General features: G+C 56.3%; 106 protein-coding genes, 1 other RNA gene and 1 pseudogene (2 of these 108 cut by a window edge). 52 read left to right on the top strand and 56 right to left on the bottom strand.

The window, feature by feature from the left end:
- The 8 genes and pseudogenes from lnt to H8K04_02710 form a co-directional block, all read left to right on the top strand.
- Positions 1-1,083, top strand: partial view of an apolipoprotein N-acyltransferase gene (gene lnt / locus H8K04_02745; GenBank protein UVT16501.1) — the 3' portion only. Its footprint begins 534 nt before the window's first position; 1,083 of the gene's 1,617 nt are visible here — the last part of the coding sequence; the start codon falls outside the window, past its left edge; the stop codon is at positions 1,081-1,083.
- A gap of 21 nt (positions 1,084-1,104) precedes the next feature.
- Positions 1,105-2,251 (top strand): annotated as a pseudogene (prfB, locus tag H8K04_02740) (peptide chain release factor 2).
- An 18-nt stretch (positions 2,252-2,269) separates the two neighbouring features.
- Positions 2,270-3,751 carry a lysine--tRNA ligase gene (gene lysS, locus H8K04_02735; GenBank protein ID UVT16500.1) on the top strand — a complete coding sequence of 494 codons (1,482 nt, stop codon included), beginning with the start codon at positions 2,270-2,272 and terminating at the stop codon, positions 3,749-3,751.
- Positions 3,751-5,028 carry a lipoprotein-releasing ABC transporter permease subunit gene (locus tag H8K04_02730; protein ID UVT16499.1) on the top strand — a complete coding sequence of 426 codons (1,278 nt, stop codon included), beginning with the start codon at positions 3,751-3,753 and terminating at the stop codon, positions 5,026-5,028. Before lysS ends, H8K04_02730 begins: the two co-directional genes overlap by 1 nt.
- Positions 5,029-5,089: 61 nt before the next feature.
- On the top strand, positions 5,090-5,752 hold the full coding sequence (locus H8K04_02725) for an ABC transporter ATP-binding protein (GenBank protein ID UVT16498.1): 663 nt from the start codon (positions 5,090-5,092) through the stop codon (positions 5,750-5,752).
- 178 nt (positions 5,753-5,930) lie between these two features.
- Entirely contained in the window at positions 5,931-7,073 is a 1,143-nt protein-coding gene (traF, locus tag H8K04_02720) for a conjugal transfer protein TraF (GenBank protein ID UVT16497.1), read from the top strand.
- 51 nt (positions 7,074-7,124) lie between these two features.
- A complete protein-coding gene (locus tag H8K04_02715) occupies positions 7,125-7,694 on the top strand; it encodes a hypothetical protein (GenBank protein UVT16496.1) in 570 nt (189 codons plus the stop codon).
- Between the two features lie 381 nt (positions 7,695-8,075).
- Positions 8,076-8,624 carry a hypothetical protein gene (locus tag H8K04_02710; GenBank protein ID UVT16495.1) on the top strand — a complete coding sequence of 183 codons (549 nt, stop codon included), beginning with the start codon at positions 8,076-8,078 and terminating at the stop codon, positions 8,622-8,624.
- Between the two features lie 302 nt (positions 8,625-8,926).
- Here the strand turns inward: H8K04_02710 and H8K04_02705 are convergent, their stop codons facing one another.
- From H8K04_02705 to H8K04_02640, 14 genes are all read right to left on the bottom strand, one after another.
- Complete coding sequence (locus H8K04_02705) at positions 8,927-9,364, bottom strand: hypothetical protein (protein ID UVT16494.1); 438 nt, start codon at positions 9,362-9,364, stop codon at positions 8,927-8,929.
- 109 nt (positions 9,365-9,473) lie between these two features.
- Entirely contained in the window at positions 9,474-9,887 is a 414-nt protein-coding gene (locus tag H8K04_02700) for a hypothetical protein (protein UVT16493.1), read from the bottom strand.
- A gap of 60 nt (positions 9,888-9,947) precedes the next feature.
- Positions 9,948-10,301 (bottom strand): hypothetical protein, encoded by a 354-nt coding sequence (locus H8K04_02695; GenBank protein ID UVT16492.1) that lies wholly within the window; start codon positions 10,299-10,301, stop codon positions 9,948-9,950.
- Between the two features lie 90 nt (positions 10,302-10,391).
- Positions 10,392-12,356 carry an RHS repeat-associated core domain-containing protein gene (locus H8K04_02690; protein ID UVT16491.1) on the bottom strand — a complete coding sequence of 655 codons (1,965 nt, stop codon included), beginning with the start codon at positions 12,354-12,356 and terminating at the stop codon, positions 10,392-10,394.
- 89 nt (positions 12,357-12,445) lie between these two features.
- Positions 12,446-13,102 carry a tail fiber protein gene (locus H8K04_02685; GenBank protein UVT16490.1) on the bottom strand — a complete coding sequence of 219 codons (657 nt, stop codon included), beginning with the start codon at positions 13,100-13,102 and terminating at the stop codon, positions 12,446-12,448.
- A gap of 69 nt (positions 13,103-13,171) precedes the next feature.
- On the bottom strand, positions 13,172-18,046 hold the full coding sequence (locus H8K04_02680) for a VCBS repeat-containing protein (GenBank protein UVT16489.1): 4,875 nt from the start codon (positions 18,044-18,046) through the stop codon (positions 13,172-13,174).
- Between the two features lie 459 nt (positions 18,047-18,505).
- A complete protein-coding gene (locus tag H8K04_02675) occupies positions 18,506-19,309 on the bottom strand; it encodes a tryptophan synthase subunit alpha (protein ID UVT16488.1) in 804 nt (267 codons plus the stop codon).
- Positions 19,306-20,499 (bottom strand): tryptophan synthase subunit beta, encoded by a 1,194-nt coding sequence (trpB, locus tag H8K04_02670; protein UVT16487.1) that lies wholly within the window; start codon positions 20,497-20,499, stop codon positions 19,306-19,308. Before trpB ends, H8K04_02675 begins: the two co-directional genes overlap by 4 nt.
- Before the next feature lie 218 nt (positions 20,500-20,717).
- A complete protein-coding gene (locus tag H8K04_02665; protein UVT16486.1) occupies positions 20,718-21,344 on the bottom strand; it encodes a phosphoribosylanthranilate isomerase in 627 nt (208 codons plus the stop codon).
- Between the two features lie 10 nt (positions 21,345-21,354).
- On the bottom strand, positions 21,355-22,182 hold the full coding sequence (gene trpC, locus H8K04_02660) for an indole-3-glycerol phosphate synthase TrpC (GenBank protein ID UVT16485.1): 828 nt from the start codon (positions 22,180-22,182) through the stop codon (positions 21,355-21,357).
- 7 nt (positions 22,183-22,189) lie between these two features.
- Complete coding sequence (gene trpD, locus H8K04_02655) at positions 22,190-23,203, bottom strand: anthranilate phosphoribosyltransferase (GenBank protein UVT16484.1); 1,014 nt, start codon at positions 23,201-23,203, stop codon at positions 22,190-22,192.
- Positions 23,204-23,435: 232 nt separating this feature from the next.
- A complete protein-coding gene (locus H8K04_02650; protein ID UVT16483.1) occupies positions 23,436-23,999 on the bottom strand; it encodes an aminodeoxychorismate/anthranilate synthase component II in 564 nt (187 codons plus the stop codon).
- Positions 24,000-24,087: 88 nt separating this feature from the next.
- Positions 24,088-25,584, bottom strand: coding sequence for an anthranilate synthase component I (trpE, locus tag H8K04_02645; protein ID UVT16482.1), 1,497 nt, complete (start codon positions 25,582-25,584; stop codon positions 24,088-24,090).
- 10 nt (positions 25,585-25,594) lie between these two features.
- A complete protein-coding gene (locus H8K04_02640; protein ID UVT16481.1) occupies positions 25,595-26,236 on the bottom strand; it encodes a LysM peptidoglycan-binding domain-containing protein in 642 nt (213 codons plus the stop codon).
- A gap of 229 nt (positions 26,237-26,465) precedes the next feature.
- Here H8K04_02640 and ligA point away from each other — a divergent pair, with 229 nt between their 5' ends.
- Positions 26,466-28,526: an NAD-dependent DNA ligase LigA gene (gene ligA, locus H8K04_02635; protein ID UVT16480.1), complete on the top strand. Its 2,061-nt coding sequence runs from the start codon at positions 26,466-26,468 to the stop codon at positions 28,524-28,526.
- A 2-nt stretch (positions 28,527-28,528) separates the two neighbouring features.
- Here the strand turns inward: ligA and H8K04_02630 are convergent, their stop codons facing one another.
- From H8K04_02630 to H8K04_02600, 7 genes are all read right to left on the bottom strand, one after another.
- Complete coding sequence (locus H8K04_02630; GenBank protein ID UVT16479.1) at positions 28,529-29,797, bottom strand: HlyC/CorC family transporter; 1,269 nt, start codon at positions 29,795-29,797, stop codon at positions 28,529-28,531.
- Between the two features lie 263 nt (positions 29,798-30,060).
- Positions 30,061-30,741 carry a septal ring lytic transglycosylase RlpA family protein gene (locus tag H8K04_02625; GenBank protein UVT16478.1) on the bottom strand — a complete coding sequence of 227 codons (681 nt, stop codon included), beginning with the start codon at positions 30,739-30,741 and terminating at the stop codon, positions 30,061-30,063.
- Between the two features lie 3 nt (positions 30,742-30,744).
- Positions 30,745-31,155, bottom strand: a complete 411-nt coding sequence (locus tag H8K04_02620) for a hypothetical protein (GenBank protein UVT16477.1) — start codon at positions 31,153-31,155, stop codon at positions 30,745-30,747.
- 247 nt (positions 31,156-31,402) lie between these two features.
- Positions 31,403-34,945 (bottom strand): vitamin B12-dependent ribonucleotide reductase, encoded by a 3,543-nt coding sequence (locus tag H8K04_02615; GenBank protein ID UVT16476.1) that lies wholly within the window; start codon positions 34,943-34,945, stop codon positions 31,403-31,405.
- A 267-nt stretch (positions 34,946-35,212) separates the two neighbouring features.
- The gene (locus H8K04_02610) at positions 35,213-35,584 is read right to left on the bottom strand and encodes a DUF4359 domain-containing protein (protein ID UVT16475.1); all 372 of its coding nucleotides are present in this window, start codon (positions 35,582-35,584) and stop codon (positions 35,213-35,215) included.
- A 69-nt stretch (positions 35,585-35,653) separates the two neighbouring features.
- Positions 35,654-36,964 (bottom strand): MFS transporter, encoded by a 1,311-nt coding sequence (locus tag H8K04_02605; protein UVT16474.1) that lies wholly within the window; start codon positions 36,962-36,964, stop codon positions 35,654-35,656.
- Positions 36,965-37,120: 156 nt separating this feature from the next.
- A complete protein-coding gene (locus tag H8K04_02600) occupies positions 37,121-37,504 on the bottom strand; it encodes a hypothetical protein (protein UVT17838.1) in 384 nt (127 codons plus the stop codon).
- Between the two features lie 159 nt (positions 37,505-37,663).
- On the opposite strand from H8K04_02600, the gene mtaB reads away from it, so the two are divergent.
- From mtaB to H8K04_02585, 3 genes are all read left to right on the top strand, one after another.
- Complete coding sequence (mtaB, locus tag H8K04_02595) at positions 37,664-38,998, top strand: tRNA (N(6)-L-threonylcarbamoyladenosine(37)-C(2))-methylthiotransferase MtaB (protein ID UVT16473.1); 1,335 nt, start codon at positions 37,664-37,666, stop codon at positions 38,996-38,998.
- The gene (miaB, locus tag H8K04_02590) at positions 38,995-40,326 is read left to right on the top strand and encodes a tRNA (N6-isopentenyl adenosine(37)-C2)-methylthiotransferase MiaB (GenBank protein ID UVT16472.1); all 1,332 of its coding nucleotides are present in this window, start codon (positions 38,995-38,997) and stop codon (positions 40,324-40,326) included. Before mtaB ends, miaB begins: the two co-directional genes overlap by 4 nt.
- Before the next feature lie 652 nt (positions 40,327-40,978).
- Positions 40,979-41,968, top strand: coding sequence for a hypothetical protein (locus H8K04_02585; protein ID UVT16471.1), 990 nt, complete (start codon positions 40,979-40,981; stop codon positions 41,966-41,968).
- Between the two features lie 11 nt (positions 41,969-41,979).
- Here H8K04_02585 and H8K04_02580 read toward each other — a convergent pair whose 3' ends face one another.
- The 3 genes from H8K04_02580 to H8K04_02570 are packed head-to-tail and all read right to left on the bottom strand — an operon-like array spanning position 41,980 to position 43,818.
- Positions 41,980-42,696 (bottom strand): ribonuclease H-like domain-containing protein, encoded by a 717-nt coding sequence (locus H8K04_02580; protein ID UVT16470.1) that lies wholly within the window; start codon positions 42,694-42,696, stop codon positions 41,980-41,982.
- Positions 42,693-43,097 carry a (deoxy)nucleoside triphosphate pyrophosphohydrolase gene (locus H8K04_02575; protein UVT16469.1) on the bottom strand — a complete coding sequence of 135 codons (405 nt, stop codon included), beginning with the start codon at positions 43,095-43,097 and terminating at the stop codon, positions 42,693-42,695. The genes H8K04_02580 and H8K04_02575 overlap by 4 nt, the downstream gene beginning before the upstream one ends.
- Before the next feature lie 10 nt (positions 43,098-43,107).
- Positions 43,108-43,818, bottom strand: a complete 711-nt coding sequence (locus tag H8K04_02570) for an A/G-specific adenine glycosylase (protein UVT16468.1) — start codon at positions 43,816-43,818, stop codon at positions 43,108-43,110.
- A gap of 186 nt (positions 43,819-44,004) precedes the next feature.
- On the opposite strand from H8K04_02570, the gene H8K04_02565 reads away from it, so the two are divergent.
- From H8K04_02565 to H8K04_02550, 4 genes are all read left to right on the top strand, one after another.
- The gene (locus H8K04_02565) at positions 44,005-44,493 is read left to right on the top strand and encodes a hypothetical protein (GenBank protein UVT16467.1); all 489 of its coding nucleotides are present in this window, start codon (positions 44,005-44,007) and stop codon (positions 44,491-44,493) included.
- Positions 44,494-44,696: 203 nt separating this feature from the next.
- Positions 44,697-45,047, top strand: coding sequence for a PilZ domain-containing protein (locus tag H8K04_02560; GenBank protein ID UVT16466.1), 351 nt, complete (start codon positions 44,697-44,699; stop codon positions 45,045-45,047).
- Between the two features lie 69 nt (positions 45,048-45,116).
- Positions 45,117-45,320: a hypothetical protein gene (locus tag H8K04_02555; protein ID UVT16465.1), complete on the top strand. Its 204-nt coding sequence runs from the start codon at positions 45,117-45,119 to the stop codon at positions 45,318-45,320.
- 6 nt (positions 45,321-45,326) lie between these two features.
- Positions 45,327-45,590 carry a type II toxin-antitoxin system RelE/ParE family toxin gene (locus tag H8K04_02550; GenBank protein ID UVT16464.1) on the top strand — a complete coding sequence of 88 codons (264 nt, stop codon included), beginning with the start codon at positions 45,327-45,329 and terminating at the stop codon, positions 45,588-45,590.
- Positions 45,591-45,610: 20 nt separating this feature from the next.
- On the opposite strand, the gene H8K04_02545 is transcribed toward H8K04_02550, so the two are convergent.
- Positions 45,611-46,150, bottom strand: coding sequence for an NUDIX hydrolase (locus H8K04_02545; protein UVT16463.1), 540 nt, complete (start codon positions 46,148-46,150; stop codon positions 45,611-45,613).
- A gap of 37 nt (positions 46,151-46,187) precedes the next feature.
- On the opposite strand from H8K04_02545, the gene H8K04_02540 reads away from it, so the two are divergent.
- Together H8K04_02540 and lon are read left to right on the top strand one after the other, a co-directional pair.
- The gene (locus H8K04_02540) at positions 46,188-47,363 is read left to right on the top strand and encodes a class I SAM-dependent RNA methyltransferase (GenBank protein ID UVT16462.1); all 1,176 of its coding nucleotides are present in this window, start codon (positions 46,188-46,190) and stop codon (positions 47,361-47,363) included.
- Positions 47,364-47,621: 258 nt separating this feature from the next.
- On the top strand, positions 47,622-50,018 hold the full coding sequence (gene lon / locus H8K04_02535; GenBank protein UVT16461.1) for an endopeptidase La: 2,397 nt from the start codon (positions 47,622-47,624) through the stop codon (positions 50,016-50,018).
- Here lon and H8K04_02530 read toward each other — a convergent pair.
- The 3 genes from H8K04_02530 to H8K04_02520 are packed head-to-tail and all read right to left on the bottom strand — an operon-like array spanning position 50,015 to position 52,914.
- On the bottom strand, positions 50,015-51,283 hold the full coding sequence (locus H8K04_02530) for a hypothetical protein (protein UVT16460.1): 1,269 nt from the start codon (positions 51,281-51,283) through the stop codon (positions 50,015-50,017). The two genes, lon and H8K04_02530, sit on opposite strands and share 4 nt — an antisense overlap.
- Before the next feature lie 54 nt (positions 51,284-51,337).
- Positions 51,338-51,898 (bottom strand): hypothetical protein, encoded by a 561-nt coding sequence (locus H8K04_02525; GenBank protein UVT16459.1) that lies wholly within the window; start codon positions 51,896-51,898, stop codon positions 51,338-51,340.
- Complete coding sequence (locus tag H8K04_02520) at positions 51,895-52,914, bottom strand: hypothetical protein (protein UVT16458.1); 1,020 nt, start codon at positions 52,912-52,914, stop codon at positions 51,895-51,897. Before H8K04_02520 ends, H8K04_02525 begins: the two co-directional genes overlap by 4 nt.
- A gap of 175 nt (positions 52,915-53,089) precedes the next feature.
- Here H8K04_02520 and H8K04_02515 point away from each other — a divergent pair, with 175 nt between their 5' ends.
- The 7 genes from H8K04_02515 to H8K04_02485 all read left to right on the top strand — a co-directional run bounded on the left by H8K04_02515 (position 53,090) and on the right by H8K04_02485 (position 59,725).
- Positions 53,090-54,109 carry an alkaline phosphatase family protein gene (locus H8K04_02515; protein UVT16457.1) on the top strand — a complete coding sequence of 340 codons (1,020 nt, stop codon included), beginning with the start codon at positions 53,090-53,092 and terminating at the stop codon, positions 54,107-54,109.
- A 60-nt stretch (positions 54,110-54,169) separates the two neighbouring features.
- On the top strand, positions 54,170-54,583 hold the full coding sequence (locus H8K04_02510) for a hypothetical protein (GenBank protein UVT16456.1): 414 nt from the start codon (positions 54,170-54,172) through the stop codon (positions 54,581-54,583).
- Positions 54,576-55,931 carry a HEAT repeat domain-containing protein gene (locus H8K04_02505; protein ID UVT16455.1) on the top strand — a complete coding sequence of 452 codons (1,356 nt, stop codon included), beginning with the start codon at positions 54,576-54,578 and terminating at the stop codon, positions 55,929-55,931. Before H8K04_02510 ends, H8K04_02505 begins: the two co-directional genes overlap by 8 nt.
- A 99-nt stretch (positions 55,932-56,030) precedes the next feature.
- The gene (locus H8K04_02500; protein ID UVT16454.1) at positions 56,031-57,113 is read left to right on the top strand and encodes a HEAT repeat domain-containing protein; all 1,083 of its coding nucleotides are present in this window, start codon (positions 56,031-56,033) and stop codon (positions 57,111-57,113) included.
- Positions 57,092-58,234 carry a HEAT repeat domain-containing protein gene (locus tag H8K04_02495; protein ID UVT16453.1) on the top strand — a complete coding sequence of 381 codons (1,143 nt, stop codon included), beginning with the start codon at positions 57,092-57,094 and terminating at the stop codon, positions 58,232-58,234. The genes H8K04_02500 and H8K04_02495 overlap by 22 nt, the downstream gene beginning before the upstream one ends.
- Positions 58,227-58,994 (top strand): HEAT repeat domain-containing protein, encoded by a 768-nt coding sequence (locus tag H8K04_02490; protein UVT16452.1) that lies wholly within the window; start codon positions 58,227-58,229, stop codon positions 58,992-58,994. Before H8K04_02495 ends, H8K04_02490 begins: the two co-directional genes overlap by 8 nt.
- A gap of 26 nt (positions 58,995-59,020) precedes the next feature.
- Entirely contained in the window at positions 59,021-59,725 is a 705-nt protein-coding gene (locus H8K04_02485; protein UVT16451.1) for a HEAT repeat domain-containing protein, read from the top strand.
- 156 nt (positions 59,726-59,881) lie between these two features.
- Here the strand turns inward: H8K04_02485 and H8K04_02480 are convergent, their stop codons facing one another.
- Complete coding sequence (locus tag H8K04_02480; GenBank protein UVT16450.1) at positions 59,882-61,195, bottom strand: UDP-glucose/GDP-mannose dehydrogenase family protein; 1,314 nt, start codon at positions 61,193-61,195, stop codon at positions 59,882-59,884.
- A 203-nt stretch (positions 61,196-61,398) separates the two neighbouring features.
- Here H8K04_02480 and H8K04_02475 point away from each other — a divergent pair, with 203 nt between their 5' ends.
- Complete coding sequence (locus H8K04_02475; protein ID UVT16449.1) at positions 61,399-62,946, top strand: fused MFS/spermidine synthase; 1,548 nt, start codon at positions 61,399-61,401, stop codon at positions 62,944-62,946.
- A 78-nt stretch (positions 62,947-63,024) separates the two neighbouring features.
- Here H8K04_02475 and otsB read toward each other — a convergent pair whose 3' ends face one another.
- Both otsB and H8K04_02465 read right to left on the bottom strand, forming a co-directional pair.
- Positions 63,025-63,801: a trehalose-phosphatase gene (otsB, locus tag H8K04_02470; protein UVT16448.1), complete on the bottom strand. Its 777-nt coding sequence runs from the start codon at positions 63,799-63,801 to the stop codon at positions 63,025-63,027.
- A 7-nt stretch (positions 63,802-63,808) separates the two neighbouring features.
- Positions 63,809-66,049 carry a trehalose-6-phosphate synthase gene (locus H8K04_02465; protein UVT16447.1) on the bottom strand — a complete coding sequence of 747 codons (2,241 nt, stop codon included), beginning with the start codon at positions 66,047-66,049 and terminating at the stop codon, positions 63,809-63,811.
- A 48-nt stretch (positions 66,050-66,097) separates the two neighbouring features.
- On the opposite strand from H8K04_02465, the gene H8K04_02460 reads away from it, so the two are divergent.
- On the top strand, positions 66,098-67,882 hold the full coding sequence (locus H8K04_02460; protein UVT16446.1) for a glycoside hydrolase family 15 protein: 1,785 nt from the start codon (positions 66,098-66,100) through the stop codon (positions 67,880-67,882).
- Positions 67,883-68,034: 152 nt separating this feature from the next.
- The gene (locus H8K04_02455; protein ID UVT16445.1) at positions 68,035-69,039 is read left to right on the top strand and encodes a cysteine synthase A; all 1,005 of its coding nucleotides are present in this window, start codon (positions 68,035-68,037) and stop codon (positions 69,037-69,039) included.
- A 148-nt stretch (positions 69,040-69,187) separates the two neighbouring features.
- Here H8K04_02455 and H8K04_02450 read toward each other — a convergent pair whose 3' ends face one another.
- Entirely contained in the window at positions 69,188-70,162 is a 975-nt protein-coding gene (locus tag H8K04_02450; GenBank protein ID UVT17837.1) for a serine acetyltransferase, read from the bottom strand.
- 122 nt (positions 70,163-70,284) lie between these two features.
- On the opposite strand from H8K04_02450, the gene H8K04_02445 reads away from it, so the two are divergent.
- Positions 70,285-71,505 carry a PepSY domain-containing protein gene (locus tag H8K04_02445; protein UVT16444.1) on the top strand — a complete coding sequence of 407 codons (1,221 nt, stop codon included), beginning with the start codon at positions 70,285-70,287 and terminating at the stop codon, positions 71,503-71,505.
- A gap of 84 nt (positions 71,506-71,589) precedes the next feature.
- On the opposite strand, the gene H8K04_02440 is transcribed toward H8K04_02445, so the two are convergent.
- Positions 71,590-72,177, bottom strand: coding sequence for a GAF domain-containing protein (locus H8K04_02440; GenBank protein UVT16443.1), 588 nt, complete (start codon positions 72,175-72,177; stop codon positions 71,590-71,592).
- Positions 72,178-72,400: 223 nt separating this feature from the next.
- The gene (locus H8K04_02435) at positions 72,401-72,703 is read right to left on the bottom strand and encodes an antibiotic biosynthesis monooxygenase (protein UVT16442.1); all 303 of its coding nucleotides are present in this window, start codon (positions 72,701-72,703) and stop codon (positions 72,401-72,403) included.
- Positions 72,704-72,807: 104 nt separating this feature from the next.
- Here H8K04_02435 and H8K04_02430 point away from each other — a divergent pair, with 104 nt between their 5' ends.
- Positions 72,808-73,770: a helix-turn-helix domain-containing protein gene (locus H8K04_02430; protein ID UVT16441.1), complete on the top strand. Its 963-nt coding sequence runs from the start codon at positions 72,808-72,810 to the stop codon at positions 73,768-73,770.
- Between the two features lie 280 nt (positions 73,771-74,050).
- Positions 74,051-74,209 (top strand): hypothetical protein, encoded by a 159-nt coding sequence (locus H8K04_02425; GenBank protein UVT16440.1) that lies wholly within the window; start codon positions 74,051-74,053, stop codon positions 74,207-74,209.
- A 53-nt stretch (positions 74,210-74,262) separates the two neighbouring features.
- Here H8K04_02425 and H8K04_02420 read toward each other — a convergent pair whose 3' ends face one another.
- From H8K04_02420 to H8K04_02410, 3 genes are all read right to left on the bottom strand, one after another.
- A complete protein-coding gene (locus H8K04_02420; GenBank protein ID UVT16439.1) occupies positions 74,263-74,514 on the bottom strand; it encodes a hypothetical protein in 252 nt (83 codons plus the stop codon).
- A 39-nt stretch (positions 74,515-74,553) separates the two neighbouring features.
- Entirely contained in the window at positions 74,554-74,778 is a 225-nt protein-coding gene (locus H8K04_02415; GenBank protein UVT16438.1) for a hypothetical protein, read from the bottom strand.
- A 238-nt stretch (positions 74,779-75,016) separates the two neighbouring features.
- Positions 75,017-77,155, bottom strand: a complete 2,139-nt coding sequence (locus tag H8K04_02410) for an ATP-dependent metallopeptidase FtsH/Yme1/Tma family protein (protein UVT16437.1) — start codon at positions 77,153-77,155, stop codon at positions 75,017-75,019.
- A gap of 1,237 nt (positions 77,156-78,392) precedes the next feature.
- On the opposite strand from H8K04_02410, the gene H8K04_02405 reads away from it, so the two are divergent.
- The 4 genes from H8K04_02405 to H8K04_02390 all read left to right on the top strand — a co-directional run bounded on the left by H8K04_02405 (position 78,393) and on the right by H8K04_02390 (position 81,638).
- Positions 78,393-78,608 (top strand): hypothetical protein, encoded by a 216-nt coding sequence (locus tag H8K04_02405; protein UVT16436.1) that lies wholly within the window; start codon positions 78,393-78,395, stop codon positions 78,606-78,608.
- Between the two features lie 482 nt (positions 78,609-79,090).
- The gene (locus H8K04_02400; protein UVT16435.1) at positions 79,091-79,687 is read left to right on the top strand and encodes a response regulator; all 597 of its coding nucleotides are present in this window, start codon (positions 79,091-79,093) and stop codon (positions 79,685-79,687) included.
- A 210-nt stretch (positions 79,688-79,897) separates the two neighbouring features.
- A complete protein-coding gene (locus tag H8K04_02395; protein ID UVT16434.1) occupies positions 79,898-80,209 on the top strand; it encodes a hypothetical protein in 312 nt (103 codons plus the stop codon).
- Between the two features lie 334 nt (positions 80,210-80,543).
- Positions 80,544-81,638, top strand: a complete 1,095-nt coding sequence (locus H8K04_02390; protein ID UVT16433.1) for an FAD-dependent oxidoreductase — start codon at positions 80,544-80,546, stop codon at positions 81,636-81,638.
- Positions 81,639-81,775: 137 nt separating this feature from the next.
- Here the strand turns inward: H8K04_02390 and H8K04_02385 are convergent, their stop codons facing one another.
- Positions 81,776-82,261, bottom strand: a complete 486-nt coding sequence (locus H8K04_02385) for a hemerythrin domain-containing protein (GenBank protein UVT16432.1) — start codon at positions 82,259-82,261, stop codon at positions 81,776-81,778.
- Between the two features lie 415 nt (positions 82,262-82,676).
- Here H8K04_02385 and erpA point away from each other — a divergent pair, with 415 nt between their 5' ends.
- The 5 genes from erpA (at position 82,677) to H8K04_02360 (ending at position 87,936) form a co-directional block, all read left to right on the top strand.
- Positions 82,677-82,997 (top strand): iron-sulfur cluster insertion protein ErpA, encoded by a 321-nt coding sequence (erpA, locus tag H8K04_02380; protein ID UVT16431.1) that lies wholly within the window; start codon positions 82,677-82,679, stop codon positions 82,995-82,997.
- A 50-nt stretch (positions 82,998-83,047) separates the two neighbouring features.
- The gene (locus H8K04_02375; GenBank protein ID UVT16430.1) at positions 83,048-84,256 is read left to right on the top strand and encodes a ferredoxin oxidoreductase; all 1,209 of its coding nucleotides are present in this window, start codon (positions 83,048-83,050) and stop codon (positions 84,254-84,256) included.
- Positions 84,257-84,441: 185 nt separating this feature from the next.
- Positions 84,442-85,332 (top strand): ferredoxin oxidoreductase, encoded by an 891-nt coding sequence (locus tag H8K04_02370; GenBank protein UVT16429.1) that lies wholly within the window; start codon positions 84,442-84,444, stop codon positions 85,330-85,332.
- A 1,563-nt stretch (positions 85,333-86,895) separates the two neighbouring features.
- On the top strand, positions 86,896-87,045 hold the full coding sequence (locus tag H8K04_02365; protein ID UVT16428.1) for a hypothetical protein: 150 nt from the start codon (positions 86,896-86,898) through the stop codon (positions 87,043-87,045).
- Between the two features lie 492 nt (positions 87,046-87,537).
- Positions 87,538-87,936 (top strand): hypothetical protein, encoded by a 399-nt coding sequence (locus H8K04_02360; GenBank protein ID UVT16427.1) that lies wholly within the window; start codon positions 87,538-87,540, stop codon positions 87,934-87,936.
- A gap of 298 nt (positions 87,937-88,234) precedes the next feature.
- Here H8K04_02360 and H8K04_02355 read toward each other — a convergent pair whose 3' ends face one another.
- The 4 genes from H8K04_02355 to H8K04_02340 form a co-directional block, all read right to left on the bottom strand.
- Positions 88,235-88,696, bottom strand: coding sequence for a hypothetical protein (locus tag H8K04_02355; protein UVT16426.1), 462 nt, complete (start codon positions 88,694-88,696; stop codon positions 88,235-88,237).
- A gap of 109 nt (positions 88,697-88,805) precedes the next feature.
- Positions 88,806-89,600: a YqcI/YcgG family protein gene (locus tag H8K04_02350; protein UVT16425.1), complete on the bottom strand. Its 795-nt coding sequence runs from the start codon at positions 89,598-89,600 to the stop codon at positions 88,806-88,808.
- Positions 89,601-89,675: 75 nt separating this feature from the next.
- Positions 89,676-90,101: a response regulator transcription factor gene (locus H8K04_02345; GenBank protein UVT16424.1), complete on the bottom strand. Its 426-nt coding sequence runs from the start codon at positions 90,099-90,101 to the stop codon at positions 89,676-89,678.
- 260 nt (positions 90,102-90,361) lie between these two features.
- A complete protein-coding gene (locus H8K04_02340; GenBank protein UVT16423.1) occupies positions 90,362-90,847 on the bottom strand; it encodes a hemerythrin domain-containing protein in 486 nt (161 codons plus the stop codon).
- Positions 90,848-91,833: 986 nt separating this feature from the next.
- Between H8K04_02340 and H8K04_02335 the strand changes: the two genes are divergently transcribed.
- The 5 genes from H8K04_02335 (at position 91,834) to H8K04_02315 (ending at position 95,012) form a co-directional block, all read left to right on the top strand.
- Complete coding sequence (locus tag H8K04_02335) at positions 91,834-92,649, top strand: divalent metal cation transporter (protein ID UVT16422.1); 816 nt, start codon at positions 91,834-91,836, stop codon at positions 92,647-92,649.
- A gap of 380 nt (positions 92,650-93,029) precedes the next feature.
- Positions 93,030-93,335 carry a hypothetical protein gene (locus tag H8K04_02330; GenBank protein ID UVT16421.1) on the top strand — a complete coding sequence of 102 codons (306 nt, stop codon included), beginning with the start codon at positions 93,030-93,032 and terminating at the stop codon, positions 93,333-93,335.
- A 69-nt stretch (positions 93,336-93,404) separates the two neighbouring features.
- Positions 93,405-93,866 carry an SRPBCC family protein gene (locus H8K04_02325; protein UVT16420.1) on the top strand — a complete coding sequence of 154 codons (462 nt, stop codon included), beginning with the start codon at positions 93,405-93,407 and terminating at the stop codon, positions 93,864-93,866.
- Between the two features lie 63 nt (positions 93,867-93,929).
- Positions 93,930-94,244, top strand: coding sequence for a hypothetical protein (locus tag H8K04_02320; GenBank protein UVT16419.1), 315 nt, complete (start codon positions 93,930-93,932; stop codon positions 94,242-94,244).
- 399 nt (positions 94,245-94,643) lie between these two features.
- A complete protein-coding gene (locus H8K04_02315; GenBank protein UVT16418.1) occupies positions 94,644-95,012 on the top strand; it encodes a hypothetical protein in 369 nt (122 codons plus the stop codon).
- On the opposite strand, the gene ssrA is transcribed toward H8K04_02315, so the two are convergent.
- The 4 genes from ssrA to H8K04_02295 all read right to left on the bottom strand — a co-directional run bounded on the left by ssrA (position 94,991) and on the right by H8K04_02295 (position 98,310).
- Positions 94,991-95,340, bottom strand: a transfer-messenger RNA (tmRNA) gene (gene ssrA, locus H8K04_02310). The two genes, H8K04_02315 and ssrA, sit on opposite strands and share 22 nt — an antisense overlap.
- Positions 95,341-95,559: 219 nt before the next feature.
- Entirely contained in the window at positions 95,560-96,804 is a 1,245-nt protein-coding gene (locus H8K04_02305) for an NnrS family protein (protein ID UVT16417.1), read from the bottom strand.
- A gap of 162 nt (positions 96,805-96,966) precedes the next feature.
- Positions 96,967-97,923, bottom strand: a complete 957-nt coding sequence (locus tag H8K04_02300) for a tyrosinase family protein (GenBank protein ID UVT16416.1) — start codon at positions 97,921-97,923, stop codon at positions 96,967-96,969.
- A gap of 9 nt (positions 97,924-97,932) precedes the next feature.
- On the bottom strand, positions 97,933-98,310 hold the full coding sequence (locus tag H8K04_02295; GenBank protein ID UVT16415.1) for a hypothetical protein: 378 nt from the start codon (positions 98,308-98,310) through the stop codon (positions 97,933-97,935).
- A gap of 444 nt (positions 98,311-98,754) precedes the next feature.
- On the opposite strand from H8K04_02295, the gene H8K04_02290 reads away from it, so the two are divergent.
- Positions 98,755-98,976, top strand: coding sequence for a hypothetical protein (locus tag H8K04_02290; GenBank protein ID UVT16414.1), 222 nt, complete (start codon positions 98,755-98,757; stop codon positions 98,974-98,976).
- 106 nt (positions 98,977-99,082) lie between these two features.
- On the opposite strand, the gene H8K04_02285 is transcribed toward H8K04_02290, so the two are convergent.
- From H8K04_02285 to H8K04_02265, 5 genes are all read right to left on the bottom strand, one after another.
- Complete coding sequence (locus H8K04_02285; GenBank protein ID UVT16413.1) at positions 99,083-100,927, bottom strand: ATP-dependent DNA helicase RecQ; 1,845 nt, start codon at positions 100,925-100,927, stop codon at positions 99,083-99,085.
- Between the two features lie 179 nt (positions 100,928-101,106).
- On the bottom strand, positions 101,107-101,628 hold the full coding sequence (locus H8K04_02280) for a hypothetical protein (GenBank protein UVT16412.1): 522 nt from the start codon (positions 101,626-101,628) through the stop codon (positions 101,107-101,109).
- A 249-nt stretch (positions 101,629-101,877) separates the two neighbouring features.
- On the bottom strand, positions 101,878-102,294 hold the full coding sequence (locus tag H8K04_02275) for a hypothetical protein (GenBank protein UVT16411.1): 417 nt from the start codon (positions 102,292-102,294) through the stop codon (positions 101,878-101,880).
- Positions 102,294-102,764 (bottom strand): GNAT family N-acetyltransferase, encoded by a 471-nt coding sequence (locus H8K04_02270; protein UVT16410.1) that lies wholly within the window; start codon positions 102,762-102,764, stop codon positions 102,294-102,296. Before H8K04_02270 ends, H8K04_02275 begins: the two co-directional genes overlap by 1 nt.
- Positions 102,765-103,182: 418 nt before the next feature.
- Entirely contained in the window at positions 103,183-104,124 is a 942-nt protein-coding gene (locus H8K04_02265; GenBank protein ID UVT16409.1) for an FRG domain-containing protein, read from the bottom strand.
- 393 nt (positions 104,125-104,517) lie between these two features.
- Here H8K04_02265 and H8K04_02260 point away from each other — a divergent pair, with 393 nt between their 5' ends.
- From H8K04_02260 to H8K04_02245, 4 genes are all read left to right on the top strand, one after another.
- Positions 104,518-104,811, top strand: coding sequence for a hypothetical protein (locus H8K04_02260; protein UVT16408.1), 294 nt, complete (start codon positions 104,518-104,520; stop codon positions 104,809-104,811).
- Positions 104,812-105,256: 445 nt separating this feature from the next.
- The gene (locus tag H8K04_02255) at positions 105,257-105,427 is read left to right on the top strand and encodes a hypothetical protein (protein UVT16407.1); all 171 of its coding nucleotides are present in this window, start codon (positions 105,257-105,259) and stop codon (positions 105,425-105,427) included.
- Positions 105,428-105,702: 275 nt separating this feature from the next.
- On the top strand, positions 105,703-106,830 hold the full coding sequence (gene hflK / locus H8K04_02250; GenBank protein ID UVT16406.1) for an FtsH protease activity modulator HflK: 1,128 nt from the start codon (positions 105,703-105,705) through the stop codon (positions 106,828-106,830).
- Entirely contained in the window at positions 106,827-107,687 is an 861-nt protein-coding gene (locus H8K04_02245) for a protease modulator HflC (protein ID UVT16405.1), read from the top strand. The genes hflK and H8K04_02245 overlap by 4 nt, the downstream gene beginning before the upstream one ends.
- Before the next feature lie 4 nt (positions 107,688-107,691).
- Here H8K04_02245 and H8K04_02240 read toward each other — a convergent pair whose 3' ends face one another.
- The 4 genes from H8K04_02240 to H8K04_02225 all read right to left on the bottom strand — a co-directional run bounded on the left by H8K04_02240 (position 107,692) and on the right by H8K04_02225 (position 112,663).
- Positions 107,692-109,374 carry a formate--tetrahydrofolate ligase gene (locus H8K04_02240; GenBank protein UVT16404.1) on the bottom strand — a complete coding sequence of 561 codons (1,683 nt, stop codon included), beginning with the start codon at positions 109,372-109,374 and terminating at the stop codon, positions 107,692-107,694.
- Positions 109,375-109,519: 145 nt separating this feature from the next.
- Complete coding sequence (locus H8K04_02235) at positions 109,520-110,539, bottom strand: M23 family metallopeptidase (GenBank protein ID UVT16403.1); 1,020 nt, start codon at positions 110,537-110,539, stop codon at positions 109,520-109,522.
- Between the two features lie 131 nt (positions 110,540-110,670).
- A complete protein-coding gene (locus tag H8K04_02230; protein ID UVT16402.1) occupies positions 110,671-111,000 on the bottom strand; it encodes a divalent-cation tolerance protein CutA in 330 nt (109 codons plus the stop codon).
- Positions 111,001-111,295: 295 nt separating this feature from the next.
- Positions 111,296-112,663 (bottom strand): M20/M25/M40 family metallo-hydrolase, encoded by a 1,368-nt coding sequence (locus H8K04_02225; GenBank protein ID UVT16401.1) that lies wholly within the window; start codon positions 112,661-112,663, stop codon positions 111,296-111,298.
- 106 nt (positions 112,664-112,769) lie between these two features.
- Between H8K04_02225 and H8K04_02220 the strand changes: the two genes are divergently transcribed.
- Together H8K04_02220 and H8K04_02215 are read left to right on the top strand one after the other, a co-directional pair.
- The gene (locus H8K04_02220; protein UVT16400.1) at positions 112,770-113,237 is read left to right on the top strand and encodes a hypothetical protein; all 468 of its coding nucleotides are present in this window, start codon (positions 112,770-112,772) and stop codon (positions 113,235-113,237) included.
- Between the two features lie 133 nt (positions 113,238-113,370).
- Entirely contained in the window at positions 113,371-114,117 is a 747-nt protein-coding gene (locus H8K04_02215) for a hypothetical protein (protein ID UVT16399.1), read from the top strand.
- Here H8K04_02215 and H8K04_02210 read toward each other — a convergent pair.
- Positions 114,109-115,343, bottom strand: the 3' portion of a protein-coding gene (locus H8K04_02210; GenBank protein ID UVT16398.1) for a porin. It continues 31 nt past the right edge of the window; 1,235 of the gene's 1,266 nt are visible here — the last part of the coding sequence; its start codon lies off the right edge, out of view; the stop codon is at positions 114,109-114,111. The genes H8K04_02215 and H8K04_02210 overlap by 9 nt on opposite strands.

Raw genomic sequence — 115,343 nt, 5'->3', positions numbered from 1 at the left:
GCGGAGCTTCTCTTGTGGATCATGCCGTTTTTCCGTGGATTCCACCCGGCCAAGCTTCCATGGGAGTTACTCACCACTGCGGCCGTCTGCATGGTGCTCTCATGGGTCTATAGTTCGGCGGTCCTGAGCGATAGAGACCGGAAACAACCGAAACCGTCGATTATCGTGGGGGTGGTCCAACCGAATATCGATCAAGCGGTGAAATGGGATGCGTCATACCGCGACGAGACGATGCGGCGATTGGACCGCCTGACGGCCCAACTGGGCGCCAATACGGACTTGGTTGTGTGGCCCGAAGCCGCGACCCCGTTCATCTTGGAGCGGGAAAGAGAGTATCAGTTGCAATTGATCGATTGGGCTCAACGTGCGCAGGCGCCGATTCTCCTCGGCAGTCCGGCCTTGAGATTCTACCCCGATCGCCGCCCCTATCTCTTGAACAGCGCCTATCTGCTGGGAAGGGACGGCACGCTGCTCGGCCGTTATGATAAACACCATCTCGTGCCGTTCGGAGAATACATTCCTCTCAAATCGTCGCTGCTGTTCTTTCTCGACAAACTTGTGGAGGGGATCGGAGATTTTGAAGCAGGCCCGGGACCGACGACTCTTTCGTTCACCCCTAAGTCATGGAGCAAAGAAAGTCCCCTTGGCGCCAGATCCGTCAAGTTCGGGGTGGCCATCTGTTACGAAGTGATTTTCCCGGATTTGGTCCGTCAGTTCGCCGCAAATGGCGCGGAGTTTCTGGTCACGATCACGAATGACGGATGGTTTGGACCCTCCTCAGCGCCCGCGCAGCACTTCGCCATGGTCGTGTTTCGCTCAGTGGAAAACCACTTGGCCTTTGCGCGCTCCGCCAACACGGGAATTTCCGGGTTCGTCGATCCATTCGGGCAAATCATCCAAGCCACCCCCCTGTTCACGGAAGAGGCATCGTACGCGGCCATCCCGACCCGGCAAGCCCCCACGTTTTACAGCTATTACGGCGATGTGTTTGCCCATGCCTGTGTTATAATCTGCGCGCTCTTGTGTCTGTTCGGGTATTTCCGCACGAAGGAACCAGCCCTGACGGCGATCACACCGGCGTGACCGAAGAAGGAGGATCACGGTATGTTGGAAGACGTGGAAGTTCGTCTGCGCGCCCTTTCTGAACAGGTCTCTGAATTACGGGGGCATCTTTGACTTCGCTCATATGACCGCCGACCTGCAAGAACTTGAAGCACAAATGGGCCAGCCCGATTTCTGGAGCAACGCCCGCGCCGCCGCGGTGGTCAGCCGAAAAAAGGCGACCATCGAGCGTGAACTTCAACAGTGGCAAGACATCGAGGCCAAAATGGGCGATTTAGGGGCTCTGATGGAACTCGCCCATGAGAGCGGCGACGTGAGCTTGGAGACCGAACTTGTCGTTGAATTGAGACAATTGGAACCGCGCCTGGCCACGCTGCGTGTCGAGCTTCTTCTATCAGGCGAACTGGACCCCAATAATGCCATCGTGGCGATTCACCCCGGCGCCGGCGGCACGGAATCCCAGGATTGGGCGCAGATGCTCCTCCGCATGTATGTGCGGTGGGCGGAACACAAGAAGTTCAAGGTGGAAACGTTGGACCTATTGCCCGGCGACGAGGCCGGCATCAAGAGTGTGACCGTCTCGATCACGGGACCCTATGCTTATGGGTACCTGAAGGCTGAAGCCGGGGTCCATCGCTTGGTGCGCATTTCCCCGTTCGACTCCAACAAGCGGCGGCACACCTCATTCGCGTCCGTCTTCGTGTATCCGGAGCTGAGTGAAGACATCGATGTCGTGGTCGAAGAGAAGGATCTCCGGATCGATACCTTTCGCTCGGGAGGAGCCGGGGGACAGAACGTCAACAAGGTGGAAACGGCGATTCGGATTACCCACTTGCCGTCCGGCATCGTCGTTCAATGCCAGAATGAGCGCTCTCAGCTCCAAAATCGAAACGGCGCGATGAAGATCTTGAAATCGCGCCTCTTCGAATTGGAACAAAAGAAAAAAGAGGCGGAGTTCAACGCGATCGTCGGCGAAAAGAAAGACATCGCGTGGGGAAGCCAAATCCGTTCGTATGTGTTCCAGCCCTACCAGATGGTCAAGGATCACCGGACAGGGCATCAGAGCGGCAATGTGTCGTCCGTCATGGACGGCGACCTCGACGGATTCATCGAGGCCTATTTGAAGAAGAAGCTCGGGAAAGGAAGCGATCAACTTGCCCCGGTGGGTGGTCCCGAGGATGATCTCTAGCAACCCTGTGACGACGCCATGGACGAACTGAACGAACAGCGGCAACAGCGGATCAAGAAACTCGAACTCCTGCGAGAGGCCGGTGTCGCACCCTACGGCAGCCGTTTCGAGGTCAAGGACCGTGCAGGCGCCTTGCTCAGGGTGCACGGTGAAAAGACCAAGGAGACGTTGGAGCAGGAAAAGATCTCTTGTACTTTTGCGGGACGGATCGTCGCATTGCGGCGTTTCGGGAAGGCCGGGTTTGCGGTCTTACAGGATGGTTCCGACCGCCTCCAAGTCTACCTCAAGAAAGATCTCCTTTCGGAGCAAGCGTATACGGTCGTCGAACAGCTCGATCTCGGCGACTGGATCGGCGTCACGGGAAGACTGTTTCGCACGAAGACGAATGAATTCACGGTCGAGGTTCACAGCCTGACGTTTCTCAGCAAAGCCCTCCGGCCGCTCCCGGAAAAGTGGCACGGCTTGACGGATGTCGAAACACGGTATCGGCAGCGCTACGTCGATCTGATCGCCAATCCCCAGGTTCACCAGATCTTTTCGACCAGGAGCCGTATCATCGCCGGTATCCGAGCGTTTCTCATTGAACGAGGATTTCTCGAGGTCGAGACTCCGATGATGCATCCGATTCCCGGTGGCGCGGCCGCCAAGCCGTTCGTCACGCACCATAATGCGCTCGGCGTGAATCTCTACTTGCGTATCGCGCCGGAGCTGTATTTGAAACGCCTGATCGTCGGCGGGTTTCCACGCGTGTTCGAGATCAACCGAAACTTCCGGAACGAAGGCATCTCGACCATACATAATCCCGAATTCACGATGCTGGAGTTCTACGTGTCGTACGCGGACTATCAAGACTTGATCGCGCTCACGGAAGAACTGATCTCGAGCTTGGCTCAAGAGATCTTGGGCGACACCGTCATGCAATACCAAGGGAAAGAGATTGTACTCACCCCCCCTTGGCGGCGATGGTCCTATCATCAAGCCATTCTCGAGGTGAACGGCCTCGATCCCTCGGCGCTGCGGGATCGTGAACAGGCACTGGCAGCGGCTAAGCGGCTGCATGTGCCGGTGGACCCCAAGGCGTCCCTGTTCACCATTGTGAATGAAATCTTCGAAGAGACCGTCGAGCCCAACCTCCAACAGCCGACCTTTATCACGGACTATCCGATCGAAATCTCTCCGCTCGCGCGACGGAAAGATTCTGACCCGACCTTGACGGACCGCTTCGAGCTCTACATCGCCGGGCGGGAAATCGCGAATGCCTTTTCCGAGCTGAATGATCCGCTGGATCAACGCGAACGGTTCGAAGGCCAGGCTGCACAGCATGAGGCGGGCGATGAAGAAGCCCATCTCGTCGACGAAGACTTCCTTCGCGCCCTCGAGTTCGGGATGCCGCCTACCGCCGGAGAAGGAATCGGGATCGACCGATTGATCATGTTGTTCACGGATCAAGCTTCCATCCGGGATGTGGTCCTCTTCCCCCAGCTCCGGCCGGAGAAATAGTGGCGCTCCCCTATGAAATCTTCGTCGGACTCCGTTACTTGCGCGCGAAGCGCCGCAACCGGACGATCTCGCTGAACACCTTCGTGTCGATCGCCGGCATCACGCTGGGTGTGGCGGCGCTGATCGGTACGGTCGGCATCATGACCGGCTTCCGGGAGGATATTCAGAGCAAGATTCTCGGCACGACCGCTCACATCATCGTCCAAGAGCGCATGAAAGAGAATATGACCGACTACGATCACCTGATCGACAAGATTCGGCCGGTGCCCGACGTGGTGGCGGCCACGCCCTTTGTGCTTCGCCAAGTGCTCCTGACCACTCAATCCGGTGTGCAGGGAATCGTCCTTCGGGGCATCGATCCGAAACGGGAAGCCAACGTCACCGAGCTCTCGAAGAACATCACGACCGGACACCTGTTCGATCTGCTCACACCGGTGAAAGTCACCCAGGCTCCGATCGATGATCCCCAAGGCACTCCACGGGTCGTCGAAAAGCCGGGTATTATTCTCGGCAAAGAACTGGCGCTCAGGCTGGGCGTATTCGTCGGCGATACGGTCAATGTGGTTTCTCCCGTCGGCCCGGTCAGCGCGATGGGCATGGTGCCAAAAATCCGAACGTTCGCCGTGGTGGCCCTGTTCCACTCCGGGATGTACGAATACGACTCCTCGCTGGCGTATATCGAACTCGGCGAGGCGCAGAAGTTTTTCAGCATGGAAGCGGGCGTGTCGGGGATCGAAGTCAAGGTGACGGATGTGTTCCGCGCCGGGGAGATCGCCCGCAGTATCGAGCAGGAGCTGGGATTCAGTCACGGGGCCAGAGATTGGATGCAGATGAACCGCAACCTCTTCTCGGCGCTGAAGCTGGAGAAGACGATGATGTTTCTGCTTCTCGTCCTGATCACGATCGTGGCCTCGTTCAACATTGTCAGCACTCTCACGATGATCGTCACGGAGAAGCAGAAGGAGATCGCGATTCTCAAGGCGATGGGCGCGACGAAGCGCAGCATCCGACGCATTTTCATGCTGAACGGGTTGATCATCGGATTTGCCGGGACCGGCATCGGGATTCCCTTGGGCTATGCGTTTCTCTGGCTGATTCAAACGTTTTGGACGTTCGATCCGACCGTGTACTACATCTCGACGATTCCGGTTCACGTGCTGGCCGAAGATGTGTTACTCGTGGCCGGTTCCGCCATCCTGATCAGTTTTGTGGCGACCGTCTACCCGGCCAATCAGGCCGCCAAGCTCGAGCCGGTCGCCGCGCTGCGTTACGAATGAACGTCGTCCGTCACGCATGGCGCCGACGGTGACAGAGCGCGAAACTCTCGACGATTGTCCTATGATTAAAGTCGTCAATCTTAATAAGTCCTTCTCGATGGGATCCTACGAACTGCCCGTCCTCAAGGGGATCAATCTTGAGATTCAGCGCGGCGAATTGGTGGCCATTGTCGGAGCCTCTGGAGCCGGCAAGAGCACACTCCTGCACATTATCGGGACCCTCGACAAACCGAGCAGCGGAACCGTCACATTCGATGGACAGGACCTGTTCCGAATGACGGACGCGCAACAGGCTGAATTCCGCAATCGGCGGATAGGGTTTGTGTTTCAGTTTCATCACCTGCTCGCCGAGTTCACCGCGTTGGAAAATGCCTGCATGCCGGCGCTCGTCCAACGCCGGGAACCTACCTCCGTCAAAGCCGACGCCACGACCCTCCTCACGGAAGTCGGATTGGGACATCGCCTTCATCATAAACCGGGAGAACTCTCCGGAGGGGAACAGCAACGGGTCGCCATGGCACGCGCGCTGATGCAGAATCCGGACTTGGTCCTGGCCGATGAACCGACCGGCAACCTTGACACACACAGCGGGGAAGGCCTGTTCGAGTTGATGCGCAACTTGAAAACAACACGCGGAACCACGTTCGTGATCGTGACACATAACGATAAACTCTCCGCCCAGTCCGACCGGATCATCCACATGCAGGACGGACAAATCGTCTGACTTCTTCATAGACCGAGAGTGCGGCTCCGTCTCCCACCGTCTCGATTCCGGAAGTTTTTGAACATGCGTTCCGTGTTTTCATCGCGCACAACCTCGTCGGATAGACCATGCGAATCCTTGACGAACAATGATTCCTTCTCTAGACTCGCATGGTTGCGCATTCGCGCGAGGACACGATATGGGGCACTTACCCTCCCTTCGCATCGCCGTTTTGCTGATCGTCGCTGCCTTGCCGTCCCATGTATCGGCAGCGGAGTTTGTCATCTCGGGGCCTCGCGCCATGGGCATGGGAGGAGCCGGCGTCGCCGTCACGACGAATGCGCTCGCGACGTATTGGAACCCCGCCGGGCTGGCGATGACCCAAACCGTAGATATCCGTGTCCAGGGGGGAGGGATGGCATTCGATCGGCTCGGCCTGGGCGATGCGCTTCATGATCTGGAGAACTTCAATACCGGCGATACCACGCCGGGTAATTTGTCGAGGGCTCAGAGCATTGCCGATCGCATCAACCGGTCAGGTGCGGCGATCTCCGTCAATGGGTCCGCCGGACTTTATGTGAAGGGACACCTAGGCGAACATGCGTTCGGATTCAACGTGTCCGACGTCGCAACCGGTGGCGGATTTGTCTCGACACCGGTCCAGGCGACCCAACCGGGGCCCGGCGCGCCCATCACCGTGGCGGGCCAGATGGCGCTTCGCGGGCTCGAAGCCAGACAGCTGGCCTTTTCCTATGCCTATGCCTTTTCCGACAAGACCTTTTCAATCGGGATGACCGTAAAGGTGATCCAAGGCGCCGCGTACCGTGGTTCGACCGACCTTCAAGGCGGAAGCGGTGTCAGCACAACCGATCACTTCGGCAAACCGAACATCTCAACGACCTACGGAATTGACATCGGAGCCATCTATCGCCCATCCTCGTGGATCAGGTTTGGGATCGTCGCGAAGGACATCAACAAACCGACCTTCGATGCCGCAGAGGGCGGGGAATTAAAATTGGAACCACAGGTTCGCGCCGGTGTCGCGATCAATCCGTATTCCACGCTGACATTGACGGCCGATGTGGATGCGACTTCGAATAAGACGTTCGTCCCGGGAGTAAAAAGCCAGCTTTTGAGCTTGGGGCTCGAACAAACGATCTTGTCCGAGTTTCTGTCATTTAGAATCGGCACGTTCAAGAACATGCAGGATGCATCCACGCCCTTCGTTCCTACAGCGGGACTAGGGGTGCGATGGTTCTCATTCCGGGCGGACGCCGGAGGTGGGTACGACTTCCGTGAAAAGGGCGCCCTAGTTTCCGCCTCTGTTTCATTCACATTCTAATGGTATACTAAACCAATGTTGTCTCGAACATGTGTCCGTCTGGCATCTGTAATGGCTCTGGCCTTGGTGCTTGCAGGTTGTGGCGGCTTGCAGGAAGTGTGGGAAGGCCCCGGCGCCAGAGTCTTTCGACCGCAGAGCATCGCCGTGTTGCCGCCGATGGCGAGCCAATACGACAGCGCCCGCGAGGATATTCAGGATGTCTTGGCCGGAGCGCTCAATCGGCAGGGAACCATCGAGAAGGTCATCTCGCCCGAAAATGTGACGGATATTTTTCAGGCCTCAAAAGAGGCGTTCGATTCACTCGTGTTTTATTTCTCCCGCCTCGAGATGACCGGTCAATCCGATAAGGATTCGGCCATCAAGCTCGGCAAAGCGCTCAACGTCGATTCCTTCCTGGTGGTCCGGGTCAATTCGTGGGAATACGTGCGGAAGGAAGGAGATAACGTCGGGCGAGTCGGGCTAAGCCTGCGGCTGATCGATGCGGCGACCGGGACGACGGTCTGGAAAGCCCGCCATGAACGGTCCAACAGCTACATGTTCATCAAGCCGAGCCTCAAAGACATCGCCAAAGAGCTCGCCGACGAGATGATCAAATACATGCCTCCGCAGACCAAGCGCTGATTACAGCCCCTCTCCTCTCCCCTCTCGGATGTGTCCGTAGATCTCGAACACCTTGGTCCGCAGTGGATGAACCATGGTGATGAGCAAGCCGGTCCTATCCCTATGTTTTCTCAACTCGATATACCTGCTTGCCCCTTGGGGTGTTTGGCCGTCCTGAATTGTAGGAGGTTCCTTTTCATTCTTTTAGGTTTCTGCTGACCCATGTATACTTAGAGATATGAAGCTTCAGTACTCGACCAGCTCGAAGCAGTATGGACGGCGACCGAGTAAATTGGGTCGACAGCTGTCCGATGAGAAGATCGAACGCGCTCGGCTTCAGACTCCTGAAGAACGGCTGACCATCGCATTGCACCTCTCCGATGTCTGCTACGAATTGAACCGGTGTTCTCCAAAGCCCTAAGCCGGATTGTTGAACGTTTAGATCAAGCCCACAGCGCTCGACTGCTTTCTTCTTATGCGTTGATCGGTGGCTTCGCCGTGTCGGCATGGGGTGTTGCGCGGGCCACGCAAGACATCGATCTGGCCGTCGCGCTCGGAACTTCGGAACCGCATGCCTTGGCCGTTTACCTAGGAGCCACATACGAACCTGGCGGCATAGATGACCCGCTACAAGGCGTCTTCCGCCTGAGCATGACATCCGAAGGACAAGACGTGCCGATTCAACTGATCGTACTGCCATCGAAGCTGGCTGCTCTTGCTTTTAAGAACATTGAAAGACTAGACACGCTTGGCTGTTCAGTGCCGGTGGTGAACTGGAAATCGCTTGTCCTTTTGAAGCTTTTTGCTGGAGGACCCATCGATCTGTTGGATGCGCACAACATTGTGGCAGTGCGAAAGCCGGGCGTGAATGATCGGAACGAGCTTATTGTACTGGGAGATGCATTGGAACTTGGCCAAGAAGTACGAACCCTCCTGGATTCTGTCGCCTAGGTTAACATCATGTTCATTGTGCCAAGCCTCAAAAACATCGCCAAAGAGCTTGCCGACGAGATGATCAAATACATGCCTCCGCAAACCAAGCGTTAGCCGAGCGCTTGAACCTTCTCACCTTCCTCTCGTTCGATAGACCGAGACACACTTTGCAAAATTGGTCGTGGTGACGGTCGCAAGGTTACCGTTCAGGTCATACGTCTCCTTACCTGTCCCGAACGTGGTCTGTTGATCATTGACGTTGTGGTTTGTCGTCGTGAGGACTGGAGGGATGTTGTACTTCGGTGAATATGACGGGCGCGTTACCGACATAATCCTTTCAGCATTTGATTATAGACGCCGCGCCAATCCGCATTCCGTATTTTATCTTCGTTGGCCTTTATCTTATTCATTGCAACAGTATCGCCACAAATATTGTAATAGCCGCCCCACTGCATGTGCTGAAAAACAACCAATGAATCTCTAAAATCGAGATCGTTCCGAGAATGGTCCAATTTCTCTAATATAAACTCCAAAGCTGGCTGTCCTCGTTTTGCTCTTGGAAGCGCCAGGCCAGTCAGTGGAGGATGAACGATTTGATTGCCGTACAAGAATATCTTGTATTGTTGATCGAGTGGATATTTTTCAAGCCGCTCTATCCTTGACTCAAAGCCTTCGGCGAAAAATTGAGCCCCAATATCTTGCGCAGAACAATCCGCTGTAAGAAACCATATGAAGCACCAGAGCAATCGCTTCGGCATTATGAGCATCCAGACTTCCCAGGATTTACAATGCCAAAATGAATTCTAATCTCTGCGCTTTTTATGGGCTTAAACTGCTGCGGTAAAGAGTTTGCCGAGATGGGAGGCGTCACTGCTCGGGAGTTCTCACGCGAGTTCCGCTCTGAATCAATTTCCCCTCTTCATCGAAGAAGAAATCTATTCCAGCTTCACCTAAACCAGGTTTGGGCCATGTCGTCCCTGAAATAAGCAGCCGATACTTCCCATGCTGTTTGAGGGGTTTGGCAGGGATGATTTCGTTAAGCCCCTGGTACTTTGAACCATATACGACTTCACTCAGGCATGCTTTTCCATTGAGATCCCAAATCGTGACCCATTGGGCATCAATTGACCGCTCTTGTAATGTGACGTCCAAGATATCAAACTTTGATGGTTTTTCGTCATCAGGGGATTGGAAAAACCTAAAGGTGATCATCTGATTAAGACTACCTGTGGCTTTTGTGAAGGCAGGATAGATGCACGAGGTAACGGTCAATGTGATCATAGGACTTATCACGCCAAGCAAGCAGCGATATCTCACAATATTCGCTCAGCAATCGAGCAGCTAATGTGGACTGGTAACAATGAGGAAGCCTTCCTCGTTGAATCTAAAAAACACGGCAGAATACCCGGGAGGATCAAACCGAGGCCGGTCTTTGGCAATTACACGATAGTTCCCTTGTAAAGAAAGCGGTTTCGGAGATGTAGTTTCAGCCAGCCCTTTGTATCGTCCACCATACGTAATTGCCTCAACCGATTGCTCTCCATTTAGTTGCCAAATAGTATCCCACTTGTCGTCGCTCTTCTGTTCCTGCACAACAAAATCTACGATGTTCAGCCGCATAGAAGTTGAAGAATTGGCCGCCTCATAAAAATAAAATACCAGGGGCTCTCCGATTTTTCCTACTGGCTTGATCATGAAAGATCGAGAGCAGGCTGGCAACCACAGAAAGATTATGGCGATGACTGCCACAATTAAAAGATCTGTTCTAGGCGCGTGCATAGAGTTTCAGTAATCTATGTTGTTAGGATATGTTTTGTAGTAGATCTCAACCGCGATGTCTCCTTGTTGCTCAATATTGTAAGCACTGAAGGGTTTGGCGGGGTCATACGTAAAGCTGTATGGATCATACATCGTAAGACTTAAATACTTTGCTGCCTGCAAGATGAACCCTTGCAATAACACATTGATGCCATGTTGGTGCTGCATAGCATGGGTCATCTCATGGATGAATGTCCCAACGTGACTGCCAAAATCGCAACTGGCCAGGTCGCTACAGCTTCCCGGCCAATAGATATTTCCATCAGGCGCCATCGCGAAATCGTTTCCTTGCAAGAAGAAGTATTTGGCATTGGATATATTCACCTTTGAATAGTTTATTCTGCTGCCAAAAACTGACCTCGCCGTGCCAATCTCGTTCGAGGTCAGTGCCCTGCGCTGTGTGTTTAATAAAACGCTCGCCCTCCACTGAACGTATTGCACTCCCAACGCAAACGCCGCGGTCGCAGCAGCAATGGCGGCCCCCATGCCGGGATCGGCTCCGCTAATGGCTGCGCCTGCTGCTCCGGCAGCGGGTGCAGCAGCCAAGGCCCCCAACTGTCCCCACCGACCATACGCGCCACCGGTAATCCCACCGGCTGCCGCCCCTGAGGCAATCGCCAAACCGATGTTGACATTATAGCCGGCCATATTCGCTAGTATCCCACTGGTGCCTCCGGCCACCGCCCCTGCGACAGCCCCTCCAGCGATACCCGCTCCAATGTCTCCAAGACTGGCAAATGCAGCCGACGCGGGCCCGAACGTGCCATACCCCGCGGCTGCGCTCGCCCCACCGATCACACCCCCGACTAACGTGGCTTCGAGATCCCAATCACTTTGGATCCCGCTCGAAACCGCTCCCGCGATGACGCCAATGGCGATGACAATACACCACGGACAATGGCCGGTCGGATCGGTATACCGGAATGGGTTATTGCTGGCGTACGTGTAGCGGTTCAGGCTCTGAGGATCGTGCAGATCCGGTACAATGGTATCCGGCGCGATGAAGCGGCCGAAGACGGCGTGATAGTACCGCGATTCGTAGAAGTAGAGATTACTGCTCGTATCGAGCGCCTGGCCCGTATACTTATAGGGCACATCCACAGCCGGCGTGGTGAAACTCTGATTCGTGCGGAGATCACCATAGGGATAATAAGTGAGCGCCTGGACCTTGGCCCCGCTACTGTTCGTGATCACACTCGAACTGCCCAGATGTTCCTCCTGCCAGTAGTGCACGGTCCCATTTGTGGCGACGGTGGCGATCCGGGTGCTCCCGGCCCAGATAAACCGGCTGCAACTCGTATTGGCGCCGGTCGTATCACACTCATACAGTTTGCTGATGTAGCGCGTCGTGGTGGTTCCCACGATCTTCTTCACCCGCCCACCCTCGCCATCATAGACGAACGTCGTCGTGGTGGGGACGCCTCCATAGGTGGCCGTCACGCTGCTCATGCGATTATCCGCGTTATAATTCGCACTATACCCATAGAAGCCGGCAGGATCCGTCATCGTAATCATGTTGCCATTGTTGTCATACGTGAACGGATAGGGGCCAGCCTTCGTAGCGGCATGGGGCCGAACCACGCCGGCGCCGCCGGTGGAATAGGTATAGGCGCCCACTTGCGGGTTCATGGTCATGTTGCCGATCTCATTATACGCATAGGTGAACGTGCTGTTATTGCCCCCCGTCCCGTATGGTCCATTCGCCGTCAGTAATTGATCAAGATCGTCATAGGTCAAAATCTGTGTATTCGCCAAGGTAATTTGATCGCCAATTCGAGTAACGTTTCCGGCCTCGTCATACGCATAGTGCAGGCTTTGAAGGACTTCGGCAAAGACTGCCGGCGGAATTGTTAGAAGTGCGACAGCGACCAGAACGCAGTGCGATAAGGCCCCTCCTCGACTCTTCTTCTGCCTCAATGCTTGTCGGGCCATATCAGTACTCCTCCGTCACAGAGATCCAACGCGGTCTGGCGCTTTCGATCCCATTCGCGTGTGTGCTCTCGCAACCACTCGAGGCCGCTCTATCGCTTAATCATGCACGTGAGGACCAGAAAAGGATCCATGACATTGTGAGCCCCATTGCCGCCCGTAAACCCGATTGATACTGTCCCCGAGCCCCCGCCACCGACGCCCGAGCCCTGGAACACTGAGCCAGACGCTGGCATCGCATTCGAGATCGTGTGGTTGTGGCTCGGCATTTCCGAGATCGTTAACGTGTGCGTTTCTTCCCCACCCGAGCCGGCAAGATTCCTCATGGTCAATCCCGTTCCTTGGCCCGCCGCAACGACATTGCGCGACCGGGCATCAGGCACGTTGAATGTGGTGGCCCCATCGCCGGCCCCGAACGTCGTTCCAATCACCGCAAACAAGGCGGCATCGGTCGTCCGATTCTTCGCGGTGCCGTCACAGACATACCAGCCATTCGGAGGGGTAACCGCTGCATAAAACATGACCGCGCCGGGTGGAACCAGGCGGTTGTCCAGGAGGGTCCAATTGTCGTTGATCGCGTTCGTCCATCCCGTCTCGCCGTTTCCTGGTTTGCACAGTCCGACATTCGGTGTTGTGGTGCCGAGAGGCGTGCAGACCGCCTCAGCAGATTGCTGCCAATATATGAAGAACACAGTGAGCATGGTCAGCACCATGACCATCGCCGTCGAACGCGTCTCTTGATTCTTCATCCTCTCCACCTCCTTGTCCAAGTCGGTGTCACGTGCAATTGACCTTTCGTGCGCGCAGGATGTCGCGCCTCATGACCCATACGGCGAGAGGCCGAACGGGACCGCGCCGTATCCTGTTGTTGGAGTGGGGATCGAATACAGACTGACATTGCCCGCGGCATCGGTCGCACGCACACGATAGCTATAGATGGTGCCCGTGGTCACACTCATGTCGCTAAATGTCGTTCCGGTTGAAGTCCCAACCTGCGTGAAGCTTGTGCACCCGGTCCCCTGGCACCGTTCGATCCAATAGCCGGTCACTCCTATGTTATCGAGGCTCGGGGTCCAGCTAAGATCGATTTGCGTGCCGTTGATGATCGTGGTCGTGACCTTTGTCGGTATCGTCGGAGCGGCAATGTCAGGCGACGGCGTATTGGGGTTGACCGTATTGACGGTCTCCAGTCGAAACGTGAGGGGGTCAAACGTGCGCGTGGTTACCACCCCATTGCCCTGGGTGGTCGTCCTCGGTTCCCCCAAGGCGTTAAAATTGGCATAGGTCACATAGGTGGTGGCCCCTTCGCTCACTCGTTTCAGCTGTGGCCCATCGTAGGTGTAAGTGACGGTCTTAATGGGATTCGTGGGATAGCTCACGCTGGTGAGCCGCCCGAGGCCATCATAGGCGCTTGTGGTCACATAGGTCGTCCCATCCAGAATCTTGGTGCTCTTGCTGACCCGGCCCATCACATCGTATTCAAACGTCACGTTCGTGGCCGCATCGACTACTTGCTTCAAGCGGCCTTTGCGATTGGTGGTCGTGACGGTATCGTCGTAGATGTAGCGCACGTCGCCGCTACCGGCTGCTTTCTGAGTCGTGTAGTCCTTCTGCGTTCGGCGATTCAGCCCGTCGTACCGGAACCAGAGATGTTGATTTTTGGCATCCGTTTGCCGTTCGAGATTTCCGGCCTGATCGTATTTGTAATTCCAGCAAGGCGCGGCGTACCAAGGATAGGTCGTGTTGGGCGGGAGAGCAGTTAGGTCGCCACAGGTCGTGGTTCCATTGGTGCTCATGTCGGGATCGGACATGGCGATCTTGCGGCCCAAGGTGTCGTACCGCATGGTCGTGCGATTGCCGAGGGTATCCAGGACTTTCACCAGATTCCCGAGCCGGTCGTATTGATAGGTTGTCGTGGTATAGAGGGTCCCACCCGCACAGGTTCCCGCCGTGGCTTGCCCCGTGTATTCCTGCACCGTTGCCAATCGCCCGTAGGCATCGTGGGTCTCGACTTTTTTATGGAGCTTGGGATCGACGGTGGTCGTCATCCAGCCGCTGTAACAGGTCCGGCTGTTGGTATTGTCGGGATTGGTACGCTGAACCTGGCGCCCGAGTGCATCATAGGTCATGGTAGTCCACCGACCCGTCGCGGATTCGATCCCCTGGACGTAGGGCAGACTGGTTTGTTTCACGAGACCACGAGTATCGTATTGGGTTTCGGTGATCAGGACCTTCAGATTCGCGCCCCCATCGGCGGCCCCGGGGCTTTCGGTCTTGATGGTGCGCCCCAGGCCATCGAAATAGATCTTGCTCACGAGATTGGTTGTTAAACTCCCGCCGCTGATCGTGCTCTGAACATGCTGGGTTCCCACAACGAAGGTCCCTCCATAGTTGTAGGCGAGGGTCGTGACAAGGCTATCCGGTGCAGGCGTGGTCGTCGTCACCCTGCGCCCAAATGCATCATAGGTACTGGTCGTCGTGCGTCCGTTTGGATCAGTCACGCCCTTGACTTGCCCATACAATCCCGTGTCCATCAGCACCAAATTGACCCCGTAGTAACTTGTGGTGAAGACATGCCCCAGCGCATTCGTGCTGGTCATCAGGAACACTTGGGAGGGATCATAACCCAGTGTGGTCATATTGCCTTTTGGGTCGCGGGCACACACTTTGTTCCCATATTGATCGTACGCCATGCGCGTTTCTGGGTTGGTGCCGCCGTTCAACCAATTCACCGTGCGCGTCAAATGTCCGAGCGTAGGCACTTGCAGCACGGAGGCGGTAGCACACGTCGTCACGCCATCATAATAAAACGTCGTCTCCGCGATCCTATCTTGAGCCGCCGTGCTGATCCCCTTGTAGATCGTTTCCCGGGTGGGAAATCCGATCAACCAGGCCGTCGATTCATTCGCGAACGCCCGGTCGATGGTTTTTTCATCCCCCGTGACGCCTGCGTCACCCAAATGCTCTTCGCGTAGCACGTTGCCGTAGGTAGGATCGTAGGTGAAATTCACCTGTGTGGTCTTGGCGATGACACCATTGGCATAGGTGTTGGTCACGACCTGGGACGAGGGGGTAAACCAGGGTGCGAGCCCATTGGCGTCAGTCGCATAGGTGGTACGGGTTTCCAGCAAAGGAGTTCCCGCACTATCTTGGACGAGAATGCGGTACGGAAGTCCCTTGGTCGGAGCATCGGGATGGGTCAGCGAGGCGCCGATATCCTCTGTCGCCGTGGTCCCCGAGCCCTGGTGAACCTCCGTCACCGTCACGGTTTTCTCCGTGGTATTGCAATTGGCGCAGGCGGTCACCGTGGACCGCTGAAAGCCGCGGAAGTCACGGTTTGGGATGCTGTGATAGCCCTTCTCGTATTGATACGTCGTCTGTGTGGTTTGGTTGCCGATCGCACCTGCAATGCTGGTAGATACAGTCTTGGCTAATGCTGTGGTGACGTAGACGGGATATGGAAGCAGCGTATGGGATACCCCAAGTGCCGTCGAAGGGGTATAGGTCAGAACGGTCAGAACCCCGAAACCGTTTGACAGAGTGGCGAGTAGATCGGTTTTAACACCTGGACTGCCGGCAATCGCGACCGAGACGTTCCCGCTGCTCACACACCAGAGGTCGGGTTTGGCATCACCGTTGAGATCGGCGGTGCCAAAAGTCCCCGTCGCGCAAAAGCTTGGTCCCCATGGAGTTGGGGTTTGAAATGTGCTCCCCGTCGATAGCATGACCTGAGTCGTTCCATCCGTGGTGTGGCACCACATATCGGTAATACCATCCCCATCGAAATCCGCAGTGCCGGTCTTGCCGGTCGTACAAAAGCCTGTCCGCCATACTAGAGGCGACGAAATACTGGTTCCTGTCGAGAGCCCAATCAAGACCGTGCCTGTTCCCGTCTGACACCACAGATCCTGAATGCCGTCACCGTTGAAATCACTAATCGCAAATTTGCTTGGTGGTGGCGTGGTAACCATCGCGGAAAATGAGAGGTAACCGCTTCCACACCAGCTAGCCAACGAGGAGGAGGTATTGAAACTTGCTGTGGTCCCTACCGACGTCGAATACCGGATCGTGGTGGTCCCAGGAGTATTGTCATGGCAAACAAGATCGGCTCGTCCGTCTCCGTTAAAATCTCCACTCCCTACCCCTCCGGTTGGACAAAATCCAGTGAGCCATGGGGGATCGGGCGACTCTGGTGTAAATGAGGTTCCCTGCGAGAAGATCCCCGTCACGAAGGGTCCTTGAAACAATTCCCCCTTACACCAGACATCAGTTTTGCCATCGCCATTCAGGTCGCTTGCTCCAAGGGCATGCGTAGCAGTTCCCCCAACTCCCACCGTACAGATAGGCCACACCTGGCTGGGTGGGGAAAAGATTCCAGAGCCTGTCGAGTAGGCAACGGAGACCCGATACCGTTTAACTAGGAAAACACCTACCCCAGTAGGTATGCTGTCATCTAGATACGTAATACATCCGATGTCCTGCTTACCATCTCCATCGAAATCTCCCGTCACCCGCGAAGCACAAGAAGAATAGACGTTAGTCCCAGCCGTCAAGGACCCGCTAGAAGCTGTCGCGGTGGAAAAACCATTGGAGGTATTGGTACACCATAGGTCCTGTTGCCCATCTCCATTGAATTCAGCCGGAGTTACGCCGCTCCCCCCACTGCACCAGTTGGTGAGCCAGGGATGAGTGGACGGCGTAAAGGTCGAGGCAGAAGTTGAGTAGGTCATCGCGATGGGCGGCAACGCAGGCCCCATGACATCAAACGTCGTGAGATTGATGGACGCATTGCGGTTGAACTGTTGCACCTGTGTCAGCAGCTGCGTACCCGTCGTGACGCTGGGGGTATAGATCAACTCATAGGCGCGCATCGTCACATTGTTCGTCTTCACTTCGATCGCTCTCAACCGTTTGGCGGTCACGACTTTGAAATGGGCATTGTAGGTGTCTGGAGCTGTCATGCCAGCCGGGGTATGCGAATAGAACTTGATGACATGGGGTGCCGGGATAGCGGTCTTTGTCGTCGAGGTATACGTGATCTGATCGAGATACGATTGCCCCTGATCTTTCGTGTACGTCGCCACCATGTAGTTCCCGTCGCGGTCTTCCACTCGCTCGAGATTCCACCGAAAGATCCGACCCGTGGCGGTATCTTCGACCCGAGCGTTGGCGTTGACGCCGAACGAATACTTCACACCCTTACGATCTGTCACTTCCCATCCACCCGTCGTCAGTTTGCGGATGCGGAAGAAGCCGCTTTCGATTTTTGCTCGATATTCGGGATCGCTAGGACTATTGGGCAGGAGTTTAATCAGCTCCGCCGACACCCCACTCATTCGCACGGCATAGACTTTTCCGTTATCGGCTGGAGTTTCGCTATAGATCACCCCGAACCGCGTGTTCCGCTCGATCGCTCCCAGTTCCAGTTTCCACCCCATGCCCACCCACCCGTTTCCATTTCCGCTGGCATAGCTCAGTTGCAGATTGGGTTGAACCCCATTGCGACCAGGCAGCACGTTGATTGGAATGCTGGTCGTCGCTGTGCCGGTGAATGGATCGACATGAACCGCTCCACCCGCCGTTCCCATCGGGAGATCCTCATCGATTTCTTTGGCTATTCCTGGACCGACTGGGAGGAGCCACCAATACAGCACACAGACAAGAGCGATTAGCTCAGGACGGCCGGTCTGCATTGGCATCTCCTTTCACGATGGAGAATGGTGCGTACGAGACGATAAGGGACGGGAAAATCCGATCAGGTACGGGGCAAGTCGATTCCCACTCACGAGCCATGTCTCGTAGTCTTCTGGAGTCAGAGAGGGGTGGTACCCGCCTATTACATAGAGCAGGGGCAGTCGCACCTATCGTTGCCCGCTGATACATACGAGGGAGGATTGCGCTCATCGTTGCTCCCGTTCCAGGGTCATTGGCGCAAACACAATAGCCACCACACAACTCGACCAGCCATGTGCCTGACTATTCTTACGGTATACACCTTACGTTATTTGTGATTTGTTGCAATCCCAGAAGATGGCCTTAGTCAGTGAGGCCATTCGGACCTTCGTGTGGAGGCTGACAGGAGAGTTACGTAAGAAGAAGTGAAACGCTGGAAGAATTTACTTCACTCGGATGGCATGTCGCCGATCGGCTATCTAGGCTGGAACCATGGCCGCTTTGAGAGAGCGGACAAACTCAGCGACATGTCTGACCATGGCGGGATCCTGTTGGTGGGACGCGATGCGTTTCACGATGGCGCTGCCGACGATCACCCCATCGGCCATCTTTGACACCTTCGCCGCATCCTCCGGAGTCGCCACGCCGAATCCGACTGCGACGGGCGTGGCGGAGACCTTCCGCAGCTTTTCGATATTCTGTCCTATGTCTCCGACGTTGCTGAGCTTCGCCCCGGTAATGCCGGTCAGCGAAACATAGTACACGAAGCCATGCGACTCTTTCGCCACGAGCTTTCGCCGATCAGCCGTACTGGTCGGCGCGAGCAAGAAGATGAGCGGCAGCCCGGCTGCGTCCGCCGGCGCCTTGAGGGGTCCCGCTTCGTCCGGCGGCATATCGGGCACGATCAGTCCATCCACTCCAGCTGCCTGCGCCGCACGGCAAAACTTTTCACACCCCATCGCGTGGATGGAGTTGTAGTACAGCATCAGGATGATGGGGATATTCGTCCGCTGCCTGAGTGACGTGATGGAGGCCAGGATCTGCCGAAGAGACGTGCCGTTCCGCAACGCGCGCTCCGCAGCCTGCTGAATTACCGGCCCGTCGGCGATCGGGTCCGAAAAGGGGACGCCCAGTTCGATGATGTCGGCCCCCGCCTGTTCCAACGCCACTACCAACTGTTCCGTTTCAGCGAGTCCCGGATCTCCTGCCATCAGGTAGGCAATGAGCGCTTTCTGTCCTCTCTTGCGCAGATCATTGAATCTGGCTTCCAGCCGCCCGGTCATAATGATTCGCCTCGCATTTTCGCCACTTGCTGCACGTCTTTGTCCCCACGCCCCGAAAGGTTCGCGATGATGAGCTGGGATTTCTTGAGTTTGGGAGCGAGCTTGACGACTTGCGCGATCGCATGGGCGCTTTCGAGCGCGGGAACGATGCCCTCTTCGTGCGCCAGGAGATCAAAGGCCGACAATGCTTCTGCGTCCGTCGCATAGGTGTACTCGATCCGGCCTTGATCATGGTAGAGACTATGCTCCGGTCCGACAGCCGCATAATCCAGACCGGCCGAGACTGAATGCGTCAAATTGATCTGTCCGTTTTCATCCTGAAGCAGGTAGGTCATGGTGCCTTGCAAGACCCCCGGCTTGCCACCGGAGAACCGCGCGGCATGTTTTCCGCTTTCGACCCCGAGCCCTCCGGCTTCCACTCCGATCATTTTGACTTTAGCGTCTCGGAGAAACGCATGGAAAAGACCGATCGAATTGCTTCCTCCCCCTACACAGGCGACGAGATAGTCCGGCAGGCGCTTTTCAGCGGAAAGAATCTGTTTCCTCGCCTCCCGCCCGATGATCGCCTGAAAGTCTCGGATCATCATGGGATAGGGATGCGCGCCCAGCACCGAGCCCAAGACATAGTGCGTGGTGCGCACGTTGGTCGTCCAATCCCGCATGGCCTCACTGATGGCATCCTTCAGGGTGCGGCTGCCGGCATCGACACCGGTCACGGTCGCACCCAACAGGCGCATACGAAAGACGTTCAACGCCTGCCGTTGCATATCTTCGGTGCCCATGTAGATTTCGCACTGCAGTCCGAACATGGCCGCCGCCGTGGCCGTCGCGACACCGTGCTGACCGGCCCCGGTCTCAGCGATGATTCGCTGCTTCTTCATGCGCAAGGCCAACAACACTTGGCCGATCGCATTGTTGATCTTGTGCGCGCCGGTATGGCACAGGTCTTCCCGCTTCAGATAGATCTTGGCTCCGCCTAATTTTTTGGTCAGCCGATCGGCGCGATAGAGACTGGTAGGCCGTCCGACATACTGCTTGAGGTAATAGGCGAGGTCGGTCTGAAATCGGCGGTCTTTTTTCGCCTTGGTATACTCGCCTTCCAACTCCAACAGCGCCGGCATGAGGGTTTCAGGCACATAACGGCCACCATAAGACCCGAATCGGCCATGGCTGTCTGGAAGCATCGGCATTCGATCAAACCCTCCTCAATAGATTTCAGCAGGCTGTTCAAAAAGGCCTTCGTTCTCACCCACCCGCCCCAGCGCGCCGAGACGCGACTTACACCGGGCGAGGCGACAGCGAGCGAAGAGGCGAGGCATACTCTGCTCCGTATGTTGAGCCTCTGAGCGATGCGAGAACAAAGCTGGCGGACTTTTTCAACAGCCTGCTAGGAGTATAGCCACGGCTATCAGACCGGCACAAGTCTGGCCGCTTCAATAAATGCCTTAATCTTATGGTGATCCTTCTTGCCAGGGGTCTTTTCCACCCCACTGCTCACATCGACTCCATAAGGACGTACCATCTTGATCGCGTCTGCCACGTTTTCCGGAGTCAACCCACCGGCCAGAATGATCGGAGCAGATCGAGCTGCTTCCTGGGCCAATGTCCAATCGACTGTCTGCCCCGTTCCTCCATAAGCCTGGTCTGAATACGCATCGATGAGGAATCCTCGTACATTCGGCTGCCCTTGAAACCCGGCGAGGGTGAGCATTGTATCTCGACCCTTCAGACGGAGAGCCTTGAGAGCCGGACGGACGAGTTGTTGGCAGTACAGAGGCGATTCATCTCCATGCAGTTGGGCAAGGGCAAAACCACATTCATCCATAAGCGCCCGAACCGTCCCGGCCTCTTCGTTGACGAACACCCCGACCGGCAGCACAAGAGGCGGGAGTTCCGCGACAATGGCTTTCACGAGAGACGGGGCCACCCAACGTGGGCTGTTACGGTACATCACAAATCCCAGCGCGTCCGCACCTGCGGCAACCGCGCCCTTCGCATCCTCCAGATTGGTGATCCCGCAAATTTTTATCTTCATGGTGAACGCTCTACGCAGACTGCGGACTGCCAGAGACGACGCCGAGCAACTCTCGAACTTTGTCGGCCGTGTGCTCGGCGCGAATGAGCGATTCGCCGATCAACATGGCATGAACGCCGGCTTCCATCAACCTTGTCACGTCCTCGCGGCCATGAATCCCGCTTTCACTGATGATCAGCTTGTCGGACGGAATTCGCTTCGCCAGGCGGAAGGTGACGTTGAGATCGGTCGTGAAGGTGTTGAGATCCCTATTGTTGATCCCGATCATCCTCGCGGTGGGAATCCACTCCAAGACCGTATCCAACTCCCTCTCGTGATGGGTTTCGAACAGGCTGTCCATCTTAAGTTCGGTGGCCAACGCGTGGAAATCCATGAGTTGGCGGCGTTCCAGCGCGGCCACGATCAGCAAGACGGCATCGGCACCGTGTGCCCGCGCTTCATAGAATTGCACCTCGCCGACCATGAATTCCTTATTGAGCGCCGGGATCGGCAACGCTTCCTTAATCTCTTTCAAATACCGCAGGTCGCCCTGGAAAAACTCCTTGTCCGTCAGGACCGACACCGCGGATGCGCCCTGTTCATGATACGTGCGGGCAAGCGCCAGGTAGTCGAACTGTTCAGAAAATTCCGGCCGTAACAGTCCTAAACTCGGAGACGCCTTCTTAACCTCTGCGATCAGAGCCGGGCTGGTGCGAGGTTTTGTCGCGTCCAGCGTGACGGCAAAGCCGAGTGTCGGCGGAGCGTCTCGGATCGCCGCTTTGAGGTCGGCCAGATAGGAGCGGCTTTGCTTGTGCCTGAGCTCCGCTTTTTTATGCTCGAGGATGCGATCAAGGATCATGAGTCGGTCACGCTCTTGTCGTAAATGCAATGAGCCGGTCCAGCTTCTCTGCAGCGGCCCCCGAGTCGATCGTTTCTTGGGCGAGGCGGAAGCCTTCCTTCAGGGTTTTTGCTCTCCGGCCTGCTACCATTGCAGGAGCGGCGTTCATGCATACGATGTCCCGTTTCGGACCTTTCTTGCCCTGCAAGATCTCCTTCGCGATGCGCGCGTTGTCTTCCGGCGTGCCGCCGGCGAACTCTTTTCTCGCCATCCGCTTCACCTCGAACTCCTCAGGCGAAACAAAATAACTCGACACCACGCCGGCCTTCCCCTCGGAGACTTTCGTCCGATCCGACAGAGTGATTTCATCCAGACCATCCATGCCGTGAATCACGAAACAATGTTGCGATCCCAGCTCCAGCAGAACACGCCCCAAAATGTCCGTCCACCTTGCATCATAGACTCCAAGCACTTGATGCGTGGCCCCGGCTGGATTCGCCAACGGACCGAGCACGTTCAAAATGGTCCGGATTCCCATCTCCTGCCGCACCCCGGCGCATTGCTTCATCGCGCCGTGGTAGAGGGGCGCGAACAAAAATCCGATACCGACTTCATCGATACACTCGGCGACCCGGTTCGGCTCCAGATCGATCTTGACGCCAAGGACGCTCAGCACATCAGCGCTGCCTGATCTGGACGACACGGAACGATTGCCGTGTTTGGCCACGGTAATGCCGGCCCCGGCGACCACGAATCCCGCTGTCGTAGAGATATTAAACGTGTCGGCCCCATCCCCGCCGGTGCCGCAGGTGTCGACGATGATCGATGCTCCAACCCTGATTCGGGTCGCCCGTGATCGCATGGCATTGACCGAACCGACGACTTCGGTGACTGTTTCGCCTTTCTGCCTGAGTCCCATGAGGTAGGCGGCCACCTGAGCCGAGGTCGCGGCCCCGTCCATGATTTCCAACATGACCGTTTCAGCCTCCGATGCAGAAAGGTCTGTTCGGTCGGCCAGTTTGGCGATGGCGTCTTTGATCATGGGATCTTAGTAGGCAGGGTGCTCAAAAAGACCGCTGGTCTCACCCGCCCGACCCCGGTGCGCCAAGACGCACCTCTCCACATGCCAGGCCACAGCGAGCGATGAGGCGAAGGCGTAACCAATTTTCACCCGGCCCGCCCATCGCCTGTCGGAACAGGCGTTTACCCAAGGGCCGTACGTTGAGCCTCGGAGCGATGCGAGAACGCCGCTGACGGACTTTTTCAGCATCCTGCTAGAGCTTTAAAAAGTTGCGGAGAAGATCTTTCCCGACCGTCGTCAAAATCGATTCCGGATGAAATTGGACCCCTTCGACACACAGTGTCTTATGACGGAGGCCCATGATCTCGCCCTCGGCGGTTTCAGCGGAAATCTCGCAACAGTCCGGAAGATTGAGCCGATTCACGATCAAAGAATGATACCGCGTCGCTTGGAACGGATTGGGCAACGATTGAAAGATCGTCTTGCCGTCATGCTTAATTTGGGATGTCTTCCCATGCATCAAGCGGGGAGCGCGGATGACCTCACCTCCATACGCGACAGCCATCGACTGGTGCCCCAAACACACACCGAGAATAGGCATCCTCCCTCCGAACCGGCGGATAGCCTCGACTGAAATACCGGCTTCCTTTGGCGTGCACGGCCCGGGAGAGATGACGAGGCGGCTGGGGCCCAACTCCTCAATCTGGTCCAGCGTAAGCTTGTCGTTACGAAACACCTGTATGTCTTCGCCCAATTCTCCGAGGTACTGGACGAGATTGTAGGTAAAGGAATCGTAGTTATCGATGACCAACAACATTGATGTTCCCCGTAGCACGTCGCTCGTGAAGCGTATTTCGAATGACTTGTTGTTCGCGCTTCACCCTTCACCCTTCACGAGGCACCACTCATTCCAGCCCCTGTTCCGCCAGTTCGATCGCTTTCATCATCGCACGGGACTTGTTGCAGGTTTCTTCATACTCGTGTTCGGGATTGGAATCGGCGACGATACCGGCTCCGGCCTGGATAAAGGCCCGATGTCGAGAGACCACGACGGTGCGGATATTGATACACATGTCCATATTGCCTGAAAAGCTGATATACCCCACCGCACCGGCGTAAGGCCCGCGCTTGGTAGGCTCCAGTTCCTCGATGATTTCCATGGCTCTGATCTTTGGAGCCCCCGATACGGTGCCGGCTGGAAAGCACGCCTTCAGCACATCATAGACGGTCTTGGTTGTTCCCAATTTCCCCGTGACGTTCGAGACGATGTGCATCACGTGCGAGTACCGTTCGACGTTCATCAATGACTCAACTTGGACCGACCCCCGTTCAGCGACACGGCCGACATCATTACGTCCGAGATCCACCAACATGATGTGCTCGGCCCGCTCCTTGGAATCCGCGAGAAGACGGCGCTCCAGTTCCACGTCCTCCTCTACCGTCGTTCCACGCCGCCTGGTCCCCGCGATCGGGCGCACCGAAACAAGACCGTCCTCGCATCGCACAAGAATCTCCGGGGACGACCCGACCAGTTCCACCCCGGCGATCCGCAGGTAGTACATGTAGGGCGAGGGATTCACCACGCGCAGGGCTCGATAGAGTTGAAACGGAGGAGCCTGGAGATTCGTTTCCCAACGTTGCGACAACACACACTGAAAAATGTCCCCGGCTTTGATGTATTCTTGAGCGCGAGACACCATTTTCTCAAAGTCCGCCCGGCTCATGTTTGCCGTGAAGCGAATGGGTGTTCGCCGGCGCTTCGGCGTGAGACGCCTCAGCGGCCGGCGGATTCTGGCGATCATCGCTTCGATCCGGCGAGTCGCTTCACGATAGGCCGAACGAATACCTCTCTCCGACGTGGACTTCACGTGTGCATTGGCCACCACTTTGATTTTTTGCGACACGTTGTCGAAGATGAGCAAGGTGTCGGTCAACAGAAAGGCAAAGTCCGGAAGATCGACGTGATCCTTTTTTCGTGAGGGAAGGTCTTCGAACGTCTTGACCAAATCGTAGCCGAGGTAGCCGACGGCTCCGCCGACGAAGCGAGGGAGATCAGGAACCGTCACCGGGCGATAGGCTTCCATGATCTCTCGAAGACGATCCAGCGGCGCGCCCCGGCTGGGGATGCGGCGGCGATGCGAACCCTGCTTTACGCACAGATCACCGCGATCTTCGTAGATGACGAGTGGAGCCCCACTCCCGAGAAAGGAATACCTCGCCCACTTTTCCCCGCCCTGAATGCTTTCCAGCAGATAGGCGGAGGGGCCATGATCTATCTTGGCAAAGGCCGAGACCGGCGTATCGTGGTCCGCCAGGATTTCACGGAATAACGGAATGAGGTTGCCCTGTTTTGCATACGAGCGAAATTCATCCAGGGTGAGCGAATAGGTCGCAGACTGCATAGTGTTCCGGCTACTCTGTTCCCACCAGGAGTTTCTGGCCTACTTCGATGATGTCATCCGGGAGCTTATTCATCTTCCTCAGCTTATCGACCTCAATTCCATAGCGCCGACTGATACCGAAGAGGGTTTCTCCGGGCTTCACCACATGCACCGTCCCGTCTGCTTTCGATGCCGCATGCGTCTCGGCCGCGGTCGGTATTCCTTTGAGCACGGCGTCGTTTTCACCCGCCTCACCGGAAGAATCCTTTGCCGATTCGGCTTTCTTCTGTTTGACGGCAGGAGAATGGCCTTTCCGCCGCATGTCCTCCAAGGCTTTTCGTTCGAGTAACGTCGCTTCTCTAATGGCTTCCGCCTCTTCCTGGAGGCGCCCCATCTGCTCACGCGCCACCTGCACTTGCGCGGACAGCTCACGGTTCCTCGCCTCGAATTCAGCCAGTTCGAGCTTAGTGCGCTTGACTTCACTGTCCAGTTCAGCCGTCCGCTTTTCTTCCTGCGCCAGGAGACGCTGAAAATTCAAACTTCGCGCCTTTTCGGCGTTGTATTTTTCTTCCAGGACGACACATCCACTTAGCAGCAACCCACTACAGAGCAGTATCCCCGATAGGACGATCTTCCTTGTATGGTCACACCCTTGCTCCTCTTCCTTCTGCATACATCCTCCTTTGCCCAAGTGCTCCGCGGACGTCCGACCAGCCGAAGAGACGCTTAGAATAGTGGCCACTGAGAGGAAAGTCAAAGCAGACCAAGCCTTCCTGGTTTGACCGTTTCCGTGGCGCTGTGCTACGGTCAGCACAGTTCAAGCCTCTCTCCACCCACATGCCAAACGTCATCTGTCATCGCATGCCAGGTGTGATCACCGAGGCTTCACATCGTTAAGGGCGATGCGACAGGATTCACTGGATAACGACTCATTGTCCTCTTCGAAAGCCCCCCGCGCCGAACAAGAGCGACATACTCTACTCAAAAGCCAAATCAGGCACCACGACTACCTCTATTACGTCAAGGATCATCCCGAGATTTCAGATGGAGCGTATGACCGGTTGTTCCGGGAATTGGTCCAGCTGGAACAGGCATACCCCGAACTGATCTCGTCCGATTCTCCTACCCAGCGTGTCGGTGCCCCTCCGTTGGATACGCTCGGCAAGGTCCGGCATGTGCACCCCATGTTGAGCCTTGATTCCTTGGTCGATCCGAGAGAAGTGCTGGCCTTCGACCAACGGATGAAACGCGAGCTGGAAACAGACCGGATCGAGTATACGGTCGAACCGAAATTCGATGGCCTCTCTGTGGAATTGGTCTACGAACAGGGAAGGTTTGTTCGGGGCTCGACTCGAGGCGATGGCAGTGTCGGCGAGGATATCACCATCAATCTTCGTACCATTCGATCATTGCCGCTGCAATTACAGAGTGACACACACCCTGAGCACCTGGCCGTGCGGGGTGAAGTCTACATGCGCCTTGCAGACTTCCATGCGCTTAACCGGCGAATAACGGAACGGGGGGACGACGCCTTCGCGAACCCGCGCAACGCCGCCGCCGGTTCTCTTCGGCAGCTGGACTCGAGCATCACAGCCGAACGCCCCCTCGTGGTGACCTGCTACGAGATGATGGCCGTCGACGGAACACCACCCTCGTCGCATTGGGACGAATTGGACGCATTGGTTTCTTGGGGGCTTCCGATTCCCACTCTTCGCCGGCGCTGCGAGACGATCGATGACGTCATGGCGTTTCACCATGAGATCGAAGGGCAGCGTGACGATCTGCTCTATGAAATCGACGGCGTCGTCGTCAAGGTCAACCGGCGCAGCTGGCAAGAGCAGCTCGGCATGAAGTCCAGAAGCCCCCGTTGGGCAATCGCCTATAAATTCGCCCCTCGAAAGGAAGTCACGAAGGTTCATAAGATCATCGTCTCAGTCGGAAGGACCGGCACCTTGACGCCGCTTGCGCTGCTGAATCCGGTCGAAGTGGGCGGTGTCACGATCAGCCGAGCCACCCTTCACAATGCAGACGAGGTGGCTCGAAAAGACGTGCGCGACGGGGACACAGTCAAAGTGGAGCGCGCCGGCGACGTCATCCCGGCCATCACTGAACGCGTGCCGGTCCCGGAAGAATCGAGAGCGGCACCGTTTGCCATGCCGGACCACTGCCCCGTGTGCGGGTCAGCGGTCGCTCGGGAGGGCGCGTATTTCTACTGCACCGGGCAAGCCGTCTGCCCGGCCCAGTTGAAAGGAGCCGTCGAACACTTTGCCTCGAAATCCGCCCTGAACATCGAAGGTCTCGGCAAGAAGACCGTCGCTCAATTAGTCGATCAAGGACTCGTCAAGGATCTGTCAGACATCTATCGACTCGATCAGGAGCAACTCTTGAAGCTCGAAGGGTTTGCCGAGCGGTCTTCTACCTTGCTCCTTGATGCTATCGCACGAAGCAAAATCGTGTCTCTCGACCGGTTCTTGATGGGCTTGGGCATCCGCCAGGTCGGGCAGCACATCGCAAAGGTGCTTGCGCGCGAGTTTGGGTCCCTTGAGGCCATCATGTCGGCCGATCAAGATCGGCTTCAGGCAGTCCATGAGATCGGACCGGAGATCTCGGCGAGTTTGGTTGCCTATTTTCAAGAAAGTGCGAACCAACGGGTGATCGATCAACTGCGGATGCTGGGGCTTTCGATCCTGGACACCCCCATATCCCGCAGCGCCGCGGCGTTGCCTTTCTCGGGACAGAGTTTCGTGTTCACCGGCGGATTGTCGAGGTGGACGAGGGAAGAGGCCGGGGCTCTGGTCGAAGAGCGTGGCGGTACCGTCTCCTCCAGCGTCAGCAGAAAGACGACCTATGTGGTGTCAGGCATAGACCCGGGATCGAAACATGATCAGGCTCGGAAACTTGGGGTGAAGATCCTCAATGAGGAGGGATTCGGAGACTTAATCCGTGGATCGGGCAACACATAGGGTCATACGGGAGCCTCGACCGGAACAGCCACCTTCTCTTCCTTGAAAATATGCACGCTCCGTATTGAGCGCGGGTCGGCCTCGTGGACGACCAAGCGACAATTCTCGATGCGGAGTTCTTCTCCGGCTGCAGGGATTCGGCCGAGATTCTCTTGGATCAGGCCTCCGATAGTCAGGGCTTCATCTCCTCCAAGGTCGACCTTCAGGAAGTCGTTCACCTTCCGCACTTCTGTCCTTCCATGGACCAGGATTTGGCTTTTCCCGATCCGCTTGATGAGTTCTTCCGTGATATCCGTTTCATCGACAATTTCGCCGACGACCTCTTCCAGCAGATCCTCAAGGGTCACAAGCCCCATGACGCCCCCGAATTCATTCACCACGACCCCCATGTGGCGCTTGTCCTGCTGAAACTGCTTCATCAAATCATCCGCTGTTTTGCCTCCTGGGACAAAGAGCGGAGGATGAGCGATATCCCGCAGACGCACTTCCGCCCGCCCTTTGGCCAGCTCGGTGAGCGCCTTGGTTTTGTAGAGAATGCCCGTGATGTTATCGAGCGTTCCATCGTAGAGCGGAATTCTGGAGTACTTCGAATTGTACAGCAGCTCCTCTGCTTCCTTGAGCCGAAGGTTTCCGTCGAGCGCAAAGACATAAATGCGGGGCGTCATCGCGTCTTCTGCCGTAATATCCTTCAACTGGAACACGTTCTTGATCATCTTGACTTCTTCGGATTCCAGCTCTCCGGCCTTGCCGCCCTGGTCCAGCATGATTTTCAACTCTTCCTCTGTCACCAATGGATGAGTCAGCCCCTTCCCTCCCGTCAATTTGTAGATCAGCGGCACCATCAAGAAAAGAATCGGCTTCAACATCACCTGCACCCAGTAGACTGGGTAGGCCAAGTTGAGGGTGACAGGCACTGAAAATTTGGCAGCCAGAGTCTTGGGGACCACGTCCACGGATACTAAGAGCACGAAGGTCAAGATGCCGACCATCACCGCAATGGCTTCTTCAAAGACGCTCTTCCCCCCATAGGTATTCAACGTGATAAAAGTGGCGAACATCGGGATGGCTGTGCTGACCAGGCGATCGCCCACCAGAATGGTCGAGAAGAGCTTTTGTGGGTCGCTCCGCAGTTGAACGGCTTTTTCTGCCCGTTTGCTCCCGTTCTGAGCCAATGCTTTCAGGCGAGTTTCATTGACCGAGAAGAAACCGATCTCGGCGGTGGAAATAATGGCGGATAACCCTATCAATCCCAAAAGGATGAGGATGTCCATCACAGCAGTATATTAGGGACGTTGAACTACTATGGCTGGCTTGATGAGAAGCCGGGCGTCTCCCAGAGGATACCCCTTGGTCGACCCTTCAGAGGAGCATACAATCAGGATAACCGAACCGCTTAGAATAGGATTCACAGTAGATACATCTATCACAGGGACCAAGTACAGGCAAGCAATTCAAAAAATGTTGCTGGAAAATCAATCGGTTCCAAATAGACGACCTGTTGGTTTACTGGTGATGACACCCGTCCTTTCGCGACCTAGCCATCATCCCGCACCACAAACGACTGCAGACTAAATGTACGATCGACACGAGTCGAAGCCGCCTGAGCCTCCGACTCAGACAGGAATCGGCCGATGTGAACTCGGTAACGGCGGCCTTCCGGAAGATCGACCTGCATGATGCGCCCATCGGCAAAATCTCGTTGGACCTGTAAGAACAGTGCCCGCGCGTTCTGCAGATCAGCAAATGCCCCGATTTGAAGCCGTAATACCCCCATCCCTTCAGGTCGGCCATTATAGCCCACAACTCGAAGCTCGATCTGATCGGTTCCATTACCGATCATCCCGAGAGCCTCAGCACCCGCCAAGGACAAGTCCAAGATTCGCCCCCTCGCGAAAGGCCCCCGATCGTTAATCCTCACCGTGATATGGCGACCCGAGGTCAATGAACGAACAACTGCGACGGATCCCAACGGCAGCGTCCGATGAGCAGCGGTCAGCTTGTGCATGTCGTACCGATCCCCGTTGGCCGTCTTATTCCCATGAAAACCGGGGCCATACCATGAAGCCATCCCTCGCTCGACAAATCCAACAGGATAGCCGGGAAATTGATCGGCACGACGGGAAGGCGTGGTACACCCCTGGGAGACGAGGACCCCCAAGAGACCAACCACGACCATGAATCTAGAAGCAGTTTTCGCAAGCGGCTCCAGCCGCATGGATCAAAACTCGTCGAGCGATTGATTGCGGAGAATAGTCAGCGCTTTGTCGGTCTTGGACACGGTCAGGACCACGATCGCCCGTTTCCCTTCCCGTGAAGGCGTACAATAGCCGCACTTGATGTTGATCCGGCTCTTCGTTAGGAGATCGGCCACCTTTCTCAACGCGCCAGGCTTGTTTTCGAGGCTGAGTACGAGAGCGGTCTCCTCGCGGAACTTGATCTTCGCCGCCTTCAGAGCCGCACGAGCCCCATCAAGATCGGCAACGAGCAAACGCAACTTACCCGTTCCCATGACCTCAGGAGCGGAGAACGCCTTGATATTGACTCCGGCTTCCCCGAGGACCGCCGTTACTCTCGAAAGTGCACCCGGCTTACTCTGCTCGCTGATGACAAGCTGCGTCGTTGTCGGCATATCAATACTCCTCGTGGCTCTCCGCCGTCAGGGCTGTTTCCGTCTCGCTGAACGAGCCACTCGCAACGGAGACCATGCCCCGCGATGAGGACGAACGGCCAGAAGAGACGCCGGTCTCGGGCAACGCGTTCTCGGCCTCAACCGCCACAATAAAAAGACTTCGGCGCTCGACAGGCTTTGCAGGAACCGCCGCTTTCTACACCAGACACATGATGACGGCCGCTTGCTCTGCATCTTCAACCCCTCTTTATGAGCATCCGCTCGTCGCACCGCACGTGACACATTTGAGGCAGGTGCCGTTCCGGACCATGGTGAACTGCTTGCATTCGGGACAGGGATCGCCTTCGTAGCCCTTGATCCTGGCATCTTTGGCATTTTGAATCTCTGTCAACGTCAGCGTTTCCCTGGTGATCTCGACCTGCCGAGCAACACTATGCCCATGTCCATTTCCATGACCGTTTCCTTTTCCACCGTTCCGACGGATCGGAAGATGTTCCGTCAGGACGGACGATTTGGCCAGCGCATCGAGGTCCGCCACTTCTTCGGAGCATTCGGGGTCCATGTCGTCTTTCTTCATCGAATCCATGCGCAGATCTTCTTCTTTCACTTGCGCCAAGTCATACCGTTCGAGATACGTGACGGCCAATTCTCTGAAGATGTAATCGATGATGGACGTCGACATCTTGATTCGATCGTTCAATTTCACGGGACCGTTCGGCTCAAACCTGGTGAAGACGAAGGCTTCAACAAATTCTTCCAGCGGCACGCCGTGCTGGAGCCCAAGAGAAATGGCGATCGCGAAGCAATTCATGAGGCTTCTGAACGCCGCCCCCTCCTTGTGCATGTCCAAAAAGATTTCCCCGACCGTCCCATCATCATACTCGCCGGTTCGTAGATAGAGCTTGTGTCCTCCGACAATCGCCTTTTGCGTGTACCCATTGCGTCTGCTCGGCAACGGGCGCCGCTTGGCGAGATAGCGGAACATCACTCTTTCCGTCACTTTCTCCGCCATCTCCAAGACGCTAGGGGCGGCCTCCACGACCTTTCCACTATCGGTCGAAGCGCTCAACGGCTGACTGAGCTTGGATCCGTCACGATAGAGCGCCACTGCTTTGACCATGCTTTTCCAGGCAAGCAAATAGGCCGACTTGACGTCATCAAGCGTGGCATCGGCCGGCATGTTGATGGTCTTGCTGATCGCGCCGCTGATGAACGGTTGCGCCGCGGCCATCATGCGAATATGCGCATCGACGGCGATGGAGCGTTGTCCGATTCGACCGCATCGATTGGCACAGTCGAATACCGCCAGATGCTCGGCCTTCAAGTGCGGCGCTCCTTCCACCGTCATCGTCCCGGAACAGAAATCGTTTGCAGCCGCAATTTCTTCCTGCGTGAAACCGAGCGCCTTCAGCATGTTGAAGTTCGTCTCACTTAGCTGCGCCTCAGTCAGGCCGAGTTTCTCCGCGCAGAACGCTTCTCCCAGCGTAAATTTATTGAAGGCGAACTGAATCTCGAACGCTTGCGCCAAGCTGCGCTCCAAGCGATCCAACGCTGCGTCGTCGAATCCCTTCTGACGCAGAGTATCGTGATTGACGAAGGGCGCTCCCTTGAGCGTCTGATTACCGACACAGTAGCGGATGACATCCTGCACCTGCTGGTCTGTATATCCGAGGTTGCTCAAAGCAATCGGCAGGCTTTGATTGATGATCTTGAAATACCCTCCACCGGCCAGCTTCTTAAACTTCACCAGAGCAAAGTCCGGCTCAATGCCGGTGGTATCACAATCCATGACCAACCCGATCGTGCCGGTTGGAGCGATCACGGTCACTTGTGCATTGCGGTACCCATAGGCTGACCCGAGTTCAAGCGCATGGTCCCAGGCTCTTCTGGCGGCGATGAGCATGTCCGGAGGACAATGATCGGGGCGGATTCCCTCCGGAACGACCGTGAGACCTTCATATTCGGTACGCGACACCTGGTACGCGGCCCGTCGGTGATTGCGAATGACCCGCAGCATGTGTTCTCGATTTTTTGCGTACCCCGGGAACGGCGACAACTCGGCTGCCATTTCAGCCGAGGCGCTGTACGCCTCTCCGGTCATGATGGAAGTGATGGCCCCGCAGATCGCCAGAGCTTTTGGCGAATCGTACGGGATCCCTTGCCGCATCAGGACCGTGCCCAGATTCGCATAGCCCAACCCAAGCGTCCGGAACTGATAGCTTTTTTCGGCGATAGATCGGCTTGGGAAGGACGCCATCAACACGCTGATCTCCAACGCAACGGTCCACAACCGAACGGCATGGCGGAAATGCTCCAGTTCGAATTGCCCATCGGCAGTGTAGAACTTGGTGAGATTGAGGGAGGCGAGGTTACAGGCCGTATCGTCCAAAAACATGTATTCAGAGCAGGGATTCGAGGCGTTGATGCGACCATCCTCCGGACAGGTATGCCATTCATTGATGATGGTATCGTATTGCGTCCCGGGATCGGCGCAAATCCATGCCGCCCAAGCAACCCGGTCCCATAGCTCTCTCGCCTTGATGGTCTTACAGACCTTGCCGTTCGTTCGGCGTTTGAGTTGCCAGTCCCCGTCTACTTCGAGCGCGGCAAAAAACTCATTCGGAATTCTGACACTGTTGTTCGAATTTTGCCCGGAGACCGTCTGATAGGCCTTTCCATCCCAATTGGTATCGTACTCATGAAACACGAAATGCGTGAACCCCTGCTGCGCGTAGGAAAACATCCGTTGGATATACGGCTCGGGCACCATATCGCGACGGGCCGACGTCAGGGCTTCACGCAAGACCGGATTCGTCTTGTGATCGAGGTCCAGTCTCAAGGCACCCTGACCGTCGACCGTATGACAAGCTTTCAGCACGGCGTTGAGACGCTGCGCGCAAATCTTTGAACCCGTTACCATCGCCGCAACTTTTTGCTCTTCGACGACTTTCCAATCGATGAATTCCTCGATGTCCGGGTGATCGAGATCTAGACAGACCATCTTGGCGGCACGGCGCGTGGTTCCCCCGGACTTGATCGCGCCGGCGGCTCGATCTCCAATTTTGAGAAACGACATGAGCCCGGAAGACCGCCCACCGCCGGAAAGTCCTTCTCCATCCCCCCGCAGTTTCGAGAAGTTCGTCCCGGTCCCGGAACCATACTTGAATAACCGAGCCTCCCGAACCCAGAGATCCATAATCCCGTTTTCATTCACGAGATCGTCCTCAATCGATTGAATAAAACAGGCATGAGGTTGAGGATGTTCGAATGCATTGGTGGCTTTCACCACTTCGCGGGTTTTGGGGTCGACGTAATAATGTCCTTGAGCCGGTCCCGACAAGCCATAGGCATGATGAAGGCCGGTGTTGAACCATTGGGGAGAATTCGGCGCCGCCATTTGATGCGCCAGCATGTAACACATCTCATCGTGGAAAGAGTCGGCATCTTCCGGAGACTTGAAATACCCGTAAGACTTGCCCCAATGAGTCCAGCATCCCGCCATGCGCTCAAAAACCTGACGGGCGTCCCGCTCTCCACCCCGAACCGGCTCACCGTCCGAACCGACAAGCGGCTGACCGTTCTGGTCGCGCTGTGGAACACCGGCCTTCCGGAAATACTTTTGAGCCAATATATCGATAGCCAACTGGGTCCATGACTCGGGAACATCGATATTCTCGAGCTTGAAGACAGTGGACCCATCAGGGTTCCGGATCTCCGACGACCGTTTGACGAACGCCAGACCATCGTAAGGGCTCAGTCCTCGACGGGTGAATCTTCGTTCAATTCTCACGGTGTCCCTCCTCAAAGAGGAAAAGAATAAGGTTGTTCAGCGGCATGTGGATTATGATGTTCATTCTGATGAGGGGGACTACATATAGCTATCATGAATTTTTGTCAATACCAAATATTGTGTATATACTGGGGAATGAGAGGAAAGGCTGTGAATAGTCTCAATATGAATATCCTGGCCGATTTGGGTTGCTCACCGAGGAAGTTATCCACAGAAATGACCCCTAGAATCAGGCCTCAGCAAATTACCCGGGCCATTTTTCTTCTCTTAGAAGGCCATTCGCCCAATTTTCAACGTCACTTCCTCGACACCATGGAGAGGAATGAATCGACCGCCGAGACCGAGAACCACAACGTGTGTATCTGCCACATCCGTCTCATACCGGCTAAGGAACCACCAATTGTGTCTTGCAGTATTTGGCCGGACAACTGATTCCAGAAGCTTCTTGCTTTGTGACTGAAACATCTGCCGAATGAATTGCTGTTCTCGAGTCGGTGTACGCTGATCCATTCGGTCCACCGCTTTGCCGAGTTCCTGTTCAATAAAGCGCAAATAGTCGTCCATGGTCGGATTCGACCATGCCAGGCCGACCGCGACGGTAAGTGCCACGACCAGCATGCTCAAACGAAGTAGGCTCATGAGGCTCTGAACCTTTATTTCCGATGCGATCCGACGGTGACCAAACCGGCCTGATTTGGTAAACGACTGTCAGCCGATCAGCTTGCCCTGACTTCGTTCATCTGATCCTTGTGACTGGGGGTCCATGACGGATGTTCGAGGGGGAGCCGGTTGATCCGGATCGAGAACCCGTCGGATCCGCCAGACGGCCCAGAGACCCGGTAGGGCCACCACCACGGTCAAGACAAAAAACTGCGTCCATCCGACCATGGCAACGACATCCGCTGATGGGCGGCCGGCAAATACCCTTCCCAACGCCTCCAAGGAAGACAGCAGCGCGAACTGAGTGGCCGTATACCGCGGATTACAGAGCGACATGACCAATGCCACGAACGCTGCCGTTCCCATCCCTCCTGTTACATTTTCGATCACGACTGCCGCCGTCAGTACCGTCGCATTTTTTCCCGCCAATGCCAATGCGACAAATCCAAGGTTTGAGACAGCCTGCAATACACCGAAGAGCAACAACGACCGCACGAGTCCGGACCTGGTCATCAAGAGCCCGCCGAAAAAAGCGCCCAGCAATGTGGCAAAAACACCTAACCCCTTCACGGCGCCGACATCCGTCGCGGAAAAGCCAAGCCCACCTATCAGGAAGGCAGTCTGGAGCGTAGACGCAAAGGCATCTCCAAGCTTGTAAAGGATAATCACGGCCAGGAAGCCCCATGCATGAGGCCGGGCGAAGAATTCAGCGAGCGGCGCGCCGACGGCTTCTTTCAGGCTCTTTGGGGCGTCGGCAACAAGTGTGGGAGCCGGGCTGACCAAGACGATAACCATTCCCGCCAGCATGACGACAGCCATCGCGAGATACGTCATCTGCCATCCAATATAATCGGCAAGCACCAACGCGCCGGCCCCTGAGGCCAGCAAGGCAATACGATACCCGTTCACCCACACCGCCGCACCCAATCCACGCTCGTGAGGACGGAGTGTTTCCGTACGATAGGCGTCAAAGACGATGTCCAACGAAGCGGCAAGAAATGCGACCAGTAACGCATACGCCGCCAGCCAGCCGGGATGAATTCGCGGATTGGTCGCGGCCATGAGCCCGAGGCCGACTGCAACGCAGAGTTGAGTCAACACCATCCATCCACGGCGCCGACCTAACCAGGGCGGAACCACCCGATCCATCACAGGGGCCCAGAGGAATTTGAGGGTATAGGGAAGTCCGACCAGCGTGAAAATACCGATGGTCTTGAGATCGACTCCCTCGACCGTCAACCAGGCCTGCAAGGTACCGGACGTGAGCGCAAGCGGAAGGCCGGATGCAAAACCCAACGGCAGCATCACCAATATGCGCCGATTCATGAGACCGGTCAGATCGAAGGATCCGTGTTTCATTGAAGCTCACTCGTGCGAACGTCGGCTGAGTCAAATGTACTCACAGGCATAGCGGCTGAGGCGATGTTCAGCTGCAACGCAGAATACCATCGCCTCCCGGCGCGGCTCAGCAGAATCACAAAACATGCGGGAGAAGATTCATCGGGTGGCGTGGAACTAACAGGGCTGTCCGTTGAACAAACAAGGCTTGTACCGTGAGATATCGAAATCCGTATTTTCCTGATAGACCCTTTCGTTACCGTTGACCCCGTCCTGCTCCGGATCGTTCCACATGGTGTGATTCCACCAATAGAACAGAGGTTGGGCTTCGGTCTGGTAGACGGGATTGCCGTAGCTGCTGCGGGAGTACTCCTGAACCAGCCGGGCGGTCACATAGTCGATCTGGCCATTGCCGCTGAGGGAATACAGCATGATGAAAAGCCGCGCCTCATGGTCATACAGTTCATCGACACGAGTGTTGAGATCAGGCTCGACGGGAAGAGAATCTTTGCTCCAGCCCGTCGAAGATGGGCTCCACAGCAACCAGGTGACTATACACATGAGAGTAAGCAGGCGCACGACCTTCACGTTCACCCTGGGGATCTTGCCTTGATCCTAAGCGGGCGCATGTCCGGCGACTAACGAACTACGGTCAGGTCCATCAGGTCGACATGCAACCTTGCCGGAACACACATGATCTCCCTATAATGCTTTCCATCTATGAACATCCGTGCATCACTTCATACGCTCGGCTGCCGCCTGAATCAAGCCGAAACATCGATCCTGGGCGAAGGGCTTCGGCACAAGGGTTTTCAGCTCGTGGAGTTCGGCCAACCGACCGACCTGCTCGTGCTCAATACGTGTGCGGTTACGGAAGACGCCGAACGAACCTCACGATACCTGATTCGCAAGACCCTGAAACACTCTCCCCATGCCTTCATCGCGGTGACCGGCTGCTACGCTCAAACGGGAATGGAGACACTCAAGCAGCAAGCAGGAATCGATCTCATCGTGGGCCACCAATTTAAACTCGACTTGCCTGCCTATCTTCCGCCCGCCCGCGAGCTGCAGAAGCGACCCGTCATGGAGATTCATCATACACGAACGATGTCGCGCGGAAACTTCGACCTCCCGCACTTCGCAGAACCTGACTCCACCCGTGCGCTGCTCAAGATTCAGGATGGCTGCAGCGCAATGTGCAGCTTCTGCATTATTCCGTTTGCGCGGGGGCACGAGCGCAGTCGAACATTCGACGACATCCTCCGTGAGGTCGAATCCTTAACGGCTGGAGGATACCGGGAGATCGTGCTGACCGGGGTGAATATCGGGCAGTATTCGCACAACGGCTTGGACTTTTGCGGGTTACTGCGGCGACTCGATCGAGTCGCCGGCCTCGAACGCATCCGCATCTCTTCGATTGAACCCACAACAGTCGGCGACGAATTGCTTGAGATCCTCGCGTCATCGAAGAAGTTCTGTCCGTACCTGCATATCCCTTTGCAAAGCGGAGACGACCAAGTCTTGCAGGCTATGAATCGACGCCATACGATCAAGACCTATTGTCGACTGATCGAAACGGCCTTCGCGATGGTTCCAGACCTGGGCCTTGGAACTGATCTCCTGGTCGGGTTTCCCGGGGAAACCGACGCGGCATTTCGGAATACGTTGGCCGCCGCAACAGACCTTCCCTTCTCCTATTTTCATGTATTCCCCTATTCATCCAGGCCGGGAACAGCCGCGATGCGCCTGAAACAACGAGTGCCGTCGGCCACGCTAAAGAAACGGACAGGCATGCTCCTGGATCTGGATCGGGCCAAACGGCTCGCGTTCCACAATAGGCAAATCGGGAAGACTGTTTCGGTTTTATTTGAAGCGGGAATCCGAGAATCGTATCGCGTCGGTACAACTCCGAACTTTACGAAGGTCGCGGTCATGGATTCCGAGGCTCTTCAGAATCGGATCCTCCCCGTCACGATCTCCGCCGCGACAGACCGCTGTACGTTCGGCCATGTCGTGCATGCTCAACCGGCAAACACTACCCTGGCGGTACTATGATTGTGAAAACCCTCCCCCAAGTACACATCGAAACCTTCGGCTGCCAGATGAACGAATCCGACAGCGAACTGGTTCGCTCGATGCTCAAGCGAGAGGGCTTCGTCTTTACCGAAGACCGTGAACTGGCCGATGTGGTGCTGGTCAATACCTGCGCCATTCGAGAGAACGCTCACAACAAGATCTACGCCCATCTTTCCGAGTTGAAGGCGCTGAAGAAACACCGTCCGCTCGTCGTCGGCGTCCTCGGCTGCATGGCCCAAAACCTCAAGGCCGCCATGGCGGAGAAGGAGCCCCTCATCGATGTGTTGGCCGGGCCTGACGCCTACCGGCAACTTCCGTCGCTGCTGACGACAGCCCTCGCTGCGCAAGAACAGGGACTGTCTCAAAAAGGATTCGCCCTTGAGCTGTCGGAGGATGAAACCTATGAAGGGATCATGCCGGACCGCGACAGCGGGGTGAATGCCTGGGTCACCGTGATGCGAGGCTGCGATAATTTTTGTTCCTTCTGTGTCGTTCCCTACACCAGAGGACGAGAACGCTCACGAGATCCGGAGTCCGTGCTGTGTGAAGCTCGTGATGCGGCCGTCAGAGGGTTTAAGCAAATCACGCTGCTCGGTCAGAACGTGAATTCCTACCGTCACGGAGAGTGGGACTTTGCCACACTCATCAGCGCCGTGGCAGACACGCCGGGCATCGAGCGAGTACGATTTACCTCCCCTCACCCTAAAGACTTTCCCTCTGGACTGATCGAGGCCATCGCCACGCATCCAAAAGTTTGCAAACACATTCACCTGCCGCTTCAGGCAGGGAGCGATCGGATACTCGAACGGATGGGACGGACCTATACGGGAACCGAGTACCTGGCGCTGGTAGATCGTATTCGAAGCGCCATCCCCGATGTCGTCCTGACCACTGATATCATCTGCGGGTTCTGCTCAGAGTCGGACGAGGACTATCAAGCCACTGCTCGCATGGTGGAACAGGTCCAGTTCGATTCGGCCTATATCTTCAAATATTCCGAGCGGAAGCACACGATTGCGGCAAGAAAATACCCGGACGATATCCCCGATCACGTCAAGGGGATGCGCGTTGCCCGACTGGTGGAGATTCAACGCCGCATCACCTTGGAACGCAACCGGCAGTACATCGGCACGGCTCTGGAAGTATTGATCGAAGGTGACGCAACCCGTTCTTCTTCACAAGGGATGGGAAAGACCGATGGGAATATCACGGTCGTATGGGACAAAGGTACCGGGCACTTTCAGCCGGGCACTCTCCTGACGAAGCATATCTTTGATGCATCGGCTGCGACTCTCTATGGGGAATGACGGCTATCGCTTTCCATATAGCTGTCCTGCTGAGACGTGTGGCCGTGCCTTCTGGGACAATTCTGGACGCGCAACGGTCGGAATGAACATTTTCTGACAGCCTCCCTGACTATCTTCTGACGCTTTTTCACCAATCATTTTCATCCCGATTCAACGCAATCGTGACCATGACGGACTTCTTCCCCTTTCTCTCTCAAGCGGTCGCACCACCAAATAATTCATCACTCACCGCTAACTCTATGATTATCAAAGTGCATTCTGCGTGAAACTTTTCCAGTCGTCTCGACCTCTCGGTCATATGATGCTGAGAAAAACCCGTCCCATCTGGACAGCAATCCAGCTTCGATTATCCAAACTCAGAAGGCATGGACCTTGCTGAGCCTTTCATGTCCATCGATTTGACATCTAGGAAACTTGCCGTCCGTCATGAAGCCCGCGGATTCCAATTCAAAGCCTACTCCCAACTCTTCTGATACCCGCATCACACTCGAAACGATCATTTCAGTCGGGGTAATCGGCTGGTTGGCTATAGGGATGATACTGATGGGCCTCGGTATCTGGTAGTTCGCCTGAGCCACGGGAAGATGCAGAGCTTCCATCAAATTTCAGGATGAGCCTTCAGCGATCAAGATTACACATCAGGAGACCCCACATGCGCAGATACTTCAACATCCACAGTTCCCAATACGTCGGCGCTTTGATGTCCCTGAGCCTGCTCGTGACCGGTTGCTCGATGTTTTCCGGAGAGGCGAAGGTTCAGAAAAACGCGAAAGGATCGGTTTATCTCAAGGAAATCGCTGATTGGTCGTTTGAAGCCAGCCATCCGGTCTCGATCGATCAGATGACCATGCTGAAAGTCGTCAAAGGCGTCATGGCCGACGACGTCCTGAAAATGCCGGCCAACGCGCCCGCCAGTGGCAGCAAGCCGATGAGAGTATTCAGCGATGAAGACGCCGAGTTTCTTGCTCCCCTGCTAGCCCAAGGCTTATCGCAAGCCAAACCGGAGCAGATTGTCGGTTTTAAGGTGTCTCCATCGGCAGGGTCAGGCACTGAACCCACGGCGGGCACCCTCTATGTTCATAAAGGCTCGATCTACATGACCCTTGCGGCTTCTCAGAATAGGAAGGCTTCGGGCTTCGTGCCAAGCTCCGCCGCTCGCCTTGAAAAGGCTCCTTCCTTCGTCGCGATGGGAAGCGGAGCCATGACGATGGTGATTGATCAGCAGGCTCTCGCCAAGGCGCCGATGTCGGGCTCACTCCCTGTAGCGGGGCTACCGAAACCCATGCCGGCTTCTGCCTCACCGGCCGCCATGCAGGTGCCGAGCGCTCCGGCCACGACAACAACACCGCCGCAGGACGCATCTATCGCCACCCAGGATTTTTCGATGAACATCCCCGTCGATTCGGGGACTCCTCAATTGACCACCGATGAGCTGCTGAACAAGAAATTGGATGAACTCCGCGACGCGCGCGCGGCCAATAAGGCGAAGGATTCTGAGATCGCGATGCTGAAGAAAGAAGCCGCGTGGATGAAGCAAGAGCTTCGCCAACGGGCGGAAGAGATGAAAGCCATGAAGGCAAGCAAGACATCCAGCCGTCCGGCCCCGAAAAAGAAATCGGCGGAAGCGCGCCCGATCCGCTGAGAACCGACCGATCAGCCGATGTCGTACAACTCAGGTTGGAGCAAAACGACTTCCCTGGACAGGGGCTGGCGAAAGTTCATGCGGCAGTAGCAGGCATACGTCACGTAGGTATCTTGCAGACAGTACTCCGCAAGCTCGCGGCCCTGCCCCTTCTCCCACATTTCGGCCACCTGCTCTCCGCTGCCTGATTTAGTTTCCACCTGTAACGCTCGGGCCAAGACATCGAGCTTGACCCAACCCCTCGTATCCCAATTACTCCAAATCGCCATCGTGTCATAGACCGGTTCGGCACGGAATTTCGCCAGATTGATGTCGAGGCTGGGTTTCACTTGATTGATGATCGACCGCTTCCGAATGAAGGGGAGGTCAAAACCAAGCCCGTTATGCGTGATGAACAAGGTGGGACGGTCGTGGGCCAGTCTGGCCCAAAATTGCCGGAGCAGCTCACGTTCGTCAGCCCCAAACCAGGCCACGGCGCTGCGAGCCTCCATCTGATCGGAAAATTCCAGCAGACCGATGCAAACGATGCGGCTGAACGTCCCATCGAACGCTGATTTGGCATACGACTCGTCCTCCGCGCGGCGCCGTTCTTCAGCAACCCCTGCTGCAAAGAGATCGTAGGCCCCTTCCGCCGGTGGAGACCCCTCACTAGCCGGCGATTTTCCCAATAGACGAGCCCATTCATTGCGGGGAGCCTGAACGGTTTCGATGTCGAGCACGACCTTCATTGTGAAGCTCCCAACGTTTCGCGCCGCAAGGCCTCGATCACCGCATAGTCCGCGGATGGAAACTTGAATTGTGTGAGCTCTTCGGGATGCACCCATCGGATTTCTTCGCAGCCGATGGGAACCGGCTCACCCTGTTCAATCGCGCAGCGAAAAAAATGCAACTCCACGATCTTGTCGGGGTAGTCGTGCCGAACGATCTGATACGGGATAGGGAGGTCGATGTGAATACGGAGTTCTTCGAGCAATTCCCGCTGCAAACACTCGGTGAGAGATTCGCCGCGTTCCCGTTTTCCGCCCGGAAACTCCCAGAAACCGGCCAGGTGAACTCCATGCTTTCGACGTGCGATCAGATAGCGACCGTCCCGATGGATAAGCCCCGCCGCCACTTCAACGACTTGCACGACTTACCTGCTACCTTTCACGAGTCGGACTGAACGGATAGGTCTTACAGAAGGCCTTCATCGGACACAGCAGACAATAGGGGGCACGGGCCGTACAGACCATCGCTCCAAAGTCCATGATGGCCTGGTTAAAGTCATACCCCTTTCCCGTCGGGATCAGAGCGGCCGACAATTCCCATAGCATGGTCTTTTGTGTTTTAGGATCGCCCTCGGCGACGAAGACCCTATGTAGGACTCGAATCACGTTCGTATCCAAGATCGGTGCATCTTCATTGAACGCGAACGAGCGAATCGCCCCGGCCGTATAACGCCCAATGCCTTTGAACGAGAGCAATTCCTCGGCGTCGCTGGGTAATTTCCCTCCGTACCGTTCCACCGTTTCGCATGCAATGCCGTGCAATCGTTCCGGACGAATGTTGTATCCCAATGGGTACCACGTCTTCTTCACATCAGCGACCTGGGCTTCCGCCAAATCCTCAAAACTCGGATACCGCTCCAAAAACTCGTGATACTTCGGGACGACCCGATCGACTTGCGTCTGCTGGAGCATCACCTCGGAAACGAGAATGTGATAGGGGTCTGAGGTTTTCCGCCAGGGTAAATCCCGACCATATTCCCCATACCACTTCAGGAGCCGCCGCTGAAATCGACGTTTAGCGGAAAGATCCGGAAGAACAGACTTGCCGGGTTTTTTCTTGTTGGAAGGACGCCGCGCAGGCATGAACCGAGCCTTAATTATGACCGCCGCTTAACCGACGGCATTGTAGAAGTCCCTTTCCCCAAAAATCAAACCTGTTGCCCGGCTCACAGCTTTGAGACCGTTTTGCAAGCTCCTCTAGGCAATTACGCAATCTGTTCAAAGCAAAATTCTCGTGGTAGCCTATAGATAACCCTATAGGCGAGGGCTATGAACGTGGAGACCCTCCGAGATCGGTTGCTTAGAGTTTTGGTCATATCCGGAAGTGTGGCCTGTGCTCTCTCCCCGCTTCCAGCCTCATCTGAAACCCTCCAAGTGCCATGGGAGTGTTCCAACTACGCCGGCGACGCGCAGGTCCGTTGTGTCAACGCGTTCATGGAAGCGCAGCAGAAAAAAATCGCTGAACTCGAAGGAAAGCTCCAAGCCCAGGAGGGCACCGTCGGCCAACTCAAAAGCCAGCTCGACCGGCAATCGACGGCAACAGCTGATCTGCAACGCCGGCTTACGGAGCGGCCCGCCACCAGCGTCATCCCGGTCCCTTACTCATATCCTTACTCCTTCGGCTACCCCTTCGGTATGGGCCTTGGGTTCGGCCTGGCCTTTGGCGGTTCTGGGATCTACGCATCACCTTACTACGGCCCTTATGTTCGTCCTTTTTGGGGTCCTCGACATTATGGGTATTGGGGTTATCGCTGGTGAGGCCTTGGATGGAGTTAGCCTGCAGAACACCTACAGCCTATTTACCACCTACTCTGCTGCTCGGATCTGGCTTTTCATTGACAAGACGGCTTCCGACAACTAGCCTGCCCAATAGAACACGATAGGTACAACATCGACCAGCTGGGTTGAATCCCCATATACCAAGCGGGTCGGGGATCTGCCGATAGACGAGAGGATGCCCGATGGTTGTTCGTAAGTTCCCGCGGTTCCCACTCGCAGTACCGAGCACGTTGGTTCAAAGGGACAAGCTTCGTTACAAAGCCTCCGTGAAGGACCTCTCTCTGAAAGGTTGTCGGTTGGAGAGCACTATTCGCCCCTTCACCGGGATGATGGTGGAGCTGCTTCTCGAACTGCCCGGCGAGGCTACCCCGATCCATATCAGCAATGCGACCGTCCGATGGACCGGGTCGCAAGGCTTGGGAGTCGAATTTCTGACAGTGGCGCCTGCTGACGAAGAACGGCTCAAGCGTGTGGTTGAGCAACTCTCGGTTCAGGCAGGGCAGGCCTTAGTCTTTCCCAAAGCCGCGAACTAATACAAGCCCGTCGGTGTTTGGCTGTCCGACCCGTTGCATTCCATCCATCCTGAACCGTATTCTTCTTTCATGGACCTCTCGTCGTTGTCGACGGAACAATTGAAGGAACTGGTACGGGGCCTCGTGGACGATCGGATTCGCGAGTTGATCGGGGATCCCGATCTCGGTCTCCGGCTCGGCGATTCACTCAGAGCCCGCCTCAAGCAGTCGTTGGCGAGCGGCGAGCGGCTGTCCGGTGAAGAGGTGGCCGAGCGACTCGGGCTTCGGTGGTAGGCTCCCATGCCCTGGTATCGCCTCACCTTTCGAACCGGCACCGCGCAGGACCTCGCCATGATCGACCAGCCCATGGCGCAACGGCTCCTCGACAAGTCCAAGTGGTTGGCCTCCAATGTCGACAACCTGCGACATGAACCCATTGCGGACGACCTCCCGGGACTCTGCAAGTATGCCGTGGGGGAATGGCGGATTTTCTATGCCATCGACCGCACGGAACAACTCGTCGACATTCACGCCATCTTGCGGCAGAGCGAGCTTGGCTTCTAAAACACTTCGCTCGACCGCGGTCAGTTGATGGCTCCCAGAACGTCGGCGACATGCAGCTGAAACGTCCCCCGCGCCGCGTCCTCGATGTAGTGCCTCAAGGCCTCCTTCACCACCGGAAAGGCAATCTCATTCCACGGGATCTCGTGGCGAGGAAAGAGCCGCACGTCCAGACTTTCGAATCCTGCGCTGAACTGCTTGATCTGTAGACGGCCGATGAAGGTGATATAGACCTGTCCGATGCGGGGCAGGCTCAACACCGAATGGAGCTGCACGATCGTCACCTGCGCCTGCGCCTCCTCAAGCGTTTCCCGCATCGCCGCCTGTTCGGTGCCCTCACCGAGTTCCATGAAACCGGCCGGATAGGTCCAGAGTCCGGATTTCGGCTCGATGGCCCGCCGGCACAAAAGGATTTGATCTTCCCATTCCGGAATGCAGCCTGCGACGATCTTGGGATTATGGTAATGAATAGCCTGGCAGGTTTCACACACGAAGCGAGGCAGGTTATCACCCGGCGGAACTTTTTGGATCACGGCCTTGCCGCAGGCACTGCAAAAATTCATCACCTGGCCTCGTCTTCGCCGATCATCGGCAGGCAAAATGGATAACACAAAACGTCGATTCTTTGCACCTTGCCCGCGTGGGCTTGAAGGCGCGCTCGAAGGAGAGCTCCATAGCCTCGGCGTGCCGGCGACGACCAAGACGGAAGGCGGCGTCGGCTTCAGCGCTCCCTGGTCGACCATGTACTGGGTCAATCTCAAATCGCACATCGCCAGCCGCGTTCTTTGGGAAGTCGGACAGAGCGTCTACAAAACAGAACACGATGTCTATCAGGCTGCCTATGCGCTCGCCTGGCCCGAATGGTTCGCGCCCGCTCAGACAATCAAGGTAAAGGTGAGCGCGCGTCGCTGCCCGCTCCCCAGTCTGGACTTCCTGACCCTCCTTATCAAAGACGCCGTCTGCGATAAGTTTGTCACAGCTACGCAGCGGCGACCCAGTGTCGATACGGAACGGCCGAACATCAAGCTCGACGCCTTTCTGGACCAGAGCACGGTCACGTTTTATGTGGATACATCGGGAGAGCCGCTGTTCAAACGCGGCTATCGGACGGTGTCCGTCGAGGCGCCATTGAAAGAGAATCTGGCGGCGGGCATTCTGCGTCTGGCCGGCTGGACGCCGAAAGATGTCCTGGTCGATCCCATGTGCGGCGGCGGGACGATTCCTCTCGAGGCCGCCTTCATGGCCCGGCAAATTCCGCCGGGCATCTCGCGGAACTTCGCCTTCGAGCGGCTGCTCGTCCACGATCCACAACGGTGGGGCCATCTCCGCGAAGCGGCACGGGCGAAGCAAGTGGACCAGGTGCCGGCTGCCATCTATGCGTCCGACCGGAATCCGGCGATGGTGAAGATCGCGCAACGGACGTTTCAAGGCGCCGGAGTGCCGCTTGATATCCGGCTGAAGCAACGCGATATTCTGGATCTGGAAGCGCCGGCTGACAAAGGCGTGATGGTCATCAATCCGCCCTATGGAGTGCGCCTCAGCCGGTCGGACGAGCTGGAAGCGCTTTACCCCAAGTTGGGCGATTGGTTGAAGCAGCGCTTCGCCGGCTGGTGTGCCTACGTGCTGTCCGGCGATGCCCGCGTGCCGAAGCTGATCGGGCTGACACCGTCCAAACGTATTCCCCTCTTCAACGGGGCATTGGAATGCCGACTCTATGAGTTCGTGATCGTCCAAGGCGGAGCAAGGCGGCGCCTCACGCCCCCAACGCAGGCTTGAGATTTACCATCCCCGAGAAAAGTAACCGGTCGAACTGAAGAAGACTTTCTTACCGCTTCACACGAACCGGATGTTGAGCAATCAGCGGGTCCGGGGTGGACTGGCAGATAGGCATCCGATCAAACGTCACGATGAAACGCCGAGTGCTTGCGGAGTCCATTAGTTGCCGCTAATTCCGATCCCTTCCCCTTGACTTCTGCGCGCCGCAACCTATCAGGCTGTTATAATGCTGTGAACACTCAGCAAGGATGGACGCCCATGGAAAACACGATATTGTCGACATTACCGGTACTTCCCGTCAAACGGACGGTCTTGTTCCCCGGGGTCATGATGCCGCTGACGGTCGGGCGACAACGGTCCGTGGCTGCAGTCAACGCGGCCATGAAGACGGAAGAGAAGATGATCGTCGTCGTGGCGCAGCGGGATCCTCAGGCTGAAGAACCAGGCCTGGCTGATCTGTACTCCATCGGAACGAAGGCGATCGTCAAGCAAATCGGACAGACGTCGGAGGGAGTGATCCACGCGCTGGTCCAGGGACTGGATCGCGTCGTACTCTTAAAAGAAGAGCAGGCCACTCCCTACCCCACGGTACGCGTCCGTTCTCTCGAACGTCCTTCCGACAACGGACCCGAGGTTCAAGCTCTGCATCGCGCCATCCAGGAATTACTCTCCGATTTACCCAAGCTCATCGAAGCTCCGGGCATCCAAGAAGTCAGCGCGGTGTTGAGCAACGAGAATGATTCCATCGCACTGGCCTATCGCATCGCTTCACTCGTCAATCTCAACGTGGTGGAAGAGCAGCGGCTACTCGAATGTTCTTCGACTTTGGATCTCCTCCGTAGCCTCTACGCCGCGCTGTCGAAAGAAATCCAAATCCTGCAGTTGCGGGAAAAGATCGCCAAGGATGCGCAGACTAAAATCGGCAAGAGCCAACGAGAGTACATCTTGCGCGAACAGCTGAAAGCCATCCAGCAAGAGCTGGGCGAAGGCGAGGGAGAAGAAAACGAGGTCGCCGGCTTGAAGAAGCAAATCGAGGAGGCCGACCTGCCCGATCATATTCGCAAGGAAGTCGAACGCGAAGTCACCAGGCTGGCCAAAGTACCGCCGACGTCACCGGACCATCAGGTCCTTCGCACCTACCTTGAACTGGTCCTCGAACTTCCCTGGAAGAAGGCATCCAAGGAACACCTTGACCTCTCGACGGTGCGTCAAGTCTTGGAAGAAGACCACTACGGGATCAAGGAGGTCAAAGAGCGGATCGTCGAGCATCTGGCGGTACTGAAGCTCAACCCGACTGCGAAGGCTCCGATTCTCTGTCTGGTCGGGCCTCCCGGAGTCGGAAAAACAAGCTTAGGGCAATCGATCGCGAGGGCGATGGGCCGGACATTTGAACGATTCAGCCTCGGCGGCGTCCATGATGAAGCCGAGCTTCGGGGCCATCGCCGCACATATGTGGGATCGCTCCCGGGCCGCATCATTCAGGCCATCCGCCGGGCGGGAGTCAACAACCCGGTGTTGATGCTCGACGAGGTCGACAAGATGGGGCGGGATTTCCGCGGCGATCCGGCAGCGGCATTGTTGGAAATCCTCGATCCGGCGCAGAACCACACGTTCCGTGATCATTACTTGGATTTACCGTTCGATCTGTCGAAGGTATTCTTTATCACCACGGCCAATACCCTCGATACGATCAGTCAACCGCTGTTGGACCGAATGGAAGTCATCCGGCTTCAGGGTTACAGCGAGCGCGAAAAGGCTGAAATCGCCCGCCGTTATCTCTGGCCGCGACGGCTGACGGAGGCCGGCATCGAGGGGAAACAAGTGGTCCTCACGGACGAGGTGTTGAATCTCGTTATCTCGCGGTACACGCGGGAGGCCGGGGTACGCCAGCTCGAGCAAATGCTGGGACGGTTGACTCGAAAGGTGGCACTGACCTTTGCCGTCCTCCCGGATGGCGGGGAACGACAACCCGTCGCAATTCAACCCGACATGCTCGGCGAGTGGCTGGGCTCTGAACGATTCATGCCGGAAGAGGCTCGGAAGAATCTTCCTCCCGGTGTGGCAACCGGCTTGGCCTGGACCCCGACCGGAGGGGATGTGCTCTACATCGAAACCACCTTGCTCCCCGGCAGTCACGAGTTGACCCTTACAGGGCAGCTGGGCGACGTGATGCAAGAGTCCGCGCGTGCGGCTCGGAGCTATCTCTGGTCGCATGCCGAGAGCATGGGTTTGGACATCTCCCGTTTTAAACGCAACGGGATCCATATTCACGTGCCTTCCGGAGCCATTCCAAAGGACGGCCCGTCGGCCGGCATCACCATGGCGACGGCGCTGGCTTCCGTCTACGAGGGCAAAGCCGTACGGAGCGACACGGCCATGACGGGAGAAATCAGTCTGAGCGGACTTGTCTTACCGGTGGGCGGCATCAAGGAAAAGATGCTGGCGGCGCATCGTGCAGGAATCAGACGCATCATTCTGCCGAAGGCCAATGAGAAGGATCTCAGGGAAATCCCGCAGGAAGTGCGCGACGAGCTGACCTTTATCTTGGCGGAACGGATAGAAGACGTCTTACCGGCGGCCTTCAATCCGGACCCGCAGGATGGGGCCGCCGGGGACGAACCGGTGACGACTTCCAGCGCCACAGGGGATGCCTAGGATTCGTAGAAAGAGCGAATAATCTGGATGGTGTTGAACAGTAAGACGTGCCGGCGCGTATACACTGCGTGGCCATAGTAGTGGTCGCGGGGGTTCGTCGAGCCGGTACTGTCCTTGTAATCGACGAGCAGACAGTTCCCTTCACTGGGACAACGCACGGCACGTCTGGCACACTCCAGCCACCGTTCGAATCCATCGTACGGCTCGACTATTTCCCATACTGCCTTGTTGGCTGCCTTGGCCGATTCCGTCGGAGGAACGGCATCGCTCCCGGCGACCGCTAGTTCCTGCACATAGTCTCCGCCCCAGGCAACCGGCATTTCCATTGTGATTTGAGGCAGCTCCATCTTCGCCAACCAGCTCTTGCCATCCGTCCGCAAGTTTCGGTGATTCACGACGTGCAACAGCTTTCCGATTCCGGACGGATCCCACCCATAGCGAACCGGTGCTCCGAAGGTCACCAGGTCGAGTGACCCTCCGGCAAGGAGTGATCCCGTCGTGAGCAAAGAGTCGACGTGTCTGATCGCACCGGTGAGGTTGGCCTGATTGGTCTGTCCAGCATAACCGGTAAGAATCTCGAGCAATTTCGATCGCCCCGTCACCGGACTCGGACAGAGAAGATTCGAAGCAAGGGCCAGAACCAGTCCGGCTTGGCCGTGCGCCAGCACCAGAATCCGGTTTCCCTTTCCAAAGTTCTGATTTTCACAGACTCTGTGCAGTTCGCCGAGCAGAGAAACTGCGGCCAACCCTCGTCCAAGATGATGATGTTCGGATGACCAGAGGAGCCTGGTGCAGACAATCGGCCGAGTCAGGTGCTTGTTGATGGATTGTCTGAACGATCGAATATAGGCTTCGGTGAAGTTACCTGCGTCGCCGACCTGCTCATCCAAAAGGGCTTTCGTCGCAGGATCGTCGGTGAGCGGAGGCTTCAGTCCCCCTGGCAGTAACGGAATGCCGTTGTGTTCCTCCCGCATGGCCGCGAGCAAGGCATCAACACCTGACACACCCCGCGAGTAGCCTCGTTTGAGCCCGCCCGCTTCATCCAATCGCTGCATGCCGAAGACATCCGAGCCATGGATCGAACCATGGAGAAAGACGACGCCTGCGACACCGGCCTGAGAAAGACTCTTCCCACACTTGGCCATGCCCTCCGCCCAAGCCGGAGATTCCGGCGGCGCGACATCTACCAAGTCGGCAACACGTAACCGTTCACCCGGATTCTTCCGTGACAGCTCATCGTGCTGAAAATTATTCTCGATCGGCATGACGCACTACATAGCCGATCTAGGTTCAAGGCTGCAACAACGGCATTGGGACGGTCAATGGACTGGAGTCGGGCTGAGTTCCTGGTCTGTGGCAGGCTTCAACTGAACGCGGGACCTCGGCATGACCGCGGTAGCCGTACAAATCTTATTCTCTTCATCGATCCGGCGGTCGACGATCTTCACGTCTTGAAGATATTCTTGAACGATTTCTTCGCGAGTCAGTTCAATATCCTGCTCGTTCTCGCGTCCCGACCGTTCGCGGACACGATCGATCATATGTTCCTTGACCAACACGCGAATTTGCTTGGCTAAATCAGTGCGGGCGGAAAGCTCCGACACGCGCTGGCAGACGGTCTTCCCTTTGGTTAAGTCCCCCTGACCCTTGCCGATCCAGTACTGATCTGAAGAAAAGCCGCCATCTCCGGCTTCAGCTGTTCGTCTGACCATGGCGGACGTGTCCATAGCCTTACTATCCAGCTGACCTTGAAGTCGGTCGAAGGATCGCTCGGCGTGTTTCCTCACATCGTCAGGTTCCGCCGCTTGCGCCGCAATGAGAACGAGTCCCTCGACAAGACAAAGGCCCACCGCGATGACAAGTCTCATTCCGCGCGTCAAGGCTTCCCTCCTCCTGCTCCAGAGCCGGCCCCGGGTGTTCTCAAGAACGGCGCCGATCGAGAATGCGGACCTGGGTTTTGGGGCCGAGGCGGCCTGACCGACGGCGGAGACTGAGAGAATCCTTGGATCATCGGTTGAGTATTGGTCTGTGGCTGTGCTGTCGGGGTTCGATAAATGATCTCGTTCAATGTCCGTGACCCACCCGGCGCACCGGGAGGTGGAACAAGCTCATGGCTTGGCATCCGGGGTCTCGTCCTGCCGGGCATAGACGGCTGCCGGTTCATGATGATCTGCTGCGCGACTGCGATGTGCGGACTGCTTGGATACAGACCGCCAGCGCTGTTCAGCAGGGCCTGGGGAAGGCCGACCGGCGAGACGAGCACCCAATTGGTCCAGGCTTGCAACACCATGGCATTGGATTGCACTCGATTGAGAATCTCCTTCCGCTTTTCCGCTGCCTGCTGAACCTGATCCGGCGTAGCCGCGTTGCCCAGGGCTTGATTCACCGTGTTCAGCTCCTGCTGAAGCTGTTCGTTTTCTTGTCTCAGTGCCGCCAGCTGCACACGCGCATCTTCGTTTTCTCGAAGCGTTGTGATCGCCTGTGCCACGGCTTCCGTATCCATCTGCGCGAGCAGATCCACTTTCACGACTACGACGTCACCATCCAGAGACGTGGAGACCTGTTGATTCAGGACAATCACCAACCCGGCGGTATACGAGCGGATTTCGTCCTTCGTCACATCCATGTCGCTGACGATGGTGACACTCTCAAGATAGGTCGCGACTTGTTCGAGCGCGTTTCGTTTGGCCGCCTCGACGGCAAGTCTGATCGCATCCTCGCGGGTGTCGCGGTCTCCCATCCGATGCTCGCCTTGCGCGTTGACGACACGGATGTCAGCGAGCGCCGGAACCGCGGCGACGACCGCGACGAGCGCGAGACAAAAGGCCAGAGAACGGGCGGGGGTGGTCGAACGCTGATGCATGGGAGGAGGCGGTTGGTGAGATGGATTGAACATCGCCTCCCCTCTTCTAGCTCGAAAACACGGACAAAACGGTCACTCCGTTCAGCTTAGCACCCGAAAAGGGGTTTCGCCAGCATTCAGCCGGGGTTCTGCCCTCCTTGCCTTCCTGAAAATTTGCATGTTAGGGTAGCACCTTTACTTTTAGGACACACACGGGTGATATGTTGTCATGAACCATCCCTCACGCCGCCTTCTCCTGATCCTTGTCGGTCTCCTGAGCGTTCTGCTTGAAACCGGAATCCACGCGCCGGTCGATGCGGCTCCCCCGCATGGCCGAGGAACCGCTTCTTCAACCCCGTTGACGGAACATGTCGTCCTTTTTGTGCTGGAGGGGCTCAGTCAAGAGTCGCTCCAGGGCGGAACCATGCCGATCTTGAGCAAGCTCATCAAGGAGGGCTCAGTGACCTGGTCCGCAAAGGGGGTAAAACCGGCACTACGGTTGCCCATGATGGCATCGCTGGTTACCGGCATGCCGGTAGAGAAACATGGGATCACCTGGAACTTTTTCGAATTCAGCCGAGGCTACCCTCGCTCGCCCAGCTTATTCGACTATCTGGATTTGAGTGGAGGCCGCGATAGTGCCATCTTTTATATGGATGAGTCGTTATATCAGTTGGCCAAGCCCGAACCCTACACCGACTATCAACTCTGCGGGGCATTGCGGCCCGAGTGCGGTTCCCAGAAACTGGTCTCCTATATCCAGCAGTATCTTCAAAAGGCGACCAGCGGGCACGGATACGGCCATGCGATTCTCTCATTACCTCATTTGTTGGTGGTTCACCTTCCCGAAGCAGGCAGAGCCGGAGTGACGCACGGCTGGAGCTCCAAAGAGTATCGTGAGGCCTTACGGACGGTCGACGGCGCGATGAAATCCGTCCTGGACCTGTTCAAAGAATACTCGATCTTGGACCGCACGGCCGTCCTCGTCACCGCCCTGAGCGAAAAAGGAACCGACCCAGGCGCCGAGGCCCCGGCGACCAATTCACCGGTTGTTCCGTGGATTGTCTCCGGCGCCGGAATCAAGCAAGGCAAAATCATTCGCCAACCGGTCTCAATCATCGATACCGGAGCCACGGTCATGCGAATCTTGGGCCTCCAGACTCACACGGAATGGGACAGCAAGGCCGTAGAGGAAATCTTTCAAACCGCTGCGGCTACTCCCTCCGTGCCGCGCGCCAAGAAGCGCTAACGATCTATGAGGAATGATACTGTGATACGACGCTGGTCACTCGCATGCAGCTGGGCCCTCATGGGGCTGTTGGCAATAGCTTCGAGCGAAAGAGGGTTCGCGGGAGAGCCGCCGACTGCTCATCTCAAAGAACACCCGATTACCATCGATGCAACCAAGCTCGTCCCCACTTCATGGTGGCAGGTGCCGGGGATCACACCCTCGATCTGGAATTCCGACCCCGACTCGCTCGATGCCCCCAAGACATCGGAACCTCGCGAGTTGCAGCTCCGGCCGGGTAAGTACAAATTCATCAGCTTCACTTTCGATTTTCCCTTTACGGTCAATCTGAACGGCACGCTCGACTTTTCAAAATCACTGGATCAGTGTGTCGGAGGTCGCGGAACACACACCTTGGTCGTGCTGTGCAAGCGTATGTATCCCTATGGCGGGCAACCCGATCCCTACTATGACCAAAAGCCCAACAATGGCTGACGTACTCGAACATCTCTTAGAAGCGCTCGAGGATGTGGACGACGCCACCCGTGAAGAGGCGGCGAAGACCCTGGCCGACCTGGGAGACCCCGCTACCTTGGATGCGCTGATAGGCGCGTGCAGCGATGACTTCTGGTCCGTGCGGGCACATGCCGGCTGCGGTGTCGCGAAGATCGGTGGTCCGAAGGCTATCGAGGCGCTGATCGGCCTTTTCAATGATTCCATCATGGAAGTTCGGGACCAAGCGGTCGACGCGGCGGCAAAGATGGGTCCAGGGGTTCTTGATCGTCTGATTACCGCCTTGAAAGACGAGCGCTGGCGGGTCCGCGAACACGCCGCGAAGGCCGCCGGCAAACTCAAAGATTCCCGATCGGTCGACACCTTGATCGTCGCGTGTCGCGATCGCGACGGAGCCGTCAAGAGTGCAGCGGCGGAAGCCCTGGGCCGAATCGCCGATCCAAAGGCCATTCCGGTCCTGGTCAAGCTGTTCCGGGATTCTTCCAAGATTGTGCGGGAAACAGCGGGAACAGCGCTCGTCTACATCGGACATCCATCGGTCGATCCACTGATTGAAAGCTTGAAGGACAAAGACTTTGTCGTTCGCTGTCACGCGGCCCGCGCATTGGGTGGAATGACCACCGATTATCAAATCGGCAGGACCTGGGTGCGAGACGCCAAAGTGGTGGATGCCTTGATTGCCGCCTTGAAAGACCCTGATCGAGCCGTTCGTGAAGATGCGACGATTGCGCTCGGCATGATCGGCGATTCCCGGGCTATCGATGCGCTGATGGAAGCCATGAAGGACGGAGCCGTGAAGCGGCATGCCATTGCTTCACTCGGCATGATCGGCGACTCGCGCGCCCTCCCGGCTGTCCTCAATGCCTTAAAAGGGAAGGGGATCAAGCAAGAAGGTTCGCCCACGCCGGGGTGCATTGTGAGCGAGGATGCGTTCATCAAGGAAGCGGCGGCGACCGCCCTTGGTCAGTTTCGTAACCCTCGGGTCATCCCGGACCTGATCATGTTGCTCAAGGATGGGGTATTACGAGAAAAGGCAGCAGCGGCTCTGGCGGTGATCGGTGACGCGGCCATCGAACCTTTGATCGCCTTCCTCTATGATCCCAAGGCCTCCGAAGTTGAGGCTGAAAAAGAACGTGTGCTTTCTTACGCGTCTGTTCGGTTGACGGCAAAGGACGCCTTGAAGCAGATCACTCTCGAGACGCTGGAAAAGCTTGGATGGACGCCTCATGATGAAGAGGTGGAAATCAGCTCAAGCCAGGCAGACAATCTGCGCGTCGACCGCCCCCTGGGACAAGCCGGTCGCTTTGGCCCATCCGGCGACATCGCGTGATCGCATCATAACGAGCATGTGCTCATGCCTCATGCGCCGGTAACGCAACGGGCTCTGCGCCCCAGCGAATAGCGATCACTTGTGGCGCCGGAGAGTAATATGACCGATGCGGTGACAGAACAGATCGCGGCCCTCAGGGACCAGGATTGGGCGATCCGCGAAGAGGCGGCCGGCCTTCTTGGTACCTTCAAGGACCCGCGGGCCGTCATTCCCCTGATTTCTCTCCTCCGGGATCGCGACCGCTCCGTTCGCGAGGCGGCGATCGAAGCGCTGCGTGTGATTGGAGCACCGGCGGTCGAGGTGCTGGGTGCTTGTCTGGACGAGACCGACCTCTCAGTTCAAGAAGCGGCATCGACGATCTTAGCGACGATCGCCGATGAGCGTGTGCTGCCCCCCCTCGTCCGCGCGCTGGGCAGCAGCGACTGGATCGTTCGGATGCACGCGGCCAAGGCGCTGAGTCGGATACGGCACACCGGCACCGTCGAGCCCCTCATCCCACTGTTGCAGGACAAGGTCAAAGCGGTGCGCGAAGAAACGGCCGCTGCGCTGGCCGCGTTTGGTGACGCGGCAATCCCGTCGCTTATCAATGCCTTGCAACATGAGGCCTGGCGGGTGCGGCTTCATGCGGTGGAATCGCTCGGCAAGACCAGGTCACGGCAGGCTGTGGAGCCTCTGCTGTCGGTGTTGTTCAATGATCAAGATTCGGCGGTTCGCGAAGATGCCGTGCGGGCATTAGGCGAAATCGGCGATCCGCAGGCAGTCGAGTATCTGTTCACGGCCATGCGTGAGCCTGGATTACGGACATTGGCGGTTGAAACGCTCGGTCGGATCGGTGACCCGCGTGCGGTTCCGGTGCTGATCGGGATTCTCACAGGAACCAACACCCCGGAAGTGACGAGGACAGTGGCCGGTTGCGGGGACCAGTGGAACGAAGAACTCATCACGCAAGCCGCAGCCGTGCGGGCGTTGGGCTTGATCGGCAATGACCGGGCCATCCCTTCGCTCATCGCGGCGTTGGAACCGACGTTTACCCGGGCGGAGGCGGCCGCTGCCTTGGCCAAATTCGGATCGAAGATCGTTCCACTCCTGATTCCACTGTTGAAAAGTTCGCACGATGAAAATCTCCGGTTTCATGTCCGTGAGACGTTGACATCGGCGGGATGGAGACCCAACCGAATCTAGCCGTTCTTCTCCTGAATGCCATGTCGAAGGAAACGATTGAAACGCTGGTCTCCGAACTGATCCATGAAGAAGATTGGCGCCGTATGCGAGCAACGGCGGCCTGTGTGGCCGGTGGTCCTCGGTCGGTCCAGGCGCTCATCGAGGCCTTACGGTCCGGACCCACGGAACTGAAAAAGGAAGCGGCGGCGATGCTGGCCCGAATCAAGGACCCACATGCCGGAGTGGCCTTGGTCGAACTTCTCGAACATGACGAGGAGGTCGTCCGAAAAGCCGGCGCGGCGGCCCTTGAACAGATGGCGGGCGTACTCGATATGGACACCGCCCGCGCGTTGGTTTCTTTATTGCCCAAAACTCCGGAAGGCGAGGCACGCCAGGTGCTGACTCACTTGATTGGAGCGATTCCGACCTCAGTCCTTCCATTATGCGAGATGCTCAATCATCCGGACCAGGACGCGCAACTCGCGGCCGCATTGATGCTGGATCAATTATTGGACCCTCGTTCCATCGATGCATTCATCGATGCGATGGGGCGGCCGGTCGTCCGGGACATCGCCGTCGGCACCTTGAAGAAATTGGGCGCGATCCGGGAGCGGATCGACGAGACATTCAGTGCGTTGCGGGAGGTCGAGGGAGCCAGCGAGCGCGAAGAGGCCCGAATGGCGACCGTCATCGACTTACTCGGGATCGGGCGGCCGAGCGTGGAAATCTTGATCGAGTATCTCGAAGACGAAGACTGGCTGGTGCGCGAGGCGGCGGCTGACTTACTGGGAAAAATCGGGGACGTGCGCGCCGTCGAACCGTTGATGAAGCGGCTGGGACTTGACAAGGATACCGGCGTCAAAGAGCTGGCGATCAAGGCCCTGGGACTGATCGGTGATGCGCGCCCGACGCAGCTCTATCTTGACGCCATTCCGATCCGTCCGCTGCGTGTGTATGCCATGGAGGCCTTGGCCAAGATCAAAGAGGTGGAAGTCTTGCGCCCGCACAAGGAACTTTTTGATCGGCTCAGGACGGATCGTGACGGTCTGGTGGCCTACAATGCCGGCCTGATCGCCGACAAGCTGGAAGCTCTTACGGCCATGGAAAGCCCGGCTCACGAAGAGGACACCAAGCATGACTGAACAAGATGCATCCGATCGAATCGAGCAGCTGATACGGGCCCTCCATGACGACAACGAAGCCTTGCGCGACCACGCCGTCGCAAGCCTCGGTCAGAGCGGTCCGGAAGCGCTTCCCCGGTTGATCGATCTGATGGCCGATGAAGATGCGGTGATCCGGGAAGCCGCTGCCAGCGCGGTCGTTCGGATGGGCCCATCGGTCGTGGAGCCGATGATCGACGCGTTACAGGACGACTCATGGGCGATCAGGGAACAGGCGGCATCGGCTCTCGGCAAGTTGCGGGACCGGCGCGCCGTGGATCCGCTGGTCAGAGCGATCAAGGACCGGGACGGCGCGGTGCGCACGGCGGCTGTCTGGGCATTGGAGCGCATCGGCGATTCACAGGCGGTGCCCGGACTAATCGAAGCGCTCATGGACAACACCCTGCGGGAAGATGCGGCGCGGGTGCTGAAAAAGATCGGCGATGTGCGGGCGGTCGAGGCGCTGATCGATGGGCTCCTGGGTTCCAATTGGATGGTGCGGCGTCATGCCGCCGAGGCGTTGGGGAAAATCGGGGATCAACGAGGAATTCCTCCGTTGATCACGTCGTTGCAGGATGAGGATTGGCTGGTCCGTCGAAATGCCGCGGAATCGCTCGCTCGACTGGGCGCGAAGGAAGCCGTTCAGCCCTTGGTGGCGCTGCTCGAGGACGAAAATACGATGGTGCAGGAAACGGCCGAGGCCGTGCTGGCCAGTCTCGGCTGGAAACCTGCCCCACAATAACTTATTCAAACAGAGGATCATTACCCATGGCGGATGAAGCTCCAAAGCTGATTCAGATCGTTCCCAAAGGCGGAGACAAGAAGGACGGGTTCAACTTGGTGACGGAACGGGTCGTGGCGGTCAATCCGGAAAGTCGACAGCTCGAGGTCGAGCTCTTGGCCTACGACGGCAAAACCGTCCTTCTGGACGTGGCCGAGGAAGCCCTTGAAGACCTCAAGAAACTCAAAGCCGGTGATGGCGCGACCATCCGTGTCGTAGAGGAAGGCGGGAAGCGCGTCGCGAAAAGCTTCAGGATCCGTCCCAAAGATCCTAATGCCGCCAAGGCCGATGCCATGTTGCTCGACCTGAGGGATTCACACTGGCTGAACCGGAAGTATGCGGCGGAGGTATTGGGCGAGCTAAAAGATATTCGCGCCGTCGATCCGTTGGTTGCGGCATTGAGCGACGAGGTCGGGGACGTACGGCAACGAGCCTATGATTCGCTGATTAAGCTCGGTGGCCCGTCTGTACCATCGCTCATTCCATTACTGGTGTCCGAAGAAGACGAGATGCGCCAATCAGCCACCGAGATTCTTCGGAAGATCGGCAAGCCGGCCGTAGAACCGCTGGCGACTGCGTTAACCGAAGCCGATGACCGATTGAAGACACGAATCATGAAGGTTCTCGATCGGATGGGATATAAGCCAAAAGCCAAGGACCAGGCTAAGACCGAGTTGCCGCGGCTGACCTAACCACACCTAGCGAGATGTCCACCAGGCCATTTTGCGCAAACCCACTGGGTGGTCAAAACGTCCGTCCAGCAAGACCGCAGCAAGCGAGGAGGCGAAGCGTAAGCTGAGCTTCTACGCGCCGGGAAAACACTGCTGGCGGAATTTTTCAACAGCCTGTCAGGGATTTTGTGCCGCACGCCCCACCGATACATGCTTGAACCCGGCGGCTGTGACACGTTCGGGATCGTAGACGTTCCGAAGGTCGAGCACGATGGGAACGCGCATGACTGACTTCAACTTTTCAAAGTCGAGGTTTCGAAACACATTCCACTCGGTCATGATCACCAAGGCATCAGCTCCTTCAGCCGCATGGTAGGTGTCTCGGCAAGGCTGAAGTTCGGGCATCATTTGGCAGGCTTCTGTCAGAGCCTCCGGGTCATATGCGCGAATGGTTGCGCCCTCTGCGACAAGTTCCCGACCGATCGCCAAGGCCGGGGCTTCTCGAAGGTCGTTGGTGTTCGGTTTAAAGGAGAGGCCGAGCATTGCCAGCGTCTTCCCCTTCAATCCTCCCACCGCGTCCCGTATCTTTTCGATCATCCGCTCACGCTGAATGTCGTTCACGCGCGACGCCGCGGAAGCAATCTGCATTGGGTAACCGTTGCGTTCTCCGGTCTGAATGAGCGCGGCTAGGTCTTTGGGAAAGCAGGATCCCCCGAAGCCGGGACCTGCATGAAGGAACTTTGACCCGATTCGATGGTCCAGCCCCATGCCTTTCGCCACCATCTGAACATTGGCTCCGACCTTCTCACACAGATTGGCGACCTCATTGATAAACGAAATCTTGGTCGCCAGGAAGGCATTGGACGCATACTTGATGAGTTCGGCGGTCGGAACATCGGTCACGACGATCGGTGTTTCGATCAGGTAGAGGGGACGATAGAGATCCTTCATGATGGCGATCGCTTGATCGCTGTCCGCGCCGATCACCACGCGATTTGGACGCATGAAGTCTTCGATCGCCGACCCTTCCCGGAGAAATTCCGGGTTCGAGACCATATCGAATCGGATGGCATCTTTCTGCGTCTTTTTGACCACCTCTCGAATGGTTTCCCCAGTCCCTACCGGCACAGTCGATTTGGTCACGATGACCTTGTAGCTGTTCATATGGCGGGCAATGCCTCTTCCCACTTCTTTGACGAACGATAAGTCGGCACTGCCATCCGCGCTCGGGGGGGTTCCCACGGCAATAAAGATCACGAGCGCCTTGTCGACGGCCTGAGCGACATCAGTGGTAAAACTCAGTCTGCCCTCTTTAACTCCTTTGGCGACCAGTTCCGCGAGCCCAGGTTCAAAGAACGGAATTTCGCCTTTTTCGAGCTTCTCAATTCTTCGACTATCGCTGTCCATACAGGTGACATGCACGCCGAACTCGGCGAAACATGCTCCCGTCACGAGTCCGACGTAGCCGCTCCCAATCACACTGATGTGCATGCGCCCCTCCTTATTGCCACAAGCGATTTGACCGAAAGTATAGCAACCACTCGCGCAGCGAGCAATGAATTCCATGATCCTTCAGTATTGTCGGTGCCAATATGAGGCCGAAGTTTCGTTGACTCTCAGAAAATGCGTTGAGTACAATCCGACGCCGCTTCTGATGCGATAAGGAGAAGCACCTCCATCCCTCCGTTTAAACAATGACTCCTCCCGCACCACACATTCCCCGCTGGTTTTTGCTCTTTACCGCCCTGATCACAGGGGCGGTGGTGATGGCCTTGGAAATTTTGGGCAGTCGGCTGTTGGCGCCTGTCTTCGGCAGCTCGCTCTATGTTTGGGGCGCCTTGATAGGTGTGATCCTGGCGGCTATGAGCAGCGGGTACGCGTTCGGCGGTTGGGTCTCCGACCGATATACCGGCGGGCACGTATTGGCCGGCCTGCTGATTTTTTCCGGAGGTTGGACGTTTCTCGTCGCCTGGGCAAACCAACCGATTCTGTTCGAAATCGAGAAGCTGGTGCAGGACCCTCGCTGGGGGCCCTGTCTCGCAGCGACCGTCCTTCTCGCGCCCCCCGCGTTCGGACTCAGTGGTGTCCTACCGGCCATGTTACGTTTGGCCGTGGCGGACATGGATCATCTCGGACGGCAGACCGGCCGCATGATCGCGCTGTCGACCGTGGGCAGCTTGGCAGGAACCTGGGGGACCGCGTTCTTCCTCTTATCCTGGCTTGGGAGTCAATCCCTCGTCGCATGGTTGGGCGGCATTCAGGTGGGGCTTGGGGTCTGGTGGCTCGTGAAAGCAACCTCGACCGGCCGGTTCGTCCTACTAGGCGTGCTCGGTTGCTGTGCCCTCCTGGGGACCATAGCCCTCCAGCCGCTCCAACGACTGAAGGTCCCCATCCATCAAGAGGAAAGTCCTTATCAGCAGGTTCGAATCCGAGAAGACGATCTTTTCCGCTATCTGGTGTTGGATCGAACGTTCCATGCCACCATGTGGAAAGTCGAGCCTGTTTCTCTCTTTCTCCCCTACAGCCAAATGATGGTGTCTTCCCTGGCGCTCGTCTCCGAACCGAAACGAGGCCTCATCATCGGTCATGGCGGCGGATCATTGGCGAAGTGGTTGGCGCGGTATCGGCCTGAGTTGGAGCTGGACATTGTCGAATTCGACCCGGTCGTCGTCCGCATGGCGGAAGAGTATTTTGAGTATCACCCACCGGCCAATCACCATGTCTTTGTGAAGGATGGTCGAACCTTTCTCAATGCCACGGAACATACCTACGATGTCATGTGGATCGACGCGTTTGCGCGGGACATGATCCCGTTTCATCTCACCACGGCGGAGTTTTATGCTTTGGTACGGGCGCGTCTGAACCCTGAGGGGATCGTCGCGGTCAATTTGGCGTCGTCCGGAAAAGAAGGAGATCTTGCCCGGGCGGCGGCAGTGGTGCAGACCATGAAACAGGCCTTTCCGGCCCTCGAGACCTTCGCGGTCGAAGGCCCATGGAAAACCGGAATGACCCCGGCGAAGAACCTCATTTTCTTTGGAGGCCGGTACATCGAACGCGAATCAGCTGACCATCTCATGACACAAATCACCGAGATGGCGACGAACCAGCGCGTCCCGCTTGAAGCCATCTCGCTGCTGAGCACCCGCCGGACCGAACCCTGGCCCCCCGGCGTCGTCCTCAGCGACGACTATGCCCCTTACGACCTTCTGCTTGGACGAGATCGATCTCAATTGAGGGAATGACGCAGGCAAGAGGGAGTGCGGCTGTGACGACGGCGAGAACCGCCGAATAACCTCATGCGGAGGTTCCAGGCGGTTGCTTCAGGTATGAATACTTCGATCAGCCACTTCTACCAGTCGCCGTAGCACCTCCGTGATTTCCGTCTGCCGTTTCAGAAAAAATCGAGCAGACGAGGCGTTCTTCTTGCCGATTCTCACGGTGAGAATGCGGGGATCCCCCAAGGCAAAGACATCTTCATCGGTTTCGTCGTCCCCTACATAGAGAGCGGCCGTACAGTTGAACTGACGTATGCATTCCAATACTGCCTCGCCTTTGTGCGACGCCCCCAATGGCATGACGTTGACGACTGATTTTCCGAGGACGATCCGGGGGCGGGGAGACAATTCGTCCAGGATGCGGAAGATGAGTGTCTTCGCTTCATCTCTCCGATCTGCATTTCGATAATGAAGCGAGAGCGAGTAGGACTTGTTCTCGACGGATGCCCCGCATCGAGTCAGCTCGGCATGGTATCGTTCGTTGATGAATTGCAGCCATCCATGACAGATCTCTCGGACTTGCTGGATGACCTCCTGGGCCGTATGCGGTCCTTCGGACCCATGATTGCCGATCAAGTAGGGGACGGCGGTGCCGACACGTGATCGCAGATCTTCCACCGAACGCCCCGAGATAATGGCGGTGGGAGCACGCTTGGCGAGTTCTCCCAGCCAGAAGCGGATCGGACGTCCCAATTGGGCTGAATGGTGATCTCGGACGATCTTCGCCAAAGTCCCGTCAAAATCAAACGCATAAAGAGAACGGACCTTCATGAGCGCCTCAAGGTCGGTTCTGCCGTTCTCGGTCAATAGATAGTCCATCATCAGTCCGTCAATTCAACAAACTCGGCCGTCCAACTTGTTTCATCACTCGCTCCTTTTGTCGCATCCGAGCGGCATCCATGAGCATTCGACCGGCCCACCGATAGACATTGAACTCCTGGATCAGGCCGCGCATGCTCTGCATCCTGGCCCGCTGTTCCACCTTCGGCATGGTGAGGGCAAGGTGGAGCGCCGCGGCAAACTGATCGATGTCGTACGGATTGATCACGAGCGCCTCCGTCAACTCTCGGGCGGCTCCCGCAAACTGGCTCAGGATCAGAACCCCTTGCTCGTCGTCACGAGCGCCGACAAACTCTTTGGCGACTAAATTCATGCCGTCATGGAGACTGCTCACTACGCACACGTCCGCGCCACGGTAACACTCATGGACCTGTGCCGGCTCATGATGTTGAATCCGGAGGCAGATCGGTTCATAGCCGTCCCGCCCAAACCGCTTGTTGATCTGCTCCGCTAGTGCGGAAACCTGGCCGGTAAAATGGTGGTACTGCTCTATCATTGAACGGCTGGGGGCGGCGATCTGAACAAACGTAAATTTCCCGATCCATTCCGGCTGAAGTTCCAACAACCGTTCCACGGCCATGAATCGCTCCAAGATTCCCTTGGTGTAGTCAAGGCGCTCAACTCCTAGGCCGATGAGACGTTCCAACGGCATCCCATAGGCTTCCCGGAGCTTGATTCGGCATTCCGGCACCGGCCGCTGCTGGCCGAGCCATTGCAGGGGCCACTCAATGGAAATCGGATAGGGGTTGACCGCCGTCATCTTGCCTCCATAGGACACCGTCGAGCTGTTTCGATCAATCCGCGCTTCAAGCTGCCGGTCGATACAATCGATGAAATTGTTGCAATGCACTCTGGTGTGGAATCCCAGAATGCTGCTTCCGAGCAACCCTTCCAGAATTTCTTCGCGCCAGGGACAGATCCCGAAGCTTTCCGCGTTCGGCCATGGAATGTGCCAGAACATGATGATCGTCGCAGTCGGTAATTTATCTCGAATCAACTTCGGAAGCAGCGCAAAATGATAATCCTGCACGAGCACGACCGGATTGTCGGTCGTGGCCTCCTCATAGACGGCCTGGGCAAACCGTTCGTTGACGGCCACGTAATGTTTCCAATCCGATGAGCGGAACGTGGGACGGACATGGGCGATGTGGCAGAGCGGCCACAGCCCCTCATTGGCAAACCCATAGTAGTACCCGGCCTCTTCCTCCGCGGTCAGCCAGACGCGACGAATCTCATAAGTGGGATGCGACGGAGGCACGCCGACATGACTCCGTTCGTCCACGACTTCCCGGTCCGCCGATCCGTTTCCATGCGCGACCCAGGTTCCTGAACAGGCCCGCATGACCGGCTCCAAGGCCGACACGAGCCCACTTGCCGGCACTTGCACCACGATGTTTTGATCTTGCCAATAGTGGGCATACGGCTGCCGATTGGAAACGATCAACACCTGGTCGCCGGCCAGCTGTTCATGAAGAATTTTCTTAAGGCTTGTCGGGGTCCATGAAATCTGACTCTCATCGCGCATGCGGCGATCAGTCTCGAGCGCCAGCACCAACGAGCGCAAGTCCTTCGCCAAGGGCTGGAGTTCCGGCGCGTGCTCTTCATGCTTCAGAGGGGTCAGAAGTCGTTCTCCCTTCAGCATGGCTCGCACCCCGGCAACCCACCCTTTCAAACTGAAGTGTGCGACCAAGACGGTGACCAGCGAGACGACCGCTGCGAGGCCCGCAAACAGATAGAACACATACCACTTCGTATCGCTGCTGCGCTGCTGGATGAAACTCATGTCGTGAAGGAGCAGGAGTCGTCCGAGCGGGCGACCGTTTGATTCGATGGAGGCTGAAGTAATATAGAGAGGTCCGCTGCCGAACGACCGCACCGTAGAGGAGCTGGGAGCAAGGCTCAGCGTGTCCTGACAGGTTATATCATGCGGGTACGCCTGAGTCTCATAGAGCAGGCGGTTGTCGAGATCACAAAATCCCAGCGCGTACAATCGTTCATCCTGAATAATTCGAGTAAAATATGCGAGGATCTTGCCCTTTGAGTTGGAGACCAGGAGATCCGCGAGCGGTCCCTCCATGGTATTGACCATGAGTTTGGACCGCATGTCGAGGTCGCGGACAAACCATTTCAATTCCAGCGAGTCGACAAGCGGGATCACTCCAAAGGCAATCACCCCCAACACGATCCCCAACGGGAGAACAAACCGGAGCGAGAGCCTCAAGAGTCTCATAGGAACAAGTTAGTTTACTTTCGAGGATAAATCAAATATGGTCAGAGTGTGTACTCGTACGGACTCATCGGTAACTGCCAGGTGTCGGCGCTGATCAGTGCGGAGGGATCACTCGACTGGTTGTGTCTCCCGAGGCCGGACAGTCCTCCGGTCTTCGGCAAAATCCTGGATGAGGAGGGCGGCCACTTTTCCATCTCCTCGCCCGCACCCGAAACCGAAACGACCACCACTCAACGATATCTCCCGAACACGAATATCCTCGTAACGACCGTCTCGCTTTCCAACGGGGATTCATACCAGATCACCGACTTTTGCCCTCGTTTTCTGCAGTACGGTCGTGTCTACCGGCCGGCCGCGCTGTTTCGAATCGTGGAGCCGCTGAACGGGTCGCCTTCCATTCGTGTCTGTTGCAAGCCGGTTTCAGGCTGGGAGAAAAGCGCGGTCCGTTCGGTCCGCGGCAGCAGCCATCTCCGGTACGATATTCGAGGTGAGTACTTGCGTCTGCTCACCAACATGCCGCTCACGTACCTCTGCGAACAATCACCGGTCAAGCTGACATCGAAGCTCTACTTTGCGTTGACCTGGGGAATCGGCATTGAAGACGACCTGGTCAAGGTCAGCCATGAATTTCTGGACCAAACGACCAAGTACTGGCGAAGCTGGGTGAAACATTGTTCGATCCCGGTCGTGTATCAGGAGGAAGTGATCCGCTCGGCCCTTGCACTCAAACTCCACTGCTATGAAGACACCGGGGCGATTCTCGCGGCCCTGACGACAAGCCTGCCGGAAGAGCCGGGCGGCCCTCGAAACTGGGACTATCGTTACTGCTGGCTCCGCGATGCGCACTTCTCGCTGTCCGCTTTTTACAACCTAGGGCACTTCGAGGAAATGGAAGGGTTCCTGAAATTTCTGCTCAACGTGGGATATGCGTACGAGCATTCTCAGGATCGCCTGGCGCCCGTCTATACGCTGAGCCAAGATCTGCCCATCCCGGAAACCGAACACACCAATTGGCAGGGTTTTCTCGGCAGCCGTCCCGTACGGAGCCAGAATCAAGCCGCCGAACATGTACAAAACGACGTCTACGGCGAGATGATTCTCACACTCGCTCCGATCTTCTTCGACAACCGATTTTTTGACCTGCGGACCAAAGACCACGAGGCGCTGGTCGCGAATTTGGTCCGACTCTGCGAGCGAAGCATTTCTCAACCGGACGCCGGACCATGGGAGATTCGTAACGGCTGGAAGGAGCACTCGTTCACCAACCTGATGAACTGGGCCGGGCTCGATCGGGCCTACCGCATGCAGCGTGCGGGCTTTCTCCGTGATCTGACGACCGACCTCGACGCGGCGCGGACCAGAGCGGCGAACGCCCTGCTGCAAGCGACGAAAGACAAGGCGTTGCGGAACGGGCCGACCGACGACAGTTACGATGCGTCCCTGGCGCAATTGGCCATTCTTGGATTTCCGGATCGGGAAGTGTGCGATACGACGATCACGCAGATCAAGCAGGCCCTGGCCTTACGCCGCGACGGGAAGGAGACGGGCTTCTTCTTTCGTTACCTGCGACAGGATGACTTCGGAAAACCGCAATCGAGCTTTGTCATTTGCTCATTCTGGGTCGTGCAGGCACTGGCCAAACTCGGCCGCCTGACCGAAGCGAAGCAGATCATGAGGCAGATTCTCACCGGAGCCAACGACGTGGGGCTCTTTGCCGAACACTTCGTGCCGGAAACCCGCCTCCAGCTCGGTAATTTCCCACAGGCTTATTCGCACGTCGGTTTGATCAATGCCGCGTTTGCCGTCAGTCCGCCGTGGAGTGACGTGCTCTAGCACCCGTCGATCGGCTGCAACATCCACTTGTTCAAGCGGCCAATACTCGCCGATTCGGCTTCGTCCTTGCGAACCCCCTTGCGTTTTGTGCCGTAAAGCAGTATCCAGAAGAACTACGACTATTGCCGGGATGCAGCTGCACACATAATCCGATGAATACATCACGCTATCACGGGGTGGATGGCCACGTCGGCAATACCCCGCTTATCCGCCTGCGCCGCCTTTCAGAACTGACACGCTGCGACATACTCGGGAAGGCCGAATTCATGAACCCGGGCGGGTCGGTGAAAGACCGCGCGGCGCTCGGGATCATCCAGGATGCCGAGGCGAGAGGGCTCCTCAAACCGGGCGGCACCATCGTTGAAGGGACGGCTGGAAACACCGGTATCGGCCTCACGATTGTCGGCCATGCCAGAGGGTACCATTCCGTCATCGTCATTCCCGAGACTCAGTCGCGTGAAAAAATCGACCTGCTGCGCGCCCTTGGCGCAGAGGTACTCCCCGTCCCGGAAAAACCCTATTCCAATCAGGCCAACTACAATCATGTCGCCCGGCGGATGGCGGAGGAAAAGGGCTGGTTCTGGGCCAACCAGTTCGACAACACCGCCAACCGGCTCATCCACTACCGCACGACCGGTCCGGAAATTTGGGAACAGACCGCCGGGGAGGTCAACGCCTTTGTATCCGCCGTCGGTACCGGCGGGACACTGGCGGGAACAACCCTATATCTCAAGGAACGCAATCCAACGATCACGATCGGTTGCGCCGACCCTTATGGCGCGGCGATGTGGTCGTGGTTTACCAACGGCAACACGGAGACAAACGACGGCGATTCGTTTGCCGAAGGTATCGGCCAAGGCCGCGTGACCAAGAACCTCGAGGGGATTGCGGTTGATACCGCCTGGCGCATTCCCGACCAGGAGGCGCTTACCATTCTGTACCAGCTTCTGCGCGAAGAAGGGCTGTTTCTCGGCCTGTCTTCCGGCATCAACGTCGCCGGCGCGGTTCGGATGGCCCTCGAGCGAGGACCGGGTCAGACTATCGTGACCATCTTGTGCGACTCCGGCGCGAAGTATCAATCGAGGATCTTCAATCCGGAATGGCTGGCGGCCAATGGACTGAGGACCGATCTGTCCATCGAGACCCTTCTTGCCTAGTGCCGCGCGGTCGCGTCTCCGTAAACACCCCCTCATACCGCATGCTTTTGAACAGCAGCGATGAGCGAGTACCACGTTTATCTTCCGATGGGTCCGGATCTTGACGGATCAAAGCCGGCAAATTGGAAGGATATAAACCAGCCGACCGCTACGTCTTGCGGTCTGTGGACGGGGTCTCGATCGGCTTTGAGTGAATGGTCGCTGAGGTGCGCATTTGCGCCTGGACGACGTGGCTTCGTGCCGGCACGCTTTGAGTCAGCCACACGTTTCCGCCGATGACGGACGCCCGGCCGATGGTGACACGTCCCAAGATCGTGGCGCCTGCGTAGATCACCACGTCATCTTCCACAATCGGATGGCGAGGCTCTCCCTTGACCAGAACACCCTGCTCGCCTTCTGCGAACCGTTTGGCGCCAAGCGTGACGGCTTGATAGAGACGGACATGTTTTCCGATGACAGTGGTTTCACCGATGACGACACCGGTCCCGTGATCGATAAAGAAGTGGCTGCCGATGTCGGCAGCCGGATGAATATCGATGCCCGTGGACGAATGCGCGATATCCGAAATCAACCGAGCGATCAGCGGCGCTCCCAAGCGATGCAGGGCATGGGCGATACGATAATAGATGACGGCCGTCATACCGGGATAGCACAGAAGAATCTCGGACGTGCTGGTGGCCGCAGGGTCGCCTCGGTACGCAGCCTGCAAATCGGTGAAGAGTAACGCCCGCACGTTCGGGAGTTGGCCTGCAAATTCGCTTGTAATTGCACTCGCTTTGTCGGTAAGCGAGCGGTCGTCCTGTTCGTCCGTGTGGGATGCGAACACCAACCCTCTGCGGACTTGATCCTGCAAAAGCGGCAAGGTCTGATTCAAGGTGTGTCCGACAAAGTAATCGATGTTGGTCTCGTTGAGATCCGCGCGTCCGTAGTGCGTCGGAAACAGTGCGGCACACAGACCTTCGACGATGCCGAGGAGCGCCTTCCGTGACGGCAATTTGTGAATCCGTCCTTGATGCCGGATGTTGTGCGTGAGCTCACGCGAGGCGCGCAGTTCCGTGACGATCTGATCCAAGTTCCAATTCGTCGCCGGAGTGTCCTGCCGGTGCATCGTGTCGTCGTCCATAGCGTTGACGAACAATACCACGTCGGCCTTGGCGGAAGCCATTCTGATCAGAAGCCGGTGGGTGGACGAGCGCGCCTGTGGCGCACACTGCCACCTCCTTGATAGAGTGGAACCGCTTGCCTATGAAAAATCGCCTCACCCAATTGATGAGTTGGCTGCATACATGGATCGGGCTTCTCTTTGGGTGGCTCTTGTTTGCGGTCTTTCTGACCGGGACACTGACCGTATTCGACGCGGAGATCACGTCTTGGATGCAACCGGAGTTGCTGGAGCTTTCTTCGGATACCGGTCAGATCGATGGATCTATGCCTTGGCCGGCCGAGCTGACCTCGCTGCCTGCGCCTGAGAATCCGGACGTTTCCTCCGACAGCCCCCTCCTCCGCATGGTCAAGCTCCAGGAGAAGCGGACGTTCTCCGGGCAAACAGTCGATCCCGTCACGGGCCGCATGGTGATCTTCCGCGACACTCAGGGAGGCGACTTCTTCTACCATTTCCATTATGGACTGCTATTCGGGTGGCCCGGCGCATGGGTGGTGGCTGCTGCTGCGCTTATGATGCTCATCACCCTGGCCACAGGACTGTGTAGTCATCGATGGGTGTTCAAGGACGTCGTGATGCTTCGCCTCCGGCCTTATCATCCACGCGCCTGGCTGGACGCGCACAACCTGACCGGCATCCTGATGATCCCGTTTCATCTGATGATTGCCGTCACCGGTCTCATGATTTTCTGGTCGATCTATATGCCGGTGGACGTCCCGCTTCTACGAGACAGCGAAGGCATCTTGCCGCTGATCTCTGTGCTGCACTTCGCACAATTCGGGGGCAGTCCGATGCGCTGGCTTTATTTCATCATGGGGTTGACGGCCACGGTCATGATCGCGACAGGACTCGTCTTGTGGACCATCAAGCGACAGAGATCCCAGGCGGATTCGCGCGGAGTAGGCTATAGCGTGGTTGAAGTCCTCAATGTGGCGACTGTAGCCGGGTTGCCCGTGGCCGTTGCCGCATTCTTTTGGGCAAATCGACTCTTGCCGCTGGCATTGAGCGAGCGATCGTTCTGGGAGATCCGTTGTTTCTTTGCCGTCTGGGCGCTCTGTCTTGCCCACAGCCTGTTGCGGCGATGTTCCATCATGGCCTGGAGAGATCAACTATATGGGGCGGCATTTCTGTTGGGATTCTTGCCCCTCCTCAATGGACTCACGACGAATAGCCATTTGTTGATGACCCTGCCGAGGGGGCAATGGGCGCTGGCAGGTGTCGACCTGACAGGGTTCACAGCGGGGGTGTTGCTCGGCTGGACTGCCCGACGCGTGGGGCAAAGGCTCTTAACCAGTGCGGGTTGAAGACTTCTTCCGGCGGCGTCATTGAGGGAGGAGTCTCTGGAGCACGAAAGACGAGGCAGTAGCCCCAAGAACCACGGAGAACGCTCATTCGGAACGAGTACGGCTTGAGCGTTGATCGAGTAACTCAGCAATGTATTTGGCGAGCCGACGAAAACGGGCCAGGTCCTTCACGTACATCGCATAGGGCTGACAGTAGTGCACGGAAAGCACTCCGATCATACGACCACCGTCGGTCAGCAACGGCGCAGAAGACACGGCTCGAATCCCGTCCTTGAGCAAGACTTCTATGGCGGGTTCGGAAAAGTGCGGGCTGGTCGTGACATCCTGGACATGGATGGCACGCCGCGTTTTCCAGGCTGTCAGGCAGCACGTCTTCTCGTCAACGACGACCTTGAAATAGTCCAGAAACGCTTTGCTGAAACCACGATGGCTTTTCAGGATTAATCGCTCACCGTGAGCGAACTGAAGGTTGGCGCGATCTGCGTTCATCACGGACACCGCGGCCTCCAGGAAAAGAGCGTTATGACGGTTGGACCATTTGGTGCCGAGCCGTTCGCACCACGACTTGAATCGTGATTCTGCGGTATTTTCCCGAGCGGCGATGGTTTCTTGAACCGTATCGGACAACCCGGCAATCAGGCCACGGTCGAATGTGGTTCGTTTGTTTGGCATCGAATGATAAGGGAAAAGAATGGTCGCGGATTATGCACCAGGACCTGAAGCGCGGTCAAGGTAAGTCGAGAAGAGATTGGACAAGAGGGTGGCGGCCGCGACGGTCAGAATAGCCGCCAGTATAGTCGATCGAGCAATGCGGATTTTACAGAGTGTCCGTATCGCTCCCGCGACATCTCCCTCGTCCCACCCTGCCGGAACCACGCTGTCCCAGTCGGCAACCTTACTGCGAAATCTTCGCGGCCAATACATCGACCTGTTCGATCTGAGGCGGTTGAGCCAGCAGCGCCGGTGCCTTTGCCATCAGTGCTGCCGCAATTTGTCCAGCCAGATGCGCCTTACGCCCAGTCTCATCGGTAAACGCGTCAAAGATGCCAAATGTGGCCGGTCCCAATTTAAGGGCAAACCAAATCGGCGTGGAGGCTTCTTGATTCGCCAGAGCAAGGGCATCTTCGAGAAAACGAGCGACCTCCGCTTCCTTCCCCGGTTTGGCCTGCAACCTCACTAACAATGCCACTCGTACCATGTTGTCCATCCTTTCTGAAATTGAACGAATTGTTGTGAGCATCCTAGCGCGTGGGCCAAGCACGGTCTATTGGCAAGAATGCCAATTATGGTACAGTTCTGGCCATGCGAATTTATATCCTTGCACTTCAGGACACCTTCGATACTGGCTTATCCACCCTTCTTGACACCTTCAGTGTGGCGAATGAACTCGCCGCATCCTCGAGGACATTGACGACGCGCTTCGATGTCACCATCGTGGGTGTTCGCTCCCGAGTGACCACGAGTCACGGCCTGTCGATCCCGGCGGAGCCGGCGACGGGACTTGCGCGTCCCGATGTCGCCCTGGTTCCTGCCGTGGGGGCGAAGATGCCTGATACGTTGCGCATCATGCTCGACCGACGAGAGATAGTGGACGCGCAGAACCTCCTGCGGGGATGGTTCCAGCGAGGCACCATGCTTGGGGCTGCCTGCACGGGCACGTTCATCCTTGCAGGAACCTCCCTGCTCAACGGCCATCGTGCGACGACTTCCTGGTGGCTGGCTCCCTTCTTTCGTGAACGGTATCCGCACGTGATGCTGGACGAGTCACGTATGATCGTCCACTCGTCACCGTTCATCACTGCCGGGGCCGCGCTGGCACATCTCGATCTGGCCTTGTGGCTCGTGCGCCGCCGTAGTCCCGCGTTGGCGGCGCTGACGGCTCGTTATCTCGTGCTTGACCCGCGACCGATGCAGGCGACCTTCGCCATTCCTGACCACCTGGCTCACGCGGATCCGTTTGTGGAGCGGTTCGAACGGTGGTCCCGCCGCCGTTTGGCTGACGGCTTCTCGCTCTATGAAGCCGCTCGTGCGGTGGCGACAAGTCCAAGGACGCTGACACGTCGACTCCACGCCGTGGTTGGGAAGTCGCCTCTCGCATACTTTCAGGACATTCGCATCGAGCGCGCTGTCCATCTGCTACAGACCAGCGACCACAGTATCGATGAGATAGCTGCCCAGGTCGGCTATGCCAACGGGGTGACGTTGCGGACCCTCATCCGACGAAAAATCGGCCGCGGGGTGCGCGAGTTGAGAGCGCGTGTCTGATCGCGCTCTGGGGATAGTCCCGACTAGGCCTTGCAGCGCTCGTTCATTGTCGCTGTGCAGGGTGCCGAGGCAGAGCCCGACAACGCGTATTCAGACATGTCGTCGCCATTGAGTTCCACCGAAGAGGACCCGGCTAGGGATATCCCTAGTTGAGTGGAGGGTCCTACAACATTATACGTAGCACCCGGGCAGGAGACCTTCGTCTCATCTCAAACATTGCATTGGTCAGCAAACTTTTGAACGTGACCGCCGTCATTGTTGCAGAAAGAGCGGCTCTCTCATGATATTGCGCGAAGAGATCAGGCAATTTATGATCGCGTCGGAAAACTTGCTCGACGGCACCATGAGAGCCGACGAACTGACGAGTCTCGATCTAGAACTTATCCAGTATTATCTGTTTGAGATCGCTCAGAAGTATCCGCCTATCTTCCCAGGCTGACCCAAGAGCAAATCTTCGCCGGCAGAAGCCCGCTCGACAACCGGGCTGACCGATCAGGCTTTTGGTGAATTGGGGTCTATCCCGTGTGATTTCAGCCAACTCCAATCAGCAACTTGGTCGATCTCGTGTTTGGTTTCGGCGGCAATCTGGAGAATTCTCCCCTGCTCACGAAGTTCTTTCATTTCCTCAGCAACGAGATTGCGAAAACCTGGCTCTTTCTTCTCGAGCGCCTCAATCACGGCCTCACACTGAAGTTGTAGACGAGTTAAGCACCAGACAAGGCTAGCAAGAGATTCACCACTCATGACTCCTCCCAGGGTAAGCGCCTCTGCAGAGTTTGGGGATTATCTAACCGAAGAGCCGGGAATCTTGCCATCAACGATGTGTTGGCCATAGGCAATGCATTGGGCGGTGGCTTCGTCCTCAGTCGCATACCGACCCGTCGACACGAAATGCCGACTGTCGTCCTCGTCGTCGGTCGGCCATGAAATGAAGACATTCAACTCCCACTGGCCGGTGTCCACGAGAAGCCGGGGCGCGGGTTGAATGGTATATCCTTTGTAGGTCACAGCTTTAGTCATCGTGCTTAGGAGGTTGCTGGATGGAATGCCTCACTGTCAACCCATCCATTGAGGAGAACCGCATGCCCGGTTACCACTCCACGGCATCCGGGACGTTTGATCGCGTGTTGACCGGCGCATGGGGCGCAGGAGTTGATCGGCCCCTACGATGTGATCGCCTGTCTGATGGGCATCGCTCTGCAGGATCTAACTAGACATCATGCAAACGATCCTCAACGGCGCCCGTTCACGATTCAACGCGATAAGATCGAGCGGGTTCTAATTTGGCAATGATTGAGTCAGCGCTCCTGGTACCCACACCAGGATGGGGCAACGCAGCAGTCTCAAGAGCCGGCGCATGGGGGAGCCCCGTCACCTCGAGAATTTCCTGTTCGTTGAGAGTCTCCCGAGCGAGCAAGGCTTCGGCAAGCAAATCGAGTTGCATGCGATGCACGCTGAGGAGCCGTCTGGCCTCGTCGTGACTCTCGCCGATAATCCTGAGTACCTCGGCATCGATGGCTTTAGCAGTCTCCTCGCTGAACGGCCTCGCGTCTCCGTACCCGTTTAAGCCGCTCAGGTAGGGGTTCTCCCTTGGCGCGAGCTGTACGAGCCCAAGCCGTTCACTCATGCCCCAACGTGTGACCATCCGACGGGCGAGACCGGTGGCTTGCTCGATGTCGTTTTCGGCCCCAGTGGTCTTCGTCCCGTAGACAATCTCCTCGGCTGCACGCCCTCCCAGCATTCCAACAATCCTCGCGCGTAAATAAGCTTCCGGATAGTTATAACGGTCGCTGTCGGGGCGCTGATAGGTTACGCCGAGCGCCTGCCCGCGTGGCACGATCGTAACCCGGTTCACGGGGTCGGCGCCAGACACCACGAGACCGAGGATGGCATGTCCACCCTCGTGATAGGCAATGCGTTCTCGGTCGGCCCGGCTCATGAGAATCGGGCGTTCTGGGCCGAGCACGATCTTCTCCAGTGCGTCGAGGAAGTCCTTGTGACGGACCTCTTGTTGCTCGCGGCGAGCTCCCAGTAGCGCGGCCTCATTCACCAGATTCTTGAGGTCGGCCCCTGAGAGCCCTGGCGTCATTGCGGCAAGATTTCCGAGTATTGCATCGTTCGCGAGCGGCACGTTGCGGGTGTGGACTTTGAGGATGGCCTCCCGCCCGGTCTTATCGGGGAGATTCACGACCACGCGCCTGTCGAAGCGTCCGGGACGCAGGAGCGCTTTGTCGAGCACGTCCGGTTGGTTCGTTGCCGCCAACACGATGATGCCTTCTCGGCTCGAGAACCCGTCCATTTCGGTCAGGATTTGGTTCAAGGTTTGCTCCTGCTCGCTGGACCCGCCAATCGCCATCTGTCCGCGAGCGCGTCCGATGGCATCGAGTTCGTCGATGAAAACAATCGCGGGCGCATTCTCGCGCGCTTCCTTGAAGAGATCCCGTACCCTCGCCGCGCCCACTCCCACGATCATCTCCACAAACTCCGCGGCGCTCATCGAGAAGAAGGGCACACCCGCCTCTCCTGCAACAGCCTTCGCGAGCAGCGTCTTCCCCGTACCCGGCGCACCTACCAGCAGCACGCCTTTCGGAGCAGTCCCTCCGAGGCGGGTGTACTTATTGGTATCCTTGAGGAAATCCACGATCTCAATCAGTTCATTCTCAGCTTCGTCGATGCCGGCGACGTCGTTAAAGGTGATCTTCGCATTCTGCTCCTGGTCATACCGGCGGGCTCGACTCTTGCCCATGCCCATCACTCCTCCGCCCATCATGCCGCCGCCTTGCTGCGCAGCCCGACGGAAGAGCCAGATATAGAAGCCGATGAAGAGCAGGCCCGGGCCAAAGCTAAAAAACATCGTCACCCATGGGTTGCCGCCTTCTTGAATCGGTTTCGCGCTGATCTCGACTCCATTCGTGATTAGAAATTGTTCCAAGCTAGGGTCGACGAAGGAAGGGAGTGTAGTTGTGAACACACTGATTACTTTGGTTTCGGTGCCGGAGACCGCACCACGCTCGCTCGTGGTTTTGGCCTCGCCGCTGGACGCCGTATTCTTTTCACCCAACGGTGGATAGGTGATAGCTGTCGTGAAACGCCCTGTGATCGTGTCCGCCTGACTATAGATCGCCGCGACGTTGTTCTTCCCTACCTCCTGCTTAAAGAAGGTATAGGGCACTGTGACCGGCGCTTCCTGGCTCGGGATCAGAAACCTTCCAAGTAAGAAGTTTGCGACCAGGATGAGCACGAACCAGAGCCATGTCTTGCGCGGCGGCACCTTCATCTGCTCGACACTCTTTCGAGCACCCGACCCGCTGTCGGCGTTTTGGAGGCGCCTGGCTGATGTGGAATCGCTGTTGTTGCGCCGCGTCTGCTGTTCCGTCACGCGCATGGTGACCTCCTCAGACGCACTGGCTCATAGCCGGCAGATATTTGTGCAGTCTTAATTGACCCTAGCACTTCCCCCCTCGCATAACAAGTTCACTGTGGGGCTCCGATTAAACGGTGGACAGTGAGTAGCAGCGCATCCGGTGATCAAAACCGCTATCCCTGCAAAGGTTGCCGTAGGAATGCACAGACCCTTACATCAATAAAGCGTTGCCAATCACCGTATGATCCCCCCACAAATTCCGTCGGCACTCGACGATATAGTGTATTGATTCCCGGCGGAGCGTCGAACTAGGAAAGTGCACAGGGGAACGAGGCGAACGGCTGGGAGACATTGACCTGGCAAGGCGCGAAAACGACCGCAAGCGCGGAACCAGAGCACCTGAAACCGAGATGTGGCCAGTCAATGGTGGGAGACGTATCATCGAGCATCGGCGTGCCTACGTGCTCGACAATCGGACGAAGGAATGCGACGGGACGATTCGGGCATTGATGCATGCGTTGCAGGCCGATGGGCTTTGATTAATCCATCAATGAGTTGTGTAAGGCCAATCATCCATCACCGTAGGACACAAGAAAAACCTATGGGACCGTCTCGGGCCGCACCTCCGAGACAGTCCATAGGCTACGCGGGAAAGGCCTTTTAGGCTCGTACCCCTCCTACGGCTTCTGATCCTTTTTGTAGATGACGACCGCTGCCACTACTACCCCAAGAATCGCCGCACCGAATATCAGCCAGTTTGGATCCATCATGTCTCCTTCCGTGTATCTCTAAAGGCACAATGCACTCCACGCTCTGGAGTGTATCGCCCTAGGATGAAGAACGAGTTAGAAGGGGATGAAGAATGGCTCATGAGCGTGTGCACACCATTCCTTACCCATAATAATGCTTGACTCCCGTGGTGAATGCGCCCAGGGTGATGCTATGACGTATTGAACTGCGTCGACTGTCCCATCTCTCGCGCATTCCCTTTTCCCACTGCGGCGCGTCTGATTTCTCAGTCTCTGCCTCCGTTTCTTCGAAGCACGACCGTCATCGGATCCAGCGGTGCCAGAGGCGAAATCGCCTTTCACAGTGTTGGTGTCTTCTGCGCCTGAGGTCCACGGGGCACAGACCATGACAGAGGAGGAGTAATCATGATGACCACGATCACAACAAAAGGAGCAGCCCTTTGGGTGGTGATGCTGCTCGCAGCCTTATCCCTACGTCAATTTCGCCTGCTCAGGCAGAAGATTCGCACGTGAAAGGAACCATGATTTTGTCCCCGACAGAAGAGCGTGCCATTCCGATAGGAGAACGTGCTGCCGTGGCCTCCGGGGCAGCGGAGGATACGCTCACGGCCTGTAAGGCCAGAATTCCTGAGCTGGCCAGCGCCGGGCAATACCTGTTGGCCGAACAAAGCTGTGTCGGTGCAGAGCAGACGAGGAACGCGATCCGATCGGCACCGACATTTTGAAGGGATATTCCAACCCTCACCTGACGGAAGAGGCGATGAGTGAACAGAGGCAAACGAGCACATTCGGATTGTGACCAAACGCGAGGTGATGAACATGTATCAGATTTATAGCCTAGTTGCGATTGTCGTGTTGTTGTGGGGCGTCACGATTTGGGCCTCGATCCCGGCGGAGGAGGCCGATAGACGGTATTGATCCGCTGATGAGACTCGCTGGCATGGTCGGGCGTACTACTTGACACCGAGAGGCCTTCGTCTGTTTGAGAGGACCGCGTAACTAGAAGGGAGCAATGATGGATAGCCCAGTCCCTTCTGGCTGATACACAATCAGCGGTTCAGCATGGTGAAGGCCTTCGGAAACATACCAGTTGTTCCATTTGCGTTTAATGCGGGAATCTTACATCGACAGTTCCAAAACACTCCTTGCACATAGTCAGCGGCCTGCTGAAGTGTCTTGACCGCCGACCTGTGGGAAAGCGGATATCATGGCCGCATCAATCGCGTCACCCTCAATCCTACTCATTGATCCTGCTCCTGAGTTCCACGAGATCATTCGCCGATATTTTTCGAGCGCTCTTGTGACTGTTTGTTCCTCGTTTAGGAAAGCCGTGACGTATATACCGCTGAACCTCTACCAAGTCGTCATCTGTCCTCAGAGCATTGCTTCGCTCGACGGGTATTCCCTGCTCGGCCTCAATCGGCTTCACCATCCTTGCTCACCCTTTATTGTCACGACGGAGCGAGAGGAAGTCGCTGCCGTGCGGCAAGCCATAGAGCAGGGCGCCCTTGGGTTTCTGCACGGAACCACGACGACCCCGAACATCATCTGCATCATTGAAGACCTGTTGTCACTCTACCAATTGCGTTGTTCGCTCGAAAGTGGCGCAACGTGGACGACCAAGTATGGCCATCAACTTCGGAGGAACCTCATTCGTAAGTCCAAAATGCTGAGCGATACCAGACAAGAAAACCGAGTGATGTGCGAACAAACGCTCACCGCCGTAGAAGGCAGCACGCTGGCATTTCAAGCCCAGGCCAATCATCTCGTCAGCGAGGCACGACAGAGAATGTGGGAATACTGATGCGTTCCCCGCTGGAATTCCTTAGGCGTCGGACATATTTAGCCCTGTGGAGATGCCGCAACCTCTTTCTTTATCCTCGCGTAATCGACGATGCTTTTCTCTAGGGTTACGCTCCATCAATTGTTTAGCTAATGCCCATCCACGGTATTTCCCCAGCTCCGTATATGATGGCCGCATGCGAGAATGAGTTAAACCTAAACGGAGGACACGATGAAAATAGGAATATTATCGATGTTGGTGGTTGGATTATTGGGATCCGGAGCTGGCATGACCTACGCTGCCGATCCCATGGCGGAGAAGGAAGCGAGTCCCACGATCAAAGAGCGCTTCTCGAACGATTCGTTCAAGGGAACGTTGTTGAGAATTGAGGGAGAGTACTACTCGATAAAGGATGATGATGGCAAAGAGCATAGAATCCATGTCGATAAGAGTACGAAGTTGGATACGGTGAAACCGGGCGACCTGGTCAAAGCGTATGTGACGGACCAAGGCCATACGACGACCTTGCAGCGAGTGAACTGAGTCAGACGCCGCAACACGGCGTAGTTACAAGGTTCTCTCCCAGTATAGATCTTGACATGCAGGCGGCAGCCCAAGACTAGAACAGCCCAATGGAAACATCGTGAACCGGTAACACGAACGTTATCGAACACATGAAGTAAAAATTGTGCTGTTCGATGAAAGCTCCGTTCTTGAAAAAGGACGGAGCTTTCTTTTCAGGCGTTAACAACGAGTCACCTAGACCTACACATTGGAATAGAGGGATTAACGCGCCAGCTCATACCGAATCATGCTGAGCATTTCTTCCATGCCAAAGGGCTTGCGAAGCGTTTGACGGACACCAAAGAGCCTGGCGGTGCTGAGCACACGCTCACCAATTGTCGTACGGGTCGAGAATCCGTCAATACCCGCTCTGGAGCCTGGAGCATGCCTTCGATTTCCGAGGCAAGCTCAATTCCATCCCTTAAAGTTCCTGACCGGTCTGGCGCAGGCCATTGAACGGCGGGGTGGGCAGATCTTCACAGACTGCCATGTCGAGGAGGTAAAGAGCGGAACCCCATCGCGCATTGATACCCGACCCGGGCACGTCATCACGGCTCACTCGGTGCTCGTGGCCACGAACATTCCCATCAATGATATGTTCGTGGTGCACTCCAAACAGGCACCCTATACCTCCTATGTCATCGGAGCTCGGGTGCCGGAGAATGCTGTGCCCCCCGCCCTGTACTGGGATCAGGCGGACCCATACCACTACGGCAGAATCCAAAAGGGAGCAGCAGCCGACGGCCAGGATATCTTGATCATTGGCGGTGAAGATCACAAGACTGGTCAGACGCACGATGGCGACGATCGCTATCAGCGCTTGGAACAGTGGGCCCGGACACGGTTTCCCATGATCAAGGACATCGAGTATCGCTGGTCGGGGCAGGTCCTGGAACCGATCGATGGTCTGGGATTCATTGGTCGGAATCCCAGTGATGCATCTAATATCTACATAGCTACCGGGGATTCCTGGATGGGCCTGACGCATGGCGTGATCGCCGGCATGCTCATCACCGATCTTATTCTGGGTCGTACGAATGCCTGGGCCACCTTGTACGATCCGTCTCGGAAGTCACTAAAAGCGGATGAAACCTCTTTTCAAGAAAACCTGAATGTGGCCGCACAGTATGGCGACTGGTTGTCGTCCGGTGACGTGGAATCTGAAGATCAGATTGCAAAGGGAACGGGGGCGATACTTCGGCAGGGTCTCCAGAAGCTCGCTGTCTATCGGAATGAAGGGGGAGAATTGCATCGCTGCTCAGCCGTGTGCCCCCATCTCAAATGCATTGTCGCGTGGGATACCATAGAACACAGCTGGAATTCTCCCTGTCACGGTTCTCGATTTAATGCGTATGGCAAGGTACTCCATGGACCGGCGAAGGACGATCTTTCTCCAATTGAGACATGACTGTCTGACCAATTCTATAAAGGTATCCCCATCTCGTACGCCGTCGCCACGCACGAGGAGAAAACGATCGTTAAACGGTAGAGGGCAGGCAGGGCCGCTTATCTCTCATACCCAAGAGAAAAGCGGCCCTGAAGTCGCTAGGCTTTGGCAACGGATTGCTTGCCCCTAGTAAACTTGCTCACCAAGGTTTCTTTGCGTTTCATCACCGCTGTCTCCAAGGCTTCCCAGTCGATCTCACTCTCTTGGGCTTTCGGAAACATCTCCCCTTCTTCCTCTTCGACATGATGCTTCACCAACTCCCCCAGGACGGTGAACTTGGCCTGAAAGGTTTCATCCTTCGGTGTGAGCTTCTTCAGTTCCTTGATGAGCACGTGAACGAGATGATGCTCTTCGACCGCCTCGTTCATCTGCTCGTCTTCGTCGATGGCCTTACGAATGGCCGGGTAGATGAGCTTCTCCTCCAAATCGGCATGGACCTCCAGTTCCATAATTGCGGTGGCGGCAATGTCTGCTTGCTCTTTCCCCTCTGCTGATTCGAACTCCTCGAAGAGCCCTTTCACTTTCTCATGATCCTCTTTCAACATGTCGATCACTCCGGGTGCGACTACAGCTTTGCCTGACATGCTCACCTCCATATATTAGTTTGTGTGAATGTTCGCCTATCCTATAGGACTTCCCATGCGGTCGTACTAGGAAGACCTATAGGTGGGGGAAGAGAAACGATCCGGAAGCTCAACAAACCACGTGCAAACCATCCCTTATCCATAATAACGCTTGACTCCGGTGCTGAATGCGCCCAGGGTGATGCTATGACGTATTGAGCCACGCCGACTGTCCTATCCTCGCGCGTCCCCGTCCCTTCCTGCGCGACCGATTCCTTGGTCTCCGCCGCTTTTACGCCGAATGTCTCTCGAAAACGCCTGTGTAGGCTTCGTCTGCCAAGAAGTCCTCGTGACTTGGGATTACGGGCGAACCTCTACACAAGAATCGATTTGACGTCTGTGGACCATGTCCGTCAACGCAGAAAGGAGCAATGTCATGATTACCATCACACCGATGGCAGAAGGAAAGATCAGGGAACTCATGCAGGAAGAGAAAGACACGATCGGCTTACGCGTATATGTGAAGGGCGGTGGGTGTCACGGCTACCAGTACGGAATGGCCTTCGAGTCTGCGACCGGCGACGACGACACGGTGATCGAAAAGGGTAATGTCAAGATCATCATGGACTCCCAGAGCGCCCCACTGCTCGCCGGTTGTGAAGTCGATTTCCAGGACAGCGTGCAAGGCTCAGGCTTTGCGATCAAGAACCCACAAGCCAGAACGACGTGTGGGTGCGGCAGTTCATTCAGCGCCTAACATCAGCGCCAGATCGCCGGCCACTATCGTCGACAGGAAGGGAACAAGCTATGGACACCACAGCCATCATCGGAACCAAGAATAAGAAGGGTCAAGTCATCACCGATCCACGCGTGATGATGAACGACGCGCCTCGCACCCCATCGTTTTTTACCGGCAGTGAAGTGATCAAGGAAGCCGTCAAGCGCGCTAACGTCGACATCATGGTAGCCTATCCCATTACGCCCCAGAGCGAGGCGGCCGCCCTGTGCGGCGAACTCTTTGCCGAAGGCTATATCGGCGATTATTTCCGCGGGGAGAGCGAATTTGCGGTCATGTCACAGTGCGCCGGCTCCGCCTTCGGCGGGGCCCGGGTTTTCACGACCACCGCCGGGCCCGGCACCATGCGGGCCATGGAAAACTTTCCGATGTGGGCCGGATCCAGATTGCCGATCCAATGTATCGTAACTTGCCGCGGCATCAATTCTCCCCTGTCGATCCAGCCGGACACGATCGAGATCGCCTACCTCATGAATACGGGCATGCTCGTCTGGCATGCAGAAACCGCACAGGATTTCTATGACTGGATTCTCAAGGGCTATATGGTGTCGGAAGAGCCGGACGTGCATTTGCCGTTGGCTCTCTGCTGCGACGGCTTCTTCGTGACCCACACGAAGGACGTCGTCGGCCTGACTCCCGCCGAGATGTGCCTGCCACCCTATGATCCCTATCGCTCACCCGTGCCCTGCATGGATATGGAGTGTCCTCCGGTCCGGATGATGCGCGATCCCTTCGTGATGAAGAGCAACTACATCAGCTACGCCACGCACGCGAGTTGGCAACAGGAAGTCTGGGCCGCCGCAGAACGGTCGCGCAAGCACACGATCGCCTGGCTGGATGGCCTGATCGACGTCGAAGACGGCGATGCCGACATCCTCATTATCTCCTCGGGAACCGCCGTCTCCCAGGGGCGGGAAGCTATGCGCCTGCTGGCCGATGAGGGGGTGCGCGTTGGACTCGTCAAGATCAAGACTTTGCGCCCGTGGCCGGAAGAAGAACTTCGCGAAGCCACCAAGCATGCCTCACACATCATCGTGCCCGAATTCAATGTCATCGGATGGATGGCAAAAGAAATCAAAGCCACGATCCCCAACAGCGAACGTGTCGTCGGCGGACCACGTGTCTGCGGGGGCATGACCTTGCCACCGGAAGTGATCGTGGAGGAAGTCAAGAAGGCGATCGGGATGCGATCCGGGGTGCTGGCAGGGCGCGGTGGATGAGCGTACCCGGCCGCGCCAGAAGGGAATAGCCGGACAGCGTTGAAGAACCTGTCACGAACCGGCGAAGGCGTTGCTCGTCGAAGTCGCCGCCCAGGCAAAGACAAGGAGCCGTGCCAACGCCATCGACTGTGCAAGAGATATACATTCCACCGCAACTGCGGATAACAGTGAAAGCGAGGTGTCAGATGAGTCTCGATTATGTAAAGTTCGCGCCAGGCTTCGATACCTTCATGCCGAAAGAATATCGGGATATGGTTGAACAGGGGCCCTTCGGCAAGAAAACAACAGTGTCACAGATGGGCAGCTTCAAGGAAATCCTGGAGGAGCATCCGATGTGCGCGGGCTGTGCGATGACCCTGTTCATCCGGCTGGCGATTGTCGCCTTTCCGAACCCCGAAGACACGATTACAGTCGGGACGGCCGGATGCGGCCGGCTCGCCATCTCGCAGGCGGCGATTCCCTTCGTGTACGGCAACTATGGCGACCAGAACGGCGTCGCCAGTGGATTGTCGCGCGGGTTACGAATCCGATTCGGCGACCAGCCCAAAGACGTTGTCGTGATGGCCGGTGACGGCGGCACCGCCGACATCGGATTCCAGCAGGTCCTCCATTCGTGGTTCCGGAGGGAACGGTTCACGACGATCATGCTGGACAATGAGGTCTACGGGAATACGGGCGGACAGGAAAGCGGGATGACCACCAGAGGAGCGGTGCTCAAGATGGCCCCGCTCGGCAAGAAGTTCGAGAAAATGGACATGGTCAGCATGGCCAAGATCGCCGGCTGCGCGTATATCGCCACCGTTGTGCCGAATAATCCGCGGCGGGTGGAAAGCTGCATCAAGAAGGCCGTGCTGATCGCGCGCGAGGTCGGTCCAACGTATATTCAGGCCTATACGTCCTGCAATATCGAGTACGCGATTCCGACCGACAAGGTCATGGAAGATGCCAAAACCGTGGAGGACGATCGATACAAATTTACCGAGTACGTCAGCGAAGACGCCAAGGCCTATCTGGCTGATCGGTATGGTTACAAGGAGTTCATCCAGAAACCGGCAGCGGCACTCACGAAGGTGTAATCACATGAATAGAGGGAAAAATTGAGAGAACACCCACACACTCTGTCCGAATCCTCCACGCCTCATGGGAATATCCTTGGCAATGGATTGAGACGGACCAGGGCCATACGACGACATTGCAGCGTGTGACCTAATCTCACGAGCTAAGGTTGTCTCCTGGTTTCGATCAGGACAGGCCTGGAATGGTTGATTACGTTGGGAGGCTCGCACAGGATTTATCTATGCGCAAGATATACCAGTGTGAGGGAATTTGAGCGTTACGGCCTAAGTACAACGCCCAGACTATCTCTCGTTGACGCTCGACCCGCTCACGAGTCCCCCCTATTCTCATGGAAAGAGCCAGATTGCCTTCGCATGTGACGTTCCTTTGCTGGAAATGTTGGACCGTTGAAAAGCCGAATACACCGCTTCCGACCAAAGGGGCTTCGTTCGGGATCTGCCGTGAATGTGGAACTATAAATTCGCTCTATGCTTACGAAGCCGTGTCTGCAATCCGGGCAAAGAAGAAATGAGCGTCTTCCGGATATGGGTGTGCCGTGTCGCCACCGGCGAGGTAACTAAAAGAGATACCTCATGGGCAGATCTAGCGAGGAAAGAGAATGAAATTTGTGGAGCCTCAGAGAGGGCGGCTCCATAGGCTCGTCAACAGGTACGTTTAGGAGGAACACCCGATCTACGGCTATTGACCCTTCCTGTAAATGACGAAAGCCGCTCCCAGTAAGCCGAGAAGCACTCCACCGAATATCAGCCAGTTTGCATCCATCATGTCTCCTTCCATTTTGCGTTTATACTCTTCAACTCCTTACATAGTGACCGAGCCCGGCAGGACTCACTGACAGCGCGTCGCAACGATTGATTTCTCATGAGGGTTGGGTGCTACGCGTCGAGGAAAGGACGGGGAGCTAATTGGAATCGATGAGCTGTTGCGCCGCCTTGAGAGCTTCCGCCTCCGCGCCTGCGTAAGAATAAACCCTCCCGGCCACAAACCCCTTTGGAGATGGTGCCTGTGTATTCCCGAGTTCAGTCACTAAAAAATGGCACCCCCAGTGTCCATCCTGTTCACCGAGTGTCAATATGATCGAGCGTCCCTTATAGTCGTGCCTCGACATAGGAACTACCTGAACATAGACAAGAGGGATATTCTTTGCGTCGCATTCCGCACATAAACCGATGAAGGTCGGAATGGGAAGCGGAGTCGATTCATCGTCCGACCTCTGCCTCCAGCATGCTCGACAAATCCAAATCACATTTGGAGGTATTGGGGGAGGGTGCATAATAACCGCCTCATACTCGTACACCCTTCAAGGCGTCCCCGCTCCGCCGTGAGTCATTAGGTTTTCCCCACACACAATTGTTTTGTGAGGCTCGGGCGGACAATAGCATCGCTATCAAACGAAGAATGGTCAAAACTGAACGCTTATCAGCTGATTAATGGAATCCGTGAGCCGTGGACTCTTATGTGATGAAATGAGCAGGTCTGGGGAGAGTGGAATACAAACTAACCCTTCACGCCTAGAGCGGGACGCTGAACGGGCTCTCACACGTGGGTGTGGGGACACCAGAATGAGGCTCTCTACGGCCGCCCAGGCGTTAGAAAAGCTCCGAGCCAAACAGGATGGATTCCCTGACCAGCACACAGCCCTCCTCCGCGAACCGTCTCTGATCGAGACCCGCCTCCCTTATCTCGAGGAATTAGTCGCGACCGGCCAGTGAACGCCGACCGTCGTGCAGCCGCTTCATCGCGGGGCCGAACGGAAGCTAGCTCTGACCAAAGAGCTGGAGCATCTTCAGAACCTTGCCGCTACCATGTCTCTGGATGAAAAATGTCTAACGAAGCGCTTACGTGATGAGCTGGACAGACTCCCGTCATTATTCGGGCGGCATGTCGATCTCTCCCGTCAGATGCTCAGGAAACTCCTAGACGGACATATTTCTGTGTGAGCCGATACTGGAGGCGGGAAAGCCCGGCTACCGCTTCACGGCAACCGGAACGGGTGATCAACTGTCGAGTCGGCGCGTGGGGGCGCAGACGCCCACCAGAGTGGGTTGAAGACTCTTTCCGCTGGCCTCGATTACGACAATCCAATAAAGAGGCCAGCGGCACGCAAAAGTGCGGTTTGGTGGAGGCGAGGCGCTCAACCCATCGTTGATAACCCATCTCGGCCCCAGTCTCACCTTCACCATCCAAGGGAAGGTGGTGACGGCATGACCCACCGGCTCGAACTTCCCGTCCGTCGTAACCACACTACCCAGAAGGTCCGGATTGCGAACCAGCGGACGCTTTATATCTCTGTCCATGATGATCCTTCCCCCGCCGAGATCTTCCTTCGGGTGAAAGGCGCCGATTGCACCCCCGAGACAACCGCACTATACGACGTCATTGCCCGTCTGCTGAGCGTGGCCCTGCAGTACGGCGCTTCCCTCGAAAAGCTCGGTGATCTCCTCACAGGGGCTAAATTCTCCCCATGCGGCCCGGTGGCCTGGCATGATCGGCTCAAACACTGCTCGAGTCTCCCCGATCTGATCGGCCGGCATCTGTTGGTGGAGTATTGTAGCCGTGATGATTTAGCACATGTTGCGAGCGCTTCCACTGAAATGTCCTAGCTGAACGAGCGTTTTTGGTTATCTTCTGCAGCGGTACAAGGAGGACTGACCATGAGAAGAGACTCTGGACACTTTGGACAACCTAGGAAAAAGACTAGGCGGAGAACATCGATGAAAAAGGGGTGCAAGAACTCCTTGAGGACCCTAGAGCCCCCGCCCGGGGGTCCTGTAAAAAACATTCGCTCCCAAAAAGGAAACCCCTCGATCAAGGAATCCCGCCCCATCATCCATCAAGGAGCAACCGCAACCAAATCGTTCATAGAGGCCACCGGTGAGGCATGGCAAGTAGAGAAGCACATTAAGCAGGTAAAAGATGCAAGGTCAGAAGTGTGACGAGCTGGGCCATAAAGAATAGAACATGAGCGCGTTGCGGTTCATATTGCCTACAATATTCATCCGCTAGCATAAATGCTGCCCAAAGGCTCAAACCAGCTGCAAAGGCTAAATCGACAAGGTCCCACCTGAGAGTCCGATGCTCAAGGCTCGAGAGAGTAGCCCATCCAAATAAAATGACGATACCAAGTTGCCACACCAAGATGCCGGAGAATAGCGCCTTGGCGATCCAGGCAGGCGTAGCGTATTCGCCGACTGCCAAAGCGACCGGTTGAAAATTGCAAGAGGCAAATTTCCATGCCCAGGGGAGAACCTCAAAAATTTTCATGGCCTCGCACAGATTGGTGAGCACTACGATGACAAACCAGAGGCCCCAAAAAGAGAGGAGGCCAAATTTGATTAGAGGGAGAGTGGGAGCCACGTCCATGCTGTGTCATGCACTCAGGGAACACACACCCGTGTGAGCTTCACCTGAAGGGAGTTTCCGAACAAGCTCGACTGACCATTGGCCTTGTGTCAGATCATCTGAGAAATGGTCACCTCGTGCCGGTCTTGCGCGAGCGAAATGGGCACGCCCAGTCTGCTGGAACGGCCCGACCTGCATATTGTCGTGCCTCTGAATTCTCTCCAAAGCTCGCCAGCATAGGATTCGTTGAGCCTTGCAAGGCCATATCGCGAGTTCGGATGGTCTCCTTCATCACGTCAAACTTGCCGCGGGCCCGTAAGCGATCAAATTGTTCATGGAAATTGAAGACGAGCGTCGGAATCGGACGGGTGCGGGCCAGACGCGACGCTTTGGGATGCATCCCGATAACGAACATGGCTCGTTCGCCGAGGCTAAACGAAAATTGCTGGCTCTGCGGGTCGGCCTCCACACGGTGGTCCCAGGCGAAGAACTTGGAGTCACGGGAGTGCATGGCCTGAAGCTGATTCCACAATAGCTCCTCGAAGTGCTGTTCTGACTGAATGACCGGTCCCGGGAACATCGCGATGAAGGTCATGAACTGGTCCTCAACGACAGGAAATTCGTGGGAAAACTCATACAGATCATGGCACACCGCACCAACGGCACGGTCGGACGCTAAGTCCGGATAGAGCCCAAAACGGTACTGGTTTTGACTAAACGCAGAGATGGCACCGGTGCACGGGTAAAACTGGCCCAGAATTCGTTGGCGTAGCTGATCATGGGCATCAATGAGTTGGGCATCTATAAGTTGCTCGGGCGCGAAGGGCTTCATAACGGACGTGCCGTCGAAGGCGGCATAGCTCGAAAACCGGCTTGCCACCGGGTCGACTGATAAAGGGTTCCACGGGCGCTCGATACTTCTCACAGCATCCTTTTTACAATGAAGCCGGGAGTCTCTTCTCACACGTCTGAGACGCTGCGCGAGAGGCGGAAATCCATTTTACTTTAGGAGCGCGGCATGGATAGCTCGAGAGAAATCCCCCGGCGAGAGTTCCTTCGTCAGGTAAGCGGACGCGCCTGCGGCTTTCATTTCACGAGCGACGGCGCCACTAGGGCAGACCGATAGCCCGATAATGATTACCTGGGGCTGCGTCGTCTTGATCCATCGCGTCGCGTCGAGGCCATTCATTCTGGGCATGTCCCTATCCATGAGGATGACATCGGGCTGTAATTGTTGCGCCAGCACGCTAGCCAACTCTCCGTTCTCGGCTTCGCCGACGACCGTAAACTCATCAGAGGAATTGACCATGTTTCGCAACTCCTGACGGAGAAGACGCTCGTTCTCAGCCAGAAGCACGCGAACTGGTTGGGGCAATGGGGCCATCGCCTTGTTGGAATCCGGTTTGCGCTCTCTCACCATAACCATCTGGACTGAATGGTCACATCCTATCGGTGCTATCAGCATAGCTGACCACGAAGAAGAATTATGCTCGGGCATACCCTAGCGGAAATTGTTGACAGCGAATGGTCCAGATGCGAGGCGATGGAGGTATTAGAAACGGATCGCTCACAAGGCTGACAATTTCCTAGCCTTACTAGTCTCCACCCGAGAATTGATGATTATTTCCGCCGCGAGCAGGGGCCGCTTCTCCCTCCATGGTCATGAGAAAAGCGGCCCTGAAGTCGCTAGGCTTTGGCAACGGATTGCTTGCCCCTAGTAAACTTGCTCACCAAGGCTTCTTTGCGTTTCATCACCGCTGTCTCCAAGGCTTCCCAGTCAATGTGGCTTGCTTGAGCCCTCGGAAACATTTCCCCTTCTTCCTCCTCAATATGGTGCTTCATCAGCTCACCCAGCACTCTGACCTTGGCCTGAAAGGCGTCATCCTTGGGTGTGAGGTGCTCCAGTTCCTTGATGAGGACATGGACGAGATGATGCTCCTCGATCGCCTCGTTCATTATGTCGTCTTTGTCGATTGCCTCACGAATGGCTGGATAGATGAGCTTTTCCTCAAGATCGGCATGAATCTCGATCTCCATGATGACCGTGGCGACAATGTCGGCTTGCTCTTTCCCCTTCGCCGATTCGAACTCTTCGAAAAATCCGTTGACCTCCGCGTGACCTCTTTTCAACATCTCGATGACGCCGGATACGACCGCAGTCTTGCCTGCCATAGGGCCCTCCCTTTTGAGTTGTTTCTACGCAGCGTAAGGGACTTCGATTGAGTGGCGTACTGGGAAAGCGCAGAGACAATGTGGACATGGATACGCCAGCGGTTGAGATCAAATTGACCTCAACGGCACTAGGATGAGTCCTAGCACCGCACTCAGTACAGAGAGTTGAGTGAAACGCACGTCCGATACGCAGTCCATGGTCGCTGCTCCCTACGCTTCCCACTGCATCGCCTTCCTGATCATGACCATACTTTCCACCTCTGGATGCTCGTCGCTGATTCCATCCACTCAACGAGGCGTGGCGACGGAATACAACCAGCACTGCGGACCAGAAGGCGCCAAGACACGACCGAATCGAGCCCCGGTCCACACTCGAGGTGGTCATTCGCCGGTTACAGCTAATGGAGCGGATCCAACTGGCCATGCTCGAGGTGAATTCGGCCACCGCAGAAATCGTCTGCGAACGGGATCGAGCCTATCAATTGGCCGACCGCATTGACGCAGTCGACGGGGGCGCGTGAAACAGCTCACCATCGCCTCGATTGTCGTAGGTGGAATCGCCGGCATTGTCACTGGCGGAATTGGACTGGCCGCTGGTGCAATAGTGGGCGCCGATGCCGCCACGCTGGGACGAGGGGTACTCGCTTCATGGTTTGGGCTCTCCGCCCTCTTTGTCCAATCAGAGGTGGACTTCCAACACGGGCGCAATATTCTCCGAGAACTCTGGGAAGATCCCGACGAGCCGCTGATCTTTTCCCCGATACTGTGGCGGTATCTCCATTGCTCGCCGACATCCGACGATACGTCGCCCCATACCCAAGTGGTCAACAGCTGGCGCCAGAAGGGTCGCTTGGGAGAGCGGGACTCGCAAGACGAAACACGCCGGCGTCTCTTGCTTTTCGGCGCAGGAGGTCGCTATTCCGCCCCAGACCTCCGTGCACGGGCCTCCATGCTGGAAACCCTTGAGGCTTCCTTGCGCCTGATTGATGAAGACGCTCTCGCTCTTGACCTACATTGGTGCTGCGTTCCTCGCCAAACCGGATTGGAGCGAAGTCCTGACGAATACCTTTCATCCCTCGGTGCAGTGGGATCACAGCTATCTCGTGATGTTCGTGGCCATTTTGGGCACGACCATTTCTCCTTATCTCTTTTTCTGGCAAGCGAATCAGGAAGTGGAGGAGGAAGTCGCCAAGGGACGCACACAGCTCTCAGATCGTAAGGGCGCGACAAAGGCCGAGCTCGGCCATGCGCGGTGGGATGTCGTTATCGGCATGCTGCTCTCCAATCTCGTCATGTACTTCATTATTCTCGCGACAGCCGCCACGCTGCATCGGGCAGGGCAGACCGATATCAACTCGGCGGCCGATGCGGCGGAGGCGTTGCGCCCACTCGCCGGTGATGCTGCGACATGGCTGATGGCGGTCGGCTTAATCGGAACCGGCTTCCTGGCCGTCCCCATTCTCACGGGATCGGCGGCCTATGCGCTCTGTGAGATCTTCGGCTGGCCCTGTAGTCTCGATGCGCAACCAAGCCAGGCCAAAGAATTTTATCTGACGCTCAGCGCCTGTACACTCGGGGCCTTGCTCATCGACTTCGTCGGAATCAATCCGATGGATGCGCTGCTCTGGACCGCGGTCATCAATGGACTGCTGGCCCCGCCTCTGCTGATGCTGATTGTGCTCATCGCGAATAATCGAGCTGTCATGGGAGAGCATACGGGCGGTGTCCTCCCCAATGTCTTGGGATGGCTGACCACGGCGCTGATGTCCGCGGCGGCCGTCGGACTTGTGCTGACCATCTGAGCATTTTCCGTTCGCGCATCACCGAACGAACTGGAGCTTTCCCCAGACCTCCTGCATGTACTGCTTGATCAACCCCATGTGTTTTCCCAGTTTCGACCGACTCTAAGGTTCGCTACGATCCAACAGAGAAGTTCAATATGCGGTGAGTGAGGTCATCTCGCAATAAAGGAGAGGACATATGAAGATCCTTCAGACATGCGCATCGACATTAATGGTCGCGGGAATGCTCCTGTTCACCGGCGGGACAGGACAGGCTCAGGTAGGGAGTGGAAGTGGTTCGGGCGGAGCAGTCGGACAGGGAGGCCCCGAGATCAAGAGACCAGGACCCGGGCCGGAGGTGACGCCGGGACGACCAGGAACCATGCCGGAATTCAACCAAAATGCGCCGGGTGCTCCTGACGGCGGGAAAGCATCCCGACCCGGATCTGGCAACATGGGCGCGCCCGGCAGTCCAGGGCAACCTGGAGGGACCAGGACACCAGGCGGAGGAACGAGTTCGCCTGGTACGGGGTCATCTGGCGGGATGGGCTCATCAAGCTCATCGGGTGGTATGGGTTCTGGTGGAGGGATGGGATCATCCGGAGGCGCGGGAGGGGGCGGGAAGTAAACAAGCTCGTCCTCATGCCCACATCCTGAACGTTGTGTGTTTGAGGGAAGAGAGGGCCGAAGCGGAAGGCAGCAGTTGAGAAACAATGTGTACGCAGCGGAACTACTACCGTATTTGACTTAACAACTATTAGAAGGAGACGCCTACGATGTCAGTTATAGAAAAATCCATCGACCTGAATGTGCCGGTCCGGACCGCCTACAATCAATGGACCCAGTTTGAGGATTTTCCTCGATTCATGGAGGGCATCGAACACGTCCACCAGATCGACGCGAAGCATCTGCACTGGAAAGCCACGATTGGCGGCAAGCAGCAGGAATGGGATGCCGAGATTACGGAGCAGGTTCCTGATCAACGGATCGCCTGGCGAAGTCAGCACGGGGCGAAGAACGAAGGGATCGTTATCTTTTCACCAGTCACCGAGGGGAAGTCCAAGATCAACTTGCGCATCGATTTCGAGCCTCAAGGGGTGGTTGAGAAAACGGGTGATGTCGTAGGGGTGGTCTCACAACGCGTGGAAGGGGACCTGAAGCGATTCAAGGAATTCATTGAGTCACGTGGCCATGAAACCGGCGCCTGGCGAGGAAACGTGGATGCCAGCAGCCGATAGGCATGGTGCAGCACCCGTAACCTGCTCCACTCATACTCAGGATGCACATTTTATGGAGGCTGTATGAAAACGAACAAGATCTTATTGATGCTTGCGGTTGGACTGTTGGGCTCTGGAATGGGTGTGACCTATGCAGCGGATCCCATGGCCGAAAGAGAAGCCTCCCCTACGCTCAAGGAGCGTCTGACGAAAGACACGATCAAGGGCACATTAATGAATATAGACGGCGAGTACTACTCCATCAAAGAGGATGACGGCAAAAGCTACAGGATTCATGTGGATAAGAGTACGAAGTTGGACACGGTGAGGCCGGGGGACATGGTCAAAGCCTATGTAACAGATCAAGGCCATACGACGACCTTGCAGCGTGTGCAGTGATGGGTTTATGGCATGAGCCGAAGGCAAGGTTCTCTCCCAGTACCAGGCTGGTTATGGAACCGATAGCATGACACTAGACCAACGCAGTGGAAATATTTTGAACGGGTAGCGGAAACGCTACCGGGCACAGAATATAAAAACTGCGCTGTTCACACTAAGCTCCGCCCTCGAAAGAGGACGGGGCTTTCTTTTTGATAGTAGGATGGGAGATGCGTACTGAACACGTTATCCTCATGTATTTAGTTGGGGTGGGGATTGTTCTATATATAACGTTTCTACTATTTGGGTAGATTAGGTTGTGGAACAGATGCTACAGCGTAGGATCCGAGACCGATTCCCTGTCGGCATACCACCCTACTCAGAGAACTGTCTCTGATTGAAATCCGGCTTCATCACCTGGTGGAATTGATTGCAAGCGGTCAGGGAACGCCGAGCATCATACAATTGCTTCATCGCGAGGAGGAACGTAAGCTGGCTCTGACCAAGGATCTTGAGCATCTTCAAGAGCTGGCCAACACCGTCTCTCTGGATGAAAAGCGGATTACCAGGCGATTACGAGAAGAACTGGGCCAGCTCCCATCGTTATTGGGACGACACATCTCTTTGACCCGCCAGATGATCAGAAAACTCCTGGATGGGCATATTCTGTGTGAGCCGATACTGGAAGGCGGGAAGCCCGGCTACCGCTTCACGGCAACCGGGACATTTGACCGCTTGTTGACCGGGGCAAGCCTGATCAACCATGGTGGTGGAGGCGAGGGGAGTTGAACCCCTGTCCGAAGATCGTCAGTGCACTGCGTCTACATGTGTAGCCGACAATTTAAGTTTCGCAGCCATCCACGCCTATCGGCAAGCTTAGAACAGCCGCTAGCCCAGAAAGTTCTTATCCTCGGCCGCTGAGCACCGGCTTGGGACCAGCCCGCTGCATCGCGCCATTCCACCCCCGCGGGCCTCAGATGGAACGACGTCTCAGCCTAAATTAGGCTGCGAGTGCCAGTTCTTGATTGGCAGTTGCATTTTCCCGGAGGGTTACGAGTCCCCGAGAGCTCGACATGCGACAGTGACCTCAGTATCCCCGTCGAAACCGGTCGCCCCCTTTCAGTCGGATGTTAAAAAAGACTTCTGACCGCGTTCTCACTTCGCTCCGAGGCTCGACGTACATACCACTGTACTCCTCGCCCCTTCATGAGACAGGCATTCAAGCATGTCCAACGCTATTACGCATGCCTATGATACCGCACAGGTCAATGGGACGCCACTTGTTTGATCTGAAAACTCTGTCCGAAGACCGCCAAGCGATGTCCACGTGCAACCTCTACTCATCCAGGCTCGGCCGGACAAGGAAGGGGCCATAATGAAGGGCAAAGAAAAGATATGCTCCACCCCAGCTAAGCGCCGACAAACCCATCATCGCATGGGTCAGCGCCGTAGGCGTGTCGGGGTTCGGAGCTAAGATTCGGAGTAAGGCCCCGATATTGACCAACAGGTAGATCGCGACGGTAAGCCGATCGGCATGTCGTGGTCGTCCCGTGTGGCCAAGACTGGCTCGAGTCATCACTGCCAACGTCATCGTGCCCATCGCCCCGGTGGTGAGAAGATGGACCGCGTTGGCAGTTGACAACCCAAGCCCCAGAATCGATGCGCCAAGGACTACCAAAAACAGTCCCACCCATCCGTAGCCTACGTGGAGAATCAACACCAATGGCTCTGGCCAGGTCTTCCACCCGGTCCAGCGCAGCAATCGACCCAGATTCGCCATCCCAGCCACGATGAGCATGACTCCCGCCAAGAGGCTCTCCGGCTGAATAATCCAGGTGACGGCACCCGCGAGCACCAGGGCGATCGCAATCCCATCCGCCGGAGTAAACGCCTCCGGCAGCTCGGTTATGTTGCGTTCACTCAAGAACTCGCGCGTGAAGGTGGGCGTGAGACGTCCGCCGATGATCGTCAACATCAGCGTCATGACCGACAGGGCGAGACGCTCAGGAAGATCCGTGGGCGCGGCGCGCAATGCCGATAGGTGGAAGAGGATATTGGCACAGGCATAGAAACTCACCAACACCCCGATCGGCGCGCGATCCCACGTTCGCGCGGCGAGAATCTCCCGCCACACATAGGCGGCCAGCGCGACCAGAAAGGCTCCGTCGACAGCCGCAGCGATAGACGCGCTCACCCACGGGAACGCGATCAGCAGTCGCCCTCCCAGCCACAGCAGGAACAGCATGAGCAACGGCACGCCCCTGAGCGGCATACGGTCGGTCCAGTTGGGCATAGCCGTCAACAAAAATCCCGCGATCAACGCCGGCAGATAGCCGAACAGCATCTCGTGGACGTGCCATTCGCGTGGAGGATAGAGAAAATCCACTTGCACCCGGCCCGCGAACAGAGCGACCCAGGCCAGAACAGCGAGGCCGGCAAACAGCGCCGCACCCAGAAAGAAGGGCCGGAACCCGTACGACAAGAACGCCGGCCCGCCGTAGGGCGGAAATGTCGGTTCCTCGTCCCCTTGAGCCGCGGGCACCACTGGTTGACTGGCGATTGGAATTTCTTTCGATGACATCCTGAAAGGGATTCTCGACGGTGGGTCGGAGGCTTGTCAACTCAAAGGAGATGATACGTGACAGTCCGACAGAGAATGGGCTGACTATCTGATAGACACGAGGCCTCCTTAGCTAAGAGTGCCGCTCCATAAAAGAATCGCGGTAGAGTGCTGTGCTTCCCACTACACTTCAATCGAGTCATAGACATAAATAGACCGTACATCGAGCATGTCGGCCGGTGTCATCGGTGCCGAGATTAACGAAGACATCTCATCGTTGATCCGATGTCCTTGTAAGAAGGCCGGTGCGCTCTGGAGTGGACGGTACGTTCGTCCATGCTCAGTCAGCCAGGCCTCCCACAGACGATCGATATTGCAGTGATTCATGTAGAAGACCGGGTCATTGGGCGAGGTAGACGGCAGCATGTCTCCGCCGACCCACACGTGTACGCGATTATGCAAAGCCGGCGCATCGGGCGGTGCCCATCCTTCAGACCGATTACGGAACCCCGCCGAGGTGGTGTCCCAATTTGGCGTGTCATATGGCGTCAACGCGAGCACACCTTCCGTGTCGGTTTTGTCGGGTAGAGTTTGAATAAACGAGCCCAGCGCGCGAGACAATCCCCGATTGCTCTGCGCCAGCTGTCCGTTTTCATCCGCTTCGATTCGCACGCGAAAACTGGTAGGGTTCCCGGACCTAAACCGGAAGGGTCCGGTCCGCACGGGAGTACCCGTCCCTCCCATTGCACTGGCTCGCCAAACTCGTGATCGTCGCTGCTGCGCTGCCGTGCGCTGTCCATCGGTGGCCCAATCCCAGTAGGGCAAACCGAACGTCGCGTCGTTCAACACCCGTTGAAGATTGAGCTCCAGCTGCATCAGCATGAAGCGATGCCAGGGGAAAAACACGGGGCCGCGGTGAGCGGCATTGCGGTCCCCCTGGTCCGACGGCGTCATCGTCATCATGGCCGTGTGATGCCACACCACAAAGAGGTCGTATGTGCTCACAGGCGTCGACCGGCCGGGAATACCCAGACTCGAGGTTGTCGGTCCGGGAAACTCTTGTTTCAGAAGATTGACCCCTCGCGCGTACTGTTGTCTGGCCACGGCATTCGTCAACAGATTCGGTCGCGTGACAGCCATCGTAACCTCCTAGCGGTGAGCGTGTTTCGCACCATGCATGCCGCCTTGCTTCTTGAGCCTGGCCTTCTTTGGGAAGCGGTGTGGGAACACAGCGATAATGGCTTTCACCATGTCAACCGCCGAAGCGAATGACAGATTGGGCACCGGGTGATAGTGAACATGGCCGTCATTGGTTACCCCCAAATGCCCCATCACCGGCCGTCCATCCACTTCGATGGCATATCGTGTCTTCACAACGATGTGATGTCCTCGATACTCAGCCGTCCGCACGGATTCAGCCCTGTGGTGAGGCAACTGCTGCGTCTGCTTCACGCGGCCGGCATTCTTGGCCACATAGGAGTGAATCGATTTGGTAGTGGGTCGCTCTATGTCGCGTCGCTTAGCCATAACTGATCTCCTCTGTCGGCTGTGAAGCACATGACTCCCCCGTGCCGGTTCATATCATTAGCATCTTCCGATGGGTGGCTCCAACCATAAAACTTCGTTGCCGGACAGTGGCCGGAATACACGTAGAATCGGTGTTGCCTTCCGCGAAGCGTGATAGCTGTATCGTTTTGTCCCTCCGTGCGTATCGCTCGAGATACCATCCGCGATTGAAATCCATTCCTGGAACTCATGCGTAGAACAGAAAGCGAGCTCCACAAACTGGTCTGCAAGTCCCTACTGGAGCCTGCTGGAAGGCCGCGAGGCATAACGGAACGATGGAAGCGAAATGGCTCGTGAAGCTGTGCCTTACTCTGGCACCAGCATTGCTTATTTCCTGAGCAGATGAAGGCATGGATCGCGGGTAGGCGCACCGGTTCTCAACGATTCAGCAAGGAGGGAGTTCCCATGAAATGCACAAGGTGCTGCGGGCTGATGATCGTGGATCATCTACTGGACATGCAAGAAAGCTATCTGCCGATGTGGATGCGGGCACACCGGTGTGTCACGTGCGGCAATATCGTCGATCCAGTGATCCAACATCACCGGATGGTTCGGCGCGCCCGGAGAGCCGAGCGGCTCGCAACACGTTTGGCGCAAACGGCAGTTCAATCGGCACGGGCGGCGTAATGAGTAATCGAACGACTTGTCGACCTAAAGCAGGTGGTCCACCAAGACCCACGCGGGCAAGGCAGGTTGCACGCGAGACCGAGAGCCGACAGCCGATCCTTGATGGTCATTGATCGCCGTTGACCACATTCAACACTCGCCGGCCATACCGTTCGGCCTTCGCGTCGCCGATGCCGGGAATCTCCAGCAAGGCGGCATGCGTCACGGGCTTGGAACCGGCAATCGCTTTCAACGTTTTGTCGTGAAAAATGAGAAACGGTGCAACGCCCTCTTCCTCGGCAAGTTCGGTGCGGAGCTGTCTGAGCCGTTCGAAGAGCTGTGGATCCGGCGGTAGAGAGGCGACATGCACGCGATTCGGCTTCTTCACCGATAAATCGGAATGATGTTCCTCTCCCTGTGTGAAAGTCACGGTGCGAAACCCTTGCAGAACCTCTCGCCCATTGCGCGTCACATCGAGAGTGGGATACTCCGTGCCTTCGACCTGAAGATACCCTGAGTCGATGAGGCCCTTCACCAAGCCCGTCAAAGACGGCTTCGTCTGCGCTCGACAAGTTCCATATGTCGGACAGTCTTCTGCGCCGCAGGCCAGCAACACTTTCGAACGGCTTCCACGAAGAATGTCGACGACTCGATTCATGCCGAACCGCCCCATACACCAGGACACGGTTTCCAAGATCGCCTTCTCGGAAACGGCGGGATCGTGGAAGAACGTCCGGCTCGGTTGCCGCACCGGTGCGACACACCGATCACACAGGCCGCAAGGACCCAAGGCCAGCTCGGCTTCATCGCTGAAGTACTCAAGAATCGCGAGCTGCCGGCAGGTCGAGACCGATACATATCCCAGCATCTCTTGAAGGAGCGTCCTCATTCGCCCGGCACGTTCAACGCCTTCAGGATCTCTTGACGCCTGCTCCATGAAGTACTCCTGCGTGGCCAGATCACGCTCGTGGAACAGCAACACACAGGCAGCGGGACGTCCGTCGCGACCGGCACGCCCCACCTCTTGATAATAGGCTTCCACACTTCCTGGAATGTCGAAATGGACGACCAATCGGACGTCCGACTTATCGATGCCCATGCCGAAAGCATTCGTCGCGGCCAAGACCCTCAGCCTCCCCCGGCGAAAATCGTCATGGACGAGTCGCCGTTCCTCATCCGAAAGACCGGCATGATAGTAGCCGACCGAAGGGTGAGATTGTCCCAGCCATGCCGCAACCTCCTCTACCGCCCTGCGGGTGGCGCAATAGACGAGGATCGTGCCCTTCTCCGTCTCGCGAACCAAGCGTTCCAGCGTCGTCAGTTTTTCCCCCCGTGACTGACAGAGGTGGACGGACAAGGCGAGATTGGCCCGGCGAAACCCTGCGACCAATCGGAACGGATCGTGAAGCGACAGCCGTTGGCAGAGATCCGTTTGCACTCGACTGGTGGCCGTAGCAGTCAGCGCCAGACAGGGAGGATGTGTGAGTTGCCGGCGTAAGTGACCGATCTTGAGATAATCGGGCCTGAAATCATGGCCCCATTGGGAAATGCAGTGCGCTTCGTCGACCACCAGTAATGACACCCAGAGGGAACGCAACAGTTGGAGAAACCCCTCATGCTGCATCCGTTCCGGCGCGAGATAGAGCAGCTGAAGCCGCCGCTGCTGGAGATCCTGCATCACGCGGTTCTTTTCAAATCCGGTGAGGCCGGAGTGAAACGCCGCCGCAGCAATATTCCGCTGCTTCATGGCCGTCACTTGATCCTGCATCAACGCGATGAGCGGAGAAATCACCAGCGTCAGGCCGGGCAAGAGCGTCGCCGGTAATTGATAGCAGAGCGACTTTCCCTGGCCGGTCGGCATGACTGCCATCGCATCTCGCCCAGCCAACACCGCTCGAATGACTTCCTCCTGGCCTGGCCGAAACGTCGCAAAACCGAATCGATCGCTGAGCTGTCGAGTCAGATCATCCACGGGAGATGAGCTGGAACGATTTTTCCCACAGGGCTTTGATCGGATTCATCGAAGTACCTCTCTTCGCCGTCCAGAGCGTGAAACTCGAACATTGACCGTGTTGCAGCGCCCTCAGGCTAGGCAGGCAGGAGGCGAGAGTCAAGAGAGATATGAACGGGAGAATTTCGTTCTGGCAATCGTCAGGCGGCCAGTGAACCGGAAGGAGAACTCTGGTCCATCGCCGTGCGCGATGCGTCGAGTCGCCCGCCCTTTGGTTGACAGGCGCTTACCTTGTACAGAATCAGGGCTCTCAAATCTTCATCAATGTAAGAGAGCGCCTCTCGCACCCCGACGGCATCACCGTCCTCAGCCAAGTGGGCGGCAATTCCGATGAGCGGCAATACGCCGTACTGACCCATGGCCTGCGCGATCGCGATGGCTCCTGATCGGTCCCCGGCCTTGACGAAGACTTGAGGAAGCTCAAGATAGAAGTGGCTTGCCAACAACGACGGATCGGGGCATGAGAGGATCGTGTCTTTGACGGCCTTCACGTCCCCGCGTTCCGATTCGATGAACAGCATCATTTGCCAGACTTCCCGCAGATACCGTCTGTCGACCATCCGACCGACGGTTTGTCGTGCGCCAACGGTATCGCCCGCCAAGGCTTGGCTGATGGCGTGATTCTTCAACTGTTCATCCGTGAGTGTTTGAGTTGGCATCATGGCTGGGCTCCTCTCTTCATTCGCTTGGAATATCAAACCGGGACGTTTCCGAACGCCTGGGTGAAAATGTATCGGTGAAAGCGGTTCTTGTCGACATTTTCACGCCAAATTGACAGCCCCATCCGCCGCGCAATCGGCAGACCAGTCCAACGATGCGCCATCCATTGAACGTGTCGGCCGGTTTTCTTGGGAGACGATGCAGAATTGGAGTCTATCTGCGTGCAATGAAGCGGAAAGGATAGGACGAAATCACGAAAACTCCTTCACTGCAAGAAACCATTTCGGTTTCATGCGGCCGAAATCCGTCCGGACATGGCGTGTGAGAGTCGGACTCGAATCCAGCACGTAGGCTCTGCCGGGATCTCGGACAAAGACCACCCAATGCCAATATGTCCGCCCCTTCATCCGATGCCACTTGATGGCCAAGAGCGCTCGACTCGGCAGCGCTTCCCAGGAAACGAACGGCCGCGTCCTTGACGACGCGTGACGCCGATAGTACTTGAGGAGCCGACGCACATACGCCGTCTCCGACCACAAGCGGCTGTCGGCCGCAGAGATGCCCATCCGGTTGGCCACACGCTTTGCGGCGCCATAACTCACGCCGGAGAGCGCCGCGACACCGGCGATGCCGCAGCCGGTTTGTTCCCGCTGAATCACCGGCTTCATCACAGCTCCAATTTCAACTTGCGCCCACCGGAGAGGGTGAAGTGGTTCCGTTGATAGAAGCTCAGCGTCCGATCGAAGTGCGGTAACGGAGGAGTGGTGACTTCGAGACGTGTCCACCCTCGTTTCCGGCCAACCCTTTGAGCTTCGGCGAGTAATGCTGATCCGATCCCTTGCGAACGGTACGCCGACCGGACATAGAATTCCGGGATCGTTCCATACACACCTCCGGTGTACAGCGCATAACTTTCATAGAGAGCAAGCACTCCAATCGGCTTGTCTGCCACCCGCGCGAGCAACACGGTGTACAGTCCCTCCGCCATCCAAGAGCGGGCTCGACCGACAGTTTCGGCAACATCGAAATCAAAACTCTTGTCGCTCACGAGGGCCATGATCTCATGCAACAGTTCCCCCACCATCGTCGCAATGGCCTCCGCGTCATCAGCTTCTGCGAGTGTGAGGTGAAATGTCATAAATACTCACGACGGAGCCTACTCGGCGGGCGCGGTCCAGTCAACGGCGGATGGCTTGCCCCTTGATAAGTAACGGTCCGAGAAATGCGCGTCTGGGAACGCCGTTGGTACGCCACGCGCTGTGGTCGGAGCTTCTGGTTATGCGGCGTTCAGAATAGCTTTGCGGAGCACGTGCGGAACTGTGATGGGTAAGAAGAGACTCTTCGGGAAAAGGTAGTCTTCACCAGACTCGTCAATCACACGGACATGACCATGCTTCAATGCGGTCACGTCGGGCAGGGCAACATAGATCTTTCGCTTTTCAAGGGAAACCGAGTAGCCGCACGTTTGATCTTTGCCATGGTGATGACCTCAGTCATATAGCATTCGTCAACGAGAAAGATAAATGGGGAAGAATCGCCGGCCGGCCCACTCCCCGTCACTGCTGCGTGGAGCCAACGCGCCAAGCAATGTATGAATGAAAAACCTGACACCGTCCATCGTTGAGTATTTGCAACGAGCAACGACAGGGATCACCGGGTTTTTTCCTGCCTTCACTGAACAACTTGACTAGAAGATTTCTTCCACTGGGCTTGATCAAAACAAATATTCGTACTTTTCCGCCTTCCAGTACAGCCTTTGTCTTGTTATTTAAAATCTCTCTGTATGCGAAGAAAGCTGCGACATAACGGGAGTATGTCCAATCCAATAGTGGTGTAGGGTAGCCATGATGCTGCACGAGATTGAAAAAGGCACCATTCTCATCAGGGATGTTCAACCTGAACACATGCTTCGTCCGTGCGCTGAGGTGCCCGTGCAGAGTTTGGATGTCTTCATTCAGAAATCCAATAGGATCAGCTCTTCCTGCCCGGAAGAATGAAGTGCGTAGCCTCCAAGGATAACTTTGACCTCTAAAAAGGTATCGTCGACCTTCTAAAGCCAGAACATATTCCTTGAATTCCCTCCACTCCATACTGCATGAATGGAGATTCGAGGGCTTATCAGCCTGTGATTTTGGCAGCTTGCAGGAACCCTGAGTGCCTAGTTCAGTTGTCCATGACAACTCGATGAAATTGTCGTTCCATGTTCCTTTGACGTCCGCGTAGCCTGAGATCCTGATTTGAGGGTCGTAGAATTGTTTACCGTTGTCCCAAGAGTCCACAACACCTTTTATTGGATTGATCGGTAATACGCTTGTTGTTCTGAATTCGAAACTTCTCTCTTTGTTCGCCGTGACGAAGGTTGCTGCTGTGCTTGGTAAATGCCTGTTTGTGACATTTAAGTAGGCTATTCCTTCAAAGTGAGTCCCTCTATCGTCCACATTGAGCATGAGTAGTCCTTTGTTCTGTCCAGAAACATTTCCGATCCACTGACCCCTCATTCTCCCAACTCCTCATCTATGAAGTTGCGCCATAAACATTGATGCGAAAGGAACATATGGTGAGATCACCGATATCTTACTGGACTCACTCACCCCGCCGATTCCTACGCCGAGTGTTGGTTGCAGTCAATCGTATGGGCTAGAAAAGCGTGCATTATCGCTCCTTCCGCTCCCCTCTCTTAGCTTTGGTGCCAAGATTCACGATCATTTTTAAGGATGCTTCGAGACACCGAACGTGAAGGTGAAGTGCGAGGGTTCAAAAGGCGTGGAAGATGTGGAGAGCTGATTATCTAACCATTTGTTTTCCTTGACACTTGTCACGGGTCGCACTCACCTACTGCCCTTTTCCTCTCTTTACTTGCGCACTTGAAAACTCCAGATATACTTTCCCTCATGCATTCCACTAAATACATCATCTTGCAGGAAGAAAACGGGTGGCGCGGGTATCTGGAGGGCTATCCAGAGTTTGAAGCGCATGGGGACTCGTTTGAGGAGCTGCAGTTCAAGCTGTGGCAGCTGCATCAAGAGCTCACCGCCCGAGAGCAAGAACAGGACCAATACCAGCAGAGAGAGTACAACCAGCATCACAGTCACACCCCCACGATATCTCGCCCCATGTCGCGCGCGCAGATCAAGCGCCGAGCGCGGGTCGAACAACTCCTTTCCGCGATGATCAGCAATCACTGAGCGCAACTGGCTGTCGACAAGCATACGCCGCCAACCCCAAGACCGCATGAATCGGCCGCAGGGCTACAGTGCCGTCCCATTCAATTGCCCACCGACTTAGATTCAGGTCTTTTTTGTGAGTTCCTAAGGTGTTTCCCTATCCAGAATGAAGGAAGACCGGCCGATAATAATACGAATGGATAATGGAAGACGGTATCGCTACAGCAGAGGGGATCATAAGTTGAACGCGCTTCGGGCTTTCACCAGTTCAGAAAAACCAGACGTTCTTATTAGAATACTGTGCAAGAGGCAACCCTCAAGAAGTTATCTAAACAGGACGTCCATAGGCGTGCTTCGAGGCGATTCTTGACTTGTATACAATCTTGTGTTCGAATTCATGCGGGGCTTGAGGGACGGGTGCGTGTTTCGTTGGGTGTGTTACCACAATCTATAGTAGGGGTGCTCCATGCAGGCGATTAAATATTTCTATCTGGAAAATGAAAAACAGTGGCTGGCCTATCTGCCTAACTTTCCCGACCACTGGGTGCAAGGAGAGACCTTCGAAGCTCTGCAAGTGAACCTCTACCGGCTGAACTTTGATCTTACCTTGCTGGAGGCCTTAGGAAAGGTTTTCTGAGCCTCGCTCGACCACGCAAAACAAACGACCGACGCTTCGAGTCTCCCTTTTGGCATTTCGATATCAACCCCTCCTTCCAGATCCCCAACCGCTCAGGGGCGCACCGGATCTCCCGCCTTTACCTGCCATGCGAATCAGGGTGTGATATGCAGGGATATCCTCTCCAATGGTGTTCAGCTTCTGCATTCATACTTTTGGCACCTTGTCACAGTAGCCGCACTCTGCTAATGTGTGGAACCGTTTGCTGTTATCCATTGGATTTCAAACAATTCTGAATGGTCTGGGACCCAAAAGATCCTTGGGGTAAAAAGGCTGATCCGCTTGAGGAAGCATTCAAGCAGGCCCAATCGCAATTCAAGGATCTGTTTCCTCCCGGCAAGTTGAAAAGCCTCCTACCTTCGGGTGGAATGTGGAACCTCATCCTCGCCGCATTGGTGATTCTGCTGCTCTGGCAGAGTGTGTTCATCATCGCTCCCGACGAAGAAGGTGTCGTGAAACGATTCGGTGTGCCGGTCCGCGCCGTTGAGCCCGGTCCTCACTTCAAGATTCCTCTCGTTGAATCCGTTCTCCAGCCGAAAGTCGCTAAACTCTATCGTGTGGAGGTCGGCTTCCGCACCAACCAGCAAGGCCGCCAGCAGATGGTGCCTCAGGAAGCCCTGATGCTGACCGGCGATATGAACATTCTCGCCATCGAGTTCATCGTCCAGTATAAGATTAAGGAAGCTCGCGACTTCCTGTTCAACGTAGCGGATATCCATGAAACGATCGGTAAGGCGGCTGAAGCCTCGATGCGGGAAGTGGTCGGTAAGAGCAAGATCGACGAAGCCCTGACCACCGGGAAAGCGGTGATTCAGCAAGACACCTTGACGTTGCTCCAAATGATCCTCGATCAGTACCGCTCCGGCGTGCAGATTGCCGCCGTGCAACTTCAAGACGTCGGTCCGCCCGAAGCGGTCGCCGCCGCCTTCAAAGACGTGACAAACGCCAAAGAAGACCGTGAAAAGCTCATCAATCAAGCCCAAGGATACCGGAACGACATCATTCCAAGAGCCAAAGGTGAAGCCGCTGAACTAGTCAACCGGGCAAAGGGGTTTGCGCAGGCGCGACTCAATCGCGCCCAGGGAGAGACGAACCGTTTCCTCGCGACGTTGAAGGAATACAACCAGGCGAAGGACGTAATCAGCAAACGGATCTATATCGAAACGATGGAAGAAATCCTTCCGAATATGGAAAAAATCATCATCGACGGAAAAGGCGGTGAGCGTTTGCTGCCGTATCTTCCCTTAGACCGTCATTCCAGGCCTGCGTCCACGGCCGGCGTCAAGTCAGTGCCACAATCGGAGATTGAGGAGTCCCGGCCTGAGCCATCTCCTAGCTTAAAATCTCGGGGTACCAGACCATGACGAAGCAGGGATTGGCGATCACAGTCCTGGCCGCGATTGTCGCGTTGTTTGTGCTTGGCGCGTCTCCGATCTTCGTCGTGGACGTCATCCAGACGGCCATCGTCGTGCAACTCGGGAAACCCGTGCGCAATATCACCGAACCCGGACTTTACATGAAAATGCCGTTCGTCCAGGAGGTGACGTACTTCGAGAAACGATTGCTGGATTACGACTCAAACGCGCAGGATGTCATTACACAGGACAAGAAGACATTGTTGCTGGATAACTTTGCGAAATGGAGAATTGTCGATCCTCTAAAAGTTTACCAAAACTTCCAGAGTCAGCGGGGCGCACTCCAACGATTGCACGATATCATCTATTCTGAGCTCCGCGTCGAACTAGGCCGTCACGAGTTGCTCGAGATCGTCTCGAGCACGAGGGCCGAGATCATGCGGGTGGTCACCGAACGGTCGAATGAAAAGGCCTCGGCGTATGGCATCGAGATCCAGGATGTGCGGATCAAGCGCGCCGATTTGCCTGAACAGAACGAAAAAGCGGTCTTCGCGCGTATGCAAGCGGAGCGAGAACGGCAGGCCAAACAGTATCGAGCGGAAGGAGCCGAGGAAGCGCAAAAAATCCGGTCAGAAGCCGAAAAAGACCGGGAAATCATCCTCGCCCAAGCCTATAAAGAATCCGAAGAACTCCGCGGCAGCGGCGACGCCAAAGCGTTTCGGACCTATGCCGATGCGTACAGACAGGACCAGAAGTTTTTCGAGTTTACCCGTTCCATGGAAGCCTACAAGTCCGCCTTCAAGGACGGTTCGACCTTGGTAATGAGCCCGGATTCAGAATTCTTCCGCTACTTGAAACAACGCTGACCCTTCACGAAAGTCCCACAATGTTTCCGCTTGTTGCGTCAAGGCTGATCCGCTCACCAGCCGGATTCTTGGGCAATCCCGGCATCAATTGAATCCCCGAACAAACGGCAGTCACGAATCCCGCTCCGGCCAAAATACGCAGTTCCCGAATGGGAACCGTGAATCCGGTCGGCCTCCCCTTTAATGTGGGATCGTGTGACAACGACAGCGGAGTTTTGGCCATACAGACGGGTAAACCACCGAATCCCAATGCTTCTGCGGTGTCAATCTGACGCTCCGCCTCCGGCTCAAACTTGACCCCCGCTGCGCCATACATCTGAGTAGCAATGATTTCGATCTTTCTTCTGATCGGCCAGGCTAATTCGTAGAGATGTCTGAAATGGGCCGGCTTCTCGGATGCCTTGGCAACCGCAGCTGCCAGCTGTTCAGCCCCCTTGCCACCGTCAGCCCAATGGGTTGAAACCGCCGCATCCACGGCTCCCATCTTCAGCGACTGTTCTCGAACCCAATCCAACTCATCCTGGGGATCACTCTTGAAGGCGTTCACCGCGACAACGACCGGGACACCATGCGCCAGTATGTTGGCGACATGCTGTTCGAGATTGGAGATTCCCTTCGATAACGCGTCCTGATTCGGCCCCGTCAAACTTGCGGGTAGCGCAACGCCGGCCTTGGCGACACCGCCACCGCCATGGAGTTTCAACGCCCTTAATGTCACTACAACAACCGCCACCGCCGGTGTGACTCCCGACACCCGGCACTTAATATTAAAAAACTTCTCTGCTCCAAGATCGCTGCCGAAACCCGCCTCTGTCACGACGAAATCCGCACATCTCAAAGCAATCGCATCGGATATGATCGAGCAGTTGCCGTGCGCAATGTTGCCGAATGGCCCCGTATGGACGAATGCAGGAGTCCCTTCGAGCGTTTGGACCAGGTTCGGCCTTAGGGCGTCTTTTAGCAGGACAACCATTGATCCCACACAACCGAGCTCTTCGGCTGTGACCGGCGCACCTGATTTCGTAAGCCCCACCACAATTCGGCCAAGTCGGCCACGGAGGTCTCGGTGATCCTTTGCCAAGGCCAGCGCCGCCATAATTTCTGATGCCTCGGTAATGACAAACTGCCCCAAGCGCCTGTCTGACTCCTCTCCCAGCAAGACCTCCCTGAGAGCCCGATCACTGATACTTAGAGTCCGAGGCCATGTGACCCGTTGAGGGTCGATCGAGAGTGCATTTCCGTGAAACAGATGATTATCGAGGAACGCTGACAGAAGATTATGACTGGCGGCGACTGCATGGGCATCCCCGGTCAGGTGAAGGTTGATATCCTCCATCGGAATAACTTGGGCGCGCCCCCCGCCGGTACCACCGCCCTTCACTCCAAACACGGGACCGAGGGAGGGCTGCCGAAGGGTAAGCGCGGTCCGGTGCCCAAGCCGTGAGAGTCCCATGGCAAGGCCTATGGAGGTCGTCGTCTTCCCTTCTCCTAAGGGTGTTGGATTAATCGCTGTAACAAGGACATACCGTCCCTTCGGCACTGACCGGAGACGATCCAATACCTGCAGGGAGACTTTTGCCTTGTCGCGACCATACAGGGTGAGCTCTTCGGGACGTATCCCGAGCTGGAAACCGATATCGACGATAGGGCGGGGATTGACAGACTGCGCGATGTCGAGGTCGGTCAAGGGCTGTCTTTCTACTTTACGCTTTAGATGATACCTGACGGTAATAATACATCATGGAGTCTCGCCAAGAACTGGATTGGAGTGAGGTTAGCGACCTTGGGTGGGAACAACTCAAACTCTCACACTGAGAACGTCTGACTCTCTGTTACTCTAGGATGTACTTGGTGGGGTCTAGTGCCTGTCCGTTCAATTTCACCATGTAGTGGAGGTGAGGACCCGTGGAAAGGCCCGAGCTCCCGACAAGCGCAATGACGTCGCCGCGATCGACTCTCTGGCCTTCTTTCACCAGTGCCTTCGCCAGGTGCCCATACAGAGTTTCAACTCCATAGCCATGGTCAACACGAACCATGTGCCCAAGCTTAGGATCGTATCCTATGGATGTAATCCTTCCTTGAGCGGGAGCACGGACTGGAGTGTTTGGCGCGGCTCCGATATCCAATCCGTCATGCCAGGCCGGTTTTTCCGTAAACGGAGAAATTCGAGGACCAAACCCCGACGTCACCCACCCTCTCACAGGCCAAATCGAAGGTGTGGAAGCCCAGCGAGTTGAGCGTTGCTCGGCAGCTTGTGATAACTCGTTCAACATGCGCTCTTGTGCCGTCGCGGCTTTCGAAAGCCATTCCAGGCCTTCCTTGACTGCGGCCACAGCCGCCACGTCATTTGGAGATGGTTCAATGCTGGCAGAGGATTGCTCGGTGGCTCCCTCCGTACGCTCCATAGAGCTCGGCATGGGGTCCATGGGATTGTTCCCGTTAGCGCGAGGTATGCCCCCTTCCTCAGGAAGCGGCACTTCCTCACCACCTCGACCATTGACCATATCGCCTGACTTAGGAACCTCTATTCCGAGCATGACCCGAAGTCTTTGATTTACCTCATTCATAGCCCCAATGCGCTTCTTCAGATCATCAATGGCGCTCGTGAATGCCGCAGTCTGCTCTCTCGCACTCATTGCTTCAGTACGAAAAGCAGCCAGTTCCCATACTTCTCCCGTTCTAATAACGTAGTGAGAGACCACAAGGAGATCGGCAAGAACGACCAGCCCCACACACACAAGCAACCTACGGAGAAGCTTCTTCGAAAAGCTGAAGCGAAGGGGCTTTGCAGTGGACCCTCGGAAAACTACGACCGTATAGGCATCACCTTCTGGACCGTTTGTCTGACTCATAGCCTTCGTCCCCCTACCACATCTATCCTATGCTGACAGGTCCACCTGTTTCATCTGGGAAATTACCGAATTTGCCACCTATGGTCAATGCCTAAAATAGTGTTTCAACCAAACAGTTTCAACCACATTATCTAGGATGTCTCACGGTGAACCCACTCAAGATACGGTGGCAACCCTTGAGTTACCGGAAGGGCTATGATTTCCGGCACTTTATAAGAATGCATCTTTAGAATTGTCTCCTGAAGGGAAGTGAATTTATCCGAGGTAGTCTTGATCAGAAGTAGCGCTTCCTGATCATTCACGATTTTCCCCTCCCACCAATAAATTGAGCGAACCATGGGAATCGTTGATGCGCAGGCTGCTAGGTGAGATTTGACCAGTTGATCGGCAATCTTGATCGCTTCATCTTGGCTTGGTGTTGTGACCATTACAACCACCACATTGGTCGTTTCGGCATCCATGGGATGCTCAGGATACCCAAGAGCCTTTATACAATCAACTTTCGCATTGCCACCACTCCGACTATCCCTAGACCTCTGACGTATGCTTCAGCAACATCCATGCCCAGCCCGGAAAGCCTCCTGCCAGGTATCATATTGATTTGCAATGAATTAGGGCAGCTTCCTCGCCTGGACATAGAGCATGCGGTCAACGGCAAGATGAGAAACGACACAGCCAAACAATTTTTGCGAAACAATGTTCAAAAACCGACCATTTACCCCCTCGGCAGGATGTTCAAACTGCCCAAAACTGCCGCTATTCTTTCCCTATCTGTGCTAATTCCGAGAAATAGTGTGCGAACGCCTTCATTCCCCCGGAGGCTTGCCCCCAATCATAATATTCGTTGGGAGCGTGATACCCATGTTCCGGCAGGCTCAAACCCATGAAGAGGATCGGAGCCTTCCAGGCTTTCTGCATGGTGACCACTGCGCCGATTGATCCTCCTTCTCGCACAAAGGCCGGATCCTTACCGAACCCTGCTTTTATGGCGCGCTTCACACAATCCACATAGGGTCCGGCAAAATCACCCTTAAACGGCTGAAGCATGCCTTCTCGCTCCACCTTCACGCTGGGATTCACGCGAGCCACATGCTTCTTCAGCATGGCAAATACCCTCTCGGGCGTTTGGTTTGGGACCAGACGCATACTGACCTTGAGTTCGGCATGACCGGGCACAACCGTTTTCACGCCTTGCCCATGGTATCCCCCGCTGAGACCATGAATCTCAAAGGTCGGAGATGCCCAGATTCGTCGCATGATATCGGCGGGATCCTGCGTACGCAAAGACCGGAATCCGTAGGCTGCTTTGAAGCGTTTTACTTGAAAGCCGGACTGGAGGAAATTCTTGATCTCCTCCTTCGTAGGCTTAACGACCTCGTCATAAAATCCCGGTATCTTCACTCGGCCGGTCTTGGCGTCGAGGCAGGTATTCGCGACCTCCATCAACTCAGCCAGGGGGTTGCGAGCTGCGCCTCCGGTTACACCCGAGTGTGCATCTTTCTCCCCGGTGCGCAAAACCAGTCGCGCGCCGAGCAGACCGCGCAAGCCGTATGGTACCGCAGGCCGTCCCTTGGCAATCCAGATGGTATCCGAGACGACGACGGAATCCGGTCTTGGGACGGCGGCGCCGTCCTTAAGTCCCTCGGCAAAATGCGGACTCCCGATCTCTTCTTCCAGTTCCCACAGAAAACGGATGTTGATCGGCAAACCTTGCTCGATGACATATCGAGCACCGAACAACGCCGTAAGAGCCGGCCCCTTGTCATCGGTGGCGCCTCGACCATGGTACATGCCGTGCTCATTTCTAAACTCGAACGGCGCTTGCTTCCATTCCGGCTCCTGCGCCGGTTGCACATCCAGATGATTGTAGATCGTAACGGTCGGATGCTTAGCCCCTGTTGTCCATCCACCAGAGATGAGAGGGTATCCACCGGTTTCAACCACTTGCACCTTGGCGCCTATCCCCACCAAATACTGAGCCGCGAGATCGGCCATGCGCCGCATATCGCCCGTTCGGGATGAGTCCATACTGATCGACGGAACCTTCACCATCTGACCCAAGAGATCCTCAAATCCCGGCCGCGATTCGTTTATGAACGTCCGGAGCTGCCGCTGATTCACCATACGAGTGATCCTCCTTGACTGAAAGTGGTGGATTATAGCGATCACGAATTGGAAGAGAAAGCGCCGCGGGATTCAATCGAAGATGATAGAATGCCGTTCATCCATCATGATCACGCAGGTCCGTGTTGTCGCTCATTTTGTAGGCTTCATGCTGATGTTCATGACAACCGGCGCACCGCTATTCGTGTGGGCGGAGGAATCAACCAGCATTCAGCAGATACTCGATGAGCCACGGGGCTACCACCTTCGGCATGTCACGTTGCAGGGCATCGTGCGTGATGTGCAGCCCTTGGCCCCCTACACAGTTCCGAATGGAGACAGTTGCTATGGAGCCTATTTGTTTCGCCTCGAAGAAGATGCCGCGACTATTCCGGTAGCGGTATTGGGTATTTGCGGCAGACCTCTCGTCCGTGACCCGGAGGTTGAGGAGGGAGATCGCGTCGAAGTGGGTGCCACGATTCAGGCGCCGAGTCATGGAGGATACTATCTCAGTTTCAAAGGGTTGAAGGTGGTGACTGAAGAAGAAGGAGTCGTGCAGGCAGTGGCCGATCGCATTCTCCCAATCGCGGATTAGGTCCTTCCTTCCGATAGCCTGCTGACATTCCATCGAGTGGCCGTGTAAACAGCCTTTGGGGAGACATGTGCTCGAATTCATCGTCGGGTTCAGAGATGGAAGCGGATTCTGATAGCGTGAGGCGCTTCAACTAATGAGTGCGTGGGTAGCAGGACTACGCGTCTCGATTGCCCTTGCACTGACCATGACCGTATCGGCCGGCTGCGCGAAGAGCCACGGCTTCGATCGGGCTGCGATGATCGAAGCCCTTCGCGTAGATCCCGCTCCTAATCCCAAAAACACGCCTCTCGCAAGCCAAGAGTCTCGTCTCTCTCCGCCATTTCGCCTCGGTGTGTTTTTTGCGGATCCCGACTTTCCAAATCGACCATCCATCAGCAAAGTCGAATGGCTGAGTGCGGATCGAGACCAGCTTCTCCGCCAGCTGATGCCATTGCGCGATCAGCACGTACTGGCTGACACGTTCGTCCTGATGGATGCGACGTTGCGAGCGGAGAATATCCGTGGAGTCAGACAGCTCGGCGCGCGTTATGGCGCCGATCTGGTCTTGGTTGTAGATGGTGCGGGCACAGTCGATCGGTACAACAACCGCTATGCGTGGTTTTATCCGACCGTGATCGGCGCCTATCTCGCTCCCGGCACTGAAAGCACCGCGTTGGTCATGGTCACCGGAAGCTTGTTGGATGTCCGTTCCGAGTGGCAGGCACCCATCCAGACAGCGGAAGGAGTCGCAACGCTGGTCGGCTCGGCGGTCCTGGTCGAGGATAACACCGCTCTCAAAGAAGCCAAATCGCACGCCATCGAAGGAATCAGCAAGCGAATCGTCGATCAGCTCCCGTTATGGGCAGAAGAGTTCTCGCACTCCATCCCCCACTCACGGTGAATCCAAGCTTAGAAGCATTCCCAGTAAGAACAGGTGTTGCCCTGGCGCAAGTTCATTTACACCGGGACGGATCTCGCCGTTCTTGAAAAACCCGCCTCCAACTCCAGTTGATTCATCGTAACGATGTTCGACTCGTATGATCGTATTCATCCATTTGTACGGGAACTTGTACTCAACGGTAGACGTGATGGCCTTTACGAACTGCTCGGCTCCTGTCCACCGGCCGTTCCGGTCCCAGTAAAACTCAGGCCGCAGCGCTACAGACCAAGGACCGGTGACATGCCATCTCACCACCACGTTGCCTCCCATGACAAAGGTTCGTGGGCTGCCAGGTTGACCGGCGATGCTCTCAGTTCCGACATCAAAGGACGCCGCCACCGTCACATCGTCACCTTTCCATTCCAGAATGTGATTTCCATACAGACGCCAGAACTCCAAGGATGTTTGCCTCTGATCCGGTCCTCCGTAAAGTGTTTGGATCAGCGTGAACCGTGGCGTGGCTTTCCAGATCCATCTCCCCCCGTAGCTCGGGAGATCGTTCGGGTGCGCGAGATGATAATAACTGTTGACGACAAAAGCAGTGATGGTGAAATTCTCATTCACCGGATACTGAGCATTCACACCGAACATCATGTACGGCGTATTGTCCGCGATCCATGACCGCGTGTAGTTGGCGTTATCCTTTGCATAGAGTGACTCGTACCCCATCAAACTATTGAACAGGCCGGCGGTGATCAGCATTCCCTTTCCGACCGGAGCCAGATACGACACATTCGCCCGGTGCACATGTCTGAGCACGTCCGCTCCATCGACCCGCCTTTCACCAGCCAGGAATGCAAACTCCTCCGAATCTCGGCCGCCTTGGAAGCCAAGCTCCATGCCCCAACGCGAAGCCTCCCCCGCGTCCTTTCGCACATATGCCAACCCCATGTTGGGTGAAACCTCATTATGCTGGAATGAAGTGGTCCGACTGCGCCAGAGGTGATTGTCGGGAAAATTGAAATTGCCGATGTAACTCACATCGAGATAGGCGCCATAGTGCCAGTTGGCCGTCCCGGCATCTGCGGAATTCGATGGACGATTCAGAGACGTGGGATTTTCCTTCGACTGCTGGCTCAAGTCCTGAGCCTCGGAGACAGGCGCCGTTCCGAGTACCGCACAGACGATCACCAAGCAACAGAGGTGTTCGCAGAATCGGTCTCGTTGACCGATTATCTTCTGATCAA

This window comes from Nitrospira sp. (assembly GCA_024760525.1).
In the GTDB taxonomy this organism is placed as follows: domain Bacteria; phylum Nitrospirota; class Nitrospiria; order Nitrospirales; family Nitrospiraceae; genus Nitrospira_D.
Note: the sequence above shows the minus strand (reverse complement) of the source record. Positions and strands in the feature narration are given on the sequence as shown.

Excerpts from the sequence above, each read along its gene's own strand:
- lysS (UVT16500.1), top strand. The coding sequence starts at position 2,270 with ATGGACGAACTGAACGAACAGCGGCAACAGCGGATCAAGAAACTCGAA.
- H8K04_02725 (UVT16498.1), top strand. The coding sequence starts at position 5,090 with ATGATTAAAGTCGTCAATCTTAATAAGTCCTTCTCGATGGGATCCTAC.
- traF (UVT16497.1), top strand. The coding sequence starts at position 5,931 with ATGGGGCACTTACCCTCCCTTCGCATCGCCGTTTTGCTGATCGTCGCT.
- H8K04_02715 (UVT16496.1), top strand. The coding sequence starts at position 7,125 with ATGGCTCTGGCCTTGGTGCTTGCAGGTTGTGGCGGCTTGCAGGAAGTG.
- H8K04_02705 (UVT16494.1), bottom strand. The coding sequence starts at position 9,364 with ATGCCGAAGCGATTGCTCTGGTGCTTCATATGGTTTCTTACAGCGGAT.
- H8K04_02700 (UVT16493.1), bottom strand. The coding sequence starts at position 9,887 with ATGATCACATTGACCGTTACCTCGTGCATCTATCCTGCCTTCACAAAA.
- H8K04_02695 (UVT16492.1), bottom strand. The coding sequence starts at position 10,301 with ATGATCAAGCCAGTAGGAAAAATCGGAGAGCCCCTGGTATTTTATTTT.
- H8K04_02690 (UVT16491.1), bottom strand. The coding sequence starts at position 12,356 with ATGGCCCGACAAGCATTGAGGCAGAAGAAGAGTCGAGGAGGGGCCTTA.
- H8K04_02685 (UVT16490.1), bottom strand. The coding sequence starts at position 13,102 with ATGAAGAATCAAGAGACGCGTTCGACGGCGATGGTCATGGTGCTGACC.
- H8K04_02680 (UVT16489.1), bottom strand. The coding sequence starts at position 18,046 with ATGCAGACCGGCCGTCCTGAGCTAATCGCTCTTGTCTGTGTGCTGTAT.
- H8K04_02675 (UVT16488.1), bottom strand. The coding sequence starts at position 19,309 with ATGACCGGGCGGCTGGAAGCCAGATTCAATGATCTGCGCAAGAGAGGA.
- trpB (UVT16487.1), bottom strand. The coding sequence starts at position 20,499 with ATGCCGATGCTTCCAGACAGCCATGGCCGATTCGGGTCTTATGGTGGC.
- H8K04_02665 (UVT16486.1), bottom strand. The coding sequence starts at position 21,344 with ATGAAGATAAAAATTTGCGGGATCACCAATCTGGAGGATGCGAAGGGC.
- trpC (UVT16485.1), bottom strand. The coding sequence starts at position 22,182 with ATGATCCTTGATCGCATCCTCGAGCATAAAAAAGCGGAGCTCAGGCAC.
- trpD (UVT16484.1), bottom strand. The coding sequence starts at position 23,203 with ATGATCAAAGACGCCATCGCCAAACTGGCCGACCGAACAGACCTTTCT.
- H8K04_02650 (UVT16483.1), bottom strand. The coding sequence starts at position 23,999 with ATGTTGTTGGTCATCGATAACTACGATTCCTTTACCTACAATCTCGTC.
- trpE (UVT16482.1), bottom strand. The coding sequence starts at position 25,584 with ATGCAGTCTGCGACCTATTCGCTCACCCTGGATGAATTTCGCTCGTAT.
- H8K04_02640 (UVT16481.1), bottom strand. The coding sequence starts at position 26,236 with ATGCAGAAGGAAGAGGAGCAAGGGTGTGACCATACAAGGAAGATCGTC.
- ligA (UVT16480.1), top strand. The coding sequence starts at position 26,466 with ATGCGACAGGATTCACTGGATAACGACTCATTGTCCTCTTCGAAAGCC.
- H8K04_02630 (UVT16479.1), bottom strand. The coding sequence starts at position 29,797 with ATGGACATCCTCATCCTTTTGGGATTGATAGGGTTATCCGCCATTATT.
- H8K04_02625 (UVT16478.1), bottom strand. The coding sequence starts at position 30,741 with ATGCGGCTGGAGCCGCTTGCGAAAACTGCTTCTAGATTCATGGTCGTG.
- H8K04_02620 (UVT16477.1), bottom strand. The coding sequence starts at position 31,155 with ATGCCGACAACGACGCAGCTTGTCATCAGCGAGCAGAGTAAGCCGGGT.
- H8K04_02610 (UVT16475.1), bottom strand. The coding sequence starts at position 35,584 with ATGAGCCTACTTCGTTTGAGCATGCTGGTCGTGGCACTTACCGTCGCG.
- H8K04_02605 (UVT16474.1), bottom strand. The coding sequence starts at position 36,964 with ATGAAACACGGATCCTTCGATCTGACCGGTCTCATGAATCGGCGCATA.
- H8K04_02600 (UVT17838.1), bottom strand. The coding sequence starts at position 37,504 with ATGTGTATAGTCACCTGGTTGCTGTGGAGCCCATCTTCGACGGGCTGG.
- mtaB (UVT16473.1), top strand. The coding sequence starts at position 37,664 with ATGAACATCCGTGCATCACTTCATACGCTCGGCTGCCGCCTGAATCAA.
- miaB (UVT16472.1), top strand. The coding sequence starts at position 38,995 with ATGATTGTGAAAACCCTCCCCCAAGTACACATCGAAACCTTCGGCTGC.
- H8K04_02585 (UVT16471.1), top strand. The coding sequence starts at position 40,979 with ATGCGCAGATACTTCAACATCCACAGTTCCCAATACGTCGGCGCTTTG.
- H8K04_02580 (UVT16470.1), bottom strand. The coding sequence starts at position 42,696 with ATGAAGGTCGTGCTCGACATCGAAACCGTTCAGGCTCCCCGCAATGAA.
- H8K04_02570 (UVT16468.1), bottom strand. The coding sequence starts at position 43,818 with ATGCCTGCGCGGCGTCCTTCCAACAAGAAAAAACCCGGCAAGTCTGTT.
- H8K04_02565 (UVT16467.1), top strand. The coding sequence starts at position 44,005 with ATGAACGTGGAGACCCTCCGAGATCGGTTGCTTAGAGTTTTGGTCATA.
- H8K04_02560 (UVT16466.1), top strand. The coding sequence starts at position 44,697 with ATGGTTGTTCGTAAGTTCCCGCGGTTCCCACTCGCAGTACCGAGCACG.
- H8K04_02555 (UVT16465.1), top strand. The coding sequence starts at position 45,117 with ATGGACCTCTCGTCGTTGTCGACGGAACAATTGAAGGAACTGGTACGG.
- H8K04_02550 (UVT16464.1), top strand. The coding sequence starts at position 45,327 with ATGCCCTGGTATCGCCTCACCTTTCGAACCGGCACCGCGCAGGACCTC.
- H8K04_02545 (UVT16463.1), bottom strand. The coding sequence starts at position 46,150 with ATGAATTTTTGCAGTGCCTGCGGCAAGGCCGTGATCCAAAAAGTTCCG.
- H8K04_02540 (UVT16462.1), top strand. The coding sequence starts at position 46,188 with ATGGATAACACAAAACGTCGATTCTTTGCACCTTGCCCGCGTGGGCTT.
- lon (UVT16461.1), top strand. The coding sequence starts at position 47,622 with ATGGAAAACACGATATTGTCGACATTACCGGTACTTCCCGTCAAACGG.
- H8K04_02530 (UVT16460.1), bottom strand. The coding sequence starts at position 51,283 with ATGCCGATCGAGAATAATTTTCAGCACGATGAGCTGTCACGGAAGAAT.
- H8K04_02520 (UVT16458.1), bottom strand. The coding sequence starts at position 52,914 with ATGTTCAATCCATCTCACCAACCGCCTCCTCCCATGCATCAGCGTTCG.
- H8K04_02515 (UVT16457.1), top strand. The coding sequence starts at position 53,090 with ATGAACCATCCCTCACGCCGCCTTCTCCTGATCCTTGTCGGTCTCCTG.
- H8K04_02510 (UVT16456.1), top strand. The coding sequence starts at position 54,170 with ATGGGGCTGTTGGCAATAGCTTCGAGCGAAAGAGGGTTCGCGGGAGAG.
- H8K04_02505 (UVT16455.1), top strand. The coding sequence starts at position 54,576 with ATGGCTGACGTACTCGAACATCTCTTAGAAGCGCTCGAGGATGTGGAC.
- H8K04_02500 (UVT16454.1), top strand. The coding sequence starts at position 56,031 with ATGACCGATGCGGTGACAGAACAGATCGCGGCCCTCAGGGACCAGGAT.
- H8K04_02495 (UVT16453.1), top strand. The coding sequence starts at position 57,092 with ATGGAGACCCAACCGAATCTAGCCGTTCTTCTCCTGAATGCCATGTCG.
- H8K04_02490 (UVT16452.1), top strand. The coding sequence starts at position 58,227 with ATGACTGAACAAGATGCATCCGATCGAATCGAGCAGCTGATACGGGCC.
- H8K04_02485 (UVT16451.1), top strand. The coding sequence starts at position 59,021 with ATGGCGGATGAAGCTCCAAAGCTGATTCAGATCGTTCCCAAAGGCGGA.
- H8K04_02480 (UVT16450.1), bottom strand. The coding sequence starts at position 61,195 with ATGCACATCAGTGTGATTGGGAGCGGCTACGTCGGACTCGTGACGGGA.
- H8K04_02475 (UVT16449.1), top strand. The coding sequence starts at position 61,399 with ATGACTCCTCCCGCACCACACATTCCCCGCTGGTTTTTGCTCTTTACC.
- otsB (UVT16448.1), bottom strand. The coding sequence starts at position 63,801 with ATGATGGACTATCTATTGACCGAGAACGGCAGAACCGACCTTGAGGCG.
- H8K04_02465 (UVT16447.1), bottom strand. The coding sequence starts at position 66,049 with ATGAGACTCTTGAGGCTCTCGCTCCGGTTTGTTCTCCCGTTGGGGATC.
- H8K04_02455 (UVT16445.1), top strand. The coding sequence starts at position 68,035 with ATGAATACATCACGCTATCACGGGGTGGATGGCCACGTCGGCAATACC.
- H8K04_02450 (UVT17837.1), bottom strand. The coding sequence starts at position 70,162 with ATGGACGACGACACGATGCACCGGCAGGACACTCCGGCGACGAATTGG.
- H8K04_02445 (UVT16444.1), top strand. The coding sequence starts at position 70,285 with ATGAAAAATCGCCTCACCCAATTGATGAGTTGGCTGCATACATGGATC.
- H8K04_02440 (UVT16443.1), bottom strand. The coding sequence starts at position 72,177 with ATGCCAAACAAACGAACCACATTCGACCGTGGCCTGATTGCCGGGTTG.
- H8K04_02435 (UVT16442.1), bottom strand. The coding sequence starts at position 72,703 with ATGGTACGAGTGGCATTGTTAGTGAGGTTGCAGGCCAAACCGGGGAAG.
- H8K04_02430 (UVT16441.1), top strand. The coding sequence starts at position 72,808 with ATGCGAATTTATATCCTTGCACTTCAGGACACCTTCGATACTGGCTTA.
- H8K04_02425 (UVT16440.1), top strand. The coding sequence starts at position 74,051 with ATGATATTGCGCGAAGAGATCAGGCAATTTATGATCGCGTCGGAAAAC.
- H8K04_02420 (UVT16439.1), bottom strand. The coding sequence starts at position 74,514 with ATGAGTGGTGAATCTCTTGCTAGCCTTGTCTGGTGCTTAACTCGTCTA.
- H8K04_02410 (UVT16437.1), bottom strand. The coding sequence starts at position 77,155 with ATGCGCGTGACGGAACAGCAGACGCGGCGCAACAACAGCGATTCCACA.
- H8K04_02400 (UVT16435.1), top strand. The coding sequence starts at position 79,091 with ATGGCCGCATCAATCGCGTCACCCTCAATCCTACTCATTGATCCTGCT.
- H8K04_02395 (UVT16434.1), top strand. The coding sequence starts at position 79,898 with ATGAAAATAGGAATATTATCGATGTTGGTGGTTGGATTATTGGGATCC.
- H8K04_02385 (UVT16432.1), bottom strand. The coding sequence starts at position 82,261 with ATGTCAGGCAAAGCTGTAGTCGCACCCGGAGTGATCGACATGTTGAAA.
- erpA (UVT16431.1), top strand. The coding sequence starts at position 82,677 with ATGATTACCATCACACCGATGGCAGAAGGAAAGATCAGGGAACTCATG.
- H8K04_02375 (UVT16430.1), top strand. The coding sequence starts at position 83,048 with ATGGACACCACAGCCATCATCGGAACCAAGAATAAGAAGGGTCAAGTC.
- H8K04_02370 (UVT16429.1), top strand. The coding sequence starts at position 84,442 with ATGAGTCTCGATTATGTAAAGTTCGCGCCAGGCTTCGATACCTTCATG.
- H8K04_02365 (UVT16428.1), top strand. The coding sequence starts at position 86,896 with ATGAGGCTCTCTACGGCCGCCCAGGCGTTAGAAAAGCTCCGAGCCAAA.
- H8K04_02360 (UVT16427.1), top strand. The coding sequence starts at position 87,538 with ATGACCCACCGGCTCGAACTTCCCGTCCGTCGTAACCACACTACCCAG.
- H8K04_02355 (UVT16426.1), bottom strand. The coding sequence starts at position 88,696 with ATGGACGTGGCTCCCACTCTCCCTCTAATCAAATTTGGCCTCCTCTCT.
- H8K04_02345 (UVT16424.1), bottom strand. The coding sequence starts at position 90,101 with ATGGTTATGGTGAGAGAGCGCAAACCGGATTCCAACAAGGCGATGGCC.
- H8K04_02340 (UVT16423.1), bottom strand. The coding sequence starts at position 90,847 with ATGGCAGGCAAGACTGCGGTCGTATCCGGCGTCATCGAGATGTTGAAA.
- H8K04_02335 (UVT16422.1), top strand. The coding sequence starts at position 91,834 with ATGAAGACGCTCTCGCTCTTGACCTACATTGGTGCTGCGTTCCTCGCC.
- H8K04_02330 (UVT16421.1), top strand. The coding sequence starts at position 93,030 with ATGCGCCGGGTGCTCCTGACGGCGGGAAAGCATCCCGACCCGGATCTG.
- H8K04_02325 (UVT16420.1), top strand. The coding sequence starts at position 93,405 with ATGTCAGTTATAGAAAAATCCATCGACCTGAATGTGCCGGTCCGGACC.
- H8K04_02320 (UVT16419.1), top strand. The coding sequence starts at position 93,930 with ATGAAAACGAACAAGATCTTATTGATGCTTGCGGTTGGACTGTTGGGC.
- H8K04_02305 (UVT16417.1), bottom strand. The coding sequence starts at position 96,804 with ATGTCATCGAAAGAAATTCCAATCGCCAGTCAACCAGTGGTGCCCGCG.
- H8K04_02300 (UVT16416.1), bottom strand. The coding sequence starts at position 97,923 with ATGGCTGTCACGCGACCGAATCTGTTGACGAATGCCGTGGCCAGACAA.
- H8K04_02295 (UVT16415.1), bottom strand. The coding sequence starts at position 98,310 with ATGGCTAAGCGACGCGACATAGAGCGACCCACTACCAAATCGATTCAC.
- H8K04_02290 (UVT16414.1), top strand. The coding sequence starts at position 98,755 with ATGAAATGCACAAGGTGCTGCGGGCTGATGATCGTGGATCATCTACTG.
- H8K04_02280 (UVT16412.1), bottom strand. The coding sequence starts at position 101,628 with ATGATGCCAACTCAAACACTCACGGATGAACAGTTGAAGAATCACGCC.
- H8K04_02275 (UVT16411.1), bottom strand. The coding sequence starts at position 102,294 with ATGAAGCCGGTGATTCAGCGGGAACAAACCGGCTGCGGCATCGCCGGT.
- H8K04_02270 (UVT16410.1), bottom strand. The coding sequence starts at position 102,764 with ATGACATTTCACCTCACACTCGCAGAAGCTGATGACGCGGAGGCCATT.
- H8K04_02265 (UVT16409.1), bottom strand. The coding sequence starts at position 104,124 with ATGAGGGGTCAGTGGATCGGAAATGTTTCTGGACAGAACAAAGGACTA.
- H8K04_02260 (UVT16408.1), top strand. The coding sequence starts at position 104,518 with ATGCATTCCACTAAATACATCATCTTGCAGGAAGAAAACGGGTGGCGC.
- H8K04_02255 (UVT16407.1), top strand. The coding sequence starts at position 105,257 with ATGCAGGCGATTAAATATTTCTATCTGGAAAATGAAAAACAGTGGCTG.
- hflK (UVT16406.1), top strand. The coding sequence starts at position 105,703 with ATGGTCTGGGACCCAAAAGATCCTTGGGGTAAAAAGGCTGATCCGCTT.
- H8K04_02245 (UVT16405.1), top strand. The coding sequence starts at position 106,827 with ATGACGAAGCAGGGATTGGCGATCACAGTCCTGGCCGCGATTGTCGCG.
- H8K04_02235 (UVT16403.1), bottom strand. The coding sequence starts at position 110,539 with ATGAGTCAGACAAACGGTCCAGAAGGTGATGCCTATACGGTCGTAGTT.
- H8K04_02230 (UVT16402.1), bottom strand. The coding sequence starts at position 111,000 with ATGGATGCCGAAACGACCAATGTGGTGGTTGTAATGGTCACAACACCA.
- H8K04_02225 (UVT16401.1), bottom strand. The coding sequence starts at position 112,663 with ATGGTGAATCAGCGGCAGCTCCGGACGTTCATAAACGAATCGCGGCCG.
- H8K04_02220 (UVT16400.1), top strand. The coding sequence starts at position 112,770 with ATGATCACGCAGGTCCGTGTTGTCGCTCATTTTGTAGGCTTCATGCTG.
- H8K04_02215 (UVT16399.1), top strand. The coding sequence starts at position 113,371 with ATGAGTGCGTGGGTAGCAGGACTACGCGTCTCGATTGCCCTTGCACTG.